Source organism: Pseudomonas extremorientalis, assembly GCF_001870465.1.
Taxonomy (GTDB): Bacteria; Pseudomonadota; Gammaproteobacteria; order Pseudomonadales; family Pseudomonadaceae; genus Aquipseudomonas; species Aquipseudomonas extremorientalis.
The window spans coordinates 112,692-227,521 of sequence record NZ_MDGK01000052.1; the positions used below are offsets into that span (position 1 = coordinate 112,692).

The 114,830-nt window shown below is 60.7% G+C and carries 101 protein-coding genes, 5 tRNA genes and 1 pseudogene (2 of these 107 cut by a window edge); 66 read left to right on the forward strand and 41 right to left on the reverse strand.

Features of this window, described 5'->3' with window-relative positions:
- From murJ to ispH, 6 genes are all read left to right on the forward strand, one after another.
- On the forward strand, nt 1-517 hold the end of the coding sequence (murJ, locus tag BFN10_RS19615) for a murein biosynthesis integral membrane protein MurJ (protein WP_071491066.1). 1,022 nt of this gene lie to the left of the window's left edge; the window shows 517 of its 1,539 coding nt (coding positions 1,023-1,539); its start codon lies beyond the left edge, outside the window; the stop codon is at nt 515-517.
- Nucleotides 518-636: 119 nt separating this feature from the next.
- Entirely contained in the window at nt 637-1,575 is a 939-nt protein-coding gene (gene ribF, locus BFN10_RS19620; RefSeq protein WP_071491067.1) for a bifunctional riboflavin kinase/FAD synthetase, read from the forward strand.
- A 14-nt stretch (nt 1,576-1,589) separates the two neighbouring features.
- Nucleotides 1,590-4,421 (forward strand): isoleucine--tRNA ligase, encoded by a 2,832-nt coding sequence (gene ileS / locus BFN10_RS19625; protein ID WP_071491068.1) that lies wholly within the window; start codon nt 1,590-1,592, stop codon nt 4,419-4,421.
- Nucleotides 4,414-4,923, forward strand: coding sequence for a signal peptidase II (gene lspA / locus BFN10_RS19630; RefSeq protein WP_058423077.1), 510 nt, complete (start codon nt 4,414-4,416; stop codon nt 4,921-4,923). The genes ileS and lspA overlap by 8 nt, the downstream gene beginning before the upstream one ends.
- A gap of 7 nt (nt 4,924-4,930) precedes the next feature.
- A complete protein-coding gene (gene fkpB, locus BFN10_RS19635; protein WP_173668615.1) occupies nt 4,931-5,368 on the forward strand; it encodes an FKBP-type peptidyl-prolyl cis-trans isomerase in 438 nt (145 codons plus the stop codon).
- Nucleotides 5,369-5,507: 139 nt separating this feature from the next.
- Nucleotides 5,508-6,455, forward strand: coding sequence for a 4-hydroxy-3-methylbut-2-enyl diphosphate reductase (gene ispH / locus BFN10_RS19640; RefSeq protein WP_071491070.1), 948 nt, complete (start codon nt 5,508-5,510; stop codon nt 6,453-6,455).
- On the opposite strand, the pseudogene BFN10_RS19645 reads toward ispH, so the two are convergent.
- Nucleotides 6,409-6,991 (reverse strand): annotated as a pseudogene (locus tag BFN10_RS19645) (GspH/FimT family pseudopilin). The gene ispH and the pseudogene BFN10_RS19645 overlap by 47 nt on opposite strands.
- Before the next feature lie 193 nt (nt 6,992-7,184).
- Between BFN10_RS19645 and pilV the strand changes: the two are divergent.
- From pilV to thiO, 5 genes are all read left to right on the forward strand, one after another.
- Entirely contained in the window at nt 7,185-7,670 is a 486-nt protein-coding gene (gene pilV, locus BFN10_RS19650) for a type IV pilus modification protein PilV (RefSeq protein WP_071491071.1), read from the forward strand.
- A complete protein-coding gene (locus BFN10_RS19655; RefSeq protein ID WP_071491072.1) occupies nt 7,667-8,374 on the forward strand; it encodes a PilW family protein in 708 nt (235 codons plus the stop codon). Before pilV ends, BFN10_RS19655 begins: the two co-directional genes overlap by 4 nt.
- Nucleotides 8,375-8,381: 7 nt before the next feature.
- Complete coding sequence (locus BFN10_RS19660; protein ID WP_071491073.1) at nt 8,382-8,912, forward strand: pilus assembly PilX family protein; 531 nt, start codon at nt 8,382-8,384, stop codon at nt 8,910-8,912.
- 11 nt (nt 8,913-8,923) lie between these two features.
- Entirely contained in the window at nt 8,924-9,325 is a 402-nt protein-coding gene (locus BFN10_RS19665; RefSeq protein ID WP_071491074.1) for a type IV pilin protein, read from the forward strand.
- 62 nt (nt 9,326-9,387) lie between these two features.
- The gene (thiO, locus tag BFN10_RS19670) at nt 9,388-10,497 is read left to right on the forward strand and encodes a glycine oxidase ThiO (protein ID WP_071491075.1); all 1,110 of its coding nucleotides are present in this window, start codon (nt 9,388-9,390) and stop codon (nt 10,495-10,497) included.
- Here the strand turns inward: thiO and BFN10_RS19675 are convergent.
- Both BFN10_RS19675 and BFN10_RS19680 read right to left on the reverse strand, forming a co-directional pair.
- The gene (locus tag BFN10_RS19675; protein WP_058423070.1) at nt 10,484-10,717 is read right to left on the reverse strand and encodes a PP0621 family protein; all 234 of its coding nucleotides are present in this window, start codon (nt 10,715-10,717) and stop codon (nt 10,484-10,486) included. The two genes, thiO and BFN10_RS19675, sit on opposite strands and share 14 nt — an antisense overlap.
- Nucleotides 10,718-10,841: 124 nt before the next feature.
- Nucleotides 10,842-11,867 (reverse strand): outer membrane protein assembly factor BamD, encoded by a 1,026-nt coding sequence (locus BFN10_RS19680; protein ID WP_058423069.1) that lies wholly within the window; start codon nt 11,865-11,867, stop codon nt 10,842-10,844.
- 149 nt (nt 11,868-12,016) lie between these two features.
- Here BFN10_RS19680 and rluD point away from each other — a divergent pair, with 149 nt between their 5' ends.
- The 7 genes from rluD to BFN10_RS19715 all read left to right on the forward strand — a co-directional run bounded on the left by rluD (nt 12,017) and on the right by BFN10_RS19715 (nt 17,127).
- Nucleotides 12,017-12,979, forward strand: a complete 963-nt coding sequence (rluD, locus tag BFN10_RS19685; protein ID WP_058423068.1) for a 23S rRNA pseudouridine(1911/1915/1917) synthase RluD — start codon at nt 12,017-12,019, stop codon at nt 12,977-12,979.
- Entirely contained in the window at nt 12,976-13,701 is a 726-nt protein-coding gene (gene pgeF / locus BFN10_RS19690; protein WP_071491076.1) for a peptidoglycan editing factor PgeF, read from the forward strand. The genes rluD and pgeF overlap by 4 nt, the downstream gene beginning before the upstream one ends.
- Nucleotides 13,702-13,847: 146 nt before the next feature.
- Entirely contained in the window at nt 13,848-16,412 is a 2,565-nt protein-coding gene (gene clpB / locus BFN10_RS19695; protein ID WP_058423066.1) for an ATP-dependent chaperone ClpB, read from the forward strand.
- Between the two features lie 300 nt (nt 16,413-16,712).
- A tRNA-Asn gene (locus BFN10_RS19700) sits at nt 16,713-16,788 on the forward strand.
- A 10-nt stretch (nt 16,789-16,798) separates the two neighbouring features.
- A tRNA-Pro gene (locus BFN10_RS19705) sits at nt 16,799-16,875 on the forward strand.
- A gap of 5 nt (nt 16,876-16,880) precedes the next feature.
- Nucleotides 16,881-16,956: transfer RNA gene (locus BFN10_RS19710), tRNA-Lys, on the forward strand.
- Nucleotides 16,957-17,050: 94 nt separating this feature from the next.
- Nucleotides 17,051-17,127: transfer RNA gene (locus BFN10_RS19715), tRNA-Pro, on the forward strand.
- A gap of 193 nt (nt 17,128-17,320) precedes the next feature.
- Here BFN10_RS19715 and BFN10_RS19720 read toward each other — a convergent pair.
- The 3 genes from BFN10_RS19720 to BFN10_RS19730 are packed head-to-tail and all read right to left on the reverse strand — an operon-like array spanning nt 17,321 to nt 19,539.
- A complete protein-coding gene (locus BFN10_RS19720; protein ID WP_071491077.1) occupies nt 17,321-18,619 on the reverse strand; it encodes an NAD(P)/FAD-dependent oxidoreductase in 1,299 nt (432 codons plus the stop codon).
- Nucleotides 18,620-18,679: 60 nt separating this feature from the next.
- Complete coding sequence (locus BFN10_RS19725) at nt 18,680-18,853, reverse strand: DUF3094 family protein (RefSeq protein ID WP_071491078.1); 174 nt, start codon at nt 18,851-18,853, stop codon at nt 18,680-18,682.
- Between the two features lie 56 nt (nt 18,854-18,909).
- Entirely contained in the window at nt 18,910-19,539 is a 630-nt protein-coding gene (locus BFN10_RS19730; RefSeq protein ID WP_010213242.1) for a DUF1780 domain-containing protein, read from the reverse strand.
- A 101-nt stretch (nt 19,540-19,640) separates the two neighbouring features.
- Here BFN10_RS19730 and BFN10_RS19735 point away from each other — a divergent pair, with 101 nt between their 5' ends.
- A complete protein-coding gene (locus BFN10_RS19735; RefSeq protein ID WP_071491079.1) occupies nt 19,641-20,330 on the forward strand; it encodes an energy-coupling factor ABC transporter permease in 690 nt (229 codons plus the stop codon).
- A gap of 66 nt (nt 20,331-20,396) precedes the next feature.
- Entirely contained in the window at nt 20,397-20,612 is a 216-nt protein-coding gene (locus tag BFN10_RS19740) for a hypothetical protein (RefSeq protein ID WP_003171680.1), read from the forward strand.
- On the opposite strand, the gene yacG is transcribed toward BFN10_RS19740, so the two are convergent.
- Genes yacG through BFN10_RS19760 form a run of 4 tightly spaced genes read right to left on the reverse strand, consistent with a single transcriptional unit; the run spans nt 20,609 to nt 23,497 of the window.
- Complete coding sequence (gene yacG, locus BFN10_RS19745) at nt 20,609-20,809, reverse strand: DNA gyrase inhibitor YacG (protein ID WP_003188437.1); 201 nt, start codon at nt 20,807-20,809, stop codon at nt 20,609-20,611. The genes BFN10_RS19740 and yacG overlap by 4 nt on opposite strands.
- Nucleotides 20,806-21,429 carry a dephospho-CoA kinase gene (gene coaE, locus BFN10_RS19750; protein WP_071491080.1) on the reverse strand — a complete coding sequence of 208 codons (624 nt, stop codon included), beginning with the start codon at nt 21,427-21,429 and terminating at the stop codon, nt 20,806-20,808. Before coaE ends, yacG begins: the two co-directional genes overlap by 4 nt.
- Nucleotides 21,426-22,292: a prepilin peptidase gene (locus tag BFN10_RS19755; RefSeq protein WP_071491081.1), complete on the reverse strand. Its 867-nt coding sequence runs from the start codon at nt 22,290-22,292 to the stop codon at nt 21,426-21,428. The genes coaE and BFN10_RS19755 overlap by 4 nt, the downstream gene beginning before the upstream one ends.
- On the reverse strand, nt 22,289-23,497 hold the full coding sequence (locus BFN10_RS19760) for a type II secretion system F family protein (RefSeq protein ID WP_071491082.1): 1,209 nt from the start codon (nt 23,495-23,497) through the stop codon (nt 22,289-22,291). The genes BFN10_RS19755 and BFN10_RS19760 overlap by 4 nt, the downstream gene beginning before the upstream one ends.
- Before the next feature lie 193 nt (nt 23,498-23,690).
- Between BFN10_RS19760 and BFN10_RS19765 the strand changes: the two genes are divergently transcribed.
- The 4 genes from BFN10_RS19765 (at nt 23,691) to BFN10_RS19780 (ending at nt 26,120) form a co-directional block, all read left to right on the forward strand.
- Complete coding sequence (locus BFN10_RS19765) at nt 23,691-24,113, forward strand: pilin (protein WP_083351537.1); 423 nt, start codon at nt 23,691-23,693, stop codon at nt 24,111-24,113.
- 35 nt (nt 24,114-24,148) lie between these two features.
- The gene (locus BFN10_RS19770) at nt 24,149-25,549 is read left to right on the forward strand and encodes an O-antigen ligase family protein (protein WP_071491084.1); all 1,401 of its coding nucleotides are present in this window, start codon (nt 24,149-24,151) and stop codon (nt 25,547-25,549) included.
- A gap of 48 nt (nt 25,550-25,597) precedes the next feature.
- A tRNA-Thr gene (locus BFN10_RS19775) sits at nt 25,598-25,670 on the forward strand.
- Between the two features lie 144 nt (nt 25,671-25,814).
- Entirely contained in the window at nt 25,815-26,120 is a 306-nt protein-coding gene (locus tag BFN10_RS19780) for a DUF6388 family protein (protein ID WP_033903347.1), read from the forward strand.
- A 47-nt stretch (nt 26,121-26,167) separates the two neighbouring features.
- Here BFN10_RS19780 and nadC read toward each other — a convergent pair whose 3' ends face one another.
- A complete protein-coding gene (nadC, locus tag BFN10_RS19785) occupies nt 26,168-27,016 on the reverse strand; it encodes a carboxylating nicotinate-nucleotide diphosphorylase (protein ID WP_071491085.1) in 849 nt (282 codons plus the stop codon).
- 190 nt (nt 27,017-27,206) lie between these two features.
- Between nadC and BFN10_RS19790 the strand changes: the two genes are divergently transcribed.
- The 5 genes from BFN10_RS19790 to BFN10_RS19810 all read left to right on the forward strand — a co-directional run bounded on the left by BFN10_RS19790 (nt 27,207) and on the right by BFN10_RS19810 (nt 33,614).
- A complete protein-coding gene (locus BFN10_RS19790; RefSeq protein ID WP_071491086.1) occupies nt 27,207-29,357 on the forward strand; it encodes a DUF1631 domain-containing protein in 2,151 nt (716 codons plus the stop codon).
- 61 nt (nt 29,358-29,418) lie between these two features.
- A complete protein-coding gene (gene ampD, locus BFN10_RS19795; RefSeq protein WP_071491087.1) occupies nt 29,419-29,982 on the forward strand; it encodes a 1,6-anhydro-N-acetylmuramyl-L-alanine amidase AmpD in 564 nt (187 codons plus the stop codon).
- Nucleotides 29,979-30,815, forward strand: a complete 837-nt coding sequence (ampE, locus tag BFN10_RS19800) for a regulatory signaling modulator protein AmpE (protein WP_071491088.1) — start codon at nt 29,979-29,981, stop codon at nt 30,813-30,815. Before ampD ends, ampE begins: the two co-directional genes overlap by 4 nt.
- Nucleotides 30,816-32,352: 1,537 nt before the next feature.
- Nucleotides 32,353-33,057: a methyl-accepting chemotaxis protein gene (locus tag BFN10_RS30185; protein ID WP_371322044.1), complete on the forward strand. Its 705-nt coding sequence runs from the start codon at nt 32,353-32,355 to the stop codon at nt 33,055-33,057.
- A 125-nt stretch (nt 33,058-33,182) separates the two neighbouring features.
- Nucleotides 33,183-33,614: a hypothetical protein gene (locus tag BFN10_RS19810; protein WP_071491090.1), complete on the forward strand. Its 432-nt coding sequence runs from the start codon at nt 33,183-33,185 to the stop codon at nt 33,612-33,614.
- On the opposite strand, the gene BFN10_RS19815 is transcribed toward BFN10_RS19810, so the two are convergent.
- Both BFN10_RS19815 and cra read right to left on the reverse strand, forming a co-directional pair.
- Entirely contained in the window at nt 33,561-34,337 is a 777-nt protein-coding gene (locus BFN10_RS19815; protein ID WP_071491091.1) for a TatD family hydrolase, read from the reverse strand. The genes BFN10_RS19810 and BFN10_RS19815 overlap by 54 nt on opposite strands.
- A 2-nt stretch (nt 34,338-34,339) precedes the next feature.
- The gene (gene cra / locus BFN10_RS19820; protein ID WP_071491092.1) at nt 34,340-35,335 is read right to left on the reverse strand and encodes a catabolite repressor/activator; all 996 of its coding nucleotides are present in this window, start codon (nt 35,333-35,335) and stop codon (nt 34,340-34,342) included.
- 294 nt (nt 35,336-35,629) lie between these two features.
- On the opposite strand from cra, the gene ptsP reads away from it, so the two are divergent.
- The 4 genes from ptsP to BFN10_RS19840 all read left to right on the forward strand — a co-directional run bounded on the left by ptsP (nt 35,630) and on the right by BFN10_RS19840 (nt 42,823).
- Nucleotides 35,630-38,488, forward strand: a complete 2,859-nt coding sequence (gene ptsP / locus BFN10_RS19825; RefSeq protein WP_071491093.1) for a phosphoenolpyruvate--protein phosphotransferase — start codon at nt 35,630-35,632, stop codon at nt 38,486-38,488.
- Nucleotides 38,489-39,409, forward strand: a complete 921-nt coding sequence (pfkB, locus tag BFN10_RS19830; RefSeq protein ID WP_071491094.1) for a 1-phosphofructokinase — start codon at nt 38,489-38,491, stop codon at nt 39,407-39,409. It begins immediately after the preceding gene.
- An 11-nt stretch (nt 39,410-39,420) separates the two neighbouring features.
- Nucleotides 39,421-41,124: a PTS fructose-like transporter subunit IIB gene (locus BFN10_RS19835; protein ID WP_071491095.1), complete on the forward strand. Its 1,704-nt coding sequence runs from the start codon at nt 39,421-39,423 to the stop codon at nt 41,122-41,124.
- Nucleotides 41,125-41,281: 157 nt separating this feature from the next.
- Nucleotides 41,282-42,823 (forward strand): alkaline phosphatase D family protein, encoded by a 1,542-nt coding sequence (locus BFN10_RS19840; protein WP_071491096.1) that lies wholly within the window; start codon nt 41,282-41,284, stop codon nt 42,821-42,823.
- A gap of 72 nt (nt 42,824-42,895) precedes the next feature.
- Here BFN10_RS19840 and BFN10_RS19845 read toward each other — a convergent pair whose 3' ends face one another.
- Together BFN10_RS19845 and BFN10_RS19850 are read right to left on the reverse strand one after the other, a co-directional pair.
- Nucleotides 42,896-45,421 carry a sulfite reductase flavoprotein subunit alpha gene (locus BFN10_RS19845; protein WP_071491097.1) on the reverse strand — a complete coding sequence of 842 codons (2,526 nt, stop codon included), beginning with the start codon at nt 45,419-45,421 and terminating at the stop codon, nt 42,896-42,898.
- A gap of 136 nt (nt 45,422-45,557) precedes the next feature.
- Complete coding sequence (locus BFN10_RS19850) at nt 45,558-47,843, reverse strand: TonB-dependent receptor (RefSeq protein ID WP_071491098.1); 2,286 nt, start codon at nt 47,841-47,843, stop codon at nt 45,558-45,560.
- Between the two features lie 205 nt (nt 47,844-48,048).
- Here BFN10_RS19850 and BFN10_RS19855 point away from each other — a divergent pair, with 205 nt between their 5' ends.
- Nucleotides 48,049-48,729 carry a Fe2+-dependent dioxygenase gene (locus BFN10_RS19855; protein WP_071491099.1) on the forward strand — a complete coding sequence of 227 codons (681 nt, stop codon included), beginning with the start codon at nt 48,049-48,051 and terminating at the stop codon, nt 48,727-48,729.
- A gap of 1 nt (nt 48,730) precedes the next feature.
- Nucleotides 48,731-49,480, forward strand: a complete 750-nt coding sequence (locus BFN10_RS19860; RefSeq protein ID WP_071491100.1) for a tetratricopeptide repeat protein — start codon at nt 48,731-48,733, stop codon at nt 49,478-49,480.
- Nucleotides 49,481-49,529: 49 nt separating this feature from the next.
- On the opposite strand, the gene BFN10_RS19865 is transcribed toward BFN10_RS19860, so the two are convergent.
- From BFN10_RS19865 to BFN10_RS19885, 5 genes are all read right to left on the reverse strand, one after another.
- On the reverse strand, nt 49,530-50,693 hold the full coding sequence (locus BFN10_RS19865) for a type III PLP-dependent enzyme (RefSeq protein WP_071491101.1): 1,164 nt from the start codon (nt 50,691-50,693) through the stop codon (nt 49,530-49,532).
- A 412-nt stretch (nt 50,694-51,105) separates the two neighbouring features.
- The gene (locus BFN10_RS19870; protein WP_071491102.1) at nt 51,106-52,263 is read right to left on the reverse strand and encodes an osmoprotectant ABC transporter ATP-binding protein OsmV; all 1,158 of its coding nucleotides are present in this window, start codon (nt 52,261-52,263) and stop codon (nt 51,106-51,108) included.
- On the reverse strand, nt 52,260-52,913 hold the full coding sequence (locus tag BFN10_RS19875; protein ID WP_058423040.1) for an ABC transporter permease: 654 nt from the start codon (nt 52,911-52,913) through the stop codon (nt 52,260-52,262). The genes BFN10_RS19870 and BFN10_RS19875 overlap by 4 nt, the downstream gene beginning before the upstream one ends.
- Nucleotides 52,914-52,924: 11 nt before the next feature.
- On the reverse strand, nt 52,925-53,821 hold the full coding sequence (locus tag BFN10_RS19880) for a glycine betaine ABC transporter substrate-binding protein (protein WP_071491103.1): 897 nt from the start codon (nt 53,819-53,821) through the stop codon (nt 52,925-52,927).
- A 9-nt stretch (nt 53,822-53,830) separates the two neighbouring features.
- Nucleotides 53,831-54,583 carry an ABC transporter permease gene (locus BFN10_RS19885; RefSeq protein WP_371322033.1) on the reverse strand — a complete coding sequence of 251 codons (753 nt, stop codon included), beginning with the start codon at nt 54,581-54,583 and terminating at the stop codon, nt 53,831-53,833.
- Between the two features lie 295 nt (nt 54,584-54,878).
- Here BFN10_RS19885 and BFN10_RS19890 point away from each other — a divergent pair, with 295 nt between their 5' ends.
- From BFN10_RS19890 to BFN10_RS19900, 3 genes are all read left to right on the forward strand, one after another.
- On the forward strand, nt 54,879-56,462 hold the full coding sequence (locus BFN10_RS19890) for a peptide chain release factor 3 (RefSeq protein WP_071491104.1): 1,584 nt from the start codon (nt 54,879-54,881) through the stop codon (nt 56,460-56,462).
- A 274-nt stretch (nt 56,463-56,736) separates the two neighbouring features.
- Entirely contained in the window at nt 56,737-56,982 is a 246-nt protein-coding gene (locus BFN10_RS19895) for a hypothetical protein (RefSeq protein WP_071491105.1), read from the forward strand.
- 96 nt (nt 56,983-57,078) lie between these two features.
- Nucleotides 57,079-57,333 (forward strand): hypothetical protein, encoded by a 255-nt coding sequence (locus BFN10_RS19900; protein WP_071491106.1) that lies wholly within the window; start codon nt 57,079-57,081, stop codon nt 57,331-57,333.
- Between the two features lie 114 nt (nt 57,334-57,447).
- Here BFN10_RS19900 and BFN10_RS19905 read toward each other — a convergent pair whose 3' ends face one another.
- From BFN10_RS19905 to BFN10_RS19950, 10 genes are all read right to left on the reverse strand, one after another.
- The gene (locus BFN10_RS19905; protein WP_016971590.1) at nt 57,448-58,419 is read right to left on the reverse strand and encodes a peptide ABC transporter ATP-binding protein; all 972 of its coding nucleotides are present in this window, start codon (nt 58,417-58,419) and stop codon (nt 57,448-57,450) included.
- A complete protein-coding gene (locus BFN10_RS19910; RefSeq protein WP_071491107.1) occupies nt 58,419-59,387 on the reverse strand; it encodes an ABC transporter ATP-binding protein in 969 nt (322 codons plus the stop codon). The genes BFN10_RS19905 and BFN10_RS19910 overlap by 1 nt, the downstream gene beginning before the upstream one ends.
- Nucleotides 59,388-59,397: 10 nt before the next feature.
- Nucleotides 59,398-60,309: an ABC transporter permease subunit gene (locus BFN10_RS19915; RefSeq protein WP_010213191.1), complete on the reverse strand. Its 912-nt coding sequence runs from the start codon at nt 60,307-60,309 to the stop codon at nt 59,398-59,400.
- Nucleotides 60,310-60,319: 10 nt separating this feature from the next.
- On the reverse strand, nt 60,320-61,330 hold the full coding sequence (locus BFN10_RS19920; protein WP_025856266.1) for an ABC transporter permease subunit: 1,011 nt from the start codon (nt 61,328-61,330) through the stop codon (nt 60,320-60,322).
- A 76-nt stretch (nt 61,331-61,406) separates the two neighbouring features.
- A complete protein-coding gene (locus BFN10_RS19925; protein ID WP_071491108.1) occupies nt 61,407-63,002 on the reverse strand; it encodes an ABC transporter substrate-binding protein in 1,596 nt (531 codons plus the stop codon).
- A gap of 80 nt (nt 63,003-63,082) precedes the next feature.
- Complete coding sequence (locus BFN10_RS19930; protein ID WP_071491109.1) at nt 63,083-64,480, reverse strand: OprD family outer membrane porin; 1,398 nt, start codon at nt 64,478-64,480, stop codon at nt 63,083-63,085.
- Between the two features lie 171 nt (nt 64,481-64,651).
- The gene (locus BFN10_RS19935) at nt 64,652-66,256 is read right to left on the reverse strand and encodes an ABC transporter substrate-binding protein (protein ID WP_071491110.1); all 1,605 of its coding nucleotides are present in this window, start codon (nt 66,254-66,256) and stop codon (nt 64,652-64,654) included.
- Nucleotides 66,257-66,560: 304 nt separating this feature from the next.
- Complete coding sequence (locus tag BFN10_RS19940) at nt 66,561-68,189, reverse strand: ABC transporter substrate-binding protein (RefSeq protein ID WP_071491111.1); 1,629 nt, start codon at nt 68,187-68,189, stop codon at nt 66,561-66,563.
- A 258-nt stretch (nt 68,190-68,447) separates the two neighbouring features.
- Nucleotides 68,448-70,049, reverse strand: coding sequence for an ABC transporter substrate-binding protein (locus tag BFN10_RS19945; RefSeq protein ID WP_071491112.1), 1,602 nt, complete (start codon nt 70,047-70,049; stop codon nt 68,448-68,450).
- A 90-nt stretch (nt 70,050-70,139) separates the two neighbouring features.
- A complete protein-coding gene (locus BFN10_RS19950) occupies nt 70,140-70,853 on the reverse strand; it encodes an SIMPL domain-containing protein (protein ID WP_071491113.1) in 714 nt (237 codons plus the stop codon).
- Nucleotides 70,854-71,058: 205 nt separating this feature from the next.
- Between BFN10_RS19950 and BFN10_RS19955 the strand changes: the two genes are divergently transcribed.
- The gene (locus BFN10_RS19955) at nt 71,059-72,321 is read left to right on the forward strand and encodes an ATP-binding protein (protein ID WP_071491114.1); all 1,263 of its coding nucleotides are present in this window, start codon (nt 71,059-71,061) and stop codon (nt 72,319-72,321) included.
- Nucleotides 72,314-72,874: a response regulator transcription factor gene (locus BFN10_RS19960; protein ID WP_003171731.1), complete on the forward strand. Its 561-nt coding sequence runs from the start codon at nt 72,314-72,316 to the stop codon at nt 72,872-72,874. Before BFN10_RS19955 ends, BFN10_RS19960 begins: the two co-directional genes overlap by 8 nt.
- Nucleotides 72,875-72,933: 59 nt before the next feature.
- On the opposite strand, the gene BFN10_RS19965 is transcribed toward BFN10_RS19960, so the two are convergent.
- Entirely contained in the window at nt 72,934-75,609 is a 2,676-nt protein-coding gene (locus BFN10_RS19965; RefSeq protein ID WP_130898089.1) for a dermonecrotic toxin domain-containing protein, read from the reverse strand.
- A gap of 184 nt (nt 75,610-75,793) precedes the next feature.
- Here BFN10_RS19965 and BFN10_RS19970 point away from each other — a divergent pair, with 184 nt between their 5' ends.
- Nucleotides 75,794-77,518 (forward strand): ABC transporter ATP-binding protein/permease, encoded by a 1,725-nt coding sequence (locus BFN10_RS19970; RefSeq protein WP_071491116.1) that lies wholly within the window; start codon nt 75,794-75,796, stop codon nt 77,516-77,518.
- A gap of 478 nt (nt 77,519-77,996) precedes the next feature.
- Here the strand turns inward: BFN10_RS19970 and BFN10_RS19975 are convergent, their stop codons facing one another.
- Nucleotides 77,997-78,434, reverse strand: coding sequence for a Z-ring associated ZapG family protein (locus BFN10_RS19975; RefSeq protein ID WP_003171734.1), 438 nt, complete (start codon nt 78,432-78,434; stop codon nt 77,997-77,999).
- Nucleotides 78,435-78,581: 147 nt separating this feature from the next.
- On the opposite strand from BFN10_RS19975, the gene BFN10_RS19980 reads away from it, so the two are divergent.
- From BFN10_RS19980 to zapE, 3 genes are all read left to right on the forward strand, one after another.
- On the forward strand, nt 78,582-79,211 hold the full coding sequence (locus BFN10_RS19980; protein ID WP_071491117.1) for an alpha/beta hydrolase: 630 nt from the start codon (nt 78,582-78,584) through the stop codon (nt 79,209-79,211).
- A gap of 24 nt (nt 79,212-79,235) precedes the next feature.
- On the forward strand, nt 79,236-80,591 hold the full coding sequence (locus tag BFN10_RS19985) for a tryptophan--tRNA ligase (protein ID WP_071491118.1): 1,356 nt from the start codon (nt 79,236-79,238) through the stop codon (nt 80,589-80,591).
- Between the two features lie 79 nt (nt 80,592-80,670).
- Nucleotides 80,671-81,765, forward strand: coding sequence for a cell division protein ZapE (gene zapE / locus BFN10_RS19990; RefSeq protein ID WP_071491119.1), 1,095 nt, complete (start codon nt 80,671-80,673; stop codon nt 81,763-81,765).
- 68 nt (nt 81,766-81,833) lie between these two features.
- Here the strand turns inward: zapE and BFN10_RS19995 are convergent, their stop codons facing one another.
- Nucleotides 81,834-82,754 carry a GlxA family transcriptional regulator gene (locus BFN10_RS19995; RefSeq protein ID WP_170856032.1) on the reverse strand — a complete coding sequence of 307 codons (921 nt, stop codon included), beginning with the start codon at nt 82,752-82,754 and terminating at the stop codon, nt 81,834-81,836.
- 220 nt (nt 82,755-82,974) lie between these two features.
- Between BFN10_RS19995 and BFN10_RS20000 the strand changes: the two genes are divergently transcribed.
- Nucleotides 82,975-84,111, forward strand: coding sequence for an acyl-CoA dehydrogenase family protein (locus BFN10_RS20000; RefSeq protein WP_071491121.1), 1,137 nt, complete (start codon nt 82,975-82,977; stop codon nt 84,109-84,111).
- 113 nt (nt 84,112-84,224) lie between these two features.
- On the opposite strand, the gene BFN10_RS20005 is transcribed toward BFN10_RS20000, so the two are convergent.
- A complete protein-coding gene (locus tag BFN10_RS20005; protein ID WP_071491122.1) occupies nt 84,225-85,265 on the reverse strand; it encodes an NADP(H)-dependent aldo-keto reductase in 1,041 nt (346 codons plus the stop codon).
- Between the two features lie 248 nt (nt 85,266-85,513).
- On the opposite strand from BFN10_RS20005, the gene rplM reads away from it, so the two are divergent.
- The 8 genes from rplM to BFN10_RS20045 all read left to right on the forward strand — a co-directional run bounded on the left by rplM (nt 85,514) and on the right by BFN10_RS20045 (nt 91,311).
- A complete protein-coding gene (gene rplM, locus BFN10_RS20010) occupies nt 85,514-85,942 on the forward strand; it encodes a 50S ribosomal protein L13 (RefSeq protein WP_003188508.1) in 429 nt (142 codons plus the stop codon).
- 14 nt (nt 85,943-85,956) lie between these two features.
- Nucleotides 85,957-86,349, forward strand: a complete 393-nt coding sequence (rpsI, locus tag BFN10_RS20015) for a 30S ribosomal protein S9 (RefSeq protein ID WP_002555064.1) — start codon at nt 85,957-85,959, stop codon at nt 86,347-86,349.
- A gap of 266 nt (nt 86,350-86,615) precedes the next feature.
- Nucleotides 86,616-87,209 (forward strand): ubiquinol-cytochrome c reductase iron-sulfur subunit, encoded by a 594-nt coding sequence (gene petA, locus BFN10_RS20020; protein ID WP_016976232.1) that lies wholly within the window; start codon nt 86,616-86,618, stop codon nt 87,207-87,209.
- Nucleotides 87,209-88,420 (forward strand): cytochrome b, encoded by a 1,212-nt coding sequence (locus BFN10_RS20025; RefSeq protein WP_003171746.1) that lies wholly within the window; start codon nt 87,209-87,211, stop codon nt 88,418-88,420. The genes petA and BFN10_RS20025 overlap by 1 nt, the downstream gene beginning before the upstream one ends.
- The gene (locus tag BFN10_RS20030; protein ID WP_071491123.1) at nt 88,420-89,199 is read left to right on the forward strand and encodes a cytochrome c1; all 780 of its coding nucleotides are present in this window, start codon (nt 88,420-88,422) and stop codon (nt 89,197-89,199) included. The genes BFN10_RS20025 and BFN10_RS20030 overlap by 1 nt, the downstream gene beginning before the upstream one ends.
- 149 nt (nt 89,200-89,348) lie before the next feature.
- The gene (locus BFN10_RS20035) at nt 89,349-89,966 is read left to right on the forward strand and encodes a glutathione S-transferase N-terminal domain-containing protein (RefSeq protein ID WP_049710008.1); all 618 of its coding nucleotides are present in this window, start codon (nt 89,349-89,351) and stop codon (nt 89,964-89,966) included.
- A 17-nt stretch (nt 89,967-89,983) separates the two neighbouring features.
- Entirely contained in the window at nt 89,984-90,403 is a 420-nt protein-coding gene (locus tag BFN10_RS20040; protein ID WP_071491124.1) for a ClpXP protease specificity-enhancing factor, read from the forward strand.
- Nucleotides 90,404-90,561: 158 nt separating this feature from the next.
- Nucleotides 90,562-91,311 (forward strand): FadR/GntR family transcriptional regulator, encoded by a 750-nt coding sequence (locus BFN10_RS20045; RefSeq protein WP_071491125.1) that lies wholly within the window; start codon nt 90,562-90,564, stop codon nt 91,309-91,311.
- A 24-nt stretch (nt 91,312-91,335) separates the two neighbouring features.
- On the opposite strand, the gene BFN10_RS20050 is transcribed toward BFN10_RS20045, so the two are convergent.
- On the reverse strand, nt 91,336-92,493 hold the full coding sequence (locus BFN10_RS20050; protein ID WP_071491126.1) for a phospholipase: 1,158 nt from the start codon (nt 92,491-92,493) through the stop codon (nt 91,336-91,338).
- A 234-nt stretch (nt 92,494-92,727) separates the two neighbouring features.
- On the opposite strand from BFN10_RS20050, the gene kdgD reads away from it, so the two are divergent.
- From kdgD to BFN10_RS20075, 5 genes are all read left to right on the forward strand, one after another.
- Entirely contained in the window at nt 92,728-93,639 is a 912-nt protein-coding gene (gene kdgD, locus BFN10_RS20055) for a 5-dehydro-4-deoxyglucarate dehydratase (protein ID WP_071491127.1), read from the forward strand.
- A 54-nt stretch (nt 93,640-93,693) separates the two neighbouring features.
- Entirely contained in the window at nt 93,694-95,139 is a 1,446-nt protein-coding gene (locus BFN10_RS20060) for an aldehyde dehydrogenase family protein (protein ID WP_071491128.1), read from the forward strand.
- A gap of 98 nt (nt 95,140-95,237) precedes the next feature.
- Nucleotides 95,238-96,602 (forward strand): MFS transporter, encoded by a 1,365-nt coding sequence (locus BFN10_RS20065; RefSeq protein WP_071491129.1) that lies wholly within the window; start codon nt 95,238-95,240, stop codon nt 96,600-96,602.
- Between the two features lie 11 nt (nt 96,603-96,613).
- Nucleotides 96,614-98,167: a galactarate dehydratase gene (gene garD, locus BFN10_RS20070; protein ID WP_071491130.1), complete on the forward strand. Its 1,554-nt coding sequence runs from the start codon at nt 96,614-96,616 to the stop codon at nt 98,165-98,167.
- Between the two features lie 164 nt (nt 98,168-98,331).
- On the forward strand, nt 98,332-99,273 hold the full coding sequence (locus BFN10_RS20075) for an AEC family transporter (protein ID WP_071491131.1): 942 nt from the start codon (nt 98,332-98,334) through the stop codon (nt 99,271-99,273).
- 107 nt (nt 99,274-99,380) lie between these two features.
- Here the strand turns inward: BFN10_RS20075 and BFN10_RS20080 are convergent, their stop codons facing one another.
- The 6 genes from BFN10_RS20080 to gatC all read right to left on the reverse strand — a co-directional run bounded on the left by BFN10_RS20080 (nt 99,381) and on the right by gatC (nt 104,607).
- On the reverse strand, nt 99,381-99,764 hold the full coding sequence (locus BFN10_RS20080) for a carboxymuconolactone decarboxylase family protein (protein WP_071491132.1): 384 nt from the start codon (nt 99,762-99,764) through the stop codon (nt 99,381-99,383).
- A complete protein-coding gene (locus BFN10_RS20085; protein ID WP_071491133.1) occupies nt 99,761-100,807 on the reverse strand; it encodes a calcium/sodium antiporter in 1,047 nt (348 codons plus the stop codon). The genes BFN10_RS20080 and BFN10_RS20085 overlap by 4 nt, the downstream gene beginning before the upstream one ends.
- Nucleotides 100,808-100,865: 58 nt before the next feature.
- A complete protein-coding gene (locus BFN10_RS20090; protein WP_071491134.1) occupies nt 100,866-101,237 on the reverse strand; it encodes a septal ring lytic transglycosylase RlpA family protein in 372 nt (123 codons plus the stop codon).
- 158 nt (nt 101,238-101,395) lie between these two features.
- A complete protein-coding gene (gene gatB / locus BFN10_RS20095; protein WP_071491135.1) occupies nt 101,396-102,841 on the reverse strand; it encodes an Asp-tRNA(Asn)/Glu-tRNA(Gln) amidotransferase subunit GatB in 1,446 nt (481 codons plus the stop codon).
- 10 nt (nt 102,842-102,851) lie between these two features.
- A complete protein-coding gene (gene gatA / locus BFN10_RS20100) occupies nt 102,852-104,303 on the reverse strand; it encodes an Asp-tRNA(Asn)/Glu-tRNA(Gln) amidotransferase subunit GatA (RefSeq protein WP_071491136.1) in 1,452 nt (483 codons plus the stop codon).
- 16 nt (nt 104,304-104,319) lie between these two features.
- The gene (gene gatC, locus BFN10_RS20105; RefSeq protein ID WP_071491137.1) at nt 104,320-104,607 is read right to left on the reverse strand and encodes an Asp-tRNA(Asn)/Glu-tRNA(Gln) amidotransferase subunit GatC; all 288 of its coding nucleotides are present in this window, start codon (nt 104,605-104,607) and stop codon (nt 104,320-104,322) included.
- A 210-nt stretch (nt 104,608-104,817) separates the two neighbouring features.
- Here gatC and mreB point away from each other — a divergent pair, with 210 nt between their 5' ends.
- The 8 genes from mreB to tldD all read left to right on the forward strand — a co-directional run.
- A complete protein-coding gene (gene mreB, locus BFN10_RS20110; RefSeq protein WP_002555108.1) occupies nt 104,818-105,855 on the forward strand; it encodes a rod shape-determining protein MreB in 1,038 nt (345 codons plus the stop codon).
- Nucleotides 105,856-105,995: 140 nt separating this feature from the next.
- Complete coding sequence (gene mreC / locus BFN10_RS20115) at nt 105,996-107,096, forward strand: rod shape-determining protein MreC (protein ID WP_083351538.1); 1,101 nt, start codon at nt 105,996-105,998, stop codon at nt 107,094-107,096.
- Nucleotides 107,096-107,584, forward strand: a complete 489-nt coding sequence (gene mreD / locus BFN10_RS20120) for a rod shape-determining protein MreD (protein WP_071491139.1) — start codon at nt 107,096-107,098, stop codon at nt 107,582-107,584. Before mreC ends, mreD begins: the two co-directional genes overlap by 1 nt.
- 51 nt (nt 107,585-107,635) lie before the next feature.
- Entirely contained in the window at nt 107,636-108,232 is a 597-nt protein-coding gene (locus tag BFN10_RS20125) for a Maf family protein (protein WP_071491140.1), read from the forward strand.
- 70 nt (nt 108,233-108,302) lie between these two features.
- Nucleotides 108,303-109,760, forward strand: coding sequence for a ribonuclease G (gene rng / locus BFN10_RS20130; protein WP_071491141.1), 1,458 nt, complete (start codon nt 108,303-108,305; stop codon nt 109,758-109,760).
- Between the two features lie 76 nt (nt 109,761-109,836).
- Nucleotides 109,837-113,652, forward strand: coding sequence for a YhdP family protein (locus BFN10_RS20135; RefSeq protein WP_071491142.1), 3,816 nt, complete (start codon nt 109,837-109,839; stop codon nt 113,650-113,652).
- Between the two features lie 48 nt (nt 113,653-113,700).
- Nucleotides 113,701-114,549, forward strand: a complete 849-nt coding sequence (locus tag BFN10_RS20140; RefSeq protein WP_071491143.1) for a carbon-nitrogen hydrolase family protein — start codon at nt 113,701-113,703, stop codon at nt 114,547-114,549.
- A gap of 16 nt (nt 114,550-114,565) precedes the next feature.
- On the forward strand, nt 114,566-114,830 hold the 5' end (the start) of the coding sequence (gene tldD, locus BFN10_RS20145; protein WP_071491144.1) for a metalloprotease TldD. 1,178 nt of this gene lie beyond the right edge of the window; 265 of the gene's 1,443 nt are visible here — the first part of the coding sequence; its start codon is at nt 114,566-114,568; its stop codon lies off the right edge, out of view.

A 114,830-nucleotide genomic window follows, 5' to 3' on the forward strand; every position in this document is an offset into this window, starting at 1 on the left:
ATTCGATGCCCACGACGCACTGATGACGCAACATGCCTTGGTCGCCTATTCCGTTGGCTTGCTCGGCATCATCGTGATCAAAGTGCTCGCCCCAGGCTTCTACGCCCAGCAAAACATCCGTACACCAGTGAAAATCGCGATTTTCACGCTGATCGTCACGCAACTGCTCAACCTGGTGTTTATCGGTCCGCTGGCCCATGCCGGCCTGGCCCTGGCCATCAGTGCGGGCGCGTGCATCAACGCAGGGCTTTTGTTTTACCAGTTGCGCAAGCAGCAGATGTTCCAGCCACAGGCCGGCTGGTGTCTGTTCACCCTCAAGCTGCTGGTGGCGGTCGGGGCGATGTCGGCCGTGTTGCTGGGGTTGATGCACTTCATGCCCGCTTGGGATGAGGGCCATATGCTGGAGCGCTTCCTGCGCCTGGGTGCGCTGGTCGTTGCCGGTGTGGTGGTGTACTTCGGGATGTTGCTGCTGCAAGGCTTCCGCCTGCGGGATTTCAATCGCAAGTCCCTGGGTTAGAGAGTTTGCCGCGATAAAACGGTTGTTTTATCGATTCGACCCATTTGGCCTGTTCAGTTGCCTGTCGTCCGGGGCCGGGTGTGGTTATAATCGACCACTTTATGAGCAAGAAGCGCGTTATGCAGCTGGTTCGAGGTCTCCACAACCTGCGCCCCGAGCATCGGGGCTGCGTCGCCACTATTGGCAACTTTGACGGTGTTCACCGTGGCCACCAGGCTATCCTGGCCCGGCTGCGCGAACGTGCGGTCGAGTTGGGCGTGCCCAGCTGCGTGGTGATTTTCGAGCCGCAGCCGCGCGAATACTTTACGCCCGAGACTGCGCCGGCACGCCTGGCCCGTCTGCGCGACAAGCTGCAGTTGCTGGCTGAAGAGGGCGTGGACCGCGTCCTCTGCCTGGCTTTCAACCAGCGTTTGCAAAGCCTCAGTGCGGCCGAGTTCGTCGACCGCATCCTGGTCGATGGCCTGGGCGTACAGCATTTGGAGGTCGGCGACGACTTCCGTTTCGGTTGCGACCGCGTCGGGGATTTCGATTTCCTGCAACAAGCCGGCGTCAACCAGGGTTTTACCGTCGAAGCCGCGCAAACCGTCGAATTGGACGGCCTGCGCGTGAGCAGTACCCAGGTGCGTAACGCACTGGCCGCTGCCGACTTCGCCTTGGCCGAGCGTTTGCTCGGTCGTCCGTTCCGCATTGCCGGACGGGTCCTGCACGGCCAGAAGCTGGCACGCCAACTGGGCACGCCAACCGCCAACGTGCAACTCAAGCGCCGTCGTGTGCCGCTGACCGGGGTTTACCTGGTGAGCGTCGACATCGAAGGCCAATCGTGGCCGGGAGTCGCCAACATAGGCGTCAGGCCCACGGTTGCAGGTGATGGCAAGGCCCACCTGGAAGTACACCTGCTGGATTTTGCCGGTGATCTGTATGACCGGCGTTTGACGGTGGTTTTCCACCAAAAGCTGCGTGAAGAGCAGCGTTTCGCCTCCCTTGAGGCGTTGAAAACGGCGATCAATGCGGATGTCGCCGCCGCCCGTGCACTAGCCGCACCTAGCGCCCATCGCTAACCGAAGAGCCTTAAATGACCGACTATAAAGCCACGCTAAACCTTCCGGACACCGCCTTCCCAATGAAGGCCGGCCTGCCACAGCGCGAACCGCAGATCCTGCAGCGCTGGGACAGTATTGGCCTGTACGGAAAGTTGCGCGAGATTGGCAAGGATCGTCCGAAATTCGTCCTGCACGACGGCCCTCCTTATGCCAACGGCACGATTCACATCGGTCATGCGCTGAACAAGATTCTCAAGGACATGATCCTGCGTTCGAAAACCCTGTCGGGCTTCGACGCGCCTTATGTCCCGGGTTGGGACTGCCACGGCCTGCCGATCGAACACAAAGTCGAAGTGACCTACGGCAAGAACCTGGGCGCGGATAAAACCCGCGAACTGTGCCGTGCCTACGCCACCGAGCAGATCGAAGGACAGAAGTCCGAGTTCATCCGCCTGGGCGTGCTCGGCGAGTGGGATAACCCCTACAAGACCATGAACTTCAAGAACGAGGCCGGTGAAATCCGCGCCTTGGCCGAAATCGTCAAGGGCGGTTTCGTGTTCAAGGGCCTCAAGCCCGTGAACTGGTGCTTCGACTGTGGTTCGGCCCTGGCTGAAGCGGAAGTCGAGTACGAAGACAAGAAGTCCTCGACCATCGACGTGGCCTTCCCGATCGCCGACGACGCCAAGCTGGCCGAGGCCTTTGGTCTGTCTTCGCTGGCCAAGCCAGCCGCCATCGTGATCTGGACCACCACCCCGTGGACCATCCCGGCCAACCAGGCGCTGAACGTGCACCCGGAATTCACCTACGCCCTGGTGGACGTCGGTGACCGCCTGCTGGTGCTGGCCGAAGAAATGGTCGAAGCCTGCCTGGCCCGCTACGAGCTGCAAGGGTCGGTCATCGCCACCACCACCGGCTCCGCTTTGGAACTGATCAATTTCCGTCACCCGTTCTATGACCGTCTGTCTCCAGTTTACCTGGCGGACTACGTTGAACTGGGCGCCGGCACCGGCATCGTTCACTCCGCGCCCGCTTATGGCGTGGACGACTTCGTGACCTGCAAAGCCTACGGCATGGTCAACGATGACATCCTGAACCCGGTGCAGAGCAACGGCGTGTACGCACCGTCGCTGGAGTTCTTCGGCGGCCAGTTCATTTTCAAGGCAAACGATTCGATCATCGAAAAACTGTCGGAAGTCGGCTCGCTGCTGCACACCGAAACCATCAAGCACAGCTATATGCACTGCTGGCGGCACAAGACCCCGCTGATCTACCGCGCCACCGCGCAGTGGTTCATCGGCATGGACAAAGAGCCGGTCAGTGGCGACACCCTGCGTGTCCGCTCGCTCAAGGCCATCGAAGACACCAAGTTCGTCCCGGCCTGGGGCCAGGCGCGCCTGCACTCGATGATCGCCAACCGCCCTGACTGGTGTATCTCGCGCCAGCGTAACTGGGGCGTGCCGATCCCGTTCTTCCTGAACAAGGAAAGCGGCGAGCTGCACCCACGCACCGTCGAGTTGATGGAACAAGTGGCCCAGCGCGTCGAACAGGAAGGTATCGAAGCCTGGTTCAAGCTGGACGCCGCCGAACTGCTGGGCGATGAAGCGCCGCAGTACGACAAGATCAGCGACACCCTCGACGTGTGGTTCGACTCGGGCACCACTCACTGGCATGTGCTGCGCGGCTCGCACCCGATGGGGCACGAAACCGGCCCGCGTGCCGACCTGTACCTGGAAGGTTCGGACCAACACCGCGGGTGGTTCCACTCGTCGCTGCTGACCGGTTGCGCCATCGACAACCATGCGCCGTACCGCGAACTGCTGACCCACGGCTTCACCGTCGACGAGACGGGCCGCAAGATGTCCAAGTCGCTGAAGAACGTGATCGAGCCGAAAAAGATCAACGACACCCTGGGCGCCGACATCATGCGTCTGTGGGTCGCGTCGACCGACTATTCGGGCGAGATCGCCGTGTCGGACCAGATCCTGGCTCGCAGCGCCGATGCCTACCGTCGTATCCGTAATACCGCGCGCTTCCTGTTGTCGAACCTGACCGGTTTCAACCCGGCCACCGACCGCCTGGCGGCCGAGGATATGCTTGCTCTGGACCGTTGGGCGGTGGACCGTACCCTGTTGCTGCAACGCGAGTTGCAGGAAAACTACGGCGAATACCGTTTCTGGAACGTCTACTCGAAGATCCACAACTTCTGCGTGCAGGAGTTGGGTGGTTTCTACCTCGACATCATCAAGGACCGCCAGTACACCACCGGCGCCAACAGCAAGGCGCGCCGGTCGGCGCAAACCGCGCTGTATCACATCAGCGAAGCGCTGGTGCGCTGGATCGCGCCGATCCTGGCATTCACCGCCGACGAACTGTGGGAATACCTGCCGGGCGAGCGCAATGAGTCGGTGATGCTCAATACCTGGTACGAAGGCCTGACCGAACTGCCAGCCGACTTCGAACTGGGCCGCGAGTACTGGGAAGGCGTGATGGCCGTGAAGGTTGCGGTGAACAAGGAGCTGGAAGTACAGCGTGCGGCCAAGGCCGTCGGTGGCAACCTGCAAGCCGAAGTCACCCTGTTTGCCGAAGACGGTCTCACCGCCGACCTGGCCAAGCTGAGCAACGAACTGCGTTTCGTGCTGATCACTTCAACCGCGAGCCTGGCGCCATTCGCCCAGGCCCCGGCGGACGCGGTTGCCACCGAAGTGCCGGGCCTCAAGCTCAAAGTCGTCAAGTCGTCCTTCCCTAAATGCGCCCGTTGCTGGCACTGCCGTGAGGACGTTGGCGTGAACCCTGAGCATCCGGAAATCTGCGGTCGTTGCGTCGACAATATCTCGGGCGCTGGCGAGGTTCGCCACTATGCCTAACGCCAGTCGTTTCGGACGTCTGGGCTGGCTCGTACTGAGTGTGCTGGTCCTGGTCATCGACCAGGTCAGCAAGGCTCATTTCGAAGGCTCCCTGCAGATGTTCCAGCAAATCGTGGTGATCCCGGATTACTTCAGCTGGACCCTGGCCTACAACACCGGCGCCGCCTTCAGCTTCCTGGCTGACAGCGGTGGCTGGCAGCGCTGGCTGTTTGCCCTGATCGCCGTGGTGGTCAGTGCGGTGCTGGTGGTGTGGCTCAAGCGCCTGGGTCGCGATGACACCTGGCTGGCCATCGCCCTGGCCCTGGTGTTGGGCGGCGCGCTCGGCAACCTGTATGACCGCATTGCCCTGGGCCATGTGATCGACTTCATCTTGGTGCATTGGCAGAACCGCCATTACTTCCCGGCGTTCAACTTCGCCGACAGCGCCATCACCGTCGGTGCAATCATGCTGGCGCTGGATATGTTCAAAAGCAAGAAAACCGGAGAGACCGTCAATGACTGATCAGGTATTGGCTGAGCAACGCATCGGCCAGAACACGGAAGTCACTTTGCATTTCGCACTGCGCCTGGAGAATGGCGACACGGTCGACAGCACGTTCGACAAAGCCCCGGCCACCTTCAAGGTCGGCGACGGCAACCTGCTGCCGGGTTTCGAAGCGGCCCTGTTCGGCTTCAAGGCCGGCGACAAGCGCACCCTGCAGATCCAGCCGGAAAACGCCTTTGGCCAGCCCAATCCGCAAAACGTGCAGATCATCCCGCGTTCGCAGTTCCAGAACATGGACCTGTCGGAAGGCCTGCTGGTGATTTTCAACGATGCGGCCAATACCGAACTGCCGGGTGTGGTGAAAGCTTTTGATGACGCGCAAGTGACCATCGACTTCAACCATCCGTTGGCCGGTAAAACCTTGACCTTTGACGTTGAAATCATCCACGTTAAAGCGCTCTAACTGACGACTCTGGCCTACTGTACGAGCGAGCTTGCTCGCGAAAGACCCGAAGGCGCTGCGTTTATCCAGAATGGACGCGACGCCGTTAACGCTCTTCGCGAGCAAGCTCGCTCCTACAGGGCAAGACACGAGGCACAGCATGCAAATCAAACTCGCCAACCCCCGTGGCTTCTGCGCCGGTGTGGACCGGGCGATCGAAATCGTCAACCGCGCCCTGGAAGTCTTCGGGCCGCCGATTTACGTGCGTCATGAAGTCGTCCACAACAAATTCGTGGTCGAAGACCTGCGTGCACGTGGCGCCATCTTTGTCGAAGAGCTCGACCAGGTGCCAGACGATGTGATCGTCATCTTCAGCGCCCACGGTGTTTCCCAGGCGGTGCGTACCGAAGCGGCAGGCCGCGGCCTGAAAGTCTTCGATGCTACCTGCCCACTGGTCACCAAGGTGCACATCGAAGTCGCGCGCTATAGCCGTGACGGTCGCGAGTGCATCTTGATCGGCCATGCCGGCCACCCGGAAGTCGAAGGCACCATGGGGCAGTACGATGCCAGCAATGGCGGCTCCATTTATCTGGTGGAAGACGAAAAGGATGTCGCCAACCTGCAGGTACAGAACCCCGAGCGCCTGGCATTCGTGACCCAGACCACCCTGTCCATGGACGACACCAGTCGCGTGATCGACGCGCTGCGCAGTCGCTTCCCGGCCATTGGCGGCCCGCGCAAGGACGACATCTGCTACGCCACCCAGAACCGCCAGGACGCGGTCAAGCAACTGGCAGACGAATGTGATGTGGTCCTGGTCGTCGGCAGCCCCAACAGTTCCAACTCCAACCGCCTGCGTGAGTTGGCTGAGCGCATGGCAACACCGGCGTACCTGATCGACGGTGCCGAAGATATGCAGCGCAGTTGGTTCGATGGCGTCGAGCGCATTGGCATCACGGCGGGTGCTTCCGCTCCGGAAGTGCTGGTGCGCGGCGTTATCCAGCAGTTGCACGCCTGGGGCGCCACCGGTGCCGATGAACTGGCTGGCCGCGAAGAAAACATTACGTTCTCCATGCCCAAGGAGCTGCGGGTTCGCTCGCTGCTGTGACGACCCGGTGTGCCGGATCAACTCCGGCACAATGCCTGCTCGGCACGCTCGCTGCGCAGGCTGATACGCCCGCTGGGCGCCAGCACTACCTGGTGCAGGCTCTGCGCCTGGTCCGTGGCACACACATGCACGGTGCCGGCACGGAAGCCTCCTCCTGAAAAGATGGGTTCACCCAGCCCGCTGAAGCGCACCTGGGTCTTGAGCGGCCCATTGCCCACGATCAGCACTTGCCCACTGGCCTGGCGCTCCAGCAGCACCGGGTTGTCATCGTCCTGGGGGCCGCGCCCGCTGATGTCCACGATGACCCGCCACCCCAGGCCCCAATTGTCCTTCAATGCGTAAATAACCACCGCCCGGTTGCGTGCGATGGCTTCGGTGCGTGCATATCGCAGGCCTTGCGCCAAGGCATGTGCCGCGCTCTGCCGCTGCTGTGATTCCAGCAGGCTCTTGAAGCTGGGCAGCGCCATGTTGGCCAGGATGCCGCTCACGATCAGCCCGAGCAGCAGTTCGATCAAGGTGAAACCTCGTTGTTGCATGGGCCATCCCTCCGTGGATTTGGGTGCAGTCCTAGGTATAGCGTCCCGTCTGGGGGGCGGATGATGGCCTTCATGTCCAAAGTATTTCCCTTTGTTCCGGTTGCAGCGCAGGTGAAAAACCGGCGCTAGTCTTGGGCCGCACAGCAGGTTTTAACTGCTCTTTTTTTGGACCTCGACACGGATGACGACGGTAATGCTTGCCTGTACGAACCCCTTTTTGCCCAATGCCTTATCCCGCGACCAAGCCGGTACGACACTGATCGAAGTGCTGGTCGCAGTGTCGATTCTCACCATTGGCCTGCTTGGCGCGGCGGTGATCCAGCTCAATGCGCTCAAGTACACCGACAGTTCCAGGATGATCAGCCAGGCCAGTTTCATTGCCTACGACATGCTCGACCGGATCCGTGCCAATTCCGGTGCCGACTACACGTGGGGGCGCACCGAGCGTGCCTTGGCCAGCAACGTTACCGCCAGTGTGCGCGACCTGGACTTGCATGATTTCGAGGCCAACATTCGCGGTTTTGCCGGGGAGAGCGCCAAAGGATCGGTGTCGATCGGTAGCGACGAGGTGACGGTCAGCATCAGTTGGGATGACAGTCGAGGTACTGGCAGGCCGGGCGCCCGGGAAACCTTCACCCTGACCAGTCGCATCCGCGATGAACCGGGAGTGACGCAATGAGGTGTCTTGTTCGAGGTTTCAGCCTGATGGAGTTGCTGCTGGCCTTGGCGATGGGGTTGGTACTGGTGCTCTGGGCCAGCCAGGTGGCAATCAACACCAGGGCCTCCAACGCCAGCCAGCAGGCCGCTTTGTTGATGCAGGATGATGCGCGGTTTGTGCTGGGCAAGCTGCTCCAGGATATCCGTCAGGCGGGCATGTTCGGCTGTCTGGCGACAGCGTTTATCGACAACGCCCCGCCCGCTTTTGACCGGCCTGTCGCTTGGCGTGTCGGAGGTGGATCAACCTCGCTGACGCTGGTGACCGCGGATGTCGCCGTTGGGGGCGGCACGCCTGACTGGACTGTGTTGTCCGATTGCACTGGCAGCGCCCAGGCCTACGCTGGAAGCGCCCCGGCATCGGCACCCGGGCAAATCCGTTTTGCGTTACGCCAAGTTACCTACACCTTCGAAGCAGGGCAGTTGAAATTCAGTACGCCTGCATCACCCGCCAAGGCGGTATTGGTGGATAACGTGAAGGCGTTCGATATCAGTTTTGGTGTGTCGGCCAAGCCTGCGTCAACGGAGGTGGTGCGCTACGACGCCGGCCCCGCCGACGAATCCTTGATACGCAGCGTGCGCATTGTGATGACGCTGCAAGACCCGACTGCCCGGGTGAAAGACCAGACCTACGCCGTCGTGGCGGCGCTGCGGAACCGGCTGGGGTAGGGCTGCCATGACACTTGCAGAAGGTTTTCGTCTACGACAGGCAGGCATGGTGCTGCTGGTCAGCCTGGTGTTGCTGCTGCTGTTATCGCTGATCGGCTTGTCCTCGATGCAGGCTGCGCTCACTCAGCAAAAGATTGCCGGTAGTTTCTGGCACCGTAATCAGTCGCTGCAAAGTGCCGAGAGTGGCCTGAGACGCGGGGAATCTGCCATACAGCGTTCATTTGCAGCGTTGCCGTTATGTCAATCGATCGTCGACTGTGCACCGCCGGAGGCGGCATTTTCGGTGGTCGGGCCTGGAGTGGACCCTGTTTCAGGCATCAGTTGGGTGGCACTGAAAGGCGGCTTATACGGGGTTCAATCCCTCGGGCCTGCGGTAGGGCTCGCGCATTTGCCAGCGCAAATCCCAGCAGCGGTGTATCGAGTGACGGCAGTCGGGCTGCACGGGCAATTGCGCACCGTGCTGGAGAGTACCTATGCGCGGGTAGAAGAGGAGGGTGGCTCGCGGTTTCGGCGAGTGGCATGGCGACAACTTCAATAAGGAGTAGTGGAATGGGCATGGACAGCCAGGGTTTTACCCTGATCGAGTTACTGATTGCCGTGATGATCATTGCGGTTCTGGCCGGGATTGCTTACCCCGGATACACCGGCTATCTGAAAAAAGTCTATCGCGCTGAAATCGTCGCGCTGTTGACCGAGCAAGCCCAGCACCTGGAGCGTTTTTATGCGAGGAACGGCAGTTTTATTGATGCAGGCGGCGTCAGTGCAGGCAATGATCACTATAGAATCACCGCTGCATTGAACCCTCAGGACTTCCAACTGGTGGCCACACCGGTCACCGACTCGGTGATGGCTGGCGATCCTTGCGGTGACTTCGGCCTGACCGGCACGGGCACGCGAACCAACCCGGGCGCTGCACCGGAGATGTCGCGCAAGCTGTGCTGGGGGCAATGATGAGGGTGCTCGACGATTGGGCGCCGGGTGCGCTTGTTCCTATTTATCGGCTGGATCAAATGATGGCAAAGCAACAGCAGGTAGTGATTGTCGGTGGCGGAGTCATCGGCTTGTTGACGGCGTTCAACCTCGCCACGCAGGGGCAGTCGGTGGTGCTGCTGGAGCGCGCAGGGTTGGGCCAGGAGTCTTCCTGGGCGGGCGGCGGCATCGTCTCGCCCCTGTATCCGTGGCGCTACAGCCCGGCGGTCACGGCCCTGGCCCATTGGTCCCAGGATTTTTATCCACAGCTGGCGCAGCGTCTGTTTGCTGCGACGGGCGTTGACCCGGAGGTTCACACCACTGGGCTGTACTGGCTGGACCTGGACGACGAAGCCGAAGCGCTGGCTTGGGCCGCGCGTGAAGGCCGACCCTTGAGCAAAGTGGACGTGTCGGCCGCTCATGACGCCGTTCCGGTCTTGGGTGGCGGCTACTCCCAGGCGATCTACATGGCCGATGTCGCCAATGTACGCAACCCGCGCCTGGTCAAATCCCTCAAGGCTGCGCTGCTGGCGCTGCCTGGCGTGACCATTCATGAACAGTGCGAAGTGACTGGTTTTGTCCTGGATGCGTGTAATGTCGTGGGCGTGAACACAGCTGATGGGTCGATCTTCGGCGATCAGGTCGTATTGGCCGCTGGCGCCTGGAGCGGTGAGTTGCTCGGCACGTTGGGCCTGTCGCTGCCGGTCGAACCGGTCAAAGGCCAGATGATTCTGTACAAATGCGCCTCGGACTTCCTGTCGTGCATGGTCTTGGCCAAGGGCCGCTATGCGATTCCTCGGCGGGACGGGCACATTCTGATCGGCAGTACCCTGGAACATGAAGGCTTCGACAAGACCCTCACCCTGACCGCGCTGGAAAGCCTCAAAGCGTCAGCGGTGGAGTTGATCCCCGCCCTGGCGGACGCCGAGGTGGCCGGACATTGGGCCGGGCTGCGCCCCGGTTCGCCGGAAGGCATTCCCTATATAGGCCGGGTGCCGGGCTTCAATGGCCTCTGGCTCAACTGCGGGCATTACCGCAACGGCCTGGTGCTTGCGCCGGCGTCCTGCCAATTGTTTGCTGACCTGCTACTGGCACGTGCGCCGATCATCGACCCTGCGCCTTATGCGCCGGAAGGTCGGATCAACGCTGGATAGATTTCGGCCCTTGCTCCAGGTGCGCCTGGGTGCAATACCACTCCTGGCGTGAGCTCAAGGCGCGATCCTGCGGCAAATGCACGCCGCAGTGAGCGCAGCGCACCATCAGGGCCGCGTCGGGCTCGCTGGCCCGCTGCGGCCTGGCGGCCGGGCTTTTGAACTTGCGCCAGAACCATACTGCGGCGGCAATGACGGCAATCCAGAACAGTAGACGAAGCATGATGGGCAGTTTCTCGACAAGGAATGCGCCAGTTTAGCCAAGGACGTGCCAGGCGCACAGCGCAATAATACCACCCACAAAAAAGGAGCCTCGCAAGGCTCCTTCTTGATGACGCCGGGTGCAGTCAGTCGAACACACCAAAGGTCATGTAGCTGAACCACGAGCGGTCCTGGTTATTGCCCAGGGCCTGCGGTTCTTCCTCTTCGATCACGTCGCCGTTCTCGTCGTGGGGCTTGAGCTCCGAAGGAATTGCGTCCTTGGCGTCCTGGTACTGCTTGATCACGTCCTGGTTGGCACGGGTTTCGCCCGGCGGCAGCGGTGGACGGGATTCGATCAGGCCCAGGGTGTACTTGCTCAGCCACGAGCGGTTGTCGGCTTCGGCCACCTGAGGCACGAACTGGCCGTCTTTCAGGCTTGGGTGGTCCGGGTAGTTGAGCTTCAGGGTTTCCAGGCTGGTGCTGGCCAGTTCGTCCAGGTGCAGGCGCTGGTAAGCCTCGGTCATCACGGCAAGGCCGTCACCTACGGAAGGGGTTTCCTGGAAGTTTTCCACAACGTAGCGGCCACGGTTAGCGGCGGCCACGTATGCCTGGCGGGTCAGGTAGTAGTGGGCCACATGGATCTCGTAGGAAGCCAGCAGGTTGCGCAGGTAGATCATGCGTTGCTTGGCGTCCGGCGCGTAGCGGCTGTTGGGGTAGCGGCTGGTCAGCTGGGCGAACTCGTTGTAGGAATCGCGGGCCGCGCCTGGGTCACGCTTGGTCATGTCCAGCGGCAGAAAGCGCGCCAGCAGGCCAACGTCCTGGTCGAACGAGGTCAGGCCCTTCATGTAGTAGGCGTAGTCGACGTTCGGGTGCTGCGGGTGCAGGCGGATAAAACGCTCGGCGGCGGACTTGGCGGCTTCCGGCTCGGCGTTCTTGTAGTTGGCGTAGATCAGCTCGAGCTGGGCCTGGTCGGCATAGCGCCCGAACGGATAGCGCGACTCCAAGGCCTTCAGCTTCGCTGTGGCGCTGGTGTAGCTATTATTGTCCAAGTCTTTCTGAGCCAGTTGGTACAACTCGACTTCGCTCAGGTTTTCGTCGACGACTTCCTTTGTTGACGAGCAAGCAGCAGTCATGGCGAGGATGGCGATCAGCAGCAGGTGTTTCACTTGCATGGCGGCTTGCGTCCCTATGACGGCCGCTGTCTTGGGCGGGGCCGTCCTGTTATGATGAGCGCCCCGTTGAAAGCCTCGGGGCAAAAGACGCCGTATTTAACCACAAGCGCGCAGCCGAAACCAAAGGCTGTGCCACGCCTAGTCTGAGCATGTCCGATAAAATTGAACTTCGCGCAGAGGTGCCGTCCGAATTGGGCGGCCAACGCCTCGATCAAGTCGCCGCACAATTATTCGCTGAGCACTCGCGCTCGCGCCTTTCCGCCTGGATCAAAGACGGCCGCCTGACTGTGGATGGAGCGGTTATCCGCCCGCGAGACATAGTCCATGGCGGTGCGATTCTTGAGCTGACTGCCGAGCAGGAAGCCCAGGGAGAATGGGTCGCCCAGGACATCGAGCTGGATATCGTCTACGAAGACGACGACATTCTGGTCATCAACAAACCCGCAGGCCTGGTGGTTCACCCGGCAGCCGGGCACGCTGATGGCACCCTGCTCAATGCCTTGTTGCACCATGTGCCGGACATCATCAATGTGCCACGCTGCGGCATCGTGCACCGCCTGGACAAGGACACCACCGGTCTGATGGTGGTGGCCAAGACCATTCAGGCGCAGACGCAACTGGTTACACAGTTGCAGAGTCGCAGCGTCAGCCGGATCTACGAATGCATCGTGATTGGTGTGGTGGTAGCCGGCGGCAAGATCAACGCCCCGATCGGTCGTCACGGCCAGCAACGCCAGCGTATGGCGGTGATGGAAGGTGGCAAGCAGGCCGTCAGCCATTACCGAGTACTCGAACGTTTCCGCTCCCACACCCACGTGCGGGTCAAGCTGGAAACCGGCCGTACCCACCAGATTCGCGTGCACATGGCACACATCAACTTCCCGTTGGTCGGTGATCCGGCCTACGGGGGGCGCTTCCGCATTCCACCGGCGGCGAGCCAGACCATGGTTGAATCGCTGAAAAACTTCCCGCGCCAGGCGTTGCATGCACGCTTCCTGGAATTGGATCATCCGACGAGCGGTAAGCGGATGAGCTGGGAATCGCCTCTGCCGGACGATTTGGTCTGGTTGTTGACGCTGCTCAAGCAGGATCGCGAGGCGTTTGTCGGATGAGTGACTGGCTGATACCTGACTGGCCCGCGCCGGCTCAGGTGAAAGCCTGCGTCACCACTCGAGCGGGCGGCGTCAGTCTGGCGCCGTTCGACAGTCTCAACTTGGGCGATCATGTTGAGGATAACCTCGAAGCGGTCCTCGAAAACCGCCGCCGTCTTACCGACGCATTTAATATTCAGCCTGCCTGGTTGCGCCAAGTCCACGGGATAAGCGTGGTCGAGGCTGACCCGTCACGCATTGCCGAAGCCGATGGCAGTTGGACCAGCACCCCTGGCATCGCCTGCACCTCAATGACCGCTGACTGTCTGCCCGCATTGTTCTGCAACCGCGCCGGCACCCGCGTGGCTGCGGCCCATGCTGGCTGGCGTGGCCTGGCGGCAGGGGTATTGGAAGCGGCTTTCGAAAGCCTCGGCGCCGAACCTGAAGACGTACTAGTGTGGCTTGGCCCGGCGATTGGCCCACAAGCCTTCGAAGTCGGCCCGGAAGTCCGCGAAGCCTTCATGGAGCCGTTGCCGATCACTGCCGAAGCGTTCGTGCCCAGCCATAACACAGGCAAGTTCATGGCCGACATCTATAAGCTCGCGCGCCTGCGCCTCGCTGCGCGCGGCGTTACTGCTGTTTATGGTGGCGGGTACTGCACCGTGACCGACCCGCGCTTCTTTTCCTACCGGCGTAGCCCCCGCACCGGACGTTTTGCCTCCCTTGTCTGGCTTGAACGCTAGACTCCTTTGATCTGGGTCAAACCCGGTCCATATCCGCCGTCGCGCGCTTGAATCTTCCAGAATCCACCCCATCTATAAGGGTATCTGGCAGGTTTCTTCATTCAGGATGTTTTATAGCTCCGGCCTGCTCAAAAGGAAGGTGACTAATGCGTATTGATCGTTTAACCAGCAAATTGCAGTTGGCACTGTCTGACTCTCAATCCTTGGCGGTGGGCCTCGACCACCCGGCCATCGAGCCTGCGCACTTGATGCAGGCGCTCCTGGAACAGCAAGGTGGTTCTATCAAGCCCTTGCTGATGCAGGTGGGCTTTGACGTCAACAGCCTGCGCAAGGAGTTGAGCAAAGAGCTCGACCAACTGCCGAAAATCCAAAACCCGACTGGCGACGTGAACATGTCCCAGGACCTGGCGCGCCTGCTCAACCAGGCGGACCGTCTGGCCCAGCAGAAGGGTGACCAGTTCATCTCCAGCGAACTGGTGCTGCTCGCCGCCATGGACGAGAACAGCAAGCTCGGCAAGTTGTTGCTGGGCCAGGGTGTGAGCAAGAAAGCCTTGGAAAACGCTATCAACAACCTGCGTGGCGGTGATGCGGTCAACGATCCCAACCATGAGGAGTCGCGCCAGGCCCTGGATAAATACACCGTCGACCTGACCAAGCGCGCCGAAGAGGGCAAGCTTGATCCGGTGATCGGCCGTGACGATGAAATCCGTCGCACCATCCAGGTCCTGCAGCGTCGCACCAAGAACAACCCGGTGCTCATTGGTGAGCCCGGCGTGGGTAAAACCGCGATTGCCGAAGGTTTGGCCCAGCGTATCATCAATGGTGAAGTGCCGGATGGCCTTAAAGGCAAGCGCCTGCTGTCCCTGGACATGGGGTCTTTGATCGCCGGTGCCAAGTTCCGTGGCGAGTTCGAGGAGCGCCTGAAATCCCTGCTTAATGAGTTGTCGAAGCAGGAAGGGCAGATCATTCTGTTTATCGACGAACTGCACACCATGGTGGGCGCCGGTAAAGGCGAGGGCTCCATGGATGCCGGCAACATGCTCAAGCCGGCCCTGGCGCGGGGTGAGTTGCATTGCGTCGGTGCTACCACGCTCAACGAATATCGCCAGTACATAGAAAAGGACGCGGCCCTTGAGCGTCGTTTCCAGAAAGTACTGGTGGAAGAGCCGAGCGAAGAAGACACCATCGCAATCCTGCGTGGCCTGAAAGAGCGTTATGAGGTCCACCACAAGGTGGCGATCACCGACGGTGCGATTATTGCGGCGGCCAAGTTGAGCCATCGCTATATCACCGACCGTCAGTTGCCCGACAAGGCCATTGACCTGATCGACGAAGCGGCCAGCCGCATCCGCATGGAGATCGACTCCAAGCCGGAAGTGCTCGATCGCCTGGATCGACGCCTGATTCAACTGAAAGTTGAGTCCCAGGCCCTGAAGAAAGAAGAAGACGACGCGGCGAAGAAACGCCTGGAAAAACTCCAGGAAGAAATCGTCCGCCTGGAACGCGAGTATTCGGACCTGGAAGAAATCTGGACCTCGGAAAAAGCCGAAGTGCAGGGCTCTGCGCAGATCCAGCAAAAGATCGAGCAGTCGCGCCAGGAACTGGAAGCGGCACGCCGTAAAGGTGACCTGAACCGCATGGCCGAGTTGCAGTACGGGGTGATCCCGGACCTGGAGCGCAGCCTGCAGATGGTCGACCAGCACGGCAAGCCTGAGAACCAACTGCTGCGCAGCAAGGTGACCGAGGAAGAAATTGCCGAAGTCGTCTCGAAGTGGACCGGGATTCCCGTGTCGAAAATGCTCGAAGGCGAGCGCGACAAGCTGCTGAAGATGGAAAGCCTGTTGCACCAACGCGTGATCGGCCAGGAAGAGGCCGTGGTGGCGGTGTCCAACGCGGTACGGCGTTCGCGGGCCGGGTTGTCCGACCCGAACCGTCCGAGTGGCTCGTTCATGTTCCTCGGCCCGACCGGCGTGGGTAAGACCGAGCTGTGCAAGGCCTTGGCCGAGTTCCTCTTTGATACCGAAGAGGCCATGGTGCGGATCGATATGTCCGAATTCATGGAGAAACACTCGGTGGCTCGCTTGATCGGTGCGCCACCAGGCTACGTGGGCTACGAGGAGGGCGGTTACCTGACCGAAGCCGTGCGGCGTAAGCCTTACTCGGTGATCCTGCTGGATGAGGTCGAGAAGGCGCATCCGGATGTGTTCAACATCCTGCTGCAAGTGCTGGAAGACGGCCGCCTGACCGACAGTCACGGGCGTACCGTGGATTTCCGTAATACGGTGATCGTGATGACCTCCAACCTGGGCTCGGCGCAGATCCAGGAACTGGTGGGTGATCGTGAAGCGCAACGTGCGGCGGTGATGGATGCGCTGACTTCGCACTTCCGCCCGGAATTCATCAACCGGGTCGACGAAGTGGTGATCTTCGAGCCTCTGGCGCGGGATCAGATCGCGGGCATTACCGAGATCCAGCTGGGTCGTCTGCGCGGCCGTCTGGCAGAGCGCGAGCTGTCCCTGGACCTGAGCCAGGAGGCGTTGGACAAGCTGATCGCGGTGGGTTACGACCCGGTGTATGGCGCACGGCCTTTGAAGCGTGCGATCCAGCGCTGGATCGAGAACCCGCTGGCCCAGTTGATCCTATCGGGCAGCTTCATGCCGGGCACCAGCGTCGAGGCGACCGTGGAAAACGACGAGATCGTCTTCCACTAAGCCCAAAGGGCAAAGCAAAAATGGAAGGCCCCGCATTGCGGGGCCTTTTTTTTCGATAGGGCGTTGAACTGTAAGGCAAAGGCTTGTAAAGTGCGCCCCGCAGCAACGTCAGCCCACGGGTTTCTTCTCCCCAAGAAGAAATCAGAAACAAGCGCAAATCATTGTCTTAAAAGCAATTTAAGGGGTTGACAGGGGTTTTTAAGATTGTAGAATAGCGCGCCTCAGAGACATGAACGTAGCGATACGGGCAAGTCGAAGAGAAGGTAGTAAGCAGCAACGTAGTACTTTGAAATATGTAGTTCCGTGATAGCTCAGTCGGTAGAGCAAATGACTGTTAATCATTGGGTCCCAGGTTCGAGTCCTGGTCACGGAGCCAATTTCAATATCGGGGTATAGCGCAGTCCGGTAGCGCGCCTGCTTTGGGAGCAGGATGTCGGGAGTTCGAATCCCCCTACCCCGACCATATTTGGGTCGTTAGCTCAGTTGGTAGAGCAGTTGGCTTTTAACCAATTGGTCGTAGGTTCGAATCCCACACGACCCACCATTTTTGAGACCAGTTAGCGCTGGAATCGAATCTTAAGATCAGAGGCCAAAAGCACTGATCGAAGAAGGCGACTGAGAGGTCGCCTTTTTTTTACCGGGGTATAGCGCAGTCCGGTAGCGCGCCTGCTTTGGGAGCAGGATGTCAGGAGTTCGAATCCCCTTACCCCGACCATATTAAAAATCCTCGTATCGAAAGATACGGGGATTTTTTTTGTGCGTGCAAAACTCAAGTCCGGTGAAAATCAAATGTGAGAGGGGGCTTGCCCCCGATGGCAGTGTGTCAGTCGACAAATCAATGACTGCTTCACCGCAATCGGGGGCAAGCCCCCTCTCACATTTATTGAGTGCCCTCAGGGGCCGAGTTGTCAGTGAAGTTTGAGTCGCGGCTCGGTGCCACGCCCAATCTTGCTCCCCAGCATCAGCATCGCCGTACGGAAGAACCCATACAGCGCCATCTGGTGCATGCGATACAGCGACACATAGAACATCCGCGCCAGCCAGCCTTCCAGCATCACGCTGCCGGTGAGGTTGCCCATCAAGTTACCGACCGCCGAGAACCGCGACAGCGAGATCAACGAGCCGTAGTCGGTATATTTGTAGGAAGGCAGGTCCTTGCCCTCGATACGCAGCTTCAGCGACCTGGCCAGCAACGAGGCCTGCTGGTGAGCCGCCTGGGCCCGTGGCGGCACGTTGCGGTCGGTGCCCGGTTGCGGGCAGGCGGCGCAGTCGCCGAAGGCGAAGATGTTCTCGTCGCGGGTGGTTTGCAGCGTTGGCAAAACCTGCAATTGATTGATGCGGTTGGTTTCCAGGCCATCGATGTCCTTGAGGAAACCCGGCGCGCGAATGCCGGCAGCCCATACCTTGAGGCTGGCCGGGATCACTTGGCCACTGCTGGTGATCAGCGCATCGGCCGTCACTTCGCTGACCGCCGAGTTGGTCAGTACCGTCACCCCAAGCTTTTCCAGGGTTTTATGCACAGGCCCGCCAATACGCTCCGGCAGGGCCGGCAGTACTCGTGGGCCGGCTTCGATCAGGGTGATGTGCATGTTTTCCGGCTTGATACGGTCCAGGCCATAGGCCGCCAGCTCATGGGCGGCGTTATGCAGTTCGGCGGCCAGCTCGACCCCGGTGGCACCGGCGCCGACGATGGCGACGCTGATTTTTTCTACCACGTCAGTCTGCCCGGCATGGGCGCGCAGGTAGTGGTTGAGCAGCTGCTGGTGGAAACGTTCGGCCTGCTTGCGGGTGTCGAGGAACAGGCAGTGCTGCGCCGCACCTTCGGTGCCGAAGTCGTTGGTGGTGCTGCCGACCGCAATCACCAGGCTGTCATAGCCCAGCACGCGCGCGGGCACCAGTTCACGGCCTTCTTCGTCGAGGGTGGCGGCCAGCTGGATCTTCTTCTGTTCACGATCAAGCCCGCTCATGCGCCCCAGTTGGAACTCGAAGTGGTTCCATTTGGCCTGGGCGACATAATTGAGTTCGTCTTCCGAAGAGTTCAGCGAGCCGGCCGCCACTTCGTGCAGCAGTGGCTTCCAGATATGGGTGAGGTTGGCGTCCACCAGCGTGATGCTGGCGGTGCCGCGCTTGCCCAGGGTCTTACCCAGGCGGGTAGCCAACTCCAGGCCGCCGGCGCCGCCGCCGACGATAATAATACGATGGGTCATGGGGATATCTCGCAAGGCTAAAAGAAATCGGAGCAGTTACCCCCGCGAGCGCCAGGCAGCTCATAGCATCAGGTAACTCAAAAGGCGACTCAGCAAGCCGAGGCCGATTACCACGGCAAGCACCACGCCGAGGAGCAGCCACGGCCGGAAAGGCTTGCGCTCGACTCGGTTCTGGGAGAGTTGCAGGTACTCTTCGACATGCTGTTGGTCATCGGGGTTCAGGCGGCTGGTCATAAAGGCCTCGTCAGGTAGACGTTGCAAAAGGGCGCCACGTTACAGTCCGGGTGGGCTCAGAGGCTGATACCTACGTCGAACACTATGCTGCGGCCCAGGTTGTTGCGCAAGAAATCCGGTGCGTCGGGGTGAGCGAACAGCACCCGTGCAAAGGTAGGCCCCACCAGCGACAGCGAGCGCCAGCCCTGGCGCAGGTATTCCGTGGGCGGCGGAAAATGGCTGTTTAGGTCGAGCACTTCGCGCTTGAGGCTGGTGAAGGCAACGATATCCAGCTCGCCCAGGTCCATTCCGCGCTCTTTATAGTTATGCGCCTTCTTGCGCAGCGTGGGCGCCAGGCGCAGCAGAAACTCGTGGGCCGGGATGCGCCTCGGCTTGGCTTCGCGCCGTACCAGTTGGCTCAGGGAAAACGCACTGCGCCGACGCAGCAGTTCATCGCGCCATTCGTCATTCAGGCGGCGACCCTCGTCCAGCACGAAAAACACCTCGAAGCTGGCGTCGCGAAACAGCACGTCCGGCGGCTCTTGCCCGGCGGCGTGGAATTCTTCGGCACGGTAGGGCACGTTCAAGCCTTGCAGCAGGCGCTGGCAGACCCAACGCTCACGCTCCCATTTGCGGGCATTGGACAAGAACGCGTTGGCTTGTTCGGCCGCTACGGTGAGCAGGCGCAAGTAATCTGAGTCATCCATAGCTAGCAGCTTAGCGCCCAAACGATGACCGCAGGAAGTACCCCTGTGAAACGTCGGTGTAGACTGATCATCCGACTCTATTCGACCCGGGGAGTATCGCCGTGATCAGTGCCGCCATGTTGGCGCCGACAACCATGAGCATCGGCTGGCTCCTGTACGCGCCGGTGGTACTGTGGGCGATCCTGCGTTCGCCGTGGGTCGAGTTGTTCGCCGACCGGCGCCGCCAGCATTTGCTGTTCGGCACGGTGTTCGCGTTGTTCATGCTGTGGCTGGTGCGGCGGGATTTTGATACCGGCGTGTCTTACCACTTCATCGGTATGACGGCCGTGACCTTGTTGCTGGACTGGCCCCTGGCAATCGTCGGCGGTTTTGCCGCCCAGTTGGGCTTGATGCTGTTGGGGCGCCAGGATCTCGCTGCCCTGGGCGTCAATGGCCTGTTGCTTATCGGGTTACCGGTGCTGGTCACTGAAACCTGCGCGCTGCTGGTCGAGCGTGCCCAACCACGCAATCCCTTCGTGTATATCTTCTGTTCCGGTTTTTTCGCGGCAGCCCTGTCGGCGCTCTTGTGCCTGCTGTGTGGGCTGGGGCTGTTGTGGTTCGACGGGCGTTTCGCCATGCCGGAATGGCTGGAGGATTTCGTCGGCTACCTGTGGTTGATCATCTTCCCCGAGGCCTTTATCAACGGCATGGTCATCAGTGCCCTGGTGGTGTTTTGCCCCGAATGGCTGGAGACCTTCAACCGCACGCGCTACCTCTCGGCGCCCTGGAAGGACGACGATTCGCAGCGTTGACCTGGATCAAATCCCGCGCCGCCGAGCAGGCCCATGCTCTGCGAAATTTTTCCAGGAGCGCGGATCATGAGTGTGTACGAATGGGCTCGGCAGGAGTTGCGCAGAAGCCAGGATGCGGCACAGGAAATCGGTTTTGACCCAGGCCTGACCTTGCGCGCCATGCTCAGCGCAGTGGTGCAGCAGAGCAAGGGTGTGCGCAGTTTCGAAGACCTGGCCGACGAGCTGCAATACCTTGCAGAGAACCTCGACGACCAGCAGGAATACGCCTTCATGCGCCCTTAGTGGCGCGGCGGCAGGTCTTCGGAAAACAGCTCGTCTTCGGCATCCGGGGCTACGGGAATCTTGTGTTCTTCAGCGGCCCAGGCGCCCAGGTCGATGAGTTTGCAGCGGTCCGAGCAGAACGGCCGGTTGAGGTTGGTCGCTTTCCATTCCACGGGTGCGCCGCAGGTCGGGCAGTCGACGGTCAAGGGTTGGCTCATGATCGGCCTCCACGCAAAGTAAGGTAAAAGTGGTGCAGTCGCTCGACCTCGCTGTGCAGCCAGGCAAGGTCCTGGTCATTGACCAGTACATCATCGGCATGTTTCAGGCGGTCTTCGCGGCTGGATTGGGCCTTGAGGATCGCCTGCACCTGTTGCTCGTTGATGCCGTCGCGCTGCAGGGTACGCTGAATCTGCAGCGATTGCGGCACGTCGATCACCAGGATGCGCTGGGTCATGCTGTACTGGCCGGATTCGATCAGCAGCGGCGACACCAGTATTGCGTAAGGCGATTTTGCGCGTGCCAGGTGGCTGCGGATTTCCTCGCCAATCAACGGGTGCAGCAAGGCTTCGAGCCAGCGCCGCTCTTCGGGTACTTCAAAGATCAGCTTGCGTAATGCGGCGCGGTCCAGCTGGCCGTCCGGCTGCAGTACGCCAGCACCAAAGTGCTCGGCGATGCGCTCCAATGCCGGCCGACCAGGCTCTACTACCCAGCGGGCGGCGTGATCGGCGTCCACCAAGTCGATACCCAGGTCGATAAAGTGTTGGGCCGCCGCGCTTTTGCCGCTGCCGATGCCGCCGGTAAGGCCAAGAATCCAGGGTGTTGCAACACGAGTGGTCATCTGAAACCGACAGACTGCAAATAGAAGTCGCTTATTTGACCACCCCAGAGCAATGCAATCCAGCCGGCAATCGCCAGATACGGTCCAAATGGCATCGGTGCCGACGCCAGGGTGTTGCGCAGGCGCATCAGGATCAAGCCGACGAATACCCCGACCAGTGACGCCATCAACAGCGTCATCGGCAGGATCTGCCAGCCACCCCAGGCGCCGAGCAGCGCCAGCAACTTGAAGTCGCCGTGGCCCATGCCGTCCTTGCCGGTGGCCAGCTTGAACAACCAGAACACGCTCCACAGGCTCATGTAGCCAATCACGGCGCCCCACAGGGCGTCGGCCAATGTTGTCAGCAGGCCGAAACTGTTGACGATCAGTCCCAGCCACAGCAGCGGCATTACCAGCACATCCGGCAGCAGTTGATGGTCGGCGTCGATCAGGCTCATCGCCAACAACCCCCAACTCAGCACCATCACCATTCCTGCCTGCCAGCCAACTCCGAAATGCCAGGCCACCCAGGCCGAGATCAAGCTGCACACCAGTTCCGTGAGGGGGTAGCGGATGCTGATCGCCCCTTGGCAATGCGCGCAGCGGCCGCGCAGGAACAGGTAGCTGAGCAGCGGGATATTTTCCCATGGGCGTATGGGATGGTTGCAGTGTGGGCAGCAGGAGTTGGGCTGCATCAGGTTGTAGGTCGGCCCGGCTGGTTCTGCTGGCAAGCCCAGCACTTCATTGGCCTGGGCGCGCCACTCCCGCTCGAGCATTTTCGGCAGGCGCCACACCAGCACGTTGAGAAAACTGCCGACGATCAGCCCCAGCACCGACGCTATCGCAACAAACGCCCAGGGATGCTCGCCCAGCAGCAGGCTCAAAATGCGCTCCCCAGTTGGAATACCGGCAGGTACATGGCAATCACCAGCGCGCCGACGATGCCCCCCAGTATCACCATGATCAGAGGCTCCATCAGGCTAGTGAGGTGATCGACCAGGGTGTCCACATCGGCCTCGTACTGGTTGGCGACCTTCTCCAGCATGCGGTCAAGCGTGCCCGACTCTTCGCCGATGGCCGTCATCTGGATGGCCATGCCGGGAAACAGGCCGCTGACGGCCATGGATTGATTCAGTTGCATGCCAGTGGATACGTCGTGTCGCATATGCTCGATTGCCTGTCTGAACGGCCCAGAACCGGCGGCCCCGGCCACCGAGTCCAGGGCCTGCACCAACGGAACACCGGCGGCGAAGGTAGTGGACAGCGTGCGGGCGTAGCGGGCCACGGCCGATTTTCTCAGCAGTTTGCCTGCCACGGGCACTTTCAACAAACCGGCATCCAGCCACAGCTGGAAAGCCGGTAAGGCATGGTAGGCGTGGCGCAACCCAAAACCCGCGGCAAGCAGGCCCAGTGCCACGCCCCACCAGGCTCGCTGCATGAACTCGGACAAAGCGATCACCTGCAAGGTGAAGCCGGGCAGTTTGCCGTCGACTCCGGCGAACAGGCTTTGGAACTGCGGCACTACGTGGACCAGCAGCACGCCGGTGACCAGGCTGGCGACTATCAGCACGGTGATCGGATAGGTCATGGCTTTTTTGATCCTGGCCTTTAACTGCTCGCTCTTTTCCCTATGAATCGCTACGCGCTCCAGCAAGGTTTCAAGGGCACCGGCCTGTTCGCCGGCCGCCACCAGGTTGCAATACAGCTCATCGAAACAGCGCGGATGCTTGCGCAACGCGTCGGCAAGGCTGGTGCCAGCGGCGATTGACTGTTGCAACCCCTGTAGCAGCTCGCGCAGCGTAGCGTTGTCAAAGCCTTCGCTGATGATGTCGAGGGCTTGCAGCAGAGGAATCCCGGCCTTCAGCAAGGTTGCCAGTTGGCGCGTGAGCTGGGTGATATCCGCTGATTTGATAGATGGCTTGAGGCCCGCTAGAACTGGAGAATGCTTGCGTACAAGCCCTGGGCTGATGCCTTGTCGGCGCAGCTGAGCCTTGACCAGGGCAGAGTTGTGCCCGGTGCTGTGCCCGGACACCCTGCGCCCTTTGCGGTTGATGCCTTCCCAAGCGTAGATCGTTGAAGCGTTGTCCATGTCACCGTTCCGCACAGAGGTCGTTGAAGATGTATAGCTTAGTCAGGTGACGGATTCGGACAGGCGGACGGTGGCGGATAAAATGTCAGAATGTGCGTCCTGTGCGCGATTGACGGCCTGCGGATGAGTACACTGGCGCCGCTGCACAACACGGGGCGCAGGAAGCGCCTTGTCATGAGTTCTATCCTGGAGAGTGAATGTGAGACGTCAAAAAGGTTTTACCCTGATCGAGCTGCTGATTGTCGTTGCAATCATCGGCATTTTGGCCACCATTGGCCTGCCCATGTACACCACGCACCAGGCCAAGGCCAAATTCACTGCAGGCCTGGCTGAAATCACCGCGTTGAAGCCCGGGTTTGAAGACACCCTCAACCAGGGCACAGTGCCGACCTTGGCATTGATCGGCGGCACTAGCCCCACGGCCAATTGCACGATCAACGTGACAGGGGATGTGGCTACCGGCGCGGGCACCATCAGTTGCGAAATACTCGACGCCCCTGCGCCTGTGTTGGGCAAAACCATCAGCCTGACGCGCAACGCCACCACCGGTTGGAAATGCAGTACCACCGCTGAAGCGAAATATGTTGCCAAGGGCTGCGGCGCCGACGGGGCATAGTTGCTGAACCATCCACAGGGAAGTTGAGGCGGCCGATGGCTTTATCTATACAGCAGCGTGGCAGTGTTTTCCTGGTGACAGTGGTTTGCCTGCTGGTGGTCGGAATATGTGCACCCTTCAGTGGGCATGATTTGCAGCGGGCTATGCAGATTGCCATAGGGGCGTGTGCGGTGCTGTATGGGTTGTCCATCGTCCCTGTCGGCCAGTTGTTGGACAGGCCAACCGCCCTGGGCCTGATACTGATTATCGTGCTTGGCCTGGTGTCATCCATGCTGGCCCATCAGCCGCTCTGGGCACTTGCCGAAATGGCGCTGTTTGTCAGTTGCGGGTCGATTGCCGTGGCGTTTGCCTTGCTGCGTCGCCAGGGCGGTGAGCCTTTGGATCGCGCCTTGGTCATGGTGGTGGTGCTGCTGTGTTTGATCAAGTCGATTCAATACCTGTATGCAGGCACACTTGTGTTTATCAGTGCTGAACGTGCGCTGGACCCTGACCTGCTGCTGTCCGGCTTTTCCAACAAGCGCTTCTACGGCCAGTTTCAGACGTTCACGCTGCCGCTGTTGGCGCTTCCTTTGTTGATCCCTGTGATCTCGCGTCCGCTCAAGGGGGCGGTGTTCGCGTTGCTGTGCGTGTGGTGGATGATTGCGATCGCCGGTGGTACGCGCGGTACCTGGCTTGGCATGTGTGTGGCCGCAGGTGTGCTGGCGGTACTTGGCGCCTCGGGGCGACGATGGCTGGGTTGGCAACTGGCCGCGATGTTTGGCGGGCTGCTGCTGTACTGGCTGGTGTTTGCGGTAGTGGCGGATTACCTGGGGGTCGAGGTCTCCAAGAGCGCCAGTGACCGCCTCACCACCTCCCTGTCGGGCCGCGGTCCGATCTGGTGGCAGGCTTGGCATATGATCGTGGAATGTCCATGGTTGGGCTTCGGGCCGATGCATTTTGCCGATATCGCCAATGAAATCGCCGCTCATCCACACCAGGCCATCCTGCAATGGGCGAGTGAATGGGGCGTGCCATCGGCCTTGTGCGTGGTGGCTCTGGCGTGGCGAGGCGGCTGGGCGACGTTCAGCGTGTTGCGTGAACGAGCGCTTTCCAACACTCGTGCTGATCTGTTGCGGCTATGCCTGTTTGCGGCCTTGGTAGGGGCGTTGGTGCAGTCCATGGTCGACGGCGTGATGGTGATGCCCAATTCCCAGGTCTGGCTGGCGCTGGTGGTGGGCTGGCTGATGGCGTTGCATGTGTGGAAAAACCCGGGAACCGCCGCGTTGCCACTGGCCTGGGCAGCCTGGAAAGTGCTGAGTGTGCTGGCCGTCGGTCTGCTGGTTTTTATCGCAGCTCGCGATGTGCCTCACATCAAGCAAGCCCAGCAGCAGTACCTGGGCACTCATGTCGACCTGCTGCAACCCCGTTTCTGGGCCCAGGGCGTGATTGCGCGCTGAAGGCCGCAAGTTGCCGGACTCCCAATGCAGTGCTAGCTTTAGCCCACCGCCCGTGTAGCTCAGTCGGTAGAGCAGCGCACTCGTAACGCGAAGGTCGCAGGTTCGATTCCTGTCTCGGGCAAAAAGGCACCATGGCAACACCGTTTTCAGATGATCCCAGAATGGTTCTGAAGGCCAGACGAGCCGGCATTTGAGCCTGCTCTTTTGTATCTGCGCAACCTTGATGACCCAGATGCATCCCCATTCCTCGATCTAAGAGAACAACATGACCACGACTGAAATGACCCAGGAAGTTCGGCATCAAGCAGCCCTCGAAAAATACCTCGAGGAATCGCCGCAGCTTAAAGAAGAGATCAAGGACCTGAGCGCCGATGATCAGCGCGACCAGATCCAGTGGGCATTCGAGGATGAAGCCGAGAGCCAGGGCTATCAGCCTTGGGAGCTGACCCTCAAGTACACCTCGACACCGGAAGAATTCGAAGCGGCACGACTGGCCTTGCACAAAGAGGCGGCCGAAGTGCTGGGTGTCGAATGGGAAGAATACTGCGAGATGAATGACCTTGTAGTCTGAAGTGTGTAGTGAGCGGGCTGCCCCCGCTCACTACCGCTTGCAACGGTCTAGATACTCAGGCGCATCGACAAATCCACCGCCTTCACATCCTTGGTCATCGCGCCAATCGAGATGTAGTCCACCCCTGTCTCCGCGATGGGCAACAGGGTGTCTTCATTGATCCCGCCGCTGGCTTCCAGCTTGGCCTGGCCGCCGTTCAGGCGCACGGCTTCACGCATGTCTTCCAGGCTCAATTCATCCAGCATGATGATGTCCGCACCTGCGGCCAGGGCTTCGCGCAGTTCATCCAGGCTTTCGACTTCGATTTCCACCGGCTTGCCGGGTGCGATCCGGTGTGCGGCCGCAATCGCCTGGGCAATGCCGCCGCTGGCCGCGATATGGTTTTCCTTGATCAAAAAAGCGTCATACAAACCAATGCGGTGGTTGTGGCAGCCGCCGCAGGTCACTGCGTATTTCTGCGCCAGTCGCAGGCCCGGCAGGGTTTTGCGGGTATCCAGCAGCTTGACCTGGGTGCTGGAAACAAAATCCGCCAGAAATTGGGCACGCGTGGCGACGCCGGACAGCAGTTGCAGGAAATTCAGTGCGCAGCGTTCGCCGCTGAGCAGTGAGCGCGCCGGGCCTTCAAGGTGGAACAGCACCTGGTTGGGGCTGACGCGTTCGCCATCGGCCACCTGCCAATGCACGGCTACCCGTGGGTCCAGCTGGCGGAACACCGCATCCACCCAGGCGGTGCCGGCGATCACTGCTGCATCGCGGGTGATGATGGTGGCCGTGGCCAGCCGTTCGGCCGGGATCAACTGCGCAGTGATGTCGCCGCTGCCGATGTCTTCCAGCAGTGCGCGGCGCACGTTGGCTTCGATTTCGGCGGTGAGGTCGGCAAGACGGAGATTCGGCATAACAGGCTCCACAGACAAAGTGCCCCGATTATAGGGGCAGTGCGCGTCTGAACCCAGCGACCTGCTCATTTACCGCCAAATGACAGAGTGTGCTGGCGCAACCCCCCTTGTTTGCAAGATAATCTCGCGCCTTGCAATTGGCGTCATAGCTTTGACGTCTCGCCCAATACCGCCGTTTCAGGAGGCCAGGATGCACAATGACGGAAAGGTGGTGCCAATCAAGAAGGCGCATGCCACGCCATCGCCGCTCGCCCGACTGCCGGTGGTGTTGCTGCAGGTTCGCGACAAAGCGGCGCAACAGTTGCAGCAAGGGTTGCAGGAGCTGTTCGATAACGCCGACGACACACTGTTCGAAATGGCCGACAAGGCGCGCAACAACCTCGATCACCATATTTTCTTTGAAGCCATGCGTGATCTGCGCCTCAAGCGCAAGAATTTCGAACGTGTGTTCATGGAGCGTCTTTTCGACGCCTTTGCCAGTCTGGGCCAGGCAGGGCGGGGCGAGCTGCAACTGGTGCCGGTGGTTTCCTACGACGGCGTGCCGGGTTCGACCAGGGACGACCTGGAAAAAGCCGTGGCGCTTGAAGCCATGTTGGGTCGGGTGCGCCACCGTGACGGCCTGGCTCTTGCGCAACTTACGGCACGCTTGAGCGCTTTACTGGGCAACCGTCTGGATGATCGTGAGAACCCGCTGGGGCCGGCGCTGCTGTGTGAGTTTTTCCTGCGGGCGGGGCGCAGCCTGGGCGTGGAGATCCGCGTCAAACTGGTCATGCTCAAGCTCTTTGAAAAATACGTGCTCAGTGACGCCGACCAGCTATACGGTGAAGCCAATCAACTGCTGGTCGCAACCGGCGTCTTACCTGAACTCAAGGCCGTACCGTCACGGCGCATCGATGGGCGTGCGGCACCCGAGCATCCGCGCGAAGCAACTCCGCCAGTCGCCGACCGGTCCGGTGACGAAAATGGCCAGGAAGCCTTCGCCGCGCTTCAGCCATTGCTGACAGCGGTGCGTGGCAGTGTGGCGCCGACGCTTGAGGCCAGCGCCGAGCCGTTGCCCATTTCCACCCAGGACCTGCTGCGCCTGCTCTCCCATTTGCAGCAGTACGTGCCGGAGCCTGAGTCGGAGGACGATTTCGACCTGCGCAGCCAGCTTGAACAATTGCTCACCCGTATCAGCGTCAAGAGTGGTAAGTCGCGGGTGGTGGAGGACGCGGACGAAGACGTGATCAATCTGGTTGCGCTGCTGTTTGAGTTCATCCTCAATGACCGTACCGTGCCCGATGCCTTCAAGGCCCTGATCGGCCGCTTGCAGATCCCGCTGCTGAAAGTGGCGTTGCTGGACAAGAGTTTTTTCAGTCGCGCCAGCCATCCGGCGCGGCGCCTGCTCAATGAAGTCGCGACCGTCGCCATGGGCTGCAGCCCGTGTGATAGCCAGGCATGCGACCCTCTCTACCTGCGCATCGAGCAAGTGGTGCAGCGCCTGCTCAACGAATTTGTCGAAGATCCGGCGATTTTTTCTCAATTGCTCGCCGAGTTCAGCGCGTTTGCCGCCGATGAACGCCGGCGCAGCGACTTGCTCGAACAGCACACCCGCGATGCCGAAGCCGGGCGTGTGCGCACTGAAGCCGCCCGCCAGCGTGTGGCTGATGTGCTGAATAAACGGCTGTTGGGCAAGGTCCTGCCGCGTCCTGTGGTGCAGTTCCTGCAACAGGCCTGGAGCCAGGTGTTGCTGCTGGCGAGCCTCAAGCACGGCGAGCAGTCAGTGCAATGGCAAGCTGGGCTGCGCACCATGGACGAGTTGATCTGGAGCGTCGGCCTGCAGCAGGACACCGAGGCCGGGCGACGTTTGCTGGAACAACTGCCGGGGTTGCTCAAGGCCTTGCGCGACGGTTTGACCAGCGCGGCGTTTGACCCCTTCAGCACCCGAGAATTCTTTGTGCGCTTGCAGGCGTTGCATATCCAGGCACCTGAAGGCGTTGATGAGCTGATCGAGGTGCGTGAGCCATTTTTGCTGAGTACGGCGTCACCCGACCCGGTCACCGAGCTGCCGGGTAACGATCCTGACCTGTACAAGGCTCTCCAACTCAAGGTGGGCGACTGGGTACTCTTCCAGGAAGGCCAGGCCAGCACGCTGCGCTGCAAGCTGACAGCGATCATGGCGCCGGCCAACACTTATGTGTTCATCAGCCGCACGGGGCTCAAGGTGTTGGAAAAGAGCGCGGGCCAACTGGCAATGGCGTTCAAGCGTGGTGCACTGCACACGCTGGAAGACGGGCCCCTGTTCGAGCGCGCCCTGACTGCTGTGGTGGACAAGTTGCGTCAACTCAATCGCGGCAAGTGATCGCAACCGGAGGGTCTAACGCGGCATACTGGTCACACTTTGTATCGTTCAAGGAACCTGTATGCAGTTGGACCCCACCAGCGGTTGGTGCCAGGGCATCCGTCATTGCCCGTCGCCCAACTTCAACGAGCGCCCCGCCGGCGAAATCTCACTGTTGGTGGTGCATAACATCAGCCTGCCACCGGCGCAGTTCGCCACCGGCAAAGTGCAGGAATTTTTCCAGAACCGCCTGGATGTCACGGAACATCCCTACTTTGAAGGGATTGCCGACCTACGGGTATCAGCGCATTTTCTGATTGAGCGTGATGGCGCCGTGACGCAGTTTGTATCCTGCATCCACCGTGCCTGGCATGCCGGGGTGTCGTATTTCGAGGGGCGGGACACCTGCAATGATTTTTCCCTGGGGATAGAGCTGGAGGGCACGGATGATCTGCCGTTCACCGACGCTCAATATGCCGCACTGATCGACCTGACCCGCCAGTTGCTGGTGGCTTACCCAGGCATCACCCCCGAGCGCATTTGTGGTCACAGCGATATCGCTCCGGGACGCAAGACCGATCCCGGCCCCGCTTTTGATTGGACGCGCTTTCGCAGCGCCCTGCAGGATGGAGGACACGCACGATGAGTTTCCTGGTGTTGGTGCTGGCTGTATGGATCGAGAAGTTTTCGGCCCTGCGCCAGCGGTTGCAGCGAGATGGTGGTTGGTTGCGCGAACTGGCCAATCTGGAATCGAGCCCGCGCATGGGCAAGCAGCCCTGGCTGATTCTGGCGTTGCTGGTGTTGTTGCCGGTGGCCTTGCTGGCGCTGTTGCTGCTGGTGCTGGAGCCGGTGGCGTACGGGCTGGTGGCGCTACCGGTGCACCTGTTGGTGGTGATCTACAGCCTGGGTCGTGGTGACTTGCTCGCCGGGCTTGGTCCGTTCCGCGATGCCTGGCGACGGGGTGACCTGCAGGCCGCCGAGCATGTGGCCGAACGTGACCTGAGCCTGAGCGCCGACAGTGGCGAGCAATTGCTCGAACGCGTCCAGGGTCATCTGTTATGGCAGGCCTACCAGAGTTTTTTCGCGGTGATTTTCTGGTACTTCCTGCTGGGCCCGGTTGCCGCACTGGCTTATCGGCTGCTCGCACTGGCCAGTGAACACAGCAAAAACCCTTTGGTAGCCGAGCGGGCCGGGCAACTGCGCCACGCGTTCGATTGGCTGCCGGTACGCCTGCTGGCCGCCAGCTTTGCCCTGGTCGGAAATTTCGTTGCGGTCAGCCGTGTGATGCTCCATGAACTGCTGAGCTGGGACATCAGCGCCGCCCAACTGGTGGAAAAAGTCGGCCTGGTCGCCGCCGAAATCCCACCCCCTGCGGTCGGTCCCGATGGCATCAACAGCCTGGACCGACTCTGGGAACTGCTGCTACGCGCAGCGGTGCTGTGGTACGCCGGCTTCGCCATCTGGACCGTCCTACCCTGACCCTGTAGAAGCCGGCTCGCCGTAGTGAGCAGTCTCGCCTGTGGCGAGCGGGCTTGCTTGTGGCGAGCGGGCTTGCCCCGCGCTGGGCTGCGAAGCAGCCCCACCAACCATTAACCTTAAGTTACAAAACTCCCTCTCAAATTGAGCTATACAGATGCTGGCTAACTGCCGCCCTGCACCTCAATAAAAATAAAAGAAAGGGAGTTCACCTGTGAAGAGCTTGCTCTATCCCGCCGTCGCCTTGATGAATCGCCTGAGCTTCGGCATGAAGTTCAGCCTGATCAGCGTATTGTTCCTGCTGCCGATGCTGGCAACCAACTATTACTTGGTGCGTGACTCATGGCGTGAATTCCAGGGCACTCGCGTCGAACTGCAAAGCCTCGATTTACTTGGCAGCAGCCTGGCCCTGCGCCGCGACCTGGAAACCCTCAACAACCAGGTACAGATCAACGCCACCCTCGGCCAGTCCGGCAAGGCCGGCGATCTTGACGGCAAGATCAGCGCCCTGGAACAAAGCGTGCTCAACCGCCTGCAAGGCCTCAACGCTATGGCCACCGAGCCCGAGCAGATTGCGGCTTTCAATGCCAAGCGCGACGAGTTGATTTCGGCCTTCAAGACCCAGCAACAGGAAACGTCGCTGCTGAGCAAAAGTGCATTGATCGGCAAGTTGCTCAACAAGGCGCAGATGCTCAGCCAGATCGTCGCCAGCCAATCCGGGCTCAGCCGAGACGCCCAGAGTGACCTGCGCCAACTCAGCGAGCTGATCACCAGCGTCACCCCGCAGGTCACCCAGGCCCTGGGCGAAGGCCGGGCGATGGGCGCGTATTCCCTGGGCCAGGGTTTTCTCAATTCTTCGTCAAGCACACGGTTTGACGAGCTTTTGCAGCAACTGGAAAAACTCCAGGCCGAATATGGCCTGAAGTTGCAGGATGCCCTGGGCTCCAGTACCGCAGCCCACGCGGCACTCGACAACCTCGCCACGGCCAGCAACGCCAGCCTCAAGCATGGCAGCGAGTTGTTTGAAGAGCAGGTGGTGATGGCCGAAACCCTCGACGCACCCTGGCAGGGCTTCTACGACGGCGTCAGCCAGTTGATGGCCCAGACCTATCAGCTGGATGACGCCACCCTGGCGTTCCTCGGACAGCAGTTGGAGCAACGCCTGGCGCAAAACCGCATGCACATGGTGGTGCTCGTGTCGGCCCTGAGCGCCGTGTTCTTGCTGATCTTCTATTTGTACGCCGGTTTCTACGCGTCCACCCGCACCACGCTGCGGCGCCTGGGGGCGATGATGGACAAGGTGGCGGCCGGCGACATGACCGTCACTTTTGTTGCGCATAGTCGCGATGAGTTGGGCGACCTGGGCCAGGTGTTCAACGGCACCGTGGCGAAGATCCACGACCTGATCGAGCGCGTCGGGCACACCGTCAGCCAGGTCGAGCTCCAGGCCGGCCAGGTGGAAACGATCTCGGCTCAAAGCAATCAGGCGGTGTCCGGGCAGCGTAGCCAGATCGAGCAGGTGGCAACGGCCATGAACCAGATGTCGTCCACTGCCCAGGAAGTCGCGCGCAGCGCGGCGGCGGCAGTCAGCAGTGCCCACAGTGTCAACGACGAAACCGTCAGCGGCCGTGGCCTGGTGCAATCCCAGCAGGGCAGCATCGCGCGGCTGGCCTCGGAGATCGATGAGTCGGTACGGGTGATCAACCAGTTGGCCACTGACAGCCAGTCCATCAGCAGCGTACTGGAGGTGATCAAAAGCATTGCCGAGCAAACCAACCTGCTGGCACTCAATGCAGCCATCGAAGCCGCGCGGGCCGGTGAACAGGGACGTGGTTTTGCAGTGGTGGCCGACGAGGTGCGCACCCTGGCCCGGCGCACTCAGCATTCCACCGAAGAAATCGAACAGATGATCAGCCGCCTGCACAGCGGTGTGGCAGCCGCCGTGAAAACCATGGGCACCAGCCATTCCATGGCCAGTGGCACGGTCGGGCAGTCGGAAAAGGTCCAGCAGGCATTGGAAAATATTCTTGGCGCCGTGGGTATGATCGTCGACCAGAACCAGCAGATTGCCGCCGCCGTGGAGCAACAGACCGCCGTCGCCCACGACATTGACCAGAACATCGTCGAAATCAACCGCGCCGGCGAGCATGCGGCCCAGGGCGCACACCAGACCGAAGCGGCGAGCCGGCAGCTATCGATGCAGGTGATTGAGTTGAAGCAATTGATCGGTGCGTTTCGAGTGTAGGAAATGTAGGTAGGGCGTATTGCTTGCCGGTGTAGCGCTTGTCCTGATTTCCGTGGGTGTCTTTTCTGGCTGGGTGAATGGGTGAGAATTTGTTTCAGACAAATTCAAGTTCAGGGAGCACGGCGATGACCATTGCGGTCGGCATCAAAGGGCATTGCGCCCATTGTGATATCAGGTTTGAACTCAAGCCTTGGCAGTTGAATGCCATCGCCATCGAAGAGCCGTTCGATTGCCCGTATTGCCAGCAATTCCTGCAGTTGAGTTGCCCTCGGCAATTGCGGGCGTTCAAGTTGTTGGGGCATTGGGCGCTGGTGCAGCCGAGCATGGCGGTGTTCACCTGCATGGTGCTGATCGTGGCACTGGTCGCCGAATGGGTGGGGTTGATCACAGTAGTCGGGCAGTTCAACGTGTCACTGGTGGTGCTGCTGGTACATTTCCTGGCGCTGCGCTATGCCCGTTACCGGCAGCGGATCACGTTGGATCTGCAAGTGGTCGCGCCAGTCTTACCAATTGAACAGCTGGCACGCATTGCGTGTGCTCGCCTCAGCCAACGATAGCGGGCTGATGCCCATGCGCTCGGCCAGGGCGGTGCAGATGGCCGGCAGGTGTTTGGGGCTGTTGCGTTGGCCCGGGAACATGGCCGGCGCCATATCGGGTGAGTCGGTTTCCAGCACCACCGCGTCCAGCGGCAGTTGCGCCAGCACCTTGTGCATGCGCAAGGCCTGGGGCCAGGTGGGGGCGCCGCCCAACCCCAATTTGAAGTCGAGCTTGATGTACTCGCGAGCCTCTTCGTGGCTGCCGGCAAACGCGTGGATGATGCCGCCGCGGGGCAGGCGGATGCGCTTGAGGGTGGCGATCACGGCGGCGTGGCTGCGACGCACGTGCAGCAGCGCCGGCAGTTGGACGTCCACGGCCAGTTTGAGTTGGGCTTCAAACAGGCTTTGCTGGCGTTCGCGGTCCAGTTGTTCGAGGAAGTAATCCAGGCCTATTTCCCCCACGGCGCACAGTTGCCGATGGCCGTGCAGGCGCATCAACCAATCGCCCAACGCCGTCAGGTCAGCTGGGCGATGATCGTCGAGGTACACCGGGTGCAGGCCAAAGGCGGCGAACAAACCTTCGTCCGCTTGCACCAGGTCCCACACTCTTTGCCAATTCTGCTGATACACCCCCAACACCACCATGCGCCGCACGCCCAATGCTCGGCTGTGGGCGAGGACTTCCCGGCGATCGCTGTCGAAATCCGGGAAGTCCAGGTGCGTATGGGTGTCGATCAGCTCCACGCTCAAGCCTCGTGAATACGCTGCTTGAACGTCCGGCCGATGGCATGCACGCCGGGTTGATACTGTTCTTCTTCGATCGCCGCCAGGGCCAGGCGCAGGGCGGTATCGGCGATCAGTTGGTGCTGCTGGGCCATGGCGTTGACCGGCAGCGGCAGGAAGTCCAGCAACTGGGTATCACCAAAGGTTCCCAGGCGCAGCGGGCGCGACTTGAGCGGGAAGTCATGCAGTGCGTCGAACACGCCTTGCAGCAGCACGTAGGACGTGGTCACCAGCGCGTCAGGCAAATGCCCCAGTCGCTGTAGAAGTTGCTCCATCAGCTGTCGGCCGCAATCGCGACTGAAGGCTTCTGCGTGTTCGACGATCACCTCGCCGGTGAACCCGGCAAGGGCTTCGCGGAAACCAGCGGCGCGTTCCTGGCTGATGCTCAGCTCGGGTCGTGCGCCGATCAGCACGATCTGCTTGGGCAACGGTTGCAGCAGGCTGCTGGTCAATTGCTGGCACGCCTGGCGGTCGTCGCTGACCACCGAACAGAACTGATCCGCACCCATCACCCGGTCGATGGCAATCACCGGCAACCCCTTGGCTTGCAGCTCGCGATAACTGTCATCGCTGGCCGGCAGGCAACTGGCGACGAACAGCGCATCACAACGCCGCGCGCGGAACAGTTGCAGCAACTGGCGTTCGCTGTCGGCGTCATCGTCGGAGCTGGCGATCAGCAACTGATAGCCCCGCGCCCGTGCGCCTTGCTCCAGAAGCTTGGCGATGCGTGCGTAACTGGGGTTTTCCAGATCGGGCAGGATGAAACCCAGGGTGCGCGTGTGCCGACTGCGCAGCCCGGCGGCCTGTGGGTTAGGAGTAAAGCCATGGGCTTCGACGACAGCCCGCACCCGTTCGACGGTGGCGTTGCTGATGCGTTGCTGTTCGGCCTTGCCGTTGATGACGTAGCTGGCGGTGGTCACGGACACACCGGCCAGACGGGCGATATCACTGAGTTTCAAACCGGGATTTCCTTGTTTTCTGGAGCTTGCCCCGACATTTTGTCCAATCGTAACCGATTCCAGCACTCGACTAATGTCTCAGCTCAAGTGCCGAGTGGTTGTTCAAGGATGCGCAATTAACGCGTAATCTGCCATAAATTCTAGATTAAACGTTTCAGCCAGCGTATTTTTACGACGTTCGCGACTGAGTAGCTACTGCCAACTGACTGCTCAGTCAGCTATTGATGCACACCCATTACACTGTTTGTTTAAAACAATACCTAGTGCGGTCACCGCACTAACTAGGAGAACGGCATGCTTGAGCTCACTGTAGAGCAGATTTCCATGGGCCAGGTGGCTGTGGATAAATCTGCTGCCTTGCACCTGCTCGCTGACAAACTGGTGGCTGATGGCCTGGTCGCCGAGGGTTATCTCAGTGGCTTGCAGGCCCGTGAAGCCCAGGGCTCGACCTTTCTCGGCCAAGGTATTGCCATCCCCCACGGCACCCCCGAAACCCGCGACCAGGTGTTCTCTACCGGCGTGCGCCTGCTGCAGCTCCCCGAAGGGGTGGACTGGGGCGACGGCCAGATCGTGTACCTGGCCATTGGCATTGCCGCCAAATCTGACGAACACCTGCGCCTGTTGCAACTGCTCACCCGTGCCCTAGGCGAAACCGACCTGGGCCAGGCATTGCGCCGTGCCGGAAGCGCCGAAGTCCTGCTGAAACTGCTGCAAGGCGCACCGCAGGAACTGGCGCTGGATGCGCAGATGATCAGCCTGGGTGTGTCCGCCGACGACTTCGAAGAGTTGGTCTGGCGCGGCGCACGCCTGTTGCGCCAGGCCGATTGTGTGAGCAATGGTTTCGCCGCCGTGTTGCAGCAGGTTGACGCGCTGCCCCTGGGCGATGGCCTGTGGTGGTTGCACAGTGAACAGACCGTCAAGCGCCCGGGCTTGGCGTTTGTCACCCCGGACAAGCCCATGCGTTACCTCGGCCAGCCACTCCATGGCCTGTTCTGCCTGGCCAGCCTCGGTGAAGCCCACCAAGCGCTGTTGGAGCGCCTGTGCGCCTTGCTCATCGAAGGTCGCGGCCAGGAACTGGGCCGCGCCACCAGCAGCCGGGCCGTGCTCGAAGTGCTTGGCGGCGAACTGCCTCCGGACTGGCCCAGCGCCCGCGTCACCCTGGCCAACGCCCATGGCCTGCATGCACGCCCGGCGAAGATCCTTGCGCAGTTGGCGAAAAGTTTTGACGGCGACATCCGCGTGCGCATCGTTGACGGCCCGGTCGGCGCCGTGTCGGTGAAAAGCCTGAGCAAGCTGTTGAGCCTCGGCGCGCGGCGTGGCCAGGTGCTGGAGTTTGTCGCCGAGCCGACGATTGCCGGCGATGCGCTGCCCGCGTTGCTCGCCGCTGTGGAGGAAGGCCTCGGTGAAGAGGTCGAGCCGCTACCGACGGTCAGCGTCCAACCGGCAGCCCTGGATATCGAGCCGGTTGTCAATGCGCCGACCAGCGGCAGCCAGGTCCAGGCCATTGCCGCCGCACCGGGCATCGCTATTGGCCCCGCGCATATCCAGGTTCAGCAAACGTTCGATTACCCCCTGCGCGGCGAATCCTCCGCTATTGAGCGCCAGCGCCTGCACAGTGCCCTGGGCGAAGTGCGCCGCGACATCCAGGGCCTGATCGAACGCAACCCTTCCAAGGCGATCCGCGAGATTTTCATCACCCACCAGGAAATGCTCGACGACCCGGAACTCACCGACGAAGTCGACACCCGCCTCAAGCAAGGCGAGAGCGCCGAAGCCGCGTGGATGAGTGTGATCGAAGCGGCCGCCAGGCAGCAGGAATCGTTGCAGGACGCCTTGCTCGCCGAGCGCGCCGCCGACCTGCGTGACATCGGCCGCCGTGTATTGGCGCAACTGTGCGGCGTCGAAACCGCCCAGGAGCCGAGCGAGCCCTACATTCTGGTGATGGACGAGGTCGGTCCGTCGGACGTGGCGCGTCTTGATCCCGCGCGCGTCGCCGGCATCCTCACCGCCCGAGGCGGCGCGACGGCCCACAGCGCCATCGTCGCCCGTGCCCTCGGTATCCCGGCGCTGGTCGGCGCCGGCCCGGCGGTGTTGCTGCTGGCCTCCGGCACCCCCTTGCTGCTGGATGGCCAGCGCGGTCGCCTGCATGTCGACCCCGACGCCGCCACCCTGCAACGCGCCACGGTCGAGCGCGACACCCGCGAACAACGCCTGCAAGCCGCTTCGGCGCAACGCCATGAACCGGCGCTGACCCGCGACGGCCATGCCGTGGAAGTGTTCGCCAATATCGGCGAAAGCGCTGGGGTTGCCGGCGCGGTGGAACAGGGCGCCGAAGGCATCGGCCTGCTGCGCACCGAACTGATTTTCATGGCCCACCCGCAGGCCCCGGACGAAGCCACCCAGGAGGCCGAATACCGCCGCGTGCTCGACGGTCTTGGCGGTCGCCCGCTGGTGGTGCGTACTCTCGATGTGGGCGGCGACAAACCGTTGCCGTATTGGCCGATTGCCGAGGAAGAAAACCCCTTCCTTGGCGTGCGCGGCATCCGTCTCACCCTGCAACGCCCGCAGATCATGGAAGCACAATTGCGCGCGCTGTTACGGTCCGCCGATAGCCGCCCGCTGCGCATCATGTTCCCCATGGTCGGCAGCGTCGACGAATGGCGTGCCGCCCGTGATATGACCGAGCGCCTGCGCCTGGAAATCCCGGTGGCGGACCTGCAACTGGGGATCATGATCGAAGTGCCGTCGGCGGCCTTGCTCGCGCCGGTGCTGGCCAAGGAAGTGGATTTCTTCAGCGTCGGCACCAACGACCTGACCCAGTACACCCTGGCCATCGACCGTGGTCACCCCACCTTGTCCGCCCAGGCCGATGGCCTGCACCCGGCGGTGCTGCAACTAATCGACATCACCGTGCGCGCCGCCCATGCCCATGGCAAATGGGTGGGGGTGTGCGGCGAGCTGGCGGCGGACGCGCTGGCGGTGCCGGTGCTGATCGGCCTGGGTGTGGATGAGTTGAGCGTGTCGGCCCGCAGCATTCCGGAAGTGAAGGCGCGGGTGCGTGAATTCAGTCTGAGCGAGGCCCAGGGCCTGGCGCAACAAGCACTGGCGGTGGGTTCGCCCGCCGAAGTGCGTGCCCTAGTGGAGGCCGTGTAGATGGCAAGGATTCTGACCCTGACGCTGAACCCGGCGTTGGACCTGACGGTGCGCCTGGCGCACCTGGAACCGGGTGAAGTGAACCGCAGCGAAACCCTGCTGACCCATGCCGCCGGCAAGGGTGTGAATGTGGCGCAGGTGCTGGCGGATTTGGGCCATCAGGTGAGCGTGGGCGGTTTCCTCGGCGAGGCGAACCCCCAGGCCTTCGAGGCACTCATCGCCCGCCGTGGGTTTGGTGACGCGTTCATTCGCGTGCCGGGCGAAACCCGCAGCAATATCAAGATTGCCGAACAGCAAGGCCGGGTCACCGATATCAATGCGCCGGGGCCGGTGGTCAGTGACGCGGCGCAAGCTGCGCTGCTCAAGCGCATCGCCGATATCGGTGCGCAATTCGATGCGGTGGTGGTGGCCGGCAGCCTGCCGCGTGGCATCAGCCCGCAGTGGTTCCAGGGGCTGTTGGCGCAACTGAAAAACCTCGGGTTGAAAGTCGCCCTGGACACCAGCGGCGAAGCGCTGCGCGCCGGTTTGAAAGCGGGGCCGTGGATGGTCAAGCCCAACACTGAAGAACTGGCCGATGCCCTGGGGCATGCCCCGGATGCAATCGGCCAACTGCATCGGCAAGGCGTGGAACATGTGGTGGTTTCCGATGGCGCTGCCGGCGTCACTTGGTACCGCCCAGGCGCGGCGCTGCAGGCCACGCCGCCAAAGGTGACGGTGGCCAGTACCGTCGGGGCCGGTGACTCGCTGCTGGCCGGCATGCTGCACGGCCTGCTCAGCGGCGATACCCCGGAACAGACCCTGCGCCGCGCCACGGCAATTGCCGCCATGGCCGTGACGCAGATCGGTTTTGGCATCAGCGATGACGCGCAGTTGGCGCGCCTCGAAAGCGGCGTCCACGTGCGCACGCTGACAGAACAATAAGAGGGTTTGTGATGAAGTTAGCCATTGTTACTGCCTGCCCGAACGGCATGGTCACCAGTGTGCTGTGCGCCCGCTTGTTGGACGCCGCCGCGCAGCGCCAGGGCTGGAGTACCAGCGTTGAAGTGGTGGATGTGCAGCGCCCGGAGCGCCAATTGTCCCAGTCGGTCATCGACGACGCCGAATGGGTGTTGCTGGTCAGCAGCACCCCGGTGGATATGCAGCGCTTTGTCGGCAAGCGCGTGTTCCAGAGCACACCGGCCCAGGCGTTGGCGGATGTCGACGCCGTATTGCGTCGTGGCGCCGAAGAGGCGCAGGTGTATGTCGCTGCTGAAGCCCCGGCCAGGAACGCGCCGCGCATCGTTGCGATCACCGCCTGCCCGACCGGCGTCGCCCACACCTTCATGGCTGCCGAAGCCTTGCAGCAGACGGCCAAGCGCCTGGGTTATGACTTGCAGGTCGAAACCCAGGGCTCGGTTGGTGCCCGTACGCCATTGAGCGCCGAAGCAATCGCCAATGCCGATGTGGTGTTGTTGGCCGCCGATATCGAAGTCGCCACCGAGCGCTTCGCCGGCAAGAAGATCTACCGGTGCGGCACCGGTATTGCGCTCAAGCAGTCCGAAGCCACCCTCAACAAGGCCCTTGCCGAAGGTGCGGTGGAAAGCGCGGCCAGCGGCGCGGTGGCCAAGCCGGAAAAAACCGGCGTGTACAAACACCTGCTCACCGGTGTGTCGTTCATGTTGCCGATGGTGGTGGCAGGCGGGTTGTTGATCGCCTTGTCGTTCGTGTTCGGCATTCACGCCTTTGAACAGGAAGGCACCCTGGCGGCTGCGCTGAAAACCGTCGGCGACCGCGCCTTCATGCTGATGGTGCCGCTGCTGGCGGGCTACATCGCCTACTCGATTGCCGACCGTCCGGGCATCGCGCCGGGCATGATTGGCGGCCTGCTGGCCGGCACCCTGGGTGCTGGATTTATCGGTGGCATCTTCGCCGGTTTCCTCGCCGGTTATTGCGTCAAGTTGATCACCCGCGCAGTGAAATTGCCGCAGAGCCTGGAGGCGCTCAAGCCGATCCTGATCATCCCGTTGCTGGCGAGTCTGTTCACCGGCCTGGCGATGATCTACCTGGTGGGGCCGCCGGTCGCGCGCATGCTGGTGGGGCTGACTGATTTTCTCAGCACCATGGGCACGACCAATGCGGTACTGCTGGGCATCCTGCTGGGCGGCATGATGTGTGTCGACCTGGGCGGGCCGATCAACAAGGCGGCCTACGCATTTTCCGTCGGCCTGCTGGCGGCCCACAGCGGCGCGCCGATGGCCGCGACCATGGCGGCCGGCATGGTGCCGCCGATCGGCATGGGCATCGCCACGTTCCTGGCGCGCCGCAAGTTCGCCCAGACCGAACGCGAAGCGGGCAAGGCGGCGATGATCCTCGGCTTGTGCTTCATCTCCGAAGGCGCGATCCCGTTTGCCGCGAAGGACCCGTTGCGCGTGATTCCGGCCAGTATCGCCGGCGGTGCATTGACCGGTGCCCTGTCCATGTACTTCGGCTGCGTACTGGCGGCGCCCCATGGTGGCCTGTTTGTGCTGGTGATCCCGAATGCGATGAACCATGCATTGCCGTATCTGCTGGCGATTGTCGCCGGCAGCCTGCTGACCGGCCTGGTCTATGCGTTGATCAAACGCCCCGAAGCGCAAGAACTGACCGTGACCGTCTGACGCGGCGTAGAAAATGTGGGAGGGGGCTTGCCCCCGATAGCGGTGGGTCAGCCATCGGGGGCAAGCCCCCTCCCACCGTTGATCGCTGTATAGGTGTCATCTCTGCTTCATCGGGGCGTGCTTTAGTGGCCCTTTTGATACTCAAGAGGGCACCTGCATGAGCCACTTCGATCTCGGCCGCCGCCGCGTGATGCAAGCCGTCGGCGCCGGCCTGTTGTTGCCGGGCCTGGCGCCGGCGGTGATCGCTTCGGTCAAGGACCGGCCGCAGCTCACCGATGGCGTGCAGTCCGGCGACCTGCTCGGCGACCGCGCCATGATCTGGAGCCGCAGCGACCGCCCGGCCAAGATGGTGGTGGAGTGGGACACCCGCAGCGTGTTCAGCAACCCTCGTCGTTTTGTTTCGTCGCTGGCCGACCAGCGCAGCGACTTCACTGCCCGCGTCGAGCTCACCGGGTTGCCTGTCGACCAGGCGATCTTCTACCGCGTGCACTTCGAGGACGCCCAGACCGGCATCGCCAGCGAACCCTGGTTCGGCCACCTGCGCAGCGTGCCGCAACAGCGCCGTGACATTCGGTTTGTGTGGAGCGGCGACACCGTCGGCCAAGGCTTCGGTATCAACCCGGACATCGGCGGCATGCGTATCTACGAAGCCATGCGCCTGCGTCTGCCGGACTTTTTTATCCACAGTGGCGACACCATCTACGCCGACGGCCCGGTGCCCGCGCAGCTCACCGTCGAAGACGGGCGCATCTGGCGCAACATCACCACGGAGGCCAAGAGTAAAGTCGCTGAAACCCTGGAGGAGTATCGCGGCAATTACCGCTACAACCTGATGGATGAAAACGTGCGCCGCTTCAACGCCGAGGTGCCGCAGATCTGGCAGTGGGACGACCATGAAGTGGTGAACAACTGGTCCCCGAGCAAGCAGTTGGATGAGCGTTACCGGGTCAAGGACATCAACACCCTGGTCGGCCGTGCGCGCCAGGCGTGGCTGGAATACTCACCGATGCGCCGCCAGGCAGCGGACGGCGGCGGGCGGATTTATCGCAAGCTCAGCTACGGTCCGCTGCTGGATGTATTCGTGCTGGATATGCGCAGTTATCGCGGGCCCAACGATGACAACCTCGGCGGCGAAAAACCCTTCCTCGGGCGTGCGCAATTGGACTGGCTCAAGCGTGAACTCAAGGGCTCCCAGGCGCAGTGGAAAGTCATCGCCGCCGACATGCCCATCGGCCTTGGCGTGCCCGACGGTGAAGTCAACCCCGGCGTGCCGCGCTGGGAAGCCATCGCCAACAACGATCCCGGTGCGCCGCAAGGCCGCGAATGGGAAATCGCCGAGCTGCTGGGCTTTCTACGGGCGCAAAACGTGCGCAACCACCTGTGGCTGACCGCCGATGTGCACTACTGCGCCGCGCATCACTACCACCCGGATCGTGCGGCGTTCCAGGATTTCGAGCCGTTCTGGGAGTTTGTCGCCGGGCCGTTGAACGCCGGGAGTTTCGGGCCTAATCCGCTGGACAAGACCTTTGGCCCCGAAGTGGTGTTCGAGAAGGCACCGCCGGCGCAGAACACCTCGCCGCTGGCGGGGTTTCAGTTTTTTGGCGAGGTGAACATTGATGGGCAGACGGCGGAATTGACTGTGGTGCTGCGGGACCTGGATGGCGTCTCGGTGTTCGAACAAAAACTCCAGCCCACCTGACTTGGAATGCATTAAAAATTGTGGGAGGGGGATAGCCCCCTCCCACAGGTTGAGTGTTGCTCGTTCAGGGGGTCAGTACACGTCGCGGCGATAACGCCCCTGCTCGATCAACCGCGCCACGGCTTCACTGCCGAGGATATCCACCAGCGCCTGGTCCACCCCCGTCGCCATTCCCTGCAGACTTCCGCACACATAAATCGCCGCGCCGTCGGCCAGCCATTTACGCAGCACATCCGCTGACTCGCGCAGGCGGTCCTGCACGTAGATCTTCTCTTGCTGATCGCGGGAAAACGCCAGGTCGAGCAACGCCAGATCGCCGCTGGCCAACCAGCCTTGCAGTTCGTCCTGGCAGAGGAAGTCATGCTTGATATTGCGCTCGCCAAACAGCAGCCAGTTGCGCTGCTGGCCGTCGGCGATGCGGGCCTTGAGCAGACTGCGCAGGCCCGCCAGGCCGGTGCCGTTGCCCAGCAGGATCAGCGGCACCGGCGCCTGTGGCAGGTGGAACGCACTGTTGCGGCGCAGACGCAGGCTGATGCTCGAGCCGAGGGCGGCGTACTCGGTCAGCCAGCCCGAGCCCAGGCCCAGGCTGCCGTCGGGGTGACGTTCCTGGCGCACGATGAGTTCCAGCACGCCATCGCTGGCAATCGAGGCGATGGAGTATTCGCGCATGCCCAGCGGTACCAACGCGTCCACCAGCGCCTGGGCGTGCAGGCCGACCAGGTGCGCGCGATGGGTTGGCAACTGGCGGGTGGCCAGGGCCTGGTCGAGCGTATGCGCCATGCCGTCGATCAATACGCTGTCACTGCCGGCCAGGCCCAGGCCTTCGAGGAAGTGTTCGATGGCCCACGGGCAATTGCGTGGCAGCACTTCCACCAGGTCGCCGGCTTGCCAGCTTTGTGGCGACGGCGAGGTGAGGCCCAGCAGGTAGACGTCCGAGCCGCTGCTGTCGCGGTTGAGCAATGAGCGGTGGCTGAGCGTCCAGTTTTCATATTGGGCCGTCGGCCAGGCGGATGCCGGGGCGTGGCCGGTCAGTTGGCCGAGTTGTTGTTGCCAGTGGAGCAGGGCGGCGGTGTCGCCGCTGTCCACTTCCACGGGCGCAAACAGTGGGTTGCCGCCCTGATGGGTCAGCCAGAAATGCAAGCGGCGGGCAAAGCCGCAGAAATGTTCGTACTGGCGATCACCCAGGGCCAGCACCGAGTAGTTCAGGCCCTTGAGGGACAGGTCCTGGCCGAGCACGCTGCGCTCGAAACCACGGGCATTGTCAGGCGCTTCGCCGTCGCCGAAGGTGCTGACCACAAACAGCGCGTTTTCCGACTGGCGCAGGTCGTCCTGGCTGACGCTGCCCAGGGGCTGCACCTTCACTGGCAGGCCGGCGGCCTGCAATTGCCCGGCCGTTTGCCAGGCAAGCTGTTCGGCGAAACCGCTCTGGCTGGCAAAACCGATCAGCCAGGCCGGGGCGTTACTGGGGTTGGTTGTGAGGCCTTTGCGCGCATCTCGCACCTGGCGTTTTTTGCGCCGGCGGTCCAGGTACAGCAGCCAGCCGGTGATGAAGAACAGCGGCATCAGCACCGAGCTGAGCGTGAGGACAATCCGCCCGATCAAGCCGAAGTAACTGCCGGTGTGCAGCGCATAGACGCTGGTTAGCAGTCTGGAACCGAGGCTTTTGCTGGCGTACTGGTCGTGGGATTTGACCTCGCCGGTGGCCGGGTCGAGGTTGATCTGGTTCAGCGCCCGGTCATGGGGCGAGTTTTTCAACAGGTAGTAGACGATGGCCGGTTGCCCGGCGACCGCTGGCATGCGGATGTTATAGGCGCTCAAGCCCGGGCCGGCGTTGCTGTAGATGCTGCTCCAGATCGCATCGTAGTTGGCCACCGGCGCCGCACCCTCGGGCGCCGGGCCGCGCTTGCGCACCCGTTCGTTTTGCGGGGCGTCGGACAACAGCTTGGTCAGGCCCTGGCTGTACCAGTCATAGGACCAATACAAGCCGGTCAACGCCGACAGCAGGTAAGCCAGCAGGCACCAGGTGCCGAACACCGAGTGCAGGTCCCAGTTGAAGGCACGGCCTTTTTTGCGCCAGTCCAGCGTCAGCCAGGCCCGCCAGCTCGCCACCTGGCGCGGCCAGCGCAGGTACAGGCCGGATAGGCAGAAGAACACCAGTATCAGCGTGCACGCGCCGGTGATGTTGCGCCCGGTATCGCCCATCACCAGGAAACGGTGGAACTGCAGCAGAAAGCCGAAGACATCCTGGCCGAGCACGTCGCCCATGTAGTCGCCGGTGTAGGGATCGAAATAGCGCAGTTGGCCACGGCGCTCGCCGGGCGGCGCGGTGAAGAACACGCGGGCGGCGTTGCCGCTTTCGCTTTCGACGAACAGCATGGCCACGGTCTGGCCTTCGGTGGCCTCCAGCTTGCGCACCAGTTCGGCGGGCGGCAGCACACCGGCTTCGCGTTTTTCCACGGTCAGCACGCTGGGGTTGAGCGCCCGCAGTATTTCATCCTGAAACGAGACCGCAGCCCCGCTGATCCCCATCAAGGCCAGCACCAGCCCGGCAGTGGTGCCGAAGAACCAGTGCAACTGAAACAGGGTTTTCTTCAACACGTCTGACCGCCTCGTCTATCCGGATATGTAGGGCACGGCGCGCATTATGCCGTGGCTTGTCGAGAAACATTCTGTTTTACACGCAAAAGCCCCACGCATCCGATGCGTGGGGCCCTCTGCTGCGCGACGCTGCTGCTTAAAAATGGAAGCTGGTGGTCAACAGGGCCGTACGACCGGCCGCCTGGTTGGCGAAGTGTGTCGAGAAGGCCTTGTCGTAGTAAACCTTGTCGGTCAGGTTTTGTACGTTCAGTTGCAGGTCGACGTTCTTGGTCAGTTTGTAGCTGGCCATGGCATCGTAGCGGGTGTAGGACGGTACATAGACGGTGTTGCCGGCGTCGCCATAAACCTGGTCGACGTAGAACGCACCGCCACCGAGGGTGAGCTTGGAGGTGACGTCGTAAGTGGTCCACAGGCTGAAGGTGTTCTTCGGCGTATTCGGCATCTGGTTGCCTTTGTTCGAACCCGCGCTGACGACACCGTTACGCCCGTTGAGGCCGGATTTGACCAGCTCGCTGTCCAGGTAGCTGTAGCCGGCGAACACTTGCCACTGGTCGGTGATCTTGCCGCTGGCGGACAGTTCCAGGCCGTCGACCTGGGATTCGCCGGCGTTCTGATAGGTGAGCGCGTCCACGAGGATGCGCGTGTTTTTCTTTTCGGTGCGGAACACCGCAGCGGTGAGGGACAGGCGATCGTGGAACAGGTCCCACTTGGTGCCCAACTCGTAGTTGACGGTTTCTTCGGGCTGCAGGTCGCTGGTGGCGGCACCGGCTGAGAGTGGGTTGCCGTCCGACCCTTCACCGACCAGGCCACCGGCAGGTGTCGCCGATGTGGCGTAGGACGCATAGATGCTGGCGTTTTCCACTGGCTTCCAGACCAGGCCGGCCTGCCAGTTGAAGAACTGGCTGTCTTCCTTGATTTTGCTGCGGCCGGTGGCCGAGTCGGTGTTGGCCACGGTGTCGAAGGTGTCGTAGCGCAGGCCGACGTTCAGCAACCATTTGGGGTCCAGCTCGATGGTGTCGAACACATAGGCGCCACGGCTGGTGGCCTTGGTGGCGGTGCCGTAGTAGTTGCGGGCGATGCTGCCGGTCCAGGCGTCATCCGGGTTCGGATTGCTCAGGGAGGTGCACTGGCCGCCCAGGCTGCCTTTGGCCACGGTGCACACTGGGTTGGCGTTGGGGCTGATGGTGTAGCTGCTGACGCGGGTTTCTTCACCGGTGAACTCCAGGCCGGTGGAGTAGCTGTGCTTGAAACCCAGGGCCTGGAACGTGCCGAACAGGTCGGTCTGGTTGGTGGTGGTGGTCGTGGTCGAAACCCGGCTATTGGCGCGACGCCACACGGTGCCGTAGCGGTTGACGTTGAACTTGCTGTCGTCCGGCTGGGTAAGAATGTAATCCTGGCCGGTGCTGCCATGGCGCAGGGTGTTTTTCAGCGTCATGGTGTCGTTCAGGTCGTGCTCGATGGAGAACGTACTGATATCGGCGCGGGTCTTGCGGAAGTCGCGGTCCTTCAAACCGTAGAAATTATTGCTGTCGCCGCCATCGTTGGGCTTGTCATGCACATGGGCGGTGGCGGTCGACGAACCATAGCCGTAGGGAATCCCCGAATCCGGCAGGTCGTTGCTTTCCAGGTGGTAGTAGCTGAGGTTGACGCGGGTCGGGGTACCCAGGCCAAAGGTCAGCGACGGTGCCACGCCCCAACGGTCGTAATTGACCGCGTCGCGGCCAGCCACGTTCTGTTCATGGCTCATCAGGTTCAGGCGGAACGCGGCGCTGTCATCGAGGAACTGGCGGTTTACGTCGAGTACGTAGCGGCGGGTCTGGTCGGAACCGTAGGTGAAGCCGCCGTTGGTGAAGTCCCGCGCTTGTGGGGTCTTGCTCACCAGGTTGAGGCTGCCGCCGGCTGAACCGCGACCGCCGAACGAAGAGTTCGGGCCTTTGCTGACTTCAATCGACTCGATGTCGAAGATCTCACGGCTCTGGCCACCGGTGTCGCGCACGCCGTCCAGGTAGGTGTCGCCCTGGGCATCAAAACCGCGGATGAACGGGCGGTCGCCCTGGGGGTTGCCGCCTTCGCCCGCGCCAAAGGTGATGCCCGGCACGGTGCGCAAGGCATCCTGCAACGAGGTGGCGGCGGTGTCCTTGAGGACTTGTTGCGGCACCACGGTGACCGAGCGCGGGGTATCCACCAGCGGTGCGGTGTATTTCTGCGACGAGGCTTTTTCGACCTGGTAGGAGGTGTTGTCCTGCGCTTCCCCGGTGATGCTGGTGGCGCCCAGGGAAATGCTGTTGCGCTGGCCTTTTTGTTCAGTGTCTTCGGCAGCTTGTGCCAGATGGGCGACAGAGCTGGCGCTGAGGGCAACGCCGATGGCTGAAGCCAGCATGCGTGGTGAACCGGCAGGTATTTTTGTAGTGGTGCGCGACATGACGTGTCCTTTCCCCAAGGATGTGAGGTCGCGGAATATAGGGCGAACAAGACTTTCTATCAATTGCGATAAATTGCTAATTGCACTGAATTTACATTCTTTACACTTTTTGCTTACGGTTTTTACGATCTCGTTCGTCCTGGCGTTTTACAGGGCGGATAAGAATCAATACCATTGGCGCCTCTCTGAATTCAGGTACTGCCCCATGCTGCTGCACATCCCCGGCCTGTTCTCTCGTGAGGAGGTGCAGCGCATCCGCCAGGCCCTGGAAAACGCCGAGTGGGCCGACGGTAAAATCACCGCCGGGCACCAGTCCGCCAAGGCCAAGCACAACCTGCAATTGCCCGAGGGCCACCCGCTGGCCAAGGAAATCGGCGCGGCGATGCTTGAACGGCTTTGGCAGAACCCGCTGTTTATGTCAGCGGCGTTACCGCACAAGGTGTTTCCGCCGCTGCTCAATTGCTACACGGCGGGCGGCAGTTTCGACTTTCATATCGACAACGCCGTGCGCCAACCCAAGGGCAGCCACGAGCGGGTCCGCACCGACCTGTCATCGACGCTGTTCTTCAGCGACCCGGACGAATACGACGGCGGCGAACTGGAAATCCAGGACACTTTCGGCCTGCAGCGCGTGAAGCTGCCGGCCGGCGACATGGTGCTGTACCCCGGCTCCAGCCTGCACAAAGTCAACGCCGTGACCCGTGGCGCACGCTACGCCTCGTTCTTCTGGACCCAGAGCCTGGTACGTGAAGACAGCCAGCGCACCCTGCTGTTTGAAATGGACGGTGCGATCCAGCAACTGACCGCCGATGTGCCTGACCACCCCGCGCTGATTCAACTCACCGGTACGTATCACAACCTGTTGCGCCGTTGGGTCGAGGTCTGACATGGGCTTTTTATTGCGTCGGGAAGAGGTGCTCAACGTTGAGCAACTGCAAGCGATGCTCGACGATTCCCCCGTGCGCGCTGCCCAGGCAATCCTGATGGCGGCGAAGGAAGGAGTGGTCGATGCCCAGGCGTTGCTCGGGCAAATCCTGCTCGAAGGGCGCGGCATCGCACGCGATGAGACACTGGCCTTGCGCTGGTTCCAGATCGCCGCGCACAGCGGGCATTTGATGGCCCGCAACATGGTTGGGCGTTGCCGCGAGCATGGCTGGGGATGTGATGTCGATGAGGCGGCGGCGGCGCGGGAATATCGGGCGGCTGCCGACGCAGGGTTGGATTGGGGGCAGTACAACTACGCCAATCTGCTGGCCACGGGGCGCGGTGTCGCCGAGGACCAACGACAAGCATTGGCCTGTTATCGCCGGGCGGCCGAGCAGGGGCATGCCAAGTCGATGAACCTGCTGGGGCGTTACCTGGAAGATGGTCGGTTCTGCCCACAGGACCTGGACGCCGCTGTGGACTGGTATCGACGCTCAGCCGAGGCCGGTGATTTTCGCGGGCAGTTCAGCTATGCGGCGGTGCTGGCCGACAGAGGTCAGATCGACGCGGCGCTGGAATGGTTGCGCAAGGCGTTGGCGGGCGGGAACCTGAAGTTCTTGCGGGTGGCGCACAAGGCCCTGGTAGCGGCGAATGATCCGCGGATCCGGGCGATGGCCGGTGCCTATCAACAACGCGCGGTAAGCCTTTCTTGAGGTGTAAAAAAACCCATGACATGTCATGGGTTTTTTATGTGCGGCCGTTTTACACGTAGAACGATTTCAGTGGCGGAAAGCCATTGAACTCAACCGCGCTGTAGCTGGTGGTGTACGCACCGGTCGACAGCCAGTACAAGCGGTCACCAATCGCCAGGTTCAGCGGCAGGCCGTATTTGTAGTTTTCGTACATGATGTCGGCGCTGTCGCAGGTGGGACCTGCGATGACCACTTCTTCCATCTCGCCTTTCTTCTCGGTCCAGATCGGGAACTTGATGGCTTCGTCCATGGTTTCGATCAGGCCGGAGAACTTGCCCACGTCCGTGTACACCCAACGCTCGACGGCAGTACGGGATTTACGTGCAACCAATACCACTTCACTGACCAGGATACCGGCGTTGGCGATCAACGAACGGCCCGGCTCCAGAATGATTTCCGGCAGGTCGTCGCCGAAATCTTCCTTGAGGAAGCGGATGATTTCTTCGGCGTAGGTTTCCAGGCTGTTGGTGCGGGTGATGTAGTTGGCCGGGAAGCCGCCGCCCATGTTGATCAGCTTGAGGTGGATGCCGTCTTCTTCTTTCAGGCGCTCGAAGATCACTTTGACCTTGGCGATCGCCGCGTCCCATACGCTGATGTCGCGCTGCTGCGAACCGACATGGAACGAGATGCCGTACGGCACCAGGCCCAGGTCGCGGGCGAGGATCAGCAGGTCCATGGCCATGTCCGTCTGGCAGCCGAATTTGCGCGACAGCGGCCAGTCAGCCGTGGTCGAGCCTTCGGTGAGGATACGCACATACACTTTCGAACCCGGCGCGGCCTTGGCGATGTTGCGCAAGTCGGCTTCGGAGTCGGTGGAGAACAGGCGTACGCCCTTATCAAAGAAGTAGCGGATGTCCTTGGACTTCTTGATGGTGTTGCCGTAGCTGATACGGTCAGGGCTGACGCCGCGGCCCAGTACCTTGTCCAGCTCGTAGATCGAAGCGATGTCGAAGCTCGAGCCTTTGTCCTTGAGCAGGTCAATGATCTCGACGGCCGGGTTGGCCTTGACCGCGTAATAGACCTTGGCGAATTCGAAACCGGCGCGCAGGTCATCGTAGGCCTGGCTGATCATCGCGGTGTCGATCACCACGAACGGGGTTTCTTGCTTGTCGGCGAACGCCTTCATTTTGTCAAAAGTGGCGCGCGCGAAATAATCTTCGACGTTGATCGACATGCTGGGAACTCCTAAGGGCAAACTGATTTAGTCAATGGGTGCAAATGAACGTCCTCCGTATCCCCACTTTGGTTCGCCTACTTCCCAAGGCATGTCGCCGAAAGCAAAAAGGCCATGGGATCAACCGCTTCCCTTGGCCTTGCTGTCTCGTCGTCAGTACTTGAGCCGGATGGATCGTTTCCAGCATGGACGTTCGGCGCGAACTTTAGGACGTGAGGGGCTTGAGATCAACTAAAAATGTCGCGTTTTTGCACGCGTTCGTCGCGCGAACCCGTGCAGCTACTTATGTAACCGACCGGTGTGACGGAATGATGTTCCCCGAATGGGGCAAATCAGCGGGATTTCCTTGGCCCACCATAGAGCCAAATGTGGGAGGGGGCCTGCCCCCTCCCACATGTTGACCTGTGTTGTGTCAGGCCAACGCAGTTTCAGCTGGTGACACGATACTGGTCTTGCCCCCACGCGACTTACCAGAGCTCAGGTACTCGGCAATCGACTCCTGGGTCACTTCCCCGAGGAACACCCGTTCCGCATCCATCACCGGCAACCACGAGCGGTTGAACTCGTACATGCGTGACAGCAGGATGCGCAAATGCTCGTCGTACGCCGCCGTGGCGTTGAACTCGCGCAGATACTGGCCGCAGGTGCCGGTCTGACGGTGCAGGTCGCGACGGCGTACATAACCCAGCGCCTTGTTCTCGGCACAAGTGACGACCACATAGCGGCGGTCGGTTTCGTCCATCAGCTCCAGGGCATCGGCCACCGGGGTCTCCGGGCTCACCGACGGCGCGTTGTCCGCAGCATCCTCGGCCTTCACCAGCAGCAGACGCTTGAGGGTGCTGTCCTGGCCCACGAAGTTGCTGACGAACTCGTCGGCAGGGTGCGCCAGCAGCGTGTCCGGATGGTCGATCTGCAGCAATTTGCCGGCACGGAAGATGGCGATCTTGTCACCCAGCTTGATGGCCTCGTCGATGTCGTGGCTGACCATGATCACGGTCTTGTTCAGCGCGCGCTGCATCTCGAAGAATTCGTTCTGAATCATCTCGCGGTTGATCGGGTCGACTGCGCCGAACGGCTCGTCCATCAGCAGCAGCGGCGCATCGGCCGCCAGTGCGCGGATCACGCCGATGCGCTGTTGCTGGCCACCGGACAGCTCACGCGGGTAGCGATGCAGGTACTGTTTGGGTTCCAGCTTGATCATGCTCATCAACTCGCGGGCGCGGTCGTGGCATTTCTGCTTGTCCCAGCCGAGCAGCTTGGGCACCACCACGATGTTTTCTTCGATGGTCATGTTCGGGAACAGGCCGATCTGCTGGATCACATAACCGATGTTGCGGCGCAGGGTCACTTCGTCGAGATCGGTGGTGTCTTCGCCATTGATCAGGATCTTGCCCGAGGTGGGCTTGATCAGGCGGTTGATCATTTTCAGCGTGGTGCTCTTGCCGCAACCCGATGGGCCGAGGAACACACAAATCTCGCCTTCGTTGACGGTCAGGCTTACATCGTTCACGGCCGTTACAGTCTTGCCGTTGCTTTGGAAGGTCTTGGACAGGTTTTGAAGTTCGATCATTTGAGCAGTCCTTTTGGAGTCAGCGAGCGTTGCAGCCATTGCAGAAGCAGGTCGGCGAAGATGGCCAGGAGACTGACCAGCACGGCGCCGACGATCAGCATCGACATGTCGCTGCGGCTGATGGAAGCCAGAATAAGTACACCCAGGCCACCGGCGCCGATGGTGGCGGCGATGGTCATCACACCGATGTTCATCACTACGGCGGTGCGCACACCGGCGAGAATCACCGGCACGGCGATGGGCAACTCGACCATGCGCAGGCGCTGGCCGAAGGTCATGCCGATGCCTTTGGCGGCTTCGCGAATGCCAGGCTCCACGCCAGTGAGGGCGAGGTAGGTGTTACGCATGATCGGCAACAGGGAGTAGAGGAACACGGCGGTGATCGCCGGCATCGGCCCCAGGCCCTGGCCGAATTTGGAGTAGAACGGTAGCAGCAGGCCGAACAGGGCGATGGACGGTACGGTCAGCAATACCGTGGCGCTGGCTTGCAGCGGGCCTGCAAGCGTCGGGAAGCGCGTCATCAGGATGCCCAGGGGCACGCCGATCAGGATCGCGAGGATCACGGCAATGCCGACCAGGGTGATGTGCTGCCCGGTCAGGTGCAGGACTTGGGCCCAATCAAGATGGGAAAAGGCGTTCAGGAATTCCATGTCTTCTCCTCTTATTGATTGATCGGATGCTGGCGCAGGAAATCGGCGGCAACAGTGGAAGGGCTTTCATGGTCGACGTCGACCCGGGCGTTCAGCTGGCGCATGGTTTCGTCGTCGAACAGCGCGGCCAGCGGCTTGAGCTCGGCGGCCAGTTGTGGGTGCGCATCCAGATAAACCTGGCGCACCACCGGCGCGGCGGTGTAGTCGGGGAAGTAATGCTTGTCGTCTTCCAGCAACTTCAATTTGAAGGCATTCAGGCGGCCGTCGGTGGTGTAGACCAAACCGGCGAACACCTGGCCATTACGCAGCGCGGTATAGACCAGGCCGGCGTCCATCTGCCGGGTGTTCTTGCGGGTCAGGTTCATGTCGTACAGCTTGACCATGCCGGCCAGGCCGTCGGAACGGTTGGCGAACTCGGTGTCCAGGGCGACCAGGCGTGTGCCTTTGGTTTTTTCCGCCAGGGCCTGGGTCAGGTCGCTGATGCTGTTGATCTGCGGGAATTCCTTCGCCACGTTCTCCGGCAATGCCAGTGCGTAGGTGTTACTGAAGCGCGATGGAGAAAGCCAGACCAGGCCCTTTTTCGCGTCGAGTTCTTTCACCCGAGCGTAGGATTGTTCACTGTCGAGTTTCTCGTCGACATGGTTGTAGGCCACCAGCGACACGCCGGTGTATTCCCAGATCAGGTCCAGTTGCCCGCTTTCCTGGGCACTGCGCGCCAGGTTGCTGCCCAGCCCGCCGGTCACGCGGGTGTCATAGCCCTTGGTGCGCAGGTACTGGGAGGTGATTTCGGCGAGCAGGGTCTGTTCGGTGAACACCCGGGCGCCGATGCGGATCACCGGTTTTTCGGCGGCTTGTGCAACGCCTGCCAAGAGCAGGACGCAGCTCATTATCAATGTCAGTTTTTTCATATCGGTTCCTTAAGACGCACGCAACCCGCGTTCCAGCCAGAGGCGGCTGGCCAGAGTCACCAGACCGTCGAGCAACAACGCCAGCAGCGCGGTGCACGCAGCGCCGAGCAGCAATTGCGGCTGATTGTTCAGGGCGATGCCGGGGAAGATCAGGCTGCCCAGGCTGTTGGCACCGATCAGGAACGCCAGCGGCGCGGTGCCGACATTGATCGCCAGGGCCACACGCACACCGCCAATGATGATTGGCACGGCGTTGGGCAATTCCACGCGAAACAGCACTTGGCGCGGCGTCATGCCGATGCCGGTGGCGGCTTCTTTCAGGGAGCCCTGGACGTTTTTCAGGCCTTCGTAGGTATTGCGCACGATAGGCAGGAGGGAGGCGAGGAACAGCGCGAAGATGGCCGGGCCGCTGCCGATGCCAAGAACGCCGAGGGCGATGGCCAGTACGGCCAGGGGCGGGACGGTGTTGCCGATGTTGAAGATCTGCATGAAGCGTTCTGCGCGCCCGACCATGTGCGGTCGGCTGAGCAGGATACCGGCGGGGATGCCCACAATCAGGGCGGCCAGCATGGAGACAAGAACGAGGATCAGATGAGCTTGCAGGTAAAACAACAAATCGTCGCGGTACAGTTCGATCGTGTTGATGCCGATCCAGTGGACCAGCAGGGCCAAGAGGGCGACGACAACCGCTCCTCCTATCAGCCCTTTGCCATAGCGAATAGCCACAGGCGGACTCCTTTTTTCTTCTGTCGGCGCCCACATTCTCCGGCGGCAATGCCATTCCTGGCTGCCTCTGAATGTGGTCGCGAAATGCAGCTCGCCGATACCGGCAACGCGGTATGCGATCGAGCCATGAGCGCAGCCTCGTCAGGCTAACTTGCTGATTTATCAGCCCCTGTTCCGAGTGCGGTAGCAGGGGAGTGGACGTCTCTACCTTTTAAAAGGTTCCACACTTGGCAGCATTTAGCCACCCCCAATGGGCTGAACGGTGGTCCGTCCTCCCGGGTTTGCGCTATACTCGCCGCCCTTTTTTGACTCACCTGCCAGGCGATTTCCCATGACCCACCAGGCCGCCGAAGTCGCGAAACGCCGCACTTTCGCCATTATTTCCCACCCCGATGCCGGTAAAACCACCATCACCGAGAAGCTCTTGCTGATGGGCAAGGCAATCGCAGTGGCCGGCACGGTGAAATCCCGCAAATCCGACCGCCATGCCACCTCCGACTGGATGGAAATGGAAAAACAACGGGGTATCTCCATTACCACGTCGGTCATGCAGTTCCCGTATCGCGACCATATGGTCAACCTGCTCGACACCCCGGGCCACGAAGACTTCTCCGAGGATACCTACCGCACCCTCACGGCGGTGGACTCGGCGCTGATGGTCCTCGACGGCGGTAAAGGCGTCGAGCCACGCACCATCGCACTGATGGACGTGTGCCGTCTGCGTGACACGCCGATCGTCAGCTTCATCAACAAACTCGACCGCGATATCCGCGACCCCATCGAGCTGCTGGATGAAATCGAAGCCGTCCTGAAGATCAAGGCTGCGCCGATCACCTGGCCGATCGGTTGCTACCGCGACTTCAAGGGCGTGTACCACTTGGCCGATGACTACATCATTGTCTACACCGCCGGCCACGGTCACGAGCGCACCGAAACCAAGATCATCGAAAAACTCGACTCGGACGAAGCCCGCGCCCACCTGGGTGACGAGTACGATCGTTTTGTCGACCAGCTGGAACTGGTGCAGGGCGCCTGCCACGAGTTCAACCAGCAGGAATTCCTCGACGGCCAGCTGACCCCGGTGTTCTTCGGGACTGCCCTGGGCAACTTCGGTGTCGACCACGTACTTGATGCGGTCGTCGACTGGGCGCCGCGCCCACTGGCACGCGTGGCCAACGAGCGCACCGTAGAGCCAGTAGAAGAGAAGTTCTCGGGCTTCGTGTTCAAGATCCAGGCGAACATGGACCCAAAACACCGCGACCGCATTGCCTTCATGCGCATCTGCTCCGGCAAATACGAAAAAGGCATGAAGATGCGCCACGTGCGCACCGGCAAGGACGTGCGCATCGGCGACGCCCTGACGTTCTTCTCCTCCGAGCGTGAACAGCTCGAAGAAGCCTACGCCGGTGACATCATCGGCCTGCACAACCACGGCACCATCCAGATCGGCGACACCTTCACCGAAGGCGAAGCGCTGGGCTTTACCGGTATCCCGCACTTCGCCCCGGAACTGTTCCGCCGTGTACGCCTGCGCGACCCGCTCAAATCCAAGCAACTGCGCCAGGGCTTGCAGCAACTGGCGGAAGAGGGCGCCACCCAGGTGTTCTTCCCCGAGCGCAGCAACGACATCATCCTCGGCGCCGTCGGTGTGCTGCAGTTCGATGTGGTGGCCAGCCGCTTGAAAGAGGAATACAAGGTGGAGTGCTCGTATGAGCCGATCACCGTGTACTCCGCGCGCTGGATCGAGTGCAGCGATAAGAAGAAGCTGGAAGAGTTCTCCAACAAGGCCGTGGAAAACCTCGCAGTGGACGGCGGTGGGCACCTGACCTACCTGGCGCCGACCCGGGTCAACCTGGCGCTGATGGAAGAACGCTGGCCGGATGTGAAATTCCGCGCGACCCGTGAGCACCATTAAGGTCTGAGCGGTAAAGAACAGGGCGAAGCTGTGATGGCTTCGCCCTTTTTATTGGCCAAACAGAAATTAAAATGTGGGAGGGGGCTTGCCCCCGATATCAATGGATCAATCAATAAATCCGCTGGCTGGTACGCCGCCATCGGGGGCAAGTCGAATCGTCGCACCGCCCCTCCCACATCTTGATCTTCATCGATCAGGGCTATTGGCGAGAAACCCACATCCCGTCTAGCGTTTGAAGTATTTCACTCACCCATCGACGGAATAGGAGGCCACCGTGCGTATAACTCAACGCGTCATTCAACTGGTGCTGCTGGGGGCTTTGGGCTTGTTCGCCTCATTGGCCCTGGCTGGCGCCGGCACGCCCCAATGGAAGGACACAGGCCCTGTCACCAAGAAAAAACAGCAGGAGGTCAACTCTGGCAGTTGGCAGCCCCAGGCCCAGCCTGCGCCCAAGGAGGATGCGGAAAATCCCTATAACGAGGGGGAGGACAGTGCTACCTTCGACGACGGTGAGACCTGAGACCTGGCGTAAACCCGGCATCGGGGCTAGCGTCAATACTGGCGGCGGTAGACGGCTGTCGCGCGGGATTGACCTACTGACTGGACGGAATCAACCATGAGTATTTTTCAACGAGTCGTGCTGTTGATAAAAGTGCTGGTGCTGTTGTCGTTGGGGATGTCGTCGGCCTGGGCGCATAACCCGGTGCAGAGCGGTGTTGTGGCTTCGGGGCACAGCCAGGATCTGCAACTGGCGAAGTCCGAGGCGGAGCCTGGCGACAAGGGCCAGGGTGGCAGTGAGGACGACGATGACTCCACCACCGACGAGCCGGACAGTGATGATCCGGACGCCGAAGGCGACAGCCAGACATAGGCATCGCCCAAAAGAAAGCCCCTCCCACCAGGCTGATGCGCAACCTGACGGGAAGGGCGGTAGAACGCTTTGCGATGCCCTGGGCACCTTCACCCAGGGCATTTTTGTTGCGGGTCACGCCACGAATTGCTCCGCATAATGGCAAGCCACCTGGCGGTTATCCAAGGCCCGCAGTTGCGGCTCCTCGCTGCTGCAGCGCGCGGTCGCATACGGGCAACGCTTGTGGAACGCGCAGCCCGGCGGCGGGTTCAGCGGGTTAGGCAACTCGCCGACGATCTTGATCTTCGGCTTGTTCGGGTCCGGATGGATGGTCGGGGTGGCCGACAGCAGCGCCTGGGTGTACGGGTGCAGCGGGCGTGCGTAGATGTCTTCCTTGGGGCCCACTTCCACCGGGCGGCCGAGGTACATCACCATCACGTCATCGGCGACATGCTGCACCACCGCCAGGTTGTGGGAGATGAACACGTAGGCCGTGTTGAATTCCTGCTGCAGGTCCATGAACAGGTTGAGCACCTGGGCCTGGATCGATACGTCGAGCGCCGAGGTCGGTTCATCCGCCACCAGCACTTTCGGTTGCAGCATCATCGCGCGGGCCAGGGCGATGCGTTGGCGTTGGCCGCCGGAGAACATGTGCGGGTAGCGCTGATAATGCTCGGGGCGCAGGCCCACTTGCTTCATCATCGCCTGCACTTTTTCGCGGCGTTCGGCGGCGGACAGGTTGGTGTTGATCAACAACGGCTCGCCCAGTTGATCGCCAACTTTCTGCCGTGGGTTGAGCGACGCGTACGGGCTCTGGAATACCATCTGCACGTCTTTGCGCAATTGCTTGCGCTGGGCCTTGTCGGCGCCGGCCACTTCCTGGCCGGCGATTTTCAAGGAACCGGAAGACGGCTCTTCGATCAATGTGAGCGCACGGGCCAGGGTAGATTTGCCGCAACCCGACTCGCCTACAACGGCGAGGGTCTTGCCGGCTTCCAACTCAAAGGACACGCCATTGAGGGCGCGCACAGTGGCGTGGCCCTTGAACAGGCCACGGGACACTTCGTAGTGACGGGTCAGGTCGCGGGCGGTAAGAACGACGGCCATTACGCCACCTCCTGGTTCAAGGGGTAGAAGCAGCGCGCAAGGCTGTTGGTTTTCGGATCAAGGCCGGGGCGCTGGCTCCGGCAGTTTTCCTGCACGTACGGGCAGCGCGGCGACAGCAGGCAGCCCTGCGGACGGTCATAGCGGCCGGGTACGATACCGGGCAACGTGGCCAGGCGCGTGGCGCCCAGGCTGTGCTCCGGGATCGCCTTGAGCAGGGCTTCGCTGTACGGGTGCGCCGGGATGTCGAACAGTTGCGGCACCTGGCCGACTTCCACCGCTTGGCCGGCGTACATCACGCACACGCGCTGGGCGGTTTCCGCCACGACCGCGAGGTCGTGGGTGATCAGCACCAGGCCCATGTTCTGTTCTTTCTGCAGGGCCAGCAGCAGGTCCATGATCTGCGCTTGAATGGTGACGTCCAGTGCGGTGGTCGGTTCGTCGGCAATCAGCAGCTTTGGCTCGCCGGCAATCGCCATGGCAATAGCCACACGCTGGCTCATACCGCCGGACAGTTGGTGCGGGTAGGCATCCATACGGCTGGCAGCGCCCGGGATTTCAACCTTTTCCAACAGTTCGATGGCGCGTTTGCGCGCTTGTTTGCCGGACATTTTCAGGTGCAGGCGCAGCACTTCTTCGATCTGGAAGCCCACGGTGTAGCTGGGGTTCAGCGCGGTCATCGGGTCCTGGAACACCATCGCCAGGTCTTTGCCGACGATCTGGCGACGCTGGCGATTGCTCAACTTGAGCATGTCCTTGCCATCGAAGTTCAGGGCGTCGGCGGTAACGATGCCGGGGTGCTCGATCAGGCCCATCAGCGCCATCATGGTCACGGATTTACCCGAGCCCGACTCGCCAACGATGGCCAGTACTTCGCCTTTGTCGACGGAAATGTCGAGGCCATCGACCACCGGCACGGCGGTCTTGTCGCCGAAGCGCACGTTGAGATTCTTGATTTCTAACAGTGACATGGGAATCTCCTCAGGCGGCGTTCTTGAGTTTCGGGTCCAGCGCATCGCGCAGGCCGTCGCCCATCAAGTTGATTGCCAGCACGCTGAGCAAAATGGTCAGACCCGGCAGGCTTACCACCCACCAGGCGCGTTCGATGTAGTCACGGGCCGAAGCCAGCATGGTGCCCCACTCCGGGGTTGGCGGTTGTACGCCAAGGCCGAGGAAGCCGAGGGCCGCAGCATCGAGGATCGCCGAAGAGAAACTCAAGGTGGCCTGGACGATCAGCGGTGCCATGCAGTTGGGCAGCACGGTGATGAACATCAGGCGCGGCAGGCCGGCACCGGCGAGGCGCGCGGCGGTCACGTAGTCGCGGTTCAGTTCGCCCATCACCGCCGCGCGGGTCAGGCGCACGTAGGACGGCAGCGAGACGATGGCGATGGCGATCACGGTGTTGATCAGGCCAGGGCCGAGGATTGCCACAATGGCCACGGCCAGCAGCAGCGACGGCAGGGCCAGCATGATGTCCATCAGACGCATGATGGTCGGGCCGAGCAAGCGCGGGAAGAACCCGGCGAACAGACCCAGCAGAATGCCCGGGATCAGCGACATCACCACCGACGACAAGCCGATCAGCAACGACAGGCGCGAGCCCTGGATCAGGCGCGAGAGCAGGTCACGGCCCAGCTCGTCGGTGCCGAGCAGGAACTGCATCTGCCCACCCTCCAGCCAGGCTGGCGGGGTCAGCAGGAAGTCGCGGTATTGCTCGCTCGGGTTATGCGGTGCCACCCACGGGGCGAAGATCGCGCAGAACACGATCAGCAACATGAACAGCAGGCCGGCAACCGCGCCTTTGTTCTTGGAAAAGGCTTGCCAGAATTCTTTGTACGGGGACGGGTACAGCAGGCTTTGATCGACTGCTGACACTGGAGTAGGTGTGGTCATGGTCATGATCTCAGCGCTGGTGACGGATGCGTGGGTTGGCGAAGCCGTAGAGGATATCCACCACGAAATTCACCAGGATCACCAGGCAGGCGATCAGCAGGATGCCGTTCTGCACCACCGGGTAGTCCCGCGCGCCAATGGCTTCGATCAGCCATTTGCCGATGCCGGGCCACGAGAAGATGGTTTCGGTCAGGACCGCACCGGCCAGCAGCGTGCCGACTTGCAGGCCGACCACGGTCAACACCGGGATCAGTGCGTTACGCAGGCCGTGCACGAACACCACGCGCGTCGGCGACAGGCCTTTGGCCTTGGCGGTGCGGATGTAATCTTCGCGCAGCACTTCGAGCATCGACGAACGGGTCATCCGCGCGATCACCGCCAGCGGGATGGTGCCGAGCACGATGGCTGGCAGGATCAGGTGGTGCAGGGCGTCGAAGAACGCGTCCGGCTCGTCAGCCAGCAGCGTGTCGATGAGCATGAAGCCGGTGCGCGGCTCGATGTCGTAGAGCAGGTCGATCCGCCCGGAAACCGGGGTCCAGCCCAGGCTCACCGAGAAGAACATGATCAGGATCAGGCCCCACCAGAAGATCGGCATCGAATATCCCGCGAGGGAGATGCCCATCACCCCATGGTCGAACAGGGATCCTCGTTTCAGGGCCGCGATCACCCCGGCCAACAGGCCCAGGATACCGGCGAACAACAGGGCGGCCATGGACAGTTCCAGGGTCGCGGGGAACAGGGCGGTGAACTCGGTCCACACGCTGGTGCGGGTACGCAGCGATTCGCCAAGGTCACCCTGGGCCAGTTTGCCGACGTAATCCAGGTATTGCGCATACAGCGGCTTGTTAAGGCCGAGGCGTTCCATTGCCTGTGCGTGCATCTCGGGGTCGACGCGCCGCTCGCCCATCATGACTTCGACGGGGTCGCCAGGGATCATGCGAATCAACGCAAACGTGAGCAACGTGATGCCGAAAAACGTGGGGATCAATAACCCCAGTCGGCGGGCAATAAAACTAAACATCTTGTCGTGTACCTCAATCAGCCGGTTAGGCAGGTCCGGCGCCGTCAATGTCGACGGCGCCGAGCGTTTTTCTTATTTACTTCACCTGGGTGGTGGCGAAGTTATTGTTCGTCAGAGGGCTTTGGGTATAACCCTCGACGTTCTTGCGCATAGCGGTGAACATTTTCGGGTAAGCCATGGGGATCCATGGTTGGTCCTTGTCGAAAACGTCCATGGCTTGTTCATAGAGTGCAGCGCGTTGTGCGGGTTCAGCCACAGCGCGCGCCTTGTCGATCAATTCTTGAAACTCTTTGTTACACCAGCGCGCGTAGTTTTCGCCGTTTTTCGCTGCATCGCAACTCAGGTTCGGCGTGAGGAAGTTATCCGGGTCGCCGTTATCCCCCGCCCATCCGGCGGATACCATGTCGTGTTCACCGTTTTTAGCACGCTTGAGCATTTCGCCCCATTCCATGACTTTGATATTCACCTTCAGGCCAATCTGCGCCAGATCCGCCTGCATGCGCTGGGCGCCGAGCATCGGGTTAGGGTTGGTCGGGCCGCCGCCGTTACGCGTGAACAGGGTGAACTCGGTGCCTTCCGGCACACCCGCTTCCTTGAGCAGGGCACGGGCCTTGTCGAGGTCACGCGGTGGGTTTTTCAGCTTGTCGTTGAAGCCCAGCAGCGTGGGGGGAAACGGGCCGGTGGCATCGACAGCGTTGCCTTTGCCGTACAGCGATTCGTTGTAGCCTTTTTTGTCGAACGCGATGTTGATCGCGTGACGCACCCGCGCGTCGCTCATGTACTTGTGTGTGGTGTTCAGTGCGGTGTAGGCGGTGGTCATCGCCGCCAGTTCATCGACCTTCAGGTTCGGGTCTTTCTTGATGCTTGGCAGGTCATCAGGCTTGGGATATAGCGCGACCTGGCATTCGTTGGCCTTGAGCTTCTGCAGGCGCACGTTGTTGTCGACCGCAATGGCCAGGATCAACGGATCGGCCGGCGGCTTGCCACGGAAGTACTCCGGGTTGGCCTTGAAGCGCACCTGGGCATCTTTCTGGTAGCGGATGAAGATGAACGGGCCGGTACCGATCGGCTTGCTATTGAGCTCATCGGTCTTACCGGCGGCGAGCAGTTTGTCGGCGTATTCAGCGGAGTGGATGGCGGTAAACGGCATCGCGACATCGGCCAGGAACGGTGCTTCAGGGCGCGTCAGGGTGAAGACCACCGTGTGGTCATCAGTCTTCTCGACACTTTTGAGCAGTTCCTTGAAGCCCATGCTTTCGAAATAGGGGAAACCCGTGGTGGATTTGTTATGCCAAGGGTGTTTCGGGTCCAACTGGCGCTGGAAGCTCCAGAGCACGTCATCGGCATTCAAGTTACGCGTGGGTTTGAAATAGTCGGTGGTGTGGAACTTGACGTCATCGCGCAGGTGGAACGTATAGGTCAGGCCGTCGTCACTGATTTCCCAGCTCTTGGCGAGCGCGGGAACAATTTCAGTGGTGCCTGGCTTGAAGTCCACCAAACGGTTGAACATGGTTTCAGCAGCGGCGTCAGCCGTCACGGCCGTGGTGTACAGGACCGGGTCGAAACCTTCCGGGCTGGCTTCGGTGCAGACCACCAGTGGTTTGGCCGAAACGCCGATGGCCACGCTCAACAGCGCGGCAGCCATGGCGGCTTGTAGTGGGAGCAATTTCATTCGGAGCCCTCTGCAATCGATGGGACCAGACAAGCGTAGACGGCGGGCTCGTCCTGAGCCCGCCGCTTACTTGGCGCTGATTAAAGAATGTTGAACGGGATGGTGGTGACCAGGCGGAACTCTTTAATGCTGCCGTCGGACTGGTTCTCGCTGCCACGGTGCTCAACGTAGGTTGCACGAATCGCGGTGGCTTTGAGCGGGCCGCTCTGGATGGCGTAAGAGGCGCCTACACCGTATTCCTGGTGTTTTTCGCCGTCTTGGCTCTGGATGCCGTCGTAGGCGAACTTGGCCCGACCGTTGTTACCGGTGTAGTGGGTACCGTCGATGCCCCAGCCGCGCGCGGAGTAGATATTGAACTTCAGGCCTGGTACGCCGTATTCGGCCATGTTGATGCCGTAGGCGATCTGGAAGGATTTCTCGTTCGGACCGTTGAAGTCGGAGGTCAGGGAGTTGGCCAGGTAGATGCCGTTGGTTTCGTGCAGGTAGTCGAAGTATTCGTTACCGTTCACCGCCTGGTAGGAGAAGGTCAGGCTGTGTGCCTGGTGGGCCAGGCCCAGGGACAGGGAGTAGGTATCGTTGTCGATTTCCCCCATCTCTTTTTTGCCTTCATCGACAGTCTTGTAGTAGTTGAAACCGGTGGTCAGCGCCAGTTGCTGTGCATCACCCAGCTCGTGGGTTGCGCCGAAGTAGTACTGGTTCCAGAAGTCCTTCACGTTGGCGCCGAAGACGCTGACTTTCAGGCTTTTCAGCGGCTGGTAGTTCAGGCCCAGCGTGGAGACCTTGTCGGTTTCCTGCGTGCCATTGCCGTATTCCGAACGGAATTTCGACAGGCTCTGCTCGGTACGTGGCGACACGCGGTCAAACACGCCACCCTGGAACGACAGGTTGCTGAACTCTTCGCTGTTGAAACTTACACCTTCGAAGCTCGAAGGCAGCGCACGGTTGCCGATGGTGTCGACGATGCCACTGCTGAAGTTCTGGCGACCGGCGGTCAAGGTGGTGTTCGACACGCGGAACTGCACGTTGGCCAGACCCAGTTTGCTCCACTGGTCTACGGCATTGCCGTCGGAGTCAGCCAGGGTACGGTTGGAACCACCCTTGATGTCACGCTTGCTGCGATCCAGTACCAGGGCGTTGTATACCGCCACTTCGGTCTTGACACCTACGGTGCCCTGGGTGAAACCCGAGCTGGCGTTGAGGATGGTGCCCTGTACCCAGTTGGTACGGTTACGGTCGGTCTTGGTCACGCCGTGCTCTTTGTAGCTGAAGGTGCCGCCACGGTATTTGCTCTCATGGGAGAACCAGTTACGCGTGGTGCCGCCCAGGCTGAAATCTTCGATGAAGCCTTTCGCCTCGCTTTGCGCGCTGGTGCCGGCCAACGTGGTCGGCACGAAGTCCTGGCTGGCGGGTTCCGCGTAGGCGGTGGCCGTGATGCTGCTGATGGCCAGGGCCAGAAGCGCTTTGCTGCTCAGTTTCATGGGTTGAAGCTCCTTTGGTTCTCTTTTTAATGCCGGTCTTTTTTGGTGATCCGGCTATTGGGTGTGTAACTCGTTCAAGCCATTGCAAACGTTTGGCGTAGGAAAAATCCCAACAAAAGGCCGCGCGTTTGCAGCAAGGCGGGGGCCGCCCTGCGCAATCCGGTTATTTTCTTATGGGGTGATACTGACGCCCGAGAACACGTTGCGGCCGAAGGGGCTGACCTTGAACCCTTCGACTTTGGCGCTTAGCGGCTGGTTGACCGTCGAGTGGGCGACGGGCGTGATCGGCACCTGCGCTTTAAGCAGTTGCTGCGCCTGTTTGTACAGAACAGTCCGTTGTTCGCGGTCGGTCACGACCTTGGCTTGCTTGATCAGCGTGTCGTACGCCGGGTCACACCACATGGAGTAGTTGTTCCCGCCGATGGCGTCACAGCTGTAGAGGGTGCCCAGCCAGTTGTCCGGGTCACCGTTATCGCCGGTCCAGCCGATCAGGCTCACATCGTGCTCACCGTTCTTGGTGCGCTTGATGTATTCGCCCCACTCGTAGCTGACGATCTTGACCTTGAGGCCGATCCTGGCCCAGTCGCTTTGCAGCATCTCGGCCATCAGCTTGGCGTTGGGGTTGTACGGCCGTTGCACCGGCATCGCCCACAGGGTGATTTCGGTGCCTTCCTTCACGCCGGCAGCCTTGAGCAGTTCCTTGGCTTTTTCCGGGTTGTAGGCGGCGTCCTTGATAGTCTCGTCGTAGGACCACTGCGTCGGCGGCATGGCGTTTACGGCCAATTGCCCGGCGCCCTGGTACACGGCGTTCAGGATGCTCTGCTTGTTCACCGCCATGTCCAGCGCCTGGCGCACTTCAAGCTGGTCGAACGGCTTGTGGCGCACGTTGTAGGCGATGTAGCCGAGGTTGAACCCCGGCTTGGTCAGCAGTTTCAGGTTCGGGTCGGCCTTGAGTGCGTCGACGTCAGCCGGGCGCGGATGCAGGGTCACCTGGCATTCGCCGGCCTTGAGTTTTTGCACGCGCACCGAGGCGTCGGTGTTGATGGCGAAAATCAGCTGGTCGAGCTTGACCTTGCTCGGGTCCCAGTACTGTTTGTTGGCCACATAGCGGATCTGCGAATCTTTCTGGTAACGCTGGAACACGAAGGGGCCAGTGCCGATCGGCTTCTGGTTGATGTCGCTGGGCTTGCCGGCCTTGAGCAGTTGCTCGGCGTATTCGGCCGACAGGATCGCGGCGAAGCTCATGGCAATGTTCTGGATAAACGCGGCATCGACCGTGTTCAGGGTGATCACCACGGTGTGCGAGTCGGTTTTCGCGACCTTGGCAATGTTCTTGTTCAGGCTCATCCCGTTGAAGTACGGAAACTCGGTGGGGTAGGCCTTGCGAAACGGATGGTCGGGGTCAAGCATGCGGTTGAAGGTGAACAGCACGTCGTCGGCGTTGAAGTCCCGAGTCGGCTTGAATTCCTTGTTGCTGTGGAATTTCACCCCTTCACGCAAGTGAAAGGTGTAGGTCAGGCCGTCCGGCGAAATATCCCACTTGGTTGCCAACGCAGGTACGACACCCGTCTCGCCTTTTTCAAACTCAACCAGGCGGTTATACAGCGGCTCGGCCGCATCGTTATCGGTGGCGGTGGTGTACTGCGCAGTGTCAAAGCCGGCCGGGCTGCCTTCCGAGCAGAACACCAGGCTGCGCTTGTCGGCGGCGTGGCCCATTGTGGCTGCAGCCAGCAGGCCGGTACCAAAAATTGCGGATAGAACGGTGGTATGGCGCATGACGATCCCGATCCTTGTTTGTAGTTGTCATCAGCGAGCAATCACCCCGGCATTCAGCCAGGGGGACATCACTGATCCCACACGCAGCAAGTGCCTTTCCGAGTTTGGAGCCTCTGCTGTCCTACGACGTTATGGGTCGCGGACTTCGCAGTAAATACGCCAAATCGGATTGACCCTGTAGGCAACGGCGCCGTGCATCGCAGTTCGTTGCTGTAGGAGGCAACGATTGCGAGCGTGGTCTGTTTCCTACGGGCCAGGCGGATGCAATAACGGCGACGTTATGAAACGTCGCCGTCATGGCTTCTTACTTGCCGCTTACGCTCACGCCATAGAAGGAGTTCAAGCCAAACGGGCTGATCTTGAAGTCCTGTACGGTGTTGCGCATGGGTTGATACACCGTCGAGTGCGCGATAGGTGTCATCGGGACTGCATCTTTGAGGATATGTTGCGCCTGCTTGTACAGCTCGGTGCGTTTGGCGACATCCGACGTGGCCTTGGCTTCTTTCACGATGCCATCGAATTTCTTGTCGCACCATTTCGAGAAGTTGTTACCGGACAGCGAGTCGCAGCCGAACAGCACGTTCAGCCAGTTGTCCGGGTCACCATTGTCACCGCTCCAGCCAATGATCATGGCTTGGTTCTCGCCACCTTTGGAGCGCTTGATGTACTCGCCCCACTCGTAGCTGGTGATCTTCACGTTGAGGCCGATCTTCTTCCAGTCGTTTTGCAGCATTTCTGCCATCAGCTTGGCGTTCGGGTTGTACGGACGCTGAACCGGCATGGCCCACAGAACGATTTCAGTACCTTCCTTGACGCCGGCTTCCTTGAGCAGCGACTTGGCTTTCTCAGGGTCGTACTTGGCGTCCTTGATGGTGGTGTCATACGACCATTGGGTCGGCGGCATGGCGTTGACGGCCAGTTGGCCGGCGCCCTGGTACACGGAATCGATGATCTGCTGCTTGTTCACCGACATGTCCAGCGCCTGGCGTACGCGCAGGTCAGCCAATGGGTTTGGCTGGTCGCTGCCCTTGACCTTGTCCATGACGTTGTAGGCGATATAGCCCAGGTTGAAACCGGCCTGGTTCGGCAGTTTCAGGTCCTTGTCCGCTTCCAGCGCCTTGAGGTCGGCCGGACGTGGGAACAGGGTGATCTGGCATTCGTTTTTCTTGAGCTTCTGGATGCGCACCGACGGGTCGGTGGTGATGGCGAAGATCAGGTTGTCGATCTTCACGTCGTCAGGTTTCCAGTAGTCCTTGTTGCCGGTGTAGCGGATGTTCGAGTCTTTCTGGTAGCTCTTGAACACGAACGGGCCAGTGCCGACCGGCTTCTGGTTGATGTCCGCAGCCTTGCCTTCTTTCAACAGTTTGGCGGCGTATTCAGCCGACTGGATCGAGGCAAAGCTCATCGCCAGGTTCTGGATGAAGGCGGCGTCCACGGTGCCAAGGGTGAACTTGACAGTATGGTCATCGACTTTCTCGATGTTCTTGATGTTGGTGTCCATCCCCATGTCCGTGAAGTACGGGAACTCGGTGGGGTAGGCCTTACGGAATGGATCGTCCTTGTTGATCATGCGGTTGAACGTGAACAGCACGTCATCGGCATTGAAGGTACGGGTCGGCTTGAAGTACGGGGTGGTATGGAACTTGACGCCATCACGCAGGTGGAAGGTGTAGGTCAAGCCATCCGGGGACACGTCCCAGCTGGTAGCCAGCCCAGGAATCACAGCGGTGCCGCCGCGTTCGAACTGGGTCAGGCGGTTGAACATGGTTTCGGCCGAGGCATCGAAGTCTGTTCCGGTGGTGTACTGGCCTGGGTCGAAACCGGCCGGGCTCCCTTCGGAGCAGAACACCAGGTTAGTCGCCGCTTGGGCGAAAGGAGCTGCGGCCATAAGGCCAGCGCTAACAATTAACGGAATGACTGCGTGTTTAAGCATGTTGGCCTCATGATTTGTTGTCATTTTTGGTGGTGAGGGCGACCTCGTGAGTCGGCCTGCGGATACTTATGCAGGCGCCATACCCATTGCAAGATGCTGAACCGTTGCGAGGCTGAAACAGTGGTACGAACGTACAGGAATGTCGCAATTATGAAAGTTTCGACATATTTGCGTATATTTCGAGGGTTTTTTCGGTGCATCCGTCGCACCAAAAAGGCCCAGCCGAGGCGTCTGGCGCACTCGGTTGGGGCGCTTCTGTTACTTATCTAGACTCACGCCGTAGAACGGTGTCAGGCCAAAGGGGCTGATCTTGAAGTCCCGCACTTCCTTGCGCAGGGGCTGGAAAACCGTCGAGTTTGCAATAGGCGTTATAGGTACTTGTTCCTTAAGGATTTTTTGTGCCTGTTGATACCACTTGATGCGCTGTTCGCGGTCGTTGCTGACCTTGGCCTGCTGCACCAATTTGTCGTAGGCCGGGTTACACCATTTGGCGTAGTTGCTGCCCTTCACCGCAGCACAACTGTAGAGCACGCCGAGCCAGTTATCCGGGTCGCCATTGTCGCCCGTCCAACCATAAATCATGGCGTCATGCTCGCCATTTTTGGCGCGCTTGATGTATTCGCCCCATTCATAGCTGACGATATTGGCCTTGATGCCGATCTTCTCCCAATCCTGCTGGATCATTTGTGCCGACATGCGCGCGTTCGGGTTTGAAGCGCGCTGCACGGTCATTGCCCACAGGTTGATGGTAGTTCCTGGTGCAACCCCTGCTTCTTTTAGTAGCGCCTTGGCCTTGACCGGGTCATGGGGGGCGTCCTTGAGGGTGGGGTCATAAGACCACTGCGCCGGAGGCAGGGCGTTCTGCGCCAATTGTCCGGCACTCTGGTACACCGCCTTGATAATCGCCGGCTTGTCGATGGCCATGTCCAGGGCCTGGCGCACCTTGAGCTGATCCAGCGGCGGGTGGGTCACGTTGTAGGCCAGGAAGCCCAGGTTGAAACCGGCCTGCTGCAGCACGCGCAAGTTCGGGTCCTGCTTCATCACGTCGATATCGGCGGGGCGCGGGTAGCCGCTGACCTGGCATTCGCCGGCCTTGAGCTTCTGCAGGCGCGACGCAGCATCCGGGGTGATGGCGAACACCAGGTTGTCGAGCTTCACATCCTCGGGTTTCCAGTACTGTTTATTGGCTACGTAGCGGATCTGCGAATCCTTCTGGTAGCGCTTGAACACAAACGGTCCGGTGCCCACCGGTTTCTGATTGATCTCTTCGGCCTTGCCCTGCTTGAGCAGTTGCGCGGCGTACTCGGCGGATTGCACCGAGGCGAAGCTCATGGCCAGGTTTTGCACAAACGACGCATCGACGTTGTTCAGGTTGAAGCGCACGGTATGGTCGTCAAGTTTCTCGACGCTCTTGATCGTGGTGTTCAAGCCCATGTCGGTGAAGTACGGCGACTCGGAGGGGTAGGCCTTACGGAACGGACTGTCGGCATCCAGCAGGCGATTGAAGGTGAACAGCACATCATCCGCGTTGAAATCGCGGGTAGGGGTGAAGAAATCGGTGGTGTGGAACTTGACGCCATCGCGCAGATGGAAGGTGTAGGTCAGGCCGTCTTTGGAAATGTCCCAGCTTGTCGCCAAGCCAGGTTCGACTTCGGTGCCGCCACGCTTGAACTGCGTGAGGCGGTTGAACACGGTCTCGGCCGAAGCATCGAAATCGGTGCCGCTGGTGTACTGGCTGGGGTCGAAGCCGGCGGGGCTGGCTTCGGAGCAATAGACCAGGGTACTGGCCGCGTGGGCCACTGGCATGAAGGCCAGCAATCCGGCGGCGAGGAGGAGCGGTTTTAAGGCAATTCTTTCCATGGAGACCCCTGAAGTGGCAGGTTTATATAAGCTGCCCAAACGAAAACGGCGCCACCGAGGGTAACGCCGTTCAGGTCTATCAGGTAGGGGTCACGGCATCTGCACTTCAATCACGCCATCGGCGCTCATGTTGACTTGGCTGGTGCCAGCTTCCACTTCAGGTGTGGGGGCTGAATCAGCCATCGCGGCTTTCATCATCATCCCGCCACGGGCGTAAGGCATCGGGTAGCCATTGGTGTTGAAGTTCAGGTTGACGATCTTGTAGCCCTTGCCGCCCAGCGCATCGGTGGCCAGTTGAGCGCGAGCCTTGAATGCGGCGACTGCATCTTTGAGCAGCGCATCTTCGCTGGACTTGCGCGTGGTGTCGGCGATGGAGAACTCCATGTTTTCCATTTTCAGGGTGCTCTGCAGTTCACCAGTGAGCTTGGACAGCGCCGGGAAGTCCGCACTTTCCAGGCGCAGCTCGGCGCGCTCGCGCCAGCCAGTGATCTTCTGGTTCTTGTTGTCGTAGATCGGGTAGCTGTTGCGGCTGCCCTGGCGCAGGGTTACGCCCTTGACTTCGCGGGCCTGGCCCAGGGCCTTGTTCATGGTGGTGGTGATTTCGGCGGCGAGCTTGGCCGGGTCGCTGTTCTGGGACTCGGTGTACAGGGTAACGATCATCTTGTCGCGAGCCACTTCCTGGCTGACCTCGGCGCGCAGGGAAATCTGGTTGTAGTTCAGTCCTTCGGCGGCCACGGCCGGAAGGCTGGCCAGGGTGGCGACGCCGAGGGTGATAACAGCTGCACTGCGAGTGAAACGAGACATGAAAGCTCCTTGAGGTGATCGTGTTCGGTATGACTGTAGACGGTGGCACCGGGTTCTTCGGGTTTACACATTACCTACATGTTGTAGCGATGCCGACGAACGGTCAGTTGCCCGGCCTGCGGCAAAGAGCCACACGCGCCGTGCCGGTGGGTCTGCTTCGTTTATACTCCTGCCGATCCGCCTGCAGCGCTCACCGGGAGAGCTCATGCTCGCCGCCGTAAAACTGACTTCCGCCACCCGCCAGAACCTCTGGCGCCTGACGTTCATCCGCACGCTGGTGCTGGCCGCACAGGCCGGCTCCGTCGGGCTCGCCTATTGGTTCGACCTGCTGCCGCTGCCGTGGCTGCAACTGGGCGTGACCCTGGGTTTCTCCATCGTGCTGTGTGTGTTCACCGCTATCCGGTTGCGCACCACCTGGCCGGTGACCGAGTTGGAGTACGCCCTGCAATTGGCTTGCGACCTGTTTATCCATAGTGTGTTGCTGTATTTCTCCGGCGGTTCCACCAATCCGTTCGTTTCTTATTACCTGGTGCCCTTGACCATTGCCGCCGTGACCTTGCCGTGGCGGTATTCGGTAGTGCTGTCGGGCATCGCCCTGACCCTCTACACCCTGTTGCTGGCGCGCTTCTACCCGCTGCAAACCTTCCCCATCGCCCGGGAAAACCTGCAGATCTACGGAATGTGGCTGAGTTTTGCGCTGTCCGCCGCCGTCATCACCTTCTTCGCCGCACGGATGGCCGAAGAACTGCGCCGCCAGGAAGAGCTGCGCGCCATTCGCCGTGAAGAAGGCCTGCGCGATCAGCAACTGCTGGCTGTCGCTACCCAGGCCGCCGGCGCTGCCCATGAATTGGGTACACCGTTGGCCACCATGAGCGTGCTGCTCAACGAAATGACCCAGGACCACCACGATCCGGCGTTGCAGGAAGACCTCGGCGTGCTGCGCGAACAGGTCAAGCAATGCAAGCAGACCTTGCAGCAACTGGTACGCGCCGCCGAGGCCAATCGCCGCCTGGCGGTGGAGATGCAGGACGTGACCCAATGGCTCGATGAAGCCCTGAACCGCTGGCACTTGATGCGCCCCGAAGCCAGTTACCGTTTTCATCTATTAGGGCAGGGCACGGTGCCGCGCATGGCGCCACCACCGGATCTGACCCAGGCGCTGCTCAACCTGTTGAACAATGCCGCCGACGCCTGCCCTGATGGCCTGGGTGTGCAGCTGGACTGGGATGCCGAAGACGTGACCATCAGCATTCGCGACCACGGCGCAGGTGTGCCGCTGGCCATTGCCGAGCAGATCGGCAAGCCCTTCTTTACCACCAAGGGCAAAGGCTTCGGCCTGGGCCTGTTTTTGAGCAAGGCCAGCGTGACCCGCGCGGGCGGCTCAGTGAAGCTCTATAGTCATGAGGAAGGTGGCACGCTCACCGAGCTGCGCCTGCCCCGTGTCGCACGAGGAGATATCGATGAGTGACGAGATCCAAGTCGAAGGCGAAGAACTGCCGCACCTGTTGCTGGTAGATGACGATGCCACCTTTACCCGCGTGATGGCGCGCGCCATGAGCCGTCGCGGTTTCCGCGTCAGCACCGCTGGCTCCGCCGAAGAGGGCCTGACCATCGCCCAGGCCGACCTGCCGGACTACGCCGCGCTCGACCTGAAGATGGACGGCGATTCCGGCCTGGTGCTGCTGCCCAAGCTGCTGGAACTCGACCCGGAAATGCGCGTGGTGATCCTCACCGGTTACTCCAGCATTGCCACCGCCGTCGAGGCGATCAAGCGCGGTGCCTGCAACTACCTGTGCAAGCCGGCGGACGCCGACGATGTGCTGGCCGCCTTGCTCTCCGAACACGCCGACCTCGACACCCTGGTGCCGGAAAACCCGATGTCGGTGGACCGCCTGCAATGGGAGCACATCCAGCGCGTGCTGACCGAGCACGAAGGCAATATCTCCGCCACCGCTCGCGCCCTGGGCATGCACCGCCGTACCTTGCAGCGCAAGTTGCAGAAGCGTCCGGTACGGCGTTGAGCAATGCTGGATCAAAAAAGCCCGGACTTTCCGGGCTTTTTCTTCGCCAGAGTGGTTACTCAGTAGGGAAAGGCAACACGGCCGTCGAACAGGTTATAGCGCTGATCCGGCAACTTGGCCGGGGCTTTGAAGGATACATACAAAATACCGTCTTTTATCTTGGCAGCGCTCACTTGGAGTGAGGCTTGCGGTTCGATCGCAACGTGGTCAGGGAGGATGCTGCTGGAGAGGTTCTTTTTGGCAATCGACTCATCGAAGATATAAATTACCGGTTGGCGGTTTTTTGCGGGCAGCGTGTCTTTTGCCCAGGTTGCCCAGCCCTTGGCGTTGAAGGCCTGGGTTGACGCCGATTGGATGCCGCTGTCCCTGAATACTCTGCCAACACCGTTTTTGAGTTTGTCAGCGCCCTCCGATGTAACAAAGGCGTAGCGAAAGGCCTTGCCGCTGTATTCGGCTTGTTCATCCAGGTCGGACAGGAATTCGCTCACATTCGGTGGGTACTTGCTTGGATCGGCCTCCGTGCGAAGGATTTCATTGATTTCGCCCGAACCGGCTTCGGTGTACTCATTCAGGCTCTCGTAATCTTCAGCCCTGGACGTCTGCGTCAAGCGGGTCAACTCGTCCAGCACCCGCTCGCGCTCTGCGCTACTCAGTGCATTTTCGTCTTTGTCTATCCGGCTGATGTCTTGCGCAAGTTGAGCTTTGGCAGAGGAGTTACTGGCATTCCATGGGAAATTTATACCTGCGCCTTTGTCCAGTTGTACCCAAATGCCCTCCTTGTCGAGATGCACAGTCATGATCGATTGTCTGGAGGTGGGGTCAATAATTTCGGCGTAGTGATCGGTGAGTTTAAAATTGCTTTTGAGTTCATATACCCGTTCTATCTCCGAATGATCGGTGTGTCGAATGAACCACCGGTCCAGGCCGTCGGCGTCACGGAGGTGATAGATGTTGTTGGCGTTCTTCGTTGCGTGCTCTATAAGCCTTTCGCCGTCTTCGACGGCATGGGCGCTGATGTTGTTAGATTCAGAGGGGCGCAGGCGATTGGCGGCTTCGGTGGGTGCCGGCGTTGTCACGTCTTCGGTTGGAGGGCTGTTGGGTGCTTTTATAGCCTCGTCTGCCACCGCCGATTCAATCGACGCCGTCCCGCTGTCGAGCTTGGATGCGCTGCCGGCGATACCGGGCACTGCATTGAGCACGCCAAACACGATCCGGTCGGTCCCGCGAGATTTGCCGTGGGCCAGATCATCGATACCGACGCCCACCTCTGTAATGCCGGCCCCTGTGTAGATCGCATCCAGCGCCAGGCCTACCTCCGGCATGACAAACGCCAACGGGGTCAGCAGCAACGCTGTGGCAGTCGCGGCCTCTGCCAGTTTCAGTGCGGCGTCCTTGATTACATCGCCATCGGTAGTGATGTCGTGATCGGCGTCGGCGTAGGCGCGCTCTTTTTGACGCTGGGTCATGGCCTTGAACGGGTCGCCGTTCAGGGGCTCCAGAGCGATATAGCGCTGAGGATCCCAATCACTGAGTGAGGTAAAGCCCAGCGCATTGGGTTTTTGTGCTTCGGTCCAGCCACCCAGTCCCACGAGGGACTGCTTCACGCCGTCAGAAAAAAACTTGTCGTCCTGGTCGTTCTTGGTGAAGTGGTTAAGCAACGCCGTTCGCTTGATCGGGTCAGCCGCCTGGTCGGCCAGCCAGGTTTTCATGGCTTCGGGGTTATCAAACCTGTGCAGCGGTGATGAGTTGCCCGGAATATGCAGCAGGGTGGTTTTAATCGGTTTGCCGTGGCTGTCCAGGCGGGTCTTTTTGTCGATGATGTACAGCAGGTCGGTAGATACGTCGCCATTGATCGACAGTAGACCAACGTCGACGTCGGGGTCCTTGGCATACGGGGCTTCCAGGTTCTTGACACTGGTTTCAGACCAAGGCTTTCCAGGTTGAAGGCCCGATGCACGTAGGACCAGGCGGGTTTCTTCATTGCTCAGGCTACCGTCCTTTTGCTGTGCAAGGGCAGCTTGAACGAGGGCTATCTTGGTGAGTAGCTCGTAGGGTTTTTCATGGGTTGCCCAGAACGTGTCCAAGTAGGATTTGTAAGGCGTAATCAGCTCGGTTTCCCATACCAGATCCCGAAATTGTTGTGGCGTAAGCGAGACCTTTGACGACAGATTCGGTACTGAGTCCTTTGAGGTGTCTGTGCCTCGAACGACGTACTCGTATGTCGGGTTCATGAGATCGTGGGCCGTCTGGATGGCTGACACGAGAGGAAAGGAATGAAGAATATTCAACAGTCTTGAGGCTGTCGGGTGCGTCCGCGCCAGTCCGGTAGGCGATTCATCGTCATTGTTTTTCCTGCGTACGTTGGTCAGTGCGGCCTCGGTCAGGCTAATTTGGTTGAGTATCTTGCCATCCGGCGGTGCCGGTTTGGTGGTGTCGTAGTTGGTCGTTACGATATAGGTATGGTCGGGGTTCAGCTGCAGGTTGAATTTTTTGCGCAACGCTTGCGCAATTATTTGTGAGGTTTCCTGTGCCGGCGTCAGGATGGTTTGGCTGGCATTTTTTATAAGGCGTTCAACGCTTTGGCTACTGTGGGACGCGTCGACCGTTTCATAGACTTCCGTGATCCGTCCGGGCGATGCGGGCAGTTGTCTGGAGTCATCTATGGTGTGCTCCTGGACGGTAGGCATGGTCTGTGGGGGCAGGCGTACAAATTGTATCGACGTGGGAAGGGTCATATAGGATTTTTCTCTCTGAGCGTGTTCCAAGGTGCCGAGAGTAAGTGGGACGGTTTCGAGTCCTGGTTTCCAGCCGATGTAAGTCAATTAAATACTGAACGCTGACTGAATGAGCGACATCGAATTGCCCGCTGCGCTAAAGCCTACCTTATGATCCATTCACACTACTGCGCCGAGCGAAACAATGAATCAGAACGCTGAGTATTCCGCGGTCAACGACGCGGTGCGTGGGCAATTCCTACGGCGGGTGTGGGGGTTGATTACGCCCTACTGGCGCAGTGAAGAGAAGGGCATCGCCTGGCTGCTGCTGTTGGTGGTGCTGGGGCTTTCGCTGTTCAGCGTCGCCGTATCGGTGTGGTTCAACAGTTGGAACCGCGATTTCTACAACGCGCTGGAGCACAAGGACTACGACGCTTTTACCCACCTGCTGATGTACTTCAGCGTGATTGCGGTGGTGGCGATTGTGACCGGCGTGTTCACGTCCTATCTGCAACAGATGCTCACCATCCGCTGGCGCCGCTGGCTGACGGAACGCTACTTTGCCCAATGGCTGGGCCACAAGAATTACTACCACCTGGAATACGGCGGTTACACCGATAACCCCGACCAGCGTATTTCCGAAGACCTCAATGCATTTACCGCCAGCACCCTGACCCTGGGGCTGGGCTTTATCAGCAACCTGGTGAGCCTGGTGTCGTTCTCGGTGATCCTGTGGGGGGTGTCCGGCAGCATCGAGGTGTGGGGCATCACGATTCCCGGCTACATGTTCTGGGCCGCGCTGGTGTATGCGGTGATCGGTAGCTGGTTGACGCACTTGATTGGTCGAAAACTGATCGGCTTGAGCAACCGTCAACAACGCTTTGAGGCGGATCTGCGTTTCAGCCTGGTGCGGGTGCGGGAGAACGCGGAGAGCATCGCGCTGTTCAACGGTGAGCCCAACGAACACCAGCAATTGAGCGCGCGTTTCGGACGGGTATGGAGCAACTTCTGGAGCATCATGCAGCTCAAGAAGCGTCTGAGTTTCTTTACCAGCGGTTACTCGCAGATCGCGATCATCTTTCCTTTTGTGGTGGCGGCGCCGCGTTACTTCGCCGGCAAGATCGAACTGGGCGTGCTGATGCAGGTGGCCCAGGCGTTCGGCAGCGTGCAGGGCAGCCTCAGTTGGTTTGTCGACGCCTATACGTTGCTGGCCAGTTGGCGCGCCACCTGTGATCGTCTGCTGAGTTTCGGCCAGGCCATGCAAGACAACGAAACCCGCACCATGGGCATTGGCTTGCAGCATCAGGGCGCAGGTTTGCAGGTCAAGGACCTGAACCTGGACCTGGCCGACGGCCGTCACCTGCTGCAAGGCGCCGATCTGACCGTTGCCGAGGGCGAGCGCCTGATGCTCAGCGGTCGCTCCGGCAGCGGCAAGTCGACGTTGCTGCGGGCCATGGGCAACCTGTGGCCCAACGGTCACGGCAATATTCGCCTGCCGGCCGAGCGCTATCTGTTCCTGCCGCAGAAACCCTACTTGCCGATTGGCACGTTGAAGGCGGTGTTGAGTTATCCACAGGACGACAGCGTCTACCCGGCAGAACGTTATGCACAGGTCCTGGAAACCTGTCGCCTGCCCCATCTGATCGACCGACTGGAGGAAGCCAACCACTGGCAGCGCATGCTTTCGCCGGGCGAACAGCAACGCCTGGCCTTTGCCCGCGCGTTGCTGTTCGCGCCGCAATGGCTGTACATGGACGAAGCGACGTCGGCCATGGACGAAGAGGATGAGGCGACCTTGTATCAGGCGTTGATCGATGAGTTGCCGGGGCTGAGCATCGTCAGCGTCGGCCATCGCAGCAGCCTCAAGCGCTTCCATGGACGGCATGTGCGGATCGAGGGGGGGCAGTTGCAGGAACAAGTCCCAGTATGATGTGAGGCCGGGTCAGAAAAGGAACCGTTTTGGGGAGGACACTCACTCAAGGGGTGGGGGGATCCCCTATTTTTCCTACTGATCCAGAGGTTTTTTATGAATTCGGTGAATGCTTTTTCAACCACCCAGCCTTCCTATTACGCGGCTACCGCCCAGAGTGCCACACCTTCAGCCGCTCCCCAGCCTGAGCCTACCCGTGCAATGGCCACCGAAGAGAAAAACAGCGGGTGCATGAGCGGTTGCACCGGGCCGGTTGCGGCCAGTGTCGTGAATTCACTGGCTCGACTGGCAACGTCGGTGATTCATCTGATGAACAAGCAGGACGGTTGCAATCACAGGTCCAGCCACGAGTCGTTGACCAAGCTATGATTTAAGCCCCGTTTTTAGCGGCCGGCAGCGATTCCAGTCGAGCAGGTAGACCCCAAAAAAAGCCCGGCTGATCATTGATCAGCCGGGCTTTTTTGTACTTGAAGACGACTTACTTCTTCAAACCGTAATGCTCATCCAGCATGCCAGGGGCGTTCGGCGTTTTTGGCGCGTAGTCCCGTGGCGGCTCCTGGTTTTCCCGCGGTGGGGTCAGGCGCTCCCGTGGGGTTTGCGGTGCATCGGAATGCAACGCGGCCAGCAGGCGCTGGCGGGTGATGTCGTCGAGGGCGAGGCGGTTGGCGCCATCGGCGAGATGATCCTGTACTTCCTGGTAGCTCTGGGTGAGCTTCTTGACCAGGGTCGCGGTGCTGTTGAAGTGGGTAACAACCTCGTTCTGATAACTGTCAAAACGTTCCTGGATATCATCCAGCTGACGCTGCGTGCGGTTAGGCGCGGCATTCGGCAGCAAGCGAGCAACCAGGAAACCAATGGCGACACCGGCAACCAGGGCAAGAGTCGGCAACAACCAAACTAAGAGCGAGTGTTCCACGAGTCCTTCCTCTATAAACGGCTTTGCTTTACGTTAACGGCTCAAACCTGCGCTGTATACCGCGATTAAGCTCGCAATCATGCCAAGCACAGACTTTTAGCTAGACGAGTCGACCCTTTGAGAGGTCACGGAGTTCATTCCTTGCTCATGCGTGAAACCCCCGTTTTGATCGATGGCCCGGTAGGCCAATTGGAAGCCCTGTACCTGGATCACCCCGAGCCACGTGGCCTGGCGCTGATCTGTCACCCTAACCCGGTGCAGGGCGGGACCATGCTCAATAAAGTTGTATCGACCTTGCAACGCACCGCCCGCGATGCCGGTTTGATCACCTTGCGTTTCAATTACCGTGGCGTCGGCGCGAGTGCCGGCACCCACGACATGAGCACCGGTGAAGTGGACGATGCTGAAGCGGCTGCTACCTGGTTGCGGGAAAAACACCCCGACCTGCCGATCACCTTGCTCGGGTTTTCCTTCGGAGGCTACGTGGCCGCCAGCCTGGGTGGCCGCCTGGAGGCCAAGGGCGAAAAACTCTCGCACCTGTTCATGGTTGCCGCCGCGGTGATGCGCCTGCGTGACAGCGACCAACTGCCCCAGGCCTGCCCACTGACCCTTATCCAGCCGGAAACCGACGAAGTGGTCGACCCGCAGATCGTCTACGACTGGTCCGCCGCCTTGAATCGCCCCCATGAGCTGCTGAAAGTGGCAGAATGCGGACACTTTTTTCACGGCAAGCTCACCGATCTGAAGGATCTGGTGCTGCCGCGCCTCTCGAATTGATAGCAGTCTGATAAGCGATTACCCATGACGACTCGTACCCGTATCCTCACCGGCATCACCACCACCGGCACGCCGCACCTGGGCAACTATGCCGGTGCGATTCGCCCGGCGATCCTCGCCAGCCAGGACGCCAATGCCGACTCTTTCTACTTCCTGGCCGACTACCACGCCCTGATCAAATGCGATGACCCGCAGCGCATCCAGCGCTCGCGCATGGAAATCGCCGCGACCTGGCTGGCCGGTGGCCTGGATGTGAACCGGGTGACGTTCTATCGCCAGTCGGACATCCCGGAAATCCCCGAGCTGACCTGGCTGCTGACCTGCGTGGCCGCCAAGGGCCTGCTCAACCGCGCCCACGCGTACAAGGCCTCGGTGGACAAGAACGTGGAAGCCGGCGAAGACCCGGATGCGGGCATCAGCATGGGCCTGTACAGCTACCCGGTGCTGATGGCAGCGGACATCCTGATGTTCAACGCACACAAAGTGCCGGTGGGGCGCGACCAGATCCAGCACGTGGAAATGGCCCGTGATATCGGCCAGCGCTTCAACCACCTGTTCGGCAACGGTAAAGAATTCTTCACCATGCCCGAGGCGTTGATCGAAGAAAGCGTCGCCACCTTGCCGGGCCTGGATGGCCGCAAGATGTCGAAAAGCTACGACAACACCATCCCATTGTTCACCAGCGCCAAGGACATGAAGGACGCCATCTCGCGGATCGTCACCGACTCCCGCGCCCCGGGCGAAGCCAAGGACCCGGACAATTCGCACCTGTTCACCCTGTACCAGGCGTTTGCGACCAAGGCGCAGGAAGAAGAATTCCGTGCCGAACTGCTGCAAGGGCTGGGTTGGGGCGAGGCGAAGAACCGCCTGTTCCACCTGCTGGACGGCCAGTTGGGTGAAGCCCGCGAGCGCTACCATCAACTGATGTCGCGCCCTTCTGACATGGAAGACCTGCTGCTGATCGGCGCCAAGAAGGCCCGTGCCGTGGCGGCGCCGTTCCTGGCTGAACTGCGTGAAGCGGTGGGCCTGCGTTCGTTTGTCAACCAGGCTGCGGCACCGGTCGCCGCCAAGAAGAAGGCGGCGAAAGCCGCGCGCTTCGTGAGCTTTCGCGAAGACGATGGTAGCTTCCGCTTCCGTCTGCTGGCCGCAGATGGCGAGCAACTGTTGCTGTCGCGCAACTTTGCCGACGGCAAGGCGGCCGGTGCCGTGACCAAGCAACTGCAAAGCGGCGACGCGCTGGACCTGCGCACCGAGGCACTGGGTTTCAGCGTATGGCTGGACGGTGCCGCCGTGGCCGATAGCGCCGAGTTCGCCGACGAGGCATCGCGTGATGCCGCCATCGCCGCCCTGCGCGTTGCGTTGACCCCCCTCGAGGATTAACCCGACCAAGGGTTGATTGCCATTATCCAGGGCCGTCGTTACAGTGACGGCCCGTTTTTGTTGCCTTGCTAACGAAATTATGACGCCCCTAGAACGATATCAAGCTGATCTGAAACGCCCTGAATTCTTCCATGACGCGGCCCAGGAAACGGCGGTGCGTCATCTGCAGCGCCTGTACGATGACCTGCTCGCGGCCTCGCAAAGCAAGCCAGGGATGTTCAGCAAGCTGTTTGGCAAGAAAGACCACACGCCGGTCAAGGGCCTGTACTTCTGGGGTGGCGTGGGCCGGGGCAAGACCTACCTGGTGGACACCTTTTTCGAAGCGCTGCCGTTCAAGGAAAAGGTCCGGACGCACTTTCACCGCTTCATGAAGCGCGTGCACGAAGAGATGAAGACCCTGCCGGGCGAGAAAAACCCGCTGACCATCATCGCCAAGCGTTTCTCCGAAGAAGCGCGGGTGATCTGCTTCGATGAGTTCTTCGTCTCCGACATCACCGACGCCATGATCCTCGGCACCCTGATGGAAGAGCTGTTCAAGAACGGCGTGACCCTGGTCGCCACCTCGAATATCGTGCCCGACGGTTTGTACAAGGACGGCCTGCAACGCGCACGCTTCCTGCCGGCCATTGCGCTGATCAAGCAGCATACCGAGATCGTCAACGTCGACAGCGGCGTCGACTACCGTCTGCGTCACTTGGAACAAGCGGAGCTGTTCCACTTCCCGCTCAATGAGGCGGCCCACGAAAGCCTGAAAAAGAGCTTCCGTGCCCTTACGCCGGAATGCACCCAGGCGGTGGAAAACGACAAGCTGGTGATCGAGAACCGCGAAATCATCGCGCTGCGCACCTGCGACGACGTGGCCTGGTTCGAGTTCCGCCAACTGTGCGACGGCCCGCGCAGCCAGAACGACTACATCGAACTGGGCAAGATCTTCCACGCGGTGATCCTGAGCGGCGTGGAACAGATGAGCGTCACCACCGACGACATCGCGCGACGTTTCATCAACATGGTCGACGAATTCTACGACCGTAACGTCAAGCTGATCATCTCGGCGGAAGTCGAGCTCAAGGACCTGTATACCGGCGGGCGCCTGAACTTCGAGTTCCAGCGCACGTTGAGCCGCTTGCTGGAAATGCAGTCCCACGAGTTCCTCTCGCGCGGACACAAACCCTAAGATCGATGTAGATCAAACTGTGGGAGGGGGCAAGCCCCTTCCCACATTTGCCTTGTGTACGCTCTGACTCAGGCAGCCTGCTGGAATTGCTGGCGATACTGGTTCGGTGATAATTCAGTGTGCTGCCTGAACAACCGCGCAAAGAAACTCGCATCGTCGTAACCCACCTCATAACTGATGGTCTTGATGCTCTTGCGGCTGCCCGAGAGCAGGCCCTTGGCCGTCTCGATCCGCAGGCGTTGCAGGTAATGCAGCGGCTTGTCGCCGGTGGCGGTCTGGAAGCGGCGCATGAAGTTGCGGATGCTCATGCCGTGTTCCCGGGCGACGTCTTCGAAGCGGAACTTGTCGGCGAAATGCTCTTCGAGCCAGTGTTGGATCTGCAGGATGATCACGTCCTGGTGCAGCTTCTGACCGCCAAACCCGATACGTCCTGGCGAATAGCTGCGCTGCACTTCGTAGAGGATATCGCGGGCCACGGCCTGGGCGATGTTGGCGCCACAGAAGCGTTCGATCAGGTAGATGTAGAGGTCGCATGCCGAGGTGGTGCCGCCGGCGCAATACAGGTTGTCGGCGTCAGTGAGGTGCTTGTCCTGGTTGAGCTGGACCTTGGGGAAACGTTCGCCGAACGCATTGAAGAAACGCCAGTAGGTGGTCGCTTCCTTGCCATCGAGCAGGCCGGCTTCGGCCAGCCAGAATACCCCGGTGGCTTCGCCGCACAACACAGCACCGCGTGCATGCTGTTCGCGCAGCCACGGCAGCACTTGCGGGTAGCGGGCGCACAAGGTGTCGAAGTCATCCCAGAAGGCCGGCAGCACGATGATGTCGGCGTCTTCGAGGCCGCCGTCCACCGGCATGATCACATCACTGAAACTGCACACCGATTGCCCATCGGGGCTGACCAGGCGTGTTTCAAACCCTGGCGTCAGCCCCAGGCCTTGTTGCTTGCCGTAACGCAGGCTGGCGAGGTGGAAGAAATCCTTGGCTTGCATGAGGGTGGAAGCGAATACCCGATCAATGGCCAAAATGCTGACGCGCCGCAAGGGCGTGGAGATTTGGTTAGACATAATTTCATTTATTCTTATAGGGGAAAGTGGTCACCAGACGGCTGGATCGTCTTATTTTTTGTCGCATGTGTCCAGTGTCCCGTGCTGCCTTCGCGGCATAGTCTCTGGGGGCTCGCTCTTGTCCGACAATCCATGCAGGTGACCCATGATTCCCAGAACCTTGTTCAGCCCGGAACACGAACTCTTCCGCGAGAGCGTGCGCACCTTCCTCGAAAAGGACGCCGCGCCGTTCCATGGGCAATGGGAGAAACAGGGCTACATCGACCGCAATTTGTGGAGCAAGGCGGGGGAGGCGGGCATGCTCTGCTCTCACCTGCCGGAAGAATATGGCGGGCTGGGCGCGGACTTTTTATACAGTGCGGTGGTGATCGAAGAGATCAGCCGGCTGGGCCTGACCGGCATCGGCTTTTCCCTGCATTCGGACATTGTGGCGCCTTATATCCTGCATTACGGCAGTGAAGCGCTGAAACACAAATACCTGCCCAAGTTGATCTCCGGCGAGCTGGTCACGGCGATTGCCATGACCGAGCCGGGCGCCGGTTCCGACTTGCAAGGCGTGAAGACCACGGCGGTGCTGGACGGCGATGAGTACGTGATCAACGGCTCCAAGACCTTCATTACCAACGGCTACCTGGCCGAGTTGGTCATCGTGGTCGCCAAGACCGATCCCAAGGCTGGCGCCAAGGGCACCAGCCTGTTCCTGGTGGAGGCCGACACGCCGGGCTTCGACAAGGGCAAGCGCCTGGAGAAGGTGGGCATGAAGGCCCAGGACACCTCGGAGCTGTTCTTCCAGGATGTGCGGGTGCCCAAGGAAAACCTGCTCGGCCAGGCCGGCATGGGCTTCGCCTATCTGATGCAGGAGCTGCCTCAGGAACGGTTGACCGTGGCGATTGGCGCTTTGTCGTCAGCCGAGGCGGCGTTGGAGTGGACCCTGGCGTACACCCGTGAACGCCAGGCGTTCGGTAAGGCGATTGCCGATTTCCAGAACACCCGCTTCAAGCTGGCGGAGATGGCGACCGAGATTCAGATTGGCCGTGTGTTTGTCGACAAGTGCATGGCGTTGCACCTGGAAGGCAAGCTGGATGTGCCCACAGCGGCGATGGCCAAGTACTGGGCTACCGACCTGCAATGCAAGGTGCTCGATGAGTGCGTGCAGTTGCACGGAGGCTACGGCTTCATGTGGGAATACCCGATTGCCCGGGCCTGGGCGGATGCGCGGGTGCAGCGGATTTATGCGGGGACCAATGAGATCATGAAGGAGATCATTGCGCGGGCGCTTTGATTGGGCGGTTCTGCTGATGGCCAAATCGGGGGCAAGCCCCCTCCCACACTTGAATGTATTCACAGATCAAAATGTGGGAGGGGGCTTGCCCCCGATAGCGGTCTTAAGATCAATCAAGGCGCTGGGTTCGGGTGATCCTTCTGAATCGCCTCAATCCCTTCCAATACCTCTTTCGACAGTTTCAGATCCGCACTGGCAATGTTGCTGTCCAGTTGCCCCAGGCTTGTCGCGCCAATGATGTTGCTGGTCACGAACGGTTGCTGCGTCACAAACGCCAACGCCATCTGCGCCGGGTCCAGCCCATGCTCCCGCGCCAGTGCAACGTAGCGGCTGCATGCCGCTTCCGACTGCGGGTTGAAGTAACGGCTGAAGCGGCTGTATTCCGTCAGTCGCGCTTTCGCTGGGCGGGCGCCATTCTCATATTTGCCGCTGAGCATGCCGAACGCCAGGGGCGAATACGCCAGCAGGCCGCATTGCTCGCGAATCGCGACTTCCGCCAGGCCCACTTCAAAGCTGCGGTTGAGCAGGTTGTAGGGGTTCTGGATCGACACCGCACGCGGCCAGCCACGGGCTTCGGCCAGGGCGAGGAACTTCATGGTGCCCCACGGCGTTTCGTTGGACAGGCCGATGTGGCGGATCTTGCCGGCCTTCACCTGCTCATCCAGCGCTTCGAGGGTTTCTTCCAGCGGGGTGAGGTTGTCTTCGTCCTTGTGCTTGTAGCTCAGTTGGCCGAAGAAGTTGGTACTGCGTTCCGGCCAGTGCAGTTGGTAGAGGTCGATCCAGTCGGTCTGCAGGCGCTTGAGGCTGGCGTCCAGGGCTTCGACGATGTGCTTGCGGTTGTGGCGCAGGTGACCGTCGCGGATGTAATCGATGGTGTTGCCGGGGCCAGCGATCTTGCTGGCGAGGATCCAGTCGGCACGGTCGCCACGGCTCTTGAAGTAATTACCGATGTAGCGTTCGGTGGTGGCATAGGTGTCGGCCTTGGGCGGCACCGGGTACATTTCAGCGGTGTCGAGGAAGTTGATCCCCGCGCCCTTGGCCCGCTCGATCTGCGCGAAGGCCTCTGCCTCGCTGTTCTGCTCGCCCCAGGTCATGGTCCCCAGGGCTATCGCGCTCACGTTCAGATCCGTACGGCCCAGCTGTCGATAATCCATCGGGTACTCCTTCAGGGAAAACAATCATAAAAGCAGGTTGAATTTTTTTTCGCAATCTGCATAATTGCCCACCTCTTTCTGCAGTGGAAGTGATGCGCCGCCTGCCGAAGAATCTTGCCGTTGAACGGACGCGCCGACCCGAGCCCCCGATAGCGTCTGTATCCGGCTGCCTTTGACTTGTCAAAGTACGCACTATTCAGTAAGATCCGCCGTCTAATTTACAGGGCGGCCCCTGAGGCTATTAAAGAATGACAACTTTTACTGCAAAACCGGAAACAGTTCAGCGCGACTGGTTTGTCGTCGACGCCGCTGGTCAGACCCTGGGTCGTCTGGCCACTGAAGTCGCCAGCCGTCTGCGTGGCAAGCACAAGCCTGAGTACACCCCTCACGTTGACACCGGTGACTACATCGTGATCATCAACGCTGAGCAGGTTCGTGTAACCGGCAACAAAGCAAGCGACAAAATGTACTACCGTCACTCCGGTTTCCCAGGCGGTATCAAGTCTTCCAACTTCGAAGGCCTGATTGCCAAGAAGCCTGAAGCCCCGATCGAAATCGCGGTCAAAGGCATGCTGCCTAAGGGCCCACTGGGTCGCGATATGTTTCGCAAGCTGAAAGTCTATGCGGGCGCTGTACACCCTCATGCTGCTCAGCAGCCCCAAGAACTGAAGTTTTAACGGAATAGTTCATTATGTCGGCGACTCAAAATTACGGCACTGGCCGTCGCAAAACCGCAACCGCTCGCGTTTTCCTGCGTCCGGGTACTGGTAACATCTCGATCAACAACCGCTCCCTGGACAACTTCTTCGGCCGCGAAACTGCCCGCATGGTAGTTCGTCAGCCGCTGGAACTGACCGAGACCGTTGAAAAGTTCGACATCTACGTCACCGTTATCGGTGGCGGTGTAAGTGGTCAAGCTGGCGCAATCCGCCACGGTATCACTCGCGCTCTGATGCAGTACGACGAAACCCTGCGTGGCGCTCTGCGCAAAGCTGGCTTCGTGACTCGCGATGCTCGTGAAGTTGAACGTAAGAAAGTCGGTCTGCGTAAAGCGCGTAAGCGTCCGCAGTACTCGAAGCGTTAATTCGCTTTACGTTCCACAAAAACGCCCAGCCTCCTCACGGAGCTGGGCGTTTTTTATTGCCTGCGATTTATGCAGAAAAATCGCCGTGACAACTTGCCACATCCGTAGACCCCCTATACTACAAGGCCTGGAGGCTGAGCCCCGGGCAATTCCCTTGTCAGACGTGGGGCTTTTCATTACCATTCGGCAAAATTTTTATAAGTAAAGATTCAACACTTAGTAGACGCCTGATTTAACAGGCCAAAAAGCTGATGGGAGAGGACTGAATGAGCAATGACGGCGTGAATGCAGGCCGGCGTCGCTTCTTGGTAGCAGCCACATCCGTGGTGGGTGCTGCAGGAGCGGTGGGGGCTGCGGTCCCGTTCGTGGGGTCATGGTTTCCCAGTGCCAAGGCGAAAGCCGCAGGTGCACCGGTGAAGGTGAATATCAGCAAGATCGAGCCAGGCCAGCAGATGATTGCTGAGTGGCGCGGCCAGCCGGTGTTCATTGTTCGTCGTACCGAGGAAATCCTGGGGAATCTCAAGAAGATCGAAGGCCAGTTGTCTGACCCCAAATCCGAGAAGTCCGACCAGCCCGCCTACGCCAAAAACGAAGTGCGTTCGATCAAGCCAGAGATCCTGCTGCTGGTCGGTCTGTGTACCCACCTGGGTTGTTCGCCAACCTTCCGCCCGGAAGTGGCCCCTGTCGACCTGGGCAAGGATTGGGTCGGCGGTTATTTCTGCCCCTGCCACGGCTCACACTACGACCTCGCTGGCCGCGTCTACAAATCCCAGCCTGCTCCCCTGAACCTGCCGGTTCCTCCGCACACCTACGAAACTGACGACCTCATTGTCATTGGCCTCGATAAGGAGAACGCGTGATGAGCAAGTTCATGGATTGGGTGGATGCGCGCTTCCCCGCCACTAAAATGTGGGAAGACCATCTCAGCAAATATTACGCGCCGAAAAACTTCAACTTCTTCTATTTCTTCGGCTCCCTGGCCCTGCTGGTGCTGGTCAACCAGATCGTCACCGGTGTGTGGCTGACGATGAGCTACACCCCGTCGGCGGAAGAGGCGTTCGCCTCCGTCGAGTACATCATGCGTGACGTCGAGTACGGCTCGATCCTGCGTCTGCTGCACTCCACCGGCGCCTCGGCATTCTTCATCGTCGTCTACCTGCACATGTTCCGTGGCCTGCTCTACGGCTCGTACCAGAAGCCGCGTGAGCTGGTGTGGGTGTTCGGCATGCTGATCTACCTGGCGTTGATGGCCGAAGCCTTCATGGGTTACCTGCTGCCGTGGGGCCAGATGTCGTACTGGGGCGCCCAGGTGATCATCTCGCTGTTCGGTGCGATCCCGGTGATCGGCAACGACCTGACCCAGTGGATCCGGGGTGACTACCTGATCTCCGGCATCACCCTGAACCGCTTCTTCGCCCTGCACGTTGTGGCTCTGCCGATCGTGATCCTGGGCCTGGTGGTGCTGCACATCCTGGCGTTGCACGAGGTCGGCTCCAACAACCCGGATGGCGTGGACATCAAGAAGCACAAGGACGAAAACGGCATCCCGCTGGATGGCATTCCGTTCCACCCTTACTACACCGTGAAAGACATTGTCGGTGTGGTGGTGTTCCTGTTCGTGTTCTGCTCGATCGTGTTCTTTTTCCCGGAGATGGGCGGTTATTTCCTGGAGAAGCCTAACTTCGAACAGGCCAACGCCTTCAAGACGCCCGAGCACATTGCCCCGGTCTGGTACTTCACGCCGTTCTACGCGATCTTGCGCGCGATCCCCGACAAGCTCATGGGCGTGATCGCCATGGGCGCGGCCATCGCGGTGCTGTTCGTGTTGCCTTGGCTCGACCGTAGCCCGGTCAAGTCCATGCGCTACAAGGGCTGGCTGAGCAAGATCTGGCTGTGGGTGTTCTGCATTGCCTTCGTCATCCTGGGCGTCCTCGGTGTATTGGCGCCAACCCCAGAGCGTACGTTGCTGTCGCAGGTCTGCACCTTCCTGTACTTCGCCTACTTCATTCTGATGCCGTTCTACACCCGGCTCGAGAAGACCAAACCGGTTCCGGAAAGGGTGACTGGCTGATGAAAAAGTTATTCGTTGCTTTGATGCTTGCGGCGCTGCCGCTCCTGTCCTTCGCCGCCGAGCACGGTGGCCCGGCGCTGGAAAAAGTCGATATCGACGTGTCTGACAAGGCCGCCATGCAAGACGGCGCGCGTACGTTCGCCAACTACTGCATGGGCTGCCACAGCGCCAAGTTCCAGCGTTACGAGCGGGTGGCCGATGACCTCGGTATCCCCCATGAAATGATGCTGGAGAAACTGGTGTTCACTGGTGCCAAGATCGGCGACCACATGACCATCGGCATGAAGCCCGCCGACGCCAAGACCTGGTTCGGCGCGGCACCGCCCGACCTGACCCTGGTGGCACGTGTACGCGGCACCGACTGGCTCTACGGCTACCTGAAATCCTTCTACGAAGACCCGGCGCGCCCTTATGGCGTGAACAACCGTGTGTTCCCGAACGTCGGCATGCCTAACGTTCTGGTCGGCCTGCAAGGCAAGCAAGTGGTAGGATGCAAGCAGATTCAGGTCGTTGAAGACGGCAAGAAGCAATACGATCCGTTGACCGGCACACCTTTGACTCATGAAGCGTGCGATCAACTGAAGATAGAAACCCCAGGTTCGTTGACAGACGAGCAGTTCGACGAGAAGGTCAAGAACCTTGTGACCTTCCTGGCCTACTCGGCCAACCCGGTCAAACTGCAGCATCAGCGCATCGGTACCTATGTGTTGCTGTACCTGGCGTTCTTCTTCGTATTCGCCTATCTGCTCAAACGCGAATACTGGAAGGATGTGCATTGATCCAACCGTAAGCAATTGCTGTTAATCTTGCGCGCCCAGCGGCATCTCTGAATACGTAGCGGTCTGGTTGTTCCAGGCGTTACAGAGATGCTCTCTGGGCGCGCTCGTTTTTGAGCTTTCGATAATTTCAACAAGCGAGGAGGACCGCCATGGGCGTGACCAACCGGTTGGCCTGTTACTCCGACCCCGCCGACCACTATTCCCACCGAGTACGCATCGTGCTCGCAGAGAAGGGTGTCAGCGCCGAGATCATCAGTGTGGAAGCAGGTCGTCATCCACCCAAACTGATCGAAGTGAACCCCTACGGCAGCTTGCCCACCCTGGTCGATCGTGACCTGGCGTTGTGGGAGTCGACCGTCGTGATGGAATACCTGGATGAGCGTTACCCGCATCCACCCTTGCTGCCGGTGTACCCGGTGGCGCGTGCCAACAGCCGCCTGCTGATCCACCGGATCCAGCGTGACTGGTGCGGGCTGGTGGATTTGATTCTGGATACCCGCAGCAAAGAGGCGGCACGTGTACAGGCGCGTAAGGAATTGCGCGAAAGCCTGACCGGCGTTTCGCCGCTGTTCGCCGATAAGCCTTTTTTCCTCAGTGAGGAACAAAGTTTGGTGGATTGCTGCCTATTACCGATACTCTGGCGTTTGCCGATTCTTGGTATTGAACTGCCGCGGCCAGCCAAGCCGCTGCTTGATTACATGGAGCGCCAGTTTGCGCGTGAGGCTTTCCAGGCGAGTCTGTCTGGTGTCGAACGCGATATGCGCTAAGGCTTAAGGAGCCGCTGATGAACTCCAGTCGACCCTACCTGGTCCGTGCGCTCTATGAGTGGATTGTGGACAACGATTGCACCCCGCACATGCTGGTCAATTCCGAATTTCCTGCGGTTCAGGTACCGCAGGGTTTTGCCAGCGACGGGCAGATTGTGCTGAACGTATCACCCAGTGCCGTGCGCCACCTGCACATGGACAACGAAGCGGTCAGCTTCGAAGGGCGTTTCGGCGGCGTGCCGCATACGCTGTACGTGCCGATTGGCGCCATCCTCGGCATCTATGCCCGGGAGAATGGCCAAGGCATGGTGTTCGATCTGGAGTCGCCTTTCGAGGACGACGAATCGATCGAAAGCGAACAGGGCGATGATCAACCTCCACCGGATTCCGAGCCACCGCGTCCCAGCGGCCGGCCGAGCCTGAAAGTGGTGAAATAAACGGCGTTCCCCTCGGGGTTTGCCGAAAAAATGCCTCGACTTGTGTCGGGGCATTTTTTTGCGTGAAGGATGTGGATGAAAGTCGCGCCCGGACGGTGATCGTACAACCACCATGGGCTATGATGCGTGCTCACGTTCACCGAGAAAGATGATTCATCATGGAAAACGCCCACACCGCCCCTCGTCTTCCCCGCAAGCGCCGCAGCCTTGCCCAGGAATTGGTCACGGTGTTGTCCGAGCAGATCCGCGATGGCCAGCTCAAGCGGGGCGACAAGTTGCCCACCGAGTCGGCGATCATGGAGGCCCATGGGGTCAGCCGCACGGTGGTGCGGGAGGCTATCTCACGTCTGCAGGCGGCGGGACAGGTGGAAACCCGTCATGGTATCGGCACCTTTGTGCTGGACACGCCGAGCCCGAGCGGCTTTCGCATCGACCCGGCCACTGTGGTGACATTGCGTGATGTGCTGGCGATTCTTGAGCTGCGTATCAGCCTGGAAGTGGAGTCCGCCGGTCTTGCAGCTCTACGTCGCAGCGACGAACAACTGGCCGCCATGCGCGCTGCGCTCGATGCCCTGAATGAAAGTGCGGCCCACGCAGGCGACGCGGTGGCCTCCGACTTTGCCTTCCACCTGGAAATTGCCCTGTCCACCGGCAACCGCTACTTCACCGACATCATGACCCACCTCGGTACCAGCATCATTCCGCGCACCCGCCTGAATTCAGCGCGCCTGGCTCATGATGACCAGCAGCACTACATGAGCCGTTTGAGCCGCGAACACGAAGAGATCTATGAGGCGATTGCCCGCCAGGATTCGGATGCGGCGCGGGCGGCGATGCGATTGCATTTGACCAACAGCCGTGAGCGGCTGCGCCATGCCCATGAAGAGGCGGAGGCGCAACGCATCTAGAAGTGCTGCCTGTAGGCGCGGTTGTCAGTTTGTCGGGGTGTTTGGCTTGTAGTCCTTGAGCAGCAGGTAAGTACTCCACCCCCACCAATCATTCGTCCAGCGCTTGTCGTTCAGGTCATTCACATCCTTGCGGCGCAGCACCTTGTCTCCCTCCATCTTGAACAGCGGCGAAAAGTTGTTCGCCGGGTTCTGTGTCGCATTCAGGTCGGGCACATACAGCGGTGCCTTGAAGTTGGCCGGGGAGGGCGCGGCACCACTGATAAACGTATCGAAGATCTCATCGGCTGAGGCTTGCACCGCACGTTTGACCTGCATCCGGTTGTCCGCATCGATATCATCGAAGTAGCGCTTGTCCCCATACGCATGCCATTGATCGCCCATGGCATTGCGTACGTTGAGCCCGAACTTGCTGTCTTCGTCATGCATGAAACGACTGATCAGCGAGCCCAGTTCACCGGGTGTCACCACCGCTGCCAGTTGTTTGCGCGGTACACGCAAGTGGCCTGCGGAGAACAGATCGGTCAAAAAATGATCGGCAAAACTGTTCATGGCATAGGCCAGTTCCAGCGCCTGGTCGGTACCGGTCTGATGGGCCACGACGGCTTGTTGCAACGCCGCCGTATGCCCTGCCAGGTACGCGGACAGCGCCCATTCGCCGAAGTGATCGGCATTGTCCGCCGCCAACTTCAAATAGCGCCCCAGTGGAATCGGCGCCGACACCGCGCTGCCACCGCCGGTGATGCGGTTCCATTCCTCAGACAACGTATCACCCAAGGCGTCGTAGGCTTCATGGGCTTGCTTGCCATCCTTGATCGCCTGTTTGACCGCGTTGATCTCCTTTTGCATCACCGCGAGGATCTTGTGCGCTTCTTCCCGTGAAGCGGGCAGCACGGCGAGCGTGTTGAAAGCAGCGGTAAAACGTTGCACGCGTTCGGCCGGGGAGGTGCCATCGCTGATGGGTTGGCCGGGGATGCCATAGAAGTCGCCGCCCAAGGCAATGACCTGGCCATAGGTCAACGCCAGCCCGTTGGGCAGGTGCAGCTCGACTTGGCGGGCGGGAATTGCCGGGGCGTCCTTGGCGAAGCGCAGCAGGGTGTCGTCGCCGATGGCGGTGTGTTCACCCCCTTCGAAACGCAGAACAGGTGGTTTCTTTTCGGATACTGCGAGATCAAGACCTGACATGTTAGCTCCTTGCTATGTCGTAGGAATCTTCCGTAATAGATGTATGTATATACAGTTGTTGAGAGCATAGAGGAAAAACTTCCTACGTCAAGACGGCGCCCTTTAACCCCTCGTTGAATGAAGTCTGATCAATTGCAGTTGACGAATCTTTTTATAGTTGTACGATGACGTACGACATCACCAAAACCAACAACAACCTTTCGATAGAAAGTCTTCGCCCAGGGTGTTCGAATAATGAATCCACAAGAACTGAAGTCCATCCTCTCCCACGGTCTGCTGTCTTTCCCGGTGACCGATTTCAACGCCCAGGGTGACTTCCACCAGGCGGGCTACATCAAGCGCCTGGAATGGCTCGCCCCTTACGGCGCGACTGCCTTGTTCGCTGCCGGCGGCACCGGTGAGTTTTTCTCCCTCGCCGCCAGCGAATATTCCCAGGTGGTGAAAACCGCCGTAGATACCTGCGCCACCAGCGTGCCGATCCTGGCCGGTGTCGGCGGTTCGACCCGCCAGGCCATCGAATACGCCCAGGAAGCCGAACGCCTCGGTGCCAAGGGCCTGCTGCTGCTGCCGCACTACCTCACCGAAGCCAGCCAGGACGGCGTTGCTGCTCACGTTGAAGCGGTGTGCAAGTCGGTCAAGATCGGCGTGGTGGTCTACAACCGCAACGTATGCCGCCTGACTGCGACGCTGCTGGAACGCCTGGCCGAGCGCTGCCCGAACCTGATCGGCTACAAGGATGGCCTGGGCGATATCGAGTTGATGGTGTCGATCCGCCGTCGCCTGGGTGACCGTTTCAGCTACCTCGGTGGCCTGCCGACGGCAGAGGTTTACGCCGCTGCCTACAAGGCCCTGGGCGTGCCGGTGTACTCCTCGGCGGTGTTCAACTTCATCCCGAAAACCGCGATGGATTTCTACCACGCGATTGCCAAGGACGATCACGCCACCGTCGCCAGGATCATCGACGACTTCTTCCTGCCGTACCTGGATATCCGTAACCGCAAGGCCGGTTACGCGGTAAGCATCGTCAAGGCAGGTGCAAAAATCGCCGGCTACGACGCAGGCCCGGTGCGCACGCCGCTGACCGACTTGCTGCCGGAAGAGTACGAAGCCCTGGCCGCGCTGATCGACAAGCAAGGCGCGCAATAACCTATCTACAAGGCCGCTGAGCAATCAGCGGCCTTTTGCGTCAGGAGAAGATTTGTGTCCCAAGCCCAACGTTTCGATAACTACATCAATGGCCAGTGGGTGGCCGGTGCCGACTATTGCGTCAACCTCAACCCGTCGGAGTTGTCCGATGTCATTGGCGAGTATGCCAAGGCGGATGTCGCTCAGGTCAACACTGCCATTGATGCCGCCCGTGCCGCATTCCCAGCCTGGTCTACGTCCGGGATCCAGGCGCGTCACGATGCCTTGGATAAAGTCGGCAGCGAGATCCTCGCCCGTCGCGAAGAGCTCGGCACCCTGCTGGCCCGTGAAGAGGGCAAGACCCTGCCCGAAGCCATCGGTGAAGTGACCCGTGCCGGTAATATCTTCAAGTTCTTTGCCGGTGAATGCCTGCGCCTGTCCGGTGACTACGTGCCGTCGGTACGCCCAGGCGTCAACGTTGAAGTCACCCGTGAAGCCCTGGGTGTGGTCGGCCTGATCACGCCGTGGAACTTCCCGGTCGCCATCCCCGCGTGGAAGATCGCCCCGGCCCTGGCCTACGGTAACTGCGTGGTGATCAAGCCTGCCGAGTTGGTGCCGGGCTGTGCCTGGGCGTTGGCCGAAATCATTTCCCGTGCCGGTTTCCCCGCCGGTGTATTCAACCTGGTGATGGGCAGCGGTCGCGTGGTTGGCGATGTGCTGGTCAACAGCCCGAAGGTCGATGGCATCAGTTTCACCGGTTCTGTGGGTGTTGGGCGCCAGATCGCCGTCAGCTGCGTCTCGCGCCAGGCCAAAGTGCAGTTGGAGATGGGCGGCAAAAATCCGCAGATCATCCTCGACGACGCCGACCTCAAGCAGGCCGTCGAGCTGTCGGTACAGAGCGCTTTCTACTCCACCGGCCAGCGTTGCACCGCTTCCAGCCGCCTGATCGTGACCGCGGGTATCCACGACCAGTTCGTCGCGGCCATGGCGGAGCGCATGAAGTCGATCAAGGTCGGCCACGCCCTCAAGAGCGGCACGGACATCGGCCCAGTGGTTTCCCAGGCCCAGTTGGACCAGGACCTCAAGTACATCGACATCGGCCAGAGCGAAGGTGCGCGGCTGGTCAGCGGTGGCGGCCTGGTGACCTGCGACACCGAAGGCTACTACCTGGCACCGACGCTGTTTGCCGACAGTGAAGCTGCGATGCGTATCAGCCGTGAAGAGATCTTCGGCCCGGTGGCCAACGTGGTGCGCGTGGCGGACTACGAAGCGGCGCTGGCCATGGCCAACGACACCGAGTTCGGGCTGTCGGCGGGCATTGCCACCACCTCGCTCAAATACGCCAACCACTTCAAGCGCCATTCCCAGGCCGGGATGGTGATGGTCAACCTGCCGACTGCCGGTGTGGATTACCACGTTCCTTTCGGTGGCCGTAAGGGCTCATCCTATGGTTCGCGTGAGCAAGGTCGCTATGCGCAAGAGTTCTACACCGTGGTGAAGACCAGTTACATCGGGTCGTAAGACGCATCACCTTGTGGGAGCCGGATGCCTGCCGGCTCCCACACTAAAAACAGAAAACCATTACCCGCAAAAAAAATAATTAGTGGGAGTACTTCTACATGCAAGCGACCAAGCCGACCCACGTCCGCTATTTGATCCTGCTCATGCTGTTCCTGGTGACCACGATCAACTACGCCGACCGGGCCACCATCGCCATCGCAGGTTCCAGCCTGCAAAAAGACCTCGGCATCGACGCGGTCACCCTCGGTTATATCTTCTCTGCATTCGGTTGGGCCTACGTGGCCGGGCAAATCCCCGGTGGCTGGCTGCTGGACCGGTTCGGCTCGAAAAAAGTCTATGCCCTGAGCATCTTCACCTGGTCCCTGTTCACCGTGCTGCAAGGCTATGTCGGTGAATTCGGGGTCTCCACCGCCGTGGTTGCGCTGTTCATGCTGCGCTTCATGGTGGGCCTGGCCGAAGCGCCATCCTTTCCCGGCAACGCTCGGATTGTGGCCGCCTGGTTCCCTACCGCCGAGCGCGGTACGGCATCGGCGATTTTCAATTCGGCGCAATACTTTGCCACCGTGCTGTTTGCGCCGCTGATGGGCTGGATTGTCTACCGCTTCGGCTGGCAGCACGTGTTTATCGTGATGGGCGTGATCGGCATCATTTTCTCGCTGATCTGGCTGAAAGTGATCCACAGCCCGCGCCAGCACCCGATGATCAACGAAGCCGAGTTCAACCATATCGCGGCCAACGGCGCCATGGTCGATATGGACCAGGACAAAGGCAAGGGCAAGAAAACCGACGGGCCGAAGTGGGATTACATCCGCCAGTTGCTGACCAACCGCATGATGCTCGGCGTCTACCTGGGCCAGTACTGCATCAACGGCATCACCTATTTCTTCCTCACCTGGTTCCCGGTGTACCTGGTGCAGGACCGGGGCATGACCATCCTCAAAGCCGGTTTCATTGCTTCGTTGCCGGCAATCTGCGGGTTTATCGGTGGCGTGCTCGGTGGGGTAATTTCCGATTACCTGCTGCGCAAGGGCCATTCCCTGACCTTCGCGCGCAAGGCGCCAATCATTGGTGGCCTGCTGATCTCCAGCAGCATCGTGGCGTGCAACTACGTGGATATCGAATGGATGGTGGTCGGCTTCATGGCCTTGGCCTTCTTCGGCAAGGGCGTTGGCGCACTGGGTTGGGCGGTGGTGTCCGACACCTCGCCGAAACAAATCGCCGGCCTCAGTGGCGGCTTGTTCAACACCTTCGGTAACCTCGCGTCGATCACCACGCCGATTGTCATCGGCTACATCATCAGCACCACCGGTTCGTTCAAATGGGCCCTGGTGTTCGTCGGCGCCAACGCACTGGTAGCGGTGTTCAGCTATCTGGTCATCGTTGGGCCGATCAAGCGTGTAGTACTCAAAGAGCCGCCCACCAAGGGGCCTGAGTTGACCCACCTAACCGAAGCGCATTCCTGAGGGGCGATGTAATGCAGTTGATTGAACATGCCGACTCGCCGCGCTCGATTCGTTTGCACGAGCGCGACAACGTGGTGATCGTGGTCAATGACCAGGGCGTCCCGGCCGGGACCGAGTTCCCGGACGGCCTGGTGACCGTGGATTTCATCCCCCAGAGCCACAAAGTGACCCTGGAAGATATCCCCGAAGGTGGCCAGATCATTCGCTACGGCCAGATCATCGGTTATGCGCTGGCACCGATTCCACGCGGCAGCTGGGTGCAGGAAGATCAACTGCGCATGCCCACCGCGCCGCCGCTGGACAGCTTGCCGCTGTCCACCGAGGTGCCTGAAACCCAGGCGCCACTGGAGGGCTTTACCTTCGAGGGGTATCGCAACGCCGACGGCACCGTGGGTACGCGCAATATTCTCGGCATCACCACCACGGTGCAGTGCGTCACGGGCGTGCTGGACCATGCGGTCAAGCGCATCAAGGATGAATTGCTGCCCAGGTACCCGCATGTCGATGACGTGGTGGCGCTGACCCACAGCTACGGCTGTGGCGTGGCGATTACCGCCACGGACGCCTACATCCCGATCCGCACCGTGCGCAATCTGGCGCGCAACCCGAACCTGGGGGGCGAGGCCCTGGTGATCAGCCTGGGCTGCGAGAAATTGCAGGCCGGGCAGGTGATGCACGACAACGACAGCTCGGTGGACCTGAGTGAGCCCTGGCTGTATCGCCTGCAGGACTCCAGCCACGGGTTTACCGAGATGATCGAGCAGATCATGGAGCTGGCGGAGGTGCGCTTGAAGAAGCTCGACCAGCGCCGTCGCGAAACAGTGCCGGCGTCCGAGCTGATCCTGGGCATGCAGTGCGGCGGCAGTGATGCGTTCTCTGGCATCACCGCCAACCCGGCGCTGGGCTATGCCTCGGACTTGCTGCTGCGGGCCGGGGCGACGGTGATGTTTTCCGAGGTCACTGAAGTACGGGATGCCATCTACTTGCTGACTTCGCGTGCAGAGACGAAGGACGTTGCCCAGGAGCTGGTCCGGGAAATGGATTGGTACGATCGTTACCTGGCCAAGGGCGAAGCGGATCGCAGTGCCAATACCACGCCGGGCAACAAGAAGGGCGGGTTGTCGAACATTGTCGAGAAGTCCCTGGGTTCCATCGTCAAGTCCGGCAGCAGCGCGATCAACGGTGTGCTTGGTCCGGGTGAGCGTTTCAAGGGCAAGGGCCTGATCTTTTGCGCAACGCCGGCCAGTGACTTTGTGTGCGGCACCTTGCAACTGGCGGCGGGGATGAATCTGCACGTGTTCACCACCGGGCGTGGCACGCCGTACGGCCTGGCGATGGCGCCGGTGGTGAAGGTGTCGACGCGTACTGAGCTGGCGCAGCGCTGGCCGGACCTGATCGATATCGACGCCGGGCGCATTGCCACCGGGCGTGCGACTATCGAGGAGCTGGGCTGGGAGCTGTTTCACTTCTACCTGGATGTGGCCAGCGGCAAGAAGCAGACATGGGCGGAACACCACAAGCTGCATAACGACATCACCTTGTTTAACCCGGCGCCTATTACCTGAGACCGAGTCGCCTGCATCGGGGGCAAGCCCCCTCCCACATTTTGAACGGTGAGCACCGTCAGAGGTGGGAGGGGCTTGCCCCCCGATAGCGGTAGACCAGACGAAGCGGCCTGCACTGGCTTATCATTAGCCACCTAACGACGCTCACCAAGGTTCTCCCCGGCATGCTGGCAATTTTCCTCTCCACCCTCACCATCACCGCGCCGGTGTTTGCCATGCTGTTCCTCGGTGTGTTGCTCAAGCGCATCAACTGGATCAACGACAACTTCATCCATACGGCCTCGTCCCTGGTGTTCAACGTCACCATGCCGGCGTTGCTGTTCCTCGGCATCCTGCATGCCGACCTGCATTCGGCGCTCAAGCCGGGTTTGCTGATCTATTTTGCCGTCGCCACCTTGCTCAGCTTTGCCCTGGCCTGGGGCTGGGCGATCTTTCGTTGCCCGCGTGAAGACCGGGGCATCTACACCCAGGGGGCGTTTCGCGGTAATAACGGCGTGATTGGCCTGGCGCTGGCCGCCAGCATGTACGGTGACTACGGCATCTCCCTCGGCGCGATCCTCGCAGCGCTGGTGATCCTGTTCTACAACACGCTGTCGACCATCGTGCTGGCGGTGTACAGCCCGGTGATCAAGTCCGACCCGTGGAGCATCTGCAAGAGTGTACTGGCCAATCCGTTGATCATCAGCGTGATCGCGGCGGCGCCGTTCGCCTATTTCCAGATCGGCCTGCCCGGTTGGCTGGAAAAATCCATGCAGTACCTGGCGGACACTACCTTGCCGCTGGCATTGATCTGCATCGGCGGCACCTTGTCACTGACGGCTTTGCGCAAGAGCGGCAACATGGCATTGAGCGCAAGCCTGATGAAGATGGTCTGGCTGCCGGTGGTCGCCACCCTGGGCGCCTGGCTGCTGGGCTTTCGCGGGGCGGAGTTGGGGATTCTGTTCCTGTACTTCGGCGCACCGACCGCCGCGGCGAGCTTCGTGATGGCCAGGGCGGCCGAGGGCAACCATGAACTGGCGGCAGCGATTATCGTGATCACCACCTTGATGGCGGCGGTGACCACGAATATCGGGATCTTTGTGTTGCAGGCGGGTGGTTGGATCTGAACGCCCGGGTGCCTGTGAGGGCCAATCGGGGGCAAGCCCCCTCCCACATTGGACGGGCGAGCACATTCAAAGTGGGAGGGGGCTTGCCCCCGATAGCTATCTGACCGTCACTGCTGATCGGTCTGATACGCGTCGATCACTTCCTGCGCGGCACGGAACGCATCAATCGCCGCCGGCACGCCGGCATACACCGCGCAATGCAGCAGTGCTTCGCGGATTTCCTCCACGGTACAACCGTTGTTCAGTGCGCCGCGCACGTGGCCCTTCAATTCCTGCGGGCACTTGAGCGCGGTCAGGGCGGCGAGGGTGATCAGGCTGCGGGTCTTCAGCGGCAACCCTTCGCGGTTCCATACGCTGCCCCAGGCATGTTCGTTGACGAAATCCTGCAACGGCTGGCTGAACTCGGTGGCATTGCCCAGGGCGCGGTCGACGAACGTATCGCCCATGACCTGGCGACGCATTTGTACCCCGGGCTTCTTCTGATCGGTCATTGCGCTTCCCTCTTGTGTTGGCGGCGCCAGGCTTGCAGCGTGCTGAACACCAGGAAAGCCACCAGCACTGGCAGGACGTAATACAGCATCAGTTGTTCAAGCTTGTTGGCCAGGGGCATGCCCGTGGTGAACGCCATCACGTGCAGCCCGTACGCCAGATACAGGCCCAGCAGTACCAGGCCTTCGGCGCGGGTCACGCGGTAACCGGTGTAGAACACCGGCAGGCACAGCACCACCACGCCGAGCATCACCGGCAGGTCGAAATCCAGGGCATTGGGCGACACCGACAGCGGAGACGGGGCGAGCAGGGCGGTCAGGCCCAACACGCCGAGCAGGTTGAACAGGTTGCTGCCGATCACGTTACCCACGGCAATGTCCCGCTCGCCGCGCAAGGCGGCGATCAGTGACGTCGCCAGGCAGGGCAGGGAGGTGCCGACACCGATCAGGGTCAGCCCGATCACACGTTCCGACAGGCCCAGGTCGCTCGCCACATCCACCGCCGCGCCCAACAGCAAATGCCCGGCCAGCACCAGGATCAGAAAACCACCGATCATCAGCACCACGCTGCTCAGCCACGGCGCCCTGGCCACCGTGTCCAGGGTGCGCGGGCGGCGGGAGTGGCGCGTCTGGTAGTGCAATACGCCGAGGTAAGCGAGCAGGGCAACAAGCAGCATCAGGCCGTCGATGGGCGTGAGTTCTTCGTTGGCCGCCAGGGTGAACACCAGCAGCCCGGCCAGGATCATCACGGGGATGTCCAGGCGCACCAACTGGCGTGAGACCCGCAGCGGAATAATCAGCGCCGACAGGCCCAGGGTCACCAGGATGTTGAAGATGCTGCTGCCGATCACGCTGCCCACGGCGATATCAGTATTGCCGGCCAGGGTGGCTTGCAGGCTGACAGTCATTTGCGGTGCGCTGCTGCCGAAGGCGACGATGGTCAGGCCGATGATCAGTGGCCGCACCTTGAGGCTAGCGGCCAGGCGCACGGCGGCACGCACCAGGATTTCGGCACCGAGGATCAGCAGCACCAGGCCGCTGACCAATTCCAGCAGGCTCCAGGGCGAGAGGGCGGTTAATCCGAAAATGGCCAGGGCTCCGTTTTCAATTGCTCAGGGCTTGCACGCGAACTCGCGCCGTACCGCTGCCGATCATACCCAGCTGTTGGGCGGCCTTGCGTGAAAGATCGATCAAGCGCCCACGTGTATGCGGGCCGCGATCATTGATGCGGACAACCACGGATCGGTCGTTGTCGAGATTGGTGACCTTGACCTGCGTGCCGAAGGGCAGGCGCCGGTGGGCGGCGGTCAGGGCGTTCTGGTTGAAGGGTTCACCGCTGGCAGTTTTCTTGCCGTGGTGTTTGGCGCCGTAGTAGGACGCAGTGCCGGTTTCGTCGTAGCCGTTGGGGTCGATGAGGCCGCTGGCGCAGCCGGCCAACAGGGAGAACAGGGCCAGGAGGCCGAGTAGACGCTTCATTTCCAGGTTATCCCCCTATTGAATGTGGGAGGGGGCTTGCCCCGATAGCGGCGCGTCAGTCAATAGAGTTGCTGGCTGATACACCCTCATCGGGGGCATGCCCCCTCCCACAGTAGGCCGAGTTGAGCATGAGGTCTCACTCGGTCTCTTCATCGCTGTCAGCCTTCGAGTTTGCTTTTCAGCAATTCGTTCACCTGTTGCGGGTTGGCCTTGCCTTTGGAGGCTTTCATCGCCTGGCCCACAAAGAAGCCGAACATCTTGCCGCGCTTGGCTTCGTCTGCCGCACGGTATTGTTCGACCTGCTCGGCGTTGGCCGCGAGCATTTCATCCAGCACAGCCGAGATCGCGCCGCTGTCGGTGACTTGCTTGAGGCCGCGCTTCTCGATGATCTCGTCGGCGCTGCCTTCGCCGCCGGCCATGGCTTCGAACACGGTCTTGGCGATTTTGCCGGAGATAGTGTTGTCCTTGATGCGCAGCAGCATGCCGCCCAGTTGCTCGGCGCTGACCGGGGCCTCGTCGATTTCCAGGCCTTGCTTGTTCAACAGGCTGCCCAGCTCAACCATCACCCAGTTGGCCGCCAGCTTGGCGTCACCAGCAATGTTCACGACTTTTTCGAAGTAGTTGGCTTGCTCGCGGCTGGACGCCAGGACGCTCGCATCGTAGACCGACAGACCGAACTGTTCCTGGAAGCGCTCGCGTTTCTGCTGCGGCAGTTCCGGCAGGGTGGCGCGGATCTCGTTGAGGAACGAGTCCTCCAGCACCACCGGCAACAGGTCCGGATCGGGGAAGTAACGGTAGTCGTTGGCTTCCTCTTTGCTGCGCATAGCGCGGGTTTCGTCTTTGTTCGGGTCGTACAGGCGAGTTTGCTGGATGACCTTGCCGCCGTCTTCGATCAGCTCGATCTGGCGACGCACTTCGCTGTTGATCGCTTTCTCGATGAAGCGGAACGAGTTGACGTTCTTGATCTCGCAGCGAGTGCCAAACTCAACCTGGCCCTTTGGACGGATCGACACGTTGCAGTCGCAACGCAGCGAGCCTTCGGCCATGTTGCCGTCGCAGATGCCCAGGTAGCGCACCAACGCGTGGATGGTCTTGACGTAGGCCACGGCTTCCTTGGCGCTGCGCATGTCCGGCTCGGACACGATTTCCAGCAGCGGCGTACCGGCACGGTTCAGGTCGATACCGGTCGCGCCGGGGAATTCTTCGTGCAGGCTCTTGCCGGCGTCTTCTTCCAGGTGCGCACGGGTCACGCCGACGCGCTTGATGGTGCCGTCTTCCAGCGGGATGTCCAGGTGGCCCTTGCCGACGATCGGCAATTCCATCTGGCTGATCTGGTAGCCCTTGGGCAGGTCCGGGTAGAAGTAGTTCTTGCGCGCGAACACGTTGTGCTGGCCGATTTCGGCGTCAATCGCCAGGCCGAACATCACCGCCATGCGCACCGCTTCCTGGTTCAACACCGGCAGTACACCGGGCATGCCCAGGTCGACCAGGCTGGCCTGGGTGTTGGGCTCGGAGCCGAACGTGGTGGCGCTACCGGAGAAAATCTTCGATTGGGTGGCGAGCTGGGTATGAATCTCCAGCCCGATCACGACTTCCCATTGCATAGTGTTCTCCTCAGAAGCCGGTAGGGGTGCGAGTGTGCCAGTCAGTGTTCAACTGGTACTGGTGCGCCACATTGAGCAGGCGGCCTTCCTGGAAATACGGGGCGAGCAATTGCACACCAACCGGCAGGCCGTCGACGAAACCGGCGGGCATGGACAAGCCCGGCAGGCCCGCGAGGTTGGCGGTGATGGTGTACAGGTCTTCGAGGTACGCAGCCACCGGGTCGCCGTTCTTGGCGCCGAGTTTCCAGGCCGGGTTCGGCGTGGTTGGGCCGAGGATCACGTCGACGTGTTCAAAGGCGGCCATGAAGTCGTTCTTCACCAGGCGACGGATTTTCTGCGCCTTCAGGTAGTACGCGTCGTAGTAACCGGCCGACAGGGCGTAGGCGCCGACCATGATGCGGCGCTGCACTTCGGCGCCGAAGCCTTCGCCACGGGAACGTTTGTACAGGTCGGTGAGGTCTTTCGGGTTTTCGCAGCGGTAGCCGAAGCGCACGCCGTCGAAACGCGACAGGTTGGAGGAGGCCTCTGCCGGCGCGATCACGTAGTACGCAGGAATCGCGTGCTGGTTGTTCGGCAGGCTGATCTCCTTGATCACCGCGCCGAGGCCTTCCAGCGTCTTGACGCTGTTGTGCACCAGTTCGGCGATGCGCGGGTCGAGGCCGGCACTGAAGTATTCCTTCGGCACGCCGATGCGCAGGCCCTTGAGCGAGGTGTTCAGGCTGGCGCTGTAGTCCGGCACGGGCTCATCGATGCTGGTGGAGTCCTGTTTATCGAAACCGGCCATGCCTTGTAACAATATCGCGCAGTCTTCGGCGGTGCGGGCCAGGGGGCCGCCCTGATCGAGGCTGGACGCGTAGGCGATCATGCCCCAGCGGGAAACGCGACCGTAGGTCGGTTTCAGGCCGGTGAGGTTGGTGAACGCGGCAGGCTGGCGGATCGAACCACCGGTGTCGGTGGCCGTGGCGGCCGGCAGGAAGCGTGCGGCGACGGCTGCAGCCGAACCACCGGACGAACCGCCGGGCACGTGCTCCAGGTTCCACGGGTTTTTCACCGCGCCGTAGTAGCTCGACTCGTTGGCCGAACCCATGGCGAATTCGTCCATGTTGGTCTTGCCCAGGGTCACGGCCCCGGCGGCAGCCAGCTTGGACACCACGGTGGCGTCGTAGGGGGCTTTAAAGTTGTCGAGCATCTTCGAGCCGCAGCTGGTGCGAATGCCCTGGGTGCAGAACAGGTCTTTGTGGGCAATCGGCGCGCCCAGCAGTGGGCCATTTTCACCGTTGGCGCGACGTGCGTCGGCGGCCTTGGCCTGGCTCAAGGCCAGCTCTTCGGTGAGGCTGATGAAGCTGTTGACCTTCGGGTCGTGCTCGGCGATACGCGCCAGCAGGGTCTTGGTCAGCTCTTCGGAAGAAAACTTTTTGTCGGCGAGACCGCGGGCGATCTCGGCCAGAGTCATGTGATGCATTGCAGGCTCTTTCCCTTTAGTCGATGACTTTCGGAACCAGGTACAGGCCGTTTTCGACCGCTGGCGCGATGGACTGGTAGGCCTCGCGATTATTACTCTCGGTCACGACGTCAGCGCGCAGGCGCTGGCTGGCTTCCAGTGGGTGAGCCAGGGGCTCGATGCCGTCGGTATTCACGGCCTGCATTTGGTCGACCAGCCCGAGAATGCTGTTCAGGGCGGCGGTGGTCTGTGGAAGATCGACTTCATTGAGGCCCAGGCAGGCCAGATGAGCGATTTTTTCCACGTCGGAGCGTTCAAGCGTCATGGGAATCTCCAGTGGAAAACAGAACGGAGGCTGTCCGTGTGTTAGATTGTCGGAACACTACCGCATTTCTACGGTCTTACGGCCGCGATTGTGGGGTTAGGTGCACAGAAAGTCGGCCAATTTAGCACATTGGCGCCTTGCCCAAAATCCCTGTCGTTGTTAGAGTTTGCCGCACTTTTTTACCCACGCGTTGCCTAGGGTCCCTTTCCCATGTTCAAGAAACTGCGTGGCATGTTTTCCAGCGATCTTTCCATTGACCTGGGCACTGCCAACACCCTTATTTACGTGCGCGAGCGCGGTATCGTCCTGAATGAGCCATCGGTTGTGGCCATTCGGACCCATGGTAATCAGAAAAGTGTCGTTGCCGTCGGCACCGAGGCCAAGCGCATGCTCGGCCGTACACCAGGCAATATTGCTGCCATTCGTCCGATGAAAGACGGCGTGATCGCAGACTTCAGTGTCTGCGAGAAGATGCTGCAGTACTTCATCAACAAGGTTCACGAAAACAGTTTCCTGCAGCCCAGCCCTCGTGTGCTGATCTGTGTTCCATGCAAGTCCACCCAGGTTGAGCGTCGTGCCATCCGTGAATCGGCCCTCGGTGCCGGTGCCCGTGAAGTGTTCCTGATCGAAGAGCCAATGGCTGCTGCGATCGGTGCCGGCCTGCCGGTTGAAGAAGCGCGCGGTTCGATGGTGGTGGATATCGGTGGTGGTACCACTGAAATCGCCCTGATTTCCCTGAACGGTGTGGTGTATGCCGAGTCCGTCCGTGTAGGCGGCGACCGCTTCGACGAAGCGATCATCACTTATGTGCGCCGTAACTACGGCAGCCTGATCGGCGAATCCACCGCAGAGCGCATCAAGCAGGAAATCGGCACCGCCTATCCAGGCGGCGAAGTACGCGAAGTCGATGTTCGCGGTCGCAACCTGGCCGAAGGCGTGCCACGTGCCTTCACCCTGAACTCCAATGAAGTGCTGGAGGCTCTGCAGGAGTCCCTGGCGACCATCGTTCAGGCCGTTAAGAGTGCCCTGGAGCAATCGCCGCCGGAACTGGCTTCCGACATCGCCGAGCGTGGCCTGGTACTGACCGGTGGTGGCGCCTTGCTGCGTGACCTCGACAAATTGCTGGCCCAGGAAACCGGCCTGCCGGTGATCGTCGCCGAAGACCCGCTGACCTGTGTTGCTCGCGGTGGTGGTCGTGCACTGGAAATGATGGATAAACACACCATGGACCTGCTTTCCAGCGAATAAGCCTTTGCTGATGAGCCCATGTTTCGCCCGCAGGCAGCACTTTGCAGTGCTGCCTGTTGGCGTTTATCTTCTTCAATCTGCATCCAGGCCGGTTAGATGCCGTATGAATAAAGAGAACATTTGCCTGGGAGGAGCGGCTTATTAAACCGCTTTTCGCCAAAGGCCCCTCATTGGGCGTGCGCCTGTTGGTGCTGGTCGTGCTTTCGGTCGCGCTGATGGTGGTCGATGCCCGCTTTGCACTGCTCAAGCCCGTGCGCAGCCAGATGTCGCTGGTGTTGATGCAGACCTACTGGATCACCGACCTGCCGCAACGTCTGTTCCAGGGCGTGGCCAGCCAGTTCGGCAGCCGCACCGAGCTCGTCGCCGAGAACGAAAAACTCAAGACCGAAAACCTGCTGTTGCAGGGGCGTATGCAGAAGCTGGCGGCCCTCACCGAGCAGAACGTTCGGCTGCGCGAGTTGCTCAATTCTTCCGCACTGGTCAATGAAAAGGTCGAAGTGGCCGAGTTGATCGGCATGGACCCCAACCCCTTCACCCATCGCATCATCATCAACAAGGGTGAGCGCGACGGTGTGGTCCTCGGCCAGCCGGTGCTCGACGCCCGTGGCCTGATGGGCCAGGTGGTCGAGCTGATGCCTTACACCTCGCGGGTGTTGTTGCTGACGGATACTACCCACAGCATCCCGGTGCAGGTAAACCGCAACGGCCTGCGCGCGATTGCCAGCGGTACCGGCAACCCCGAGCGCCTGGAGTTGCGCCATGTGGCCGACACTGCCGACATCAAGGAAGGCGACTTGTTGGTCAGTTCCGGCCTCGGTCAGCGTTTCCCGGCCGGCTACCCGGTGGCGACGGTCAAGGAAGTGATCCACGATTCCGGCCAGCCATTTGCCATTGTGCGTGCCGTGCCGACTGCAGCCCTGAACCGCAGCCGCTACCTGCTGCTGGTATTCAGCGACAACCGCACCCCGGAAGAGCGCGCCAACGACGCCGCCCAGGCCCAGGAAGCAGAAGATAAGCGAAATGGCATCGCGCCGATCGTTCCTGCGACGGTGCCCAAGCCTGCATTCGTGGGGCCGCCCGCACCCGCCGCTGCCCCGGCCGCGCCTGTGGCCACGCCGGTCAAGCCGGCCGCCCACAACGCTCGCCCGGCCAAGCCGGCGGCGACCAAGCCACCGGCCGCCACGCCTGCAGCCAAGCCTCCAGCGGCCGCTGCGACCACCACGCGGCAGAGGGAAGAATAATGGCCGGTACTCATTCGCGTAACGGTTGGATCGTCTGGCTGACCTTTGCCATCGGTTTGTTGCTCAGCGTTTCGCCGCTGCCACAGTTCATGGAAATCCTGCGCCCGCTCTGGCTGGCGTTGCTGCTGGCGTTCTGGGCGCTGAACCTGCCGCACAAAGTCGGCATGGTCACGGCAATGTTCCTGGGCTTGGCGGAAGATGTGCTCTATGGCACCTTGCTGGGCCAGAACGCGTTGATCCTGACGTTGATCACTTTCCTGGTGCTGTCGTTGCAGCAGCGTTTGCGCATGTTCCCGATGTGGCAACAGTGCCTGGTGATCCTGGTGATCTTCGGCCTGGCACAACTGGTTCAGCTGTGGCTCAGTGCCTTGACCGGTAACCGCCAGCCCACCCTTGCGTTGGTGCTGCCGGCCCTGGTCAGTGCGTTGCTGTGGCCATGGGTCAGCTTCGGTCTGCGTGGGTTGCGTCGTCGCTACAAAATCAATTGAATGGATTGCGAGGCTCTGCCTGGTTATCGAGCCCTACAGGGAGAGTCTGCAATGAATTCGCTTTACCTGGCCTCGGGCTCTCCGAGGCGGCGTGAACTGTTGACCCAGATCGGTGTGCCCTTCACCGTGGTCAGCGCCGCTATTGATGAAACCCCTCTTACAAATGAATCCGCCGTTTCCTACGTCGAGCGCTTGGCGCGCGGTAAGGCTGCGGCGGGTTTTGCTGTGCTCTCAAATACGTCTGGCGCCTGTGTGCTGGGGGCTGATACGGCTGTGATCGTTGATGGTCAGATCCTCGGTAAGCCCGTTGACCAGGCCGATGCCTTGGCGATGTTGATGGCCTTGTCGGGGCGTGAGCACGAGGTGCTCACCGCCATTGCCCTCACCGACGGCCAGCGCTGCGAGTGTATTTGTGTAAGCAGTCGTGTACGTTTTCGCGACATTTCTGTCGAGGAGGCTACAACCTACTGGCACAGTGGCGAACCCCAGGACAAGGCGGGCGGCTATGCTATCCAAGGCCTGGGCTCGGTGTTTGCAGCCGGGCTCAATGGCAGTTATTCGGCGGTCGTCGGCCTGCCGGTGTGCGAAACCGCACAACTGCTCCATCAATTCGGCATACCCTGTTGGCAAAATCTTACCGCGCGCTGATCGCCGTTCCCCAGCGCCCAGCCTTTAGCGATCGGTCACTATTGTGAAAACGCCTGAACGAGACCCAGCCATGAGTGAAGAGATTCTGATCAATATCACGCCGATGGAATCGCGCGTGGCGGTGGTAGAGAACGGTGTTCTGCAAGAAGTCCATGTTGAGCGCACCCAGAAGCGCGGGATCGTCGGCAATATCTACAAAGGCAAGGTGGTGCGTGTACTGCCGGGGATGCAAGCGGCATTCGTCGATATCGGCCTGGACCGTGCCGCATTTATCCATGCCTCGGAAATTTCCCTGCGCGAAGGCCCTGCCGTGGAAAGCATCAGTGCGCTGGTGCACGAAGGGCAGAGCCTGGTGGTGCAAGTCACCAAGGACCCCATCGGTTCCAAGGGCGCGCGCCTGACCACGCAGTTGTCGATCCCGTCGCGTTACCTGGTGTACATGCCGCGTACGGCGCATGTCGGCATTTCATTGAAGATCGAAGACGAAGCCGAGCGTGAGCGCCTGAAGAAAGTGGTCAGCGATTGCGTAGCCGCCGAAGGCATCAAGGAGGCGGGCGGCTTTATTCTGCGCACCGCTGCCGAGGGCGCCGGCGCCGATGAAATCCTCATGGACATCCGCTACCTGCGGCGTCTGTGGGACCAGATCGACGCCCAGATCAAGACCATCGGCGCGCCCAGCGTCATTTATGAAGACCTGGGCCTGGCCCTGCGCACACTGCGCGACCTGGTCAGCCCGAAGATTGAGAAAATTCGCATCGACTCGCGGGAAACCTTCCAGCGCACTACGCAATTCGTCGCCGAACTGATGCCGGAAATTGCCGACCGCCTGGAGCACTACCCCGGCGAGCGACCGATCTTCGACCTGTATGGCGTCGAAGACGAAATCCAGAAAGCCCTGGAACGCAAGGTGCCGCTCAAGTCCGGGGGCTACCTGGTGGTGGACCCGGCGGAAGCCATGACCACCATCGACGTCAACACCGGTGCGTTCGTGGGCCATCGCAACCTCGAAGAAACCATCTTCAAGACCAACCTCGAAGCGGCTACCGCGATTGCTCGCCAACTGCGTCTGCGCAACCTGGGTGGCATCATCATCATCGACTTCATCGACATGGAAGACGAAGAGCACCAGCGCCAGGTGCTGCGGACCCTCGAGAAACAGCTGGAGCGTGATCACGCCAAGACCAACATTATCGGCATTACCGAGTTGGGCCTGGTGCAGATGACCCGCAAACGCACCCGAGAAAGCCTCGAGCAAGTGCTGTGCGAGCCGTGCAGCAGTTGCCAGGGGCGCGGTAAGTTGAAGACCCCGGAAACGGTTTGCTACGAGATTTTTCGCGAGATCCTGCGTGAAGCGCGTGCCTACCAGGCCGAAGGTTATAGAGTGCTTGCCAACCAGAAAGTGGTCGACCGGCTGCTGGACGAAGAGTCCGGCAACGTTGCCGAGCTGGAGGGATTTATCGGGCGCACGATACGCTTCCAGGTTGAAACCATGTATTCCCAGGAACAATACGACGTGGTGCTGCTCTGATCCCCATTCGCTTTCCTTTTATGAGACAGGCAGGCCTTGATCTGCCGTCCGACTACTGCCTTGAGGGTCGCCTGACATGGAGCGTCTGATACGCTTTTTTGCCGCTTTGACCCGTTGGGGGCTGGGCCTCTGCGCGTTGTCGCTGGTATTGGCGGCGGTGTACGTGAGCCTGGGGCGTGAATTGACGCCGCTGGTGGCCGAGTACCGTGCCGAAGTCGAAGCCAAGGCCCAGGCAGCCGTGGACATGCCTTTGCATATCGGCAGCCTCGAAGGCCGCTGGAGCGGCTTCGCGCCGGTATTGCTGGCCCATGATGTGATGCTGGGCGAGGGCAGCAGTGCCTTGCGCCTGGACCAGGTCGAGGTGGTGCCCGATGTCTGGGCCAGCCTGATGGCGCGCGAAGTGCGGATTGCCCACCTGCAAGTCAGTGGCCTGCAACTCAGCGTCAAGGAAGACAAGGACGGCAAGTGGGCCTTGCAAGGCCTGCCGGTTCAGGACGACCAGCCGCTGGACCCTGAGCAGTTGCTCACGAACATGCAGAAGGTCAAGCGCGTGTCACTGCTCGACAGCCAGGTGACACTGCAACCGTTCGACCAGGCGCCGGTGACCCTGACGTATGTCGGTCTGAACCTGCACACCGGCGTCACCCGCCAACGCCTGGATGCACGCCTGACCCTGCCCGATGGCCAGCCCCTCGCCATGAGCCTGCGCACCCGCATCCGCGCCAGCCAGTGGAAGGACGGCGAAGTCCAGGCTTATCTGAGCCTGCCCCAGAGTGACTGGGCCAGGTGGATCCCGGCGAAACTGACTCAACAGTGGAAGCTCACGCAGTTCAAGGCGGGCGGCGAATTCTGGCTGACCTGGGCCAAAGGCACCGTGCAGAGTGCGGTAGTGCGCCTCAACTCGCCACAGGTGAAGGGCCAATACGCCGAGCGCAAGCCTGTGCACATCGAAAACCTCGCGCTTACGGCCTACCTGCAACGCAGTGACACCGGTCTCAGCGTGCTGTTCGACTCGCTGGCGATGAGCCTGGGCGAGACTCGCTGGGAATCCCGCCTGCAATTGCGGCAGACCCTGGCCACCGACAAGGACCTGGAAGTCTGGAAGCTCCAGGCCGACCGCCTGGACCTGACGCCTATCACACCATTGCTCAATGCGCTGGCGCCGCTGCCGGAAGGTTTTGCCAAGACGGTCGAGCACCTCAAGGCCACTGGCCTGCTGCGTAATGTGCTGGTGGACTTCCGTCCCCAGGACACGACCGATAAGAAGGTCAGCTTCGCCGCCAACCTCGAACGCATCGGCTTCGATGCCTACTTCGGCGCACCGGCTGCGCGTAACGTGTCCGGCAGCATCAGCGGCGACTTGGGCCAGGGCGAGTTGCGCATGGACAGCAAGGACTTTTCCCTGCACCTCGACCCGATCTTCGCCAAGCCCTGGCAGTACCTCCAGGCCAATGCACGCCTGACGTGGAAGCTGGACAAAGAAGGCTTCACCCTGATCGCCCCTTACATCAAGGTGCTGGGCGAGGAGGGCAAGATCGCCGCCGACTTCCTGATCCGTCTGCATTTCGACCACAACCAGGAAGACTACATGGACCTGCGGGTCGGTATGGTCGATGGCGACGGGCGCTTCACCCCCAAATACCTGCCGGCGGTGTTGAGCCCCGCCCTGGATGAATGGCTGCGTACCGCGATTCTCAAGGGCGCGGTGGATCAAGGCTTCTTCCAGTATCAGGGTTCGTTGAACCACGATGCGCTGCCGGCTTCACGCAATATCAGCCTGTTCTTCAAGGTGCATGATGCCGAGCTGGCGTTCCAGCCGGGCTGGCCTCATGTGAGCAAGGTCAACGGCGAAGTGTTTGTCGAGGAGAGCGGTGTGCGCATCCTGGCCAGCAAGGGCCAGTTGCTCGATACCAAGGTCAAGGACATCTACGTCAATATTCCCCATGCACCTGCGGGCAAGGACAGTCATCTGCTGCTTACGGGCGGTTTTGCCGGTGGCTTGGGCGACGGCCTGAAAATCCTTCAGGAAGCGCCGATCGGCACTGCGTCGACCTTTTCTGGCTGGAAGGGCGAGGGCGACCTGCAAGGCGGCCTTGACCTGGATATTCCGTTGGCCAAGGGCGCCGAACCGAAAATCGTGGTGGACTTCAAGACCGACAAGGCGCGCCTGCAATTGGCCGAGCCGCCCCTGGACCTGACCCAGCTCAAGGGCGAGTTCCGTTTCGACAGCGCCAAGGGCCTGAGTGGCCAGAACATCACCGCCCAGGCGTTTGATCGGCCGATCACCGCGCAGATCGTTGCCGACGGCAAGCCCGGCAATATCAGCACCCGTGTGAATGCCAAGGGTCAGGTTACGGTCAAGCGGCTGACCGACTGGTTGAAAATCAGCCAGCCGTTACCGGTATCCGGCGATATTCCGTACCAGTTGCAGGTGACCCTGGATGGCGCCGACAGCCAACTGATGGTCAGTTCCAACCTCAAGGGCGTGGCTGTGGACCTGCCGGCGCCGTTCGGCATGCCGGCCAGCCAGGGGCGTGACAGTGTGTTCCGCATGACCTTGCAGGGCGCCGAGCGCCGCTATTGGTTCGATTATGGCGAGCTGGCCAACTTTACCTTTGCTGCACCGCCGGACAAATTCAATGACGGGCGCGGCGAGCTGTTCCTCGGTGATGGCGATGCTGTGCTGCCGGGCGCCAAGGGCTTGCGCATTCGTGGGGTGCTGTCGGAGCTGGATATCGACCCGTGGAAGAAACTGGTGGATCGTTATGCGGGCAATGACCCGGGCGGCAGTGCCAAGCAATTGCTCAGCGGCGCTGACTTCAAGATCGGCAAGCTGACCGGTTTCGGCACGCAGTTCGATCAAGTCAATTTGCAACTGGACCGCAAGCCTGCGGCGTGGGGCGTGCAGCTCGACAGCCAGCAGGCCAAGGGCTCGGTCAACCTGCCGGACGCCAAGGGCGCGCCGATTGCGATCAACCTGCAGTACGTGAGGCTGCCGGCGATGGACCCAACGGTACAGGCGGATGAAAACGCGCCGGACCCCTTGGCGAACATCGACCCCAAGGATATTCCGGCGCTGGATATCGCCATTGACCAATTGTTCCAGGGCCCGGACCTGATCGGCGCCTGGTCGCTGAAAATCCGCCCGACCGCCAAGGGCCTGGCCTTCAACAACCTGGATCTGGGCCTCAAGGGTATGCAGCTCAAGGGTGCGGGTGGCTGGGAGGGCGCGGCGGGAGACAGCAGCAGCTGGTACAAGGGGCGCCTGGACGGCAAGAATATTGGCGATGTACTCAAGGGGTGGGGGTATGCGCCGACCGTCACCAGCCAGGATTTCCATCTGGATGTGGACGGCCGTTGGCCCGGTTCTCCGGCCTATGTAGGGCCCAAGCGTTTCTCCGGCAGCCTGGATGCGGCGTTCCGCAACGGCCAGTTCGTCGAAGTGGAAGGCGGAGCCCAGGCCCTGCGGGTATTCGGCCTGCTGAACTTCAACTCCATCGGGCGGCGGTTGCGCCTTGATTTCTCGGACCTGCTCGGCAAGGGTTTGAGCTATGACCGGGTCAAAGGCCTGCTGGCCGCCAGCAATGGCGTATTCGTGACCCGCGAACCGATCACCATGACGGGGCCGTCGAGCAACCTCGAGCTCAACGGTACCCTGGACCTGGTGGCTGACCGCGTCGATGCCAAGCTGCTGGTAACGCTGCCGGTGACCAACAACCTGCCGATCGCGGCGTTGATCGTGGGTGCGCCGGCCATTGGTGGTGCGTTGTTCCTGATCGACAAGCTGATCGGCGACCGTGTTTCACGCTTCGCCAGTGTCCAGTACAAGGTCGAAGGCCCGTGGAAGGACCCGAAAATCACCTTCGACAAGCCATTTGAAAAGCCAAACTGAGAGGCTGTGGAGTAGCATGGCCCCATGCCCTTTATGGAGTGTCGGCCCATGTCCTTTGCGGTAATTCAAATGGTCAGCCAGAGCGACGTGCTGGCCAACCTGGCCCAGGCCCGTCGCTTGCTGGAAGACGCAGCGGCTGGTGGTGCGAAGCTGGCGGTACTGCCGGAAAACTTCGCCGCCATGGGCCGTCGTGACGTGGCCGATATCGGCCGCGCCGAGGCGCTGGGCGAAGGCCCGATCCTGCCATGGTTGAAACAGACTGCTCGCGACCTCACCTTATGGATAGTGGCCGGTACTTTGCCATTGCCGCCCAAGGACCAACCGCACGCCAAGTCCAACGCCTGCTCGCTGCTGATCGATGATCAGGGCGAAATCGTTGCCCGTTACGACAAGCTGCACCTGTTCGATGTGGACGTTGCCGACGCTCGCGGTCGTTATCGCGAATCGGACGACTATGCTTTCGGGAGCAATGTGGTGGTGGCGGATACGCCGGTCGGCCGATTGGGCCTGACCGTGTGCTACGACCTGCGCTTCCCCGAGCTGTACAGCGAATTGCGCGCGGCGGGGGCTGAATTGATCACGGCGCCGTCGGCGTTTACCGCGGTGACCGGCGCCGCGCACTGGGATGTGCTGATTCGTGCACGGGCCATCGAGACCCAGTGCTATCTGCTGGCGGCCGCCCAGGGGGGTGTGCATCCGGGACCGCGGGAAACCTATGGCCATGCGGCGATTGTCGACCCCTGGGGGCGCGTGCTGACACAACAGGATCAAGGCGAAGCGGTGTTGCTGGCCGAACGCGATAGCAGTGAACAGGCGTCGATAAGGGCGCGCATGCCGGTGGTCAGCCATCGGCGCTTTTTCTCGCAGGGCGCACAGCGACCTGCTTCGGAACGATGAATTTAAGGCCATACCTATGAGCGAGTTGTTGTCCTCAGTCAGTGAACACCTCCTGGCACCCGGTGGCGTGACCATCGAAAGCTTGCAAACCGTGCTGGGCGATCTTGCCGGGCCGGGCATCGACGCGGCCGACCTGTATTTCCAGGGGCAGATTTCCGAGTCCTGGGCGTTGGAAGACGGCATCGTCAAGGAAGGCAGTTTCAACCTTGACCAGGGTGTGGGCGTGCGGGCGCAGTCCGGTGAGAAAACCGGTTTTGCCTACAGCAATGCGATCACCCTGG

Bases quoted from the DNA above. Each gene is read 5' to 3' on its own strand.
- ribF (WP_071491067.1), top strand. From the start codon at position 637: ATGCAGCTGGTTCGAGGTCTCCACAACCTGCGCCCCGAGCATCGGGGC.
- ileS (WP_071491068.1), top strand. From the start codon at position 1,590: ATGACCGACTATAAAGCCACGCTAAACCTTCCGGACACCGCCTTCCCA.
- lspA (WP_058423077.1), top strand. From the start codon at position 4,414: ATGCCTAACGCCAGTCGTTTCGGACGTCTGGGCTGGCTCGTACTGAGT.
- ispH (WP_071491070.1), top strand. From the start codon at position 5,508: ATGCAAATCAAACTCGCCAACCCCCGTGGCTTCTGCGCCGGTGTGGAC.
- pilV (WP_071491071.1), top strand. From the start codon at position 7,185: ATGCTTGCCTGTACGAACCCCTTTTTGCCCAATGCCTTATCCCGCGAC.
- BFN10_RS19655 (WP_071491072.1), top strand. From the start codon at position 7,667: ATGAGGTGTCTTGTTCGAGGTTTCAGCCTGATGGAGTTGCTGCTGGCC.
- BFN10_RS19660 (WP_071491073.1), top strand. From the start codon at position 8,382: ATGACACTTGCAGAAGGTTTTCGTCTACGACAGGCAGGCATGGTGCTG.
- BFN10_RS19665 (WP_071491074.1), top strand. From the start codon at position 8,924: ATGGGCATGGACAGCCAGGGTTTTACCCTGATCGAGTTACTGATTGCC.
- thiO (WP_071491075.1), top strand. From the start codon at position 9,388: ATGGCAAAGCAACAGCAGGTAGTGATTGTCGGTGGCGGAGTCATCGGC.
- BFN10_RS19675 (WP_058423070.1), bottom strand. From the start codon at position 10,717: ATGCTTCGTCTACTGTTCTGGATTGCCGTCATTGCCGCCGCAGTATGG.
- BFN10_RS19680 (WP_058423069.1), bottom strand. From the start codon at position 11,867: ATGCAAGTGAAACACCTGCTGCTGATCGCCATCCTCGCCATGACTGCT.
- rluD (WP_058423068.1), top strand. From the start codon at position 12,017: ATGTCCGATAAAATTGAACTTCGCGCAGAGGTGCCGTCCGAATTGGGC.
- pgeF (WP_071491076.1), top strand. From the start codon at position 12,976: ATGAGTGACTGGCTGATACCTGACTGGCCCGCGCCGGCTCAGGTGAAA.
- clpB (WP_058423066.1), top strand. From the start codon at position 13,848: ATGCGTATTGATCGTTTAACCAGCAAATTGCAGTTGGCACTGTCTGAC.
- BFN10_RS19720 (WP_071491077.1), bottom strand. From the start codon at position 18,619: ATGACCCATCGTATTATTATCGTCGGCGGCGGCGCCGGCGGCCTGGAG.
- BFN10_RS19725 (WP_071491078.1), bottom strand. From the start codon at position 18,853: ATGACCAGCCGCCTGAACCCCGATGACCAACAGCATGTCGAAGAGTAC.
- BFN10_RS19730 (WP_010213242.1), bottom strand. From the start codon at position 19,539: ATGGATGACTCAGATTACTTGCGCCTGCTCACCGTAGCGGCCGAACAA.
- BFN10_RS19740 (WP_003171680.1), top strand. From the start codon at position 20,397: ATGAGTGTGTACGAATGGGCTCGGCAGGAGTTGCGCAGAAGCCAGGAT.
- yacG (WP_003188437.1), bottom strand. From the start codon at position 20,809: ATGAGCCAACCCTTGACCGTCGACTGCCCGACCTGCGGCGCACCCGTG.
- coaE (WP_071491080.1), bottom strand. From the start codon at position 21,429: ATGACCACTCGTGTTGCAACACCCTGGATTCTTGGCCTTACCGGCGGC.
- BFN10_RS19760 (WP_071491082.1), bottom strand. From the start codon at position 23,497: ATGGACAACGCTTCAACGATCTACGCTTGGGAAGGCATCAACCGCAAA.
- BFN10_RS19770 (WP_071491084.1), top strand. From the start codon at position 24,149: ATGGCTTTATCTATACAGCAGCGTGGCAGTGTTTTCCTGGTGACAGTG.
- BFN10_RS19780 (WP_033903347.1), top strand. From the start codon at position 25,815: ATGACCACGACTGAAATGACCCAGGAAGTTCGGCATCAAGCAGCCCTC.
- nadC (WP_071491085.1), bottom strand. From the start codon at position 27,016: ATGCCGAATCTCCGTCTTGCCGACCTCACCGCCGAAATCGAAGCCAAC.
- BFN10_RS19790 (WP_071491086.1), top strand. From the start codon at position 27,207: ATGCACAATGACGGAAAGGTGGTGCCAATCAAGAAGGCGCATGCCACG.
- ampD (WP_071491087.1), top strand. From the start codon at position 29,419: ATGCAGTTGGACCCCACCAGCGGTTGGTGCCAGGGCATCCGTCATTGC.
- ampE (WP_071491088.1), top strand. From the start codon at position 29,979: ATGAGTTTCCTGGTGTTGGTGCTGGCTGTATGGATCGAGAAGTTTTCG.
- BFN10_RS30185 (WP_371322044.1), top strand. From the start codon at position 32,353: ATGTCGTCCACTGCCCAGGAAGTCGCGCGCAGCGCGGCGGCGGCAGTC.
- BFN10_RS19810 (WP_071491090.1), top strand. From the start codon at position 33,183: ATGACCATTGCGGTCGGCATCAAAGGGCATTGCGCCCATTGTGATATC.
- ptsP (WP_071491093.1), top strand. From the start codon at position 35,630: ATGCTTGAGCTCACTGTAGAGCAGATTTCCATGGGCCAGGTGGCTGTG.
- pfkB (WP_071491094.1), top strand. From the start codon at position 38,489: ATGGCAAGGATTCTGACCCTGACGCTGAACCCGGCGTTGGACCTGACG.
- BFN10_RS19835 (WP_071491095.1), top strand. From the start codon at position 39,421: ATGAAGTTAGCCATTGTTACTGCCTGCCCGAACGGCATGGTCACCAGT.
- BFN10_RS19840 (WP_071491096.1), top strand. From the start codon at position 41,282: ATGAGCCACTTCGATCTCGGCCGCCGCCGCGTGATGCAAGCCGTCGGC.
- BFN10_RS19850 (WP_071491098.1), bottom strand. From the start codon at position 47,843: ATGTCGCGCACCACTACAAAAATACCTGCCGGTTCACCACGCATGCTG.
- BFN10_RS19855 (WP_071491099.1), top strand. From the start codon at position 48,049: ATGCTGCTGCACATCCCCGGCCTGTTCTCTCGTGAGGAGGTGCAGCGC.
- BFN10_RS19860 (WP_071491100.1), top strand. From the start codon at position 48,731: ATGGGCTTTTTATTGCGTCGGGAAGAGGTGCTCAACGTTGAGCAACTG.
- BFN10_RS19865 (WP_071491101.1), bottom strand. From the start codon at position 50,693: ATGTCGATCAACGTCGAAGATTATTTCGCGCGCGCCACTTTTGACAAA.
- BFN10_RS19870 (WP_071491102.1), bottom strand. From the start codon at position 52,263: ATGATCGAACTTCAAAACCTGTCCAAGACCTTCCAAAGCAACGGCAAG.
- BFN10_RS19875 (WP_058423040.1), bottom strand. From the start codon at position 52,913: ATGGAATTCCTGAACGCCTTTTCCCATCTTGATTGGGCCCAAGTCCTG.
- BFN10_RS19880 (WP_071491103.1), bottom strand. From the start codon at position 53,821: ATGAAAAAACTGACATTGATAATGAGCTGCGTCCTGCTCTTGGCAGGC.
- BFN10_RS19885 (WP_371322033.1), bottom strand. From the start codon at position 54,583: ATGTGGGCGCCGACAGAAGAAAAAAGGAGTCCGCCTGTGGCTATTCGC.
- BFN10_RS19890 (WP_071491104.1), top strand. From the start codon at position 54,879: ATGACCCACCAGGCCGCCGAAGTCGCGAAACGCCGCACTTTCGCCATT.
- BFN10_RS19900 (WP_071491106.1), top strand. From the start codon at position 57,079: ATGAGTATTTTTCAACGAGTCGTGCTGTTGATAAAAGTGCTGGTGCTG.
- BFN10_RS19905 (WP_016971590.1), bottom strand. From the start codon at position 58,419: ATGGCCGTCGTTCTTACCGCCCGCGACCTGACCCGTCACTACGAAGTG.
- BFN10_RS19910 (WP_071491107.1), bottom strand. From the start codon at position 59,387: ATGTCACTGTTAGAAATCAAGAATCTCAACGTGCGCTTCGGCGACAAG.
- BFN10_RS19915 (WP_010213191.1), bottom strand. From the start codon at position 60,309: ATGACCACACCTACTCCAGTGTCAGCAGTCGATCAAAGCCTGCTGTAC.
- BFN10_RS19920 (WP_025856266.1), bottom strand. From the start codon at position 61,330: ATGTTTAGTTTTATTGCCCGCCGACTGGGGTTATTGATCCCCACGTTT.
- BFN10_RS19925 (WP_071491108.1), bottom strand. From the start codon at position 63,002: ATGAAATTGCTCCCACTACAAGCCGCCATGGCTGCCGCGCTGTTGAGC.
- BFN10_RS19930 (WP_071491109.1), bottom strand. From the start codon at position 64,480: ATGAAACTGAGCAGCAAAGCGCTTCTGGCCCTGGCCATCAGCAGCATC.
- BFN10_RS19935 (WP_071491110.1), bottom strand. From the start codon at position 66,256: ATGCGCCATACCACCGTTCTATCCGCAATTTTTGGTACCGGCCTGCTG.
- BFN10_RS19940 (WP_071491111.1), bottom strand. From the start codon at position 68,189: ATGCTTAAACACGCAGTCATTCCGTTAATTGTTAGCGCTGGCCTTATG.
- BFN10_RS19945 (WP_071491112.1), bottom strand. From the start codon at position 70,049: ATGGAAAGAATTGCCTTAAAACCGCTCCTCCTCGCCGCCGGATTGCTG.
- BFN10_RS19950 (WP_071491113.1), bottom strand. From the start codon at position 70,853: ATGTCTCGTTTCACTCGCAGTGCAGCTGTTATCACCCTCGGCGTCGCC.
- BFN10_RS19955 (WP_071491114.1), top strand. From the start codon at position 71,059: ATGCTCGCCGCCGTAAAACTGACTTCCGCCACCCGCCAGAACCTCTGG.
- BFN10_RS19960 (WP_003171731.1), top strand. From the start codon at position 72,314: ATGAGTGACGAGATCCAAGTCGAAGGCGAAGAACTGCCGCACCTGTTG.
- BFN10_RS19965 (WP_130898089.1), bottom strand. From the start codon at position 75,609: ATGACCCTTCCCACGTCGATACAATTTGTACGCCTGCCCCCACAGACC.
- BFN10_RS19970 (WP_071491116.1), top strand. From the start codon at position 75,794: ATGAATCAGAACGCTGAGTATTCCGCGGTCAACGACGCGGTGCGTGGG.
- BFN10_RS19980 (WP_071491117.1), top strand. From the start codon at position 78,582: ATGCGTGAAACCCCCGTTTTGATCGATGGCCCGGTAGGCCAATTGGAA.
- BFN10_RS19985 (WP_071491118.1), top strand. From the start codon at position 79,236: ATGACGACTCGTACCCGTATCCTCACCGGCATCACCACCACCGGCACG.
- zapE (WP_071491119.1), top strand. From the start codon at position 80,671: ATGACGCCCCTAGAACGATATCAAGCTGATCTGAAACGCCCTGAATTC.
- BFN10_RS19995 (WP_170856032.1), bottom strand. From the start codon at position 82,754: ATGCAAGCCAAGGATTTCTTCCACCTCGCCAGCCTGCGTTACGGCAAG.
- BFN10_RS20000 (WP_071491121.1), top strand. From the start codon at position 82,975: ATGATTCCCAGAACCTTGTTCAGCCCGGAACACGAACTCTTCCGCGAG.
- BFN10_RS20005 (WP_071491122.1), bottom strand. From the start codon at position 85,265: ATGGATTATCGACAGCTGGGCCGTACGGATCTGAACGTGAGCGCGATA.
- rplM (WP_003188508.1), top strand. From the start codon at position 85,514: ATGACAACTTTTACTGCAAAACCGGAAACAGTTCAGCGCGACTGGTTT.
- rpsI (WP_002555064.1), top strand. From the start codon at position 85,957: ATGTCGGCGACTCAAAATTACGGCACTGGCCGTCGCAAAACCGCAACC.
- petA (WP_016976232.1), top strand. From the start codon at position 86,616: ATGAGCAATGACGGCGTGAATGCAGGCCGGCGTCGCTTCTTGGTAGCA.
- BFN10_RS20025 (WP_003171746.1), top strand. From the start codon at position 87,209: ATGAGCAAGTTCATGGATTGGGTGGATGCGCGCTTCCCCGCCACTAAA.
- BFN10_RS20030 (WP_071491123.1), top strand. From the start codon at position 88,420: ATGAAAAAGTTATTCGTTGCTTTGATGCTTGCGGCGCTGCCGCTCCTG.
- BFN10_RS20035 (WP_049710008.1), top strand. From the start codon at position 89,349: ATGGGCGTGACCAACCGGTTGGCCTGTTACTCCGACCCCGCCGACCAC.
- BFN10_RS20040 (WP_071491124.1), top strand. From the start codon at position 89,984: ATGAACTCCAGTCGACCCTACCTGGTCCGTGCGCTCTATGAGTGGATT.
- BFN10_RS20045 (WP_071491125.1), top strand. From the start codon at position 90,562: ATGGAAAACGCCCACACCGCCCCTCGTCTTCCCCGCAAGCGCCGCAGC.
- BFN10_RS20050 (WP_071491126.1), bottom strand. From the start codon at position 92,493: ATGTCAGGTCTTGATCTCGCAGTATCCGAAAAGAAACCACCTGTTCTG.
- kdgD (WP_071491127.1), top strand. From the start codon at position 92,728: ATGAATCCACAAGAACTGAAGTCCATCCTCTCCCACGGTCTGCTGTCT.
- BFN10_RS20065 (WP_071491129.1), top strand. From the start codon at position 95,238: ATGCAAGCGACCAAGCCGACCCACGTCCGCTATTTGATCCTGCTCATG.
- garD (WP_071491130.1), top strand. From the start codon at position 96,614: ATGCAGTTGATTGAACATGCCGACTCGCCGCGCTCGATTCGTTTGCAC.
- BFN10_RS20075 (WP_071491131.1), top strand. From the start codon at position 98,332: ATGCTGGCAATTTTCCTCTCCACCCTCACCATCACCGCGCCGGTGTTT.
- BFN10_RS20080 (WP_071491132.1), bottom strand. From the start codon at position 99,764: ATGACCGATCAGAAGAAGCCCGGGGTACAAATGCGTCGCCAGGTCATG.
- BFN10_RS20090 (WP_071491134.1), bottom strand. From the start codon at position 101,237: ATGAAGCGTCTACTCGGCCTCCTGGCCCTGTTCTCCCTGTTGGCCGGC.
- gatB (WP_071491135.1), bottom strand. From the start codon at position 102,841: ATGCAATGGGAAGTCGTGATCGGGCTGGAGATTCATACCCAGCTCGCC.
- gatA (WP_071491136.1), bottom strand. From the start codon at position 104,303: ATGCATCACATGACTCTGGCCGAGATCGCCCGCGGTCTCGCCGACAAA.
- gatC (WP_071491137.1), bottom strand. From the start codon at position 104,607: ATGACGCTTGAACGCTCCGACGTGGAAAAAATCGCTCATCTGGCCTGC.
- mreB (WP_002555108.1), top strand. From the start codon at position 104,818: ATGTTCAAGAAACTGCGTGGCATGTTTTCCAGCGATCTTTCCATTGAC.
- mreD (WP_071491139.1), top strand. From the start codon at position 107,096: ATGGCCGGTACTCATTCGCGTAACGGTTGGATCGTCTGGCTGACCTTT.
- BFN10_RS20125 (WP_071491140.1), top strand. From the start codon at position 107,636: ATGAATTCGCTTTACCTGGCCTCGGGCTCTCCGAGGCGGCGTGAACTG.
- rng (WP_071491141.1), top strand. From the start codon at position 108,303: ATGAGTGAAGAGATTCTGATCAATATCACGCCGATGGAATCGCGCGTG.
- BFN10_RS20135 (WP_071491142.1), top strand. From the start codon at position 109,837: ATGGAGCGTCTGATACGCTTTTTTGCCGCTTTGACCCGTTGGGGGCTG.
- BFN10_RS20140 (WP_071491143.1), top strand. From the start codon at position 113,701: ATGTCCTTTGCGGTAATTCAAATGGTCAGCCAGAGCGACGTGCTGGCC.